This window comes from Parafrankia discariae (assembly GCF_000373365.1).
Classification (GTDB): domain Bacteria; phylum Actinomycetota; class Actinomycetes; order Frankiales; family Frankiaceae; genus Parafrankia; species Parafrankia discariae.
In genome coordinates this window covers 215,137-330,479 of the sequence record NZ_KB891219.1, presented here as the reverse complement: position 1 = coordinate 330,479, position 115,343 = coordinate 215,137, and the positions used below count along the sequence as shown (strand labels likewise).

Below are 115,343 nucleotides of genomic sequence, written 5' to 3'. Positions count from 1 at the left end.
AGGGCCGCTACGCCGTCGAGCGGATCGACCTGCGGGGCAAGAAGCTCACCCGGTACGACCTCCAGCCGGCCGCGGTGAAGGACTACATCGTGGCCAACAGGCAGGCCCTGCTGGCCACCGCGCTCAGCGGGGACGACCCACCGCTGATGCGGGCCGACGCCCCGGCTCCGGTGCCGGAGGCGGCACCGGAGCCGGAAGCGGCCTCGAAGCCCGCCCGGCCGCCGGTGCCGCCCATCCTCGAGATCGTGGACGGCGAGATCGTCGGCGCCCCGCCGGGCCGGGCCGTCGACGAGCGGTCGCCGGCCCGGCGCTGGTGGGACCGCCTGCGGCGCCGGCTGCCGACACCGTCGTGACGTGTCGCGACTCGCGACGCCTAGAAGCCCAGCCGGCGCAGCTGCTTCGGGTCCCGCTGCCAGTCCTTCGCGACCTTGACGTGCAGGTCCAGGTAGATCGGGGTGCCCAGCAGCGCCTCGATCTGGGTCCGGGCCCGGGTGCCCACGTCGCGCAGCCGGGAGCCGCCCGCGCCGATGACGATCGCCTTCTGGCTCGGCCGCTCCACGTACACGTTGACGTGCACGTCGAGCAGCGGCCGGTCCTGTGGGCGGTTCTCCCGCGGGATCATCTCCTCGACCACCACGGCCAGTGAGTGCGGCAGCTCGTCGCGCACCCCCTCCAGCGCCGCCTCGCGGATCAGCTCGGCGACCATGACCTGCTCGGGTTCGTCGGTCAGCTCGCCGTCGGGGTAGAGCCGCGGGCCCTCGGGCAGCCGGGCGACGAGCACGTCGGCCAGCGTGCCGACCTGGAAGGACGACACGGCGCTCACCGGCACGATGTCGGCGAAGTCGCCCAGCCCGGAGATCTCGAGCAGCCGGGCGCCGACCCGGTCCGGGTCGCTGACCGCGTCGACCTTGGTCAGGATCGCGACCACCGGGGTGCGCCCCGCCATCCGGCCCAGCTCGTCGGCGATGAAACGGTCGCCGCGGCCGAGCGGCTCGTCGGCGGGCATGCAGAAGCCGATCACATCGACCTCGGACAGCGTCGTGCGGACGACGTCGTTGAGCCGCTGGCCGAGCAGGGTGCGCGGGCGGTGCAGCCCCGGGGTGTCGACCAGGATGAGCTGCGCGTCGGGGCGGTTGATGATGCCCCGGATGGCGTGGCGGGTCGTCTGCGGTCGCCCGGAGGTGATCGCCACCTTCGTCCCCACCAGGGCGTTCGTCAGCGTCGACTTGCCGGCGTTGGGCCGCCCCACCAGACAGGCGAACCCCGACCGGAAGTCCGTCGCCGGGTCGACGAGCTCGATGTCCACTAGCTCGACGTCCGGGTGCGGGCGACGCCGTCGGGACCGGCGAGGTAGAGGGGCACCCCGGCACCGAACTCGGCGAGCATCGCCAGGTCGTCGGCGGCGGCCTCGGCGGCCTCGGTCACCACGACCGCGGCCTCGAAGCGGCGGGCTCCGCTGGAGGCCGCCGCCACCACCGCGGCGCGCAGCGCCGACGTGGCCAGCTCGGGCCGGGTGTGGGAGACGGTCGCCGCGGCGTACGTCCGGCCGTCGGTGTCCCGCACCGCCGCGCCCTCGGCCGGCTGGCCCGCGGACGTGTAGGCGCGCAGCCGGGCGGACCGGGCCAGCACCACCAGCTTCCCGTCCTCGGCCTCGAGGGCGAGGCCGACCGGCGGGGTTGGAGACGTCACGATGTCACCTTTCTGCTCGCTGGGCCCGGCGGGTCGCCCGGCTCCTCGTCGGTGCGGGGAGCCGGGGACAGCCGGTGGACGACGACGGTGCCGATCTGGTTGCGCCGCCCGGCCGCGCGCTCGGCCGACAGCCGCAGGCCGGCGATGTCCGTGGTCGCGCCGGGGATGGGCACCCGGCCGAGCGCGTTCGCGAGCAGCCCGCCCACCGTCTCGACGTCCTGCGCGCCGGGCAGCTCGTCGACGCCGAACAGCCCCGCGAGGTCGTCGACGTCCAGGCGCGCCGTCACCCGGGCGGTGTCGTCGTCGAGCCACTCGACCGGCGGGGTGGCGCTGTCGTACTCGTCCGTGATCTCACCGACGATCTCCTCGAGGACGTCCTCGATGGTCACCAGGCCGGCGGTGCCGCCGTACTCGTCGATGACGATGGCCATGTGGGTGCGCGACGCCTGCATCTCGCGCAGCAGGTCGTCGGCGGGCTTGCTCTCCGGGACGAGCACGGGCGGGCGCATGACCTCCGCGACCCGGCTGCTCTCCCGCCCGTCACGCTCCCAGCCGACCATGTCCTTGAGGAAGCCGATGCCGACGACGTCGTCGATGCTCTCGCCAATCACCGGGATGCGGGAGAAGCCGCTGCGCAGCGCCAGCGAGATGGCCTGCCGGACGGTCTTGTCGGACTCGATGAAGACCATGTCGGGCCGCGGCACCATCACCTCGCGGACGAGCGTGTCCCCCAGCTCGAACACCGAGGCGATCATGTCGCGTTCCCCGGGCTCGATGACCTCGTTCTCCTCGGCGAGGTCGACGAGGTCGCGCAGCTCCGCCTCGGAGGCGAACGGGCCGTCGCGGTAGCCGGGGCCTGGGGTCACCGCGTTGCCGAACGCGATCAGCAGGCGGGGCAGCGGGCCGAAGACCTTCGCCAGCCGGATGGTCAGCCCCGCGGTGGCCAGCGACACCGCCGGCGCGTGCTGGCGGCCGAGCGTCCGGAACATCACGCCGACGAGGATGTAGGCGACGAGCGTCGACACCAGCGCGCCCAGCCCGACCGCGGCGAACCCGGAGCCGTACGCGTGCACGGCCAGGACGGTGATGCAGGCCGCGGCGACCATCTCGCCGGCGATCCGCAGCAGCAGCAACAACGCCAGATAACGGCCGGGGTCGGCGACAACCCGGGCGAGGTTCGCCGCCCCCGCCTTGCCGTGGCGGGCGAACTCGTCGACGCTGACCCGGGACACCCGGGTCAGCCCCGCGTCCACCGCGCCCAGGCCGGCCGCGGCGAGCGCGGTCACCGCGGCGATGAAGACGAGAAGAAGATCACCGGAGTCCATGGCGGCCCGGCCCCGTCAGGAGGCGCCGGAGCCGGCCGCGGTGTCCCAGGAGGCCAGCAGGCTGTTCTGGAGCTTCCACATCTCCCGCTCCTCCTCCGGCTCGGCGTGGTCGTAGCCGAGCAGGTGCAGGATGCCGTGGGTGCAGAGGATGTGCAGTTCGTGCTCCATCCCGTGGCCGGCCTGCGCGGCCTGCCGCCGGGCCACCTCGGGGCACAGGACGACGTCGCCGAGCAGGGTGGTCGGGTCTTCCTCGGGCGACTCCGACCACGACGGCTCGAACGCCTCGTCCTGCGGGAAGGCGAGCACGTCGGTCGGGCCCTCCTCCGCCATGTAGCGCACGTGCAGGTCGGTCATGGCGTCGATCTCGACGAGCATGACCGAGAGCTCCGCCAGCGGGTTGACCTTCATCGTGTCGAGCACGAAACGGGCGAGCGCGGCCAGGGTGACCTCGTCGAAGTCCGTCACGCCCGACTCGTTGGCGACGAAGACGGCCATCAGCGGTCCCTTCCCCGGCGGGCGGCCCGCGCGGGACGCGCCTCCGTGCCGGGCGCCGGGCTCGCCGCGTCCCAGCGGGCGTAGGCGTCCACGATGTCGCCGACCAGCCGGTGCCGGACGACGTCCGTGCTGGTGAGGGTCGCGAAGTGGACGTCGTCGACGCCGTCCAGGATCTCGCGGACCACCCGCAGGCCACTCTTCGTGCCGCTGGGCAGGTCGACCTGGGTGACGTCACCGGTCACCACGATCTTGGACCCGAAGCCGAGGCGGGTCAGGAACATCTTCATCTGCTCGGCCGAGGTGTTCTGCGCCTCGTCCAGGATGATGAAGGCGTCGTTGAGCGTGCGGCCGCGCATGTACGCCAGCGGCGCGACCTCGATGGTGCCGCTCTGCATGAGCCGCGGGATCGAGTCGGGGTCGATCATGTCGTGCAGCGCGTCGTAGAGGGGCCGCAGGTACGGGTCGATCTTCTCGTAGAGCGTGCCGGGCAGGAAGCCGAGCCGCTCGCCCGCCTCGACCGCCGGCCGGGTGAGGATGATCCGGGTGACCTTCTTCGCCTGCAGCGCCTGCACGGCCTTGGCCATCGCCAGGTAGGTCTTGCCGGTGCCCGCCGGGCCGATCCCGAACACGATCGTGTGCTGGTCGATCGCGTCCACGTACCGCTTCTGGTTCAGCGTCTTGGGACGGATCGTCCGACCACGGTTGGACAGGATGTTGAGGGTGAGCACCTCGGCGGGTCGCTCTCCCGCGCCGCTGCGCAGCATCGACACCGAGTGGTCGACGTGCTGCGGATTGATTTCGGTGCCGGCGTCGAGCAGCGCGACGAGCTCGGAGAACAACCGGGCGGCCAGCGCGTTCTCCGCCGGGTCACCCGTGATCGTGATCTCGTTGCCACGGACGTGGATGTCGGAGGAGAAGGCCTTCTCGATCACACGCAGGAGCTGGTCCTCGTGCCCGAGCAGGCTCACCATGCTGTGCCCGTCGGGGACGACGATGCGGGTGGTGACCCGGGAGTCGGGTGGGCTGTCGGATTCGGGCATGTAGTACGGCCGCCTGGGCCGGAACACCTCTCGCTTCAACCTGGGACGAAGGTCGCCCGCAGAAGGCGGTAACGCCACGGGGCAGTCGGATCCATCCCCCGGCCACCGAGAACCAGGTCGAAACTGTGAACAAGCCACGCTGTGCAACGCCAGCTGTGCGGTGCCAGCTGTGCGGTGCCAGTTGTGCCAGGTCGTCGGGACGGGGCCGACACGTTACCGGCCGATCTCGAGTCTATCCGCCCAGCCGACCGATGTCGGCGAGTACCACGGCCGCCGCGACCACGCCCGCCGTCGACGTCCGCAGCACCGTCGGGCCCAGCCGGCCGGCCACCGCGCCGGCGGCCGTGAGCGCCTCGATCTCGCCATCGGCCACGCCGCCCTCCGGGCCCACCACCAGCAGGATCTCCCCGGCCTCGGCCCCGGGTGGCAGAGCGCGGGCGAGCCCGGCCAGCGGCGTCGTAGCCGTCTCGTGCAGCACGACGGCGAGCGACGCCCGGCGCACGCGCCCGGCCAGCGCCGCGGTGCCCGCCAGCGGACCGACCAACGGCCAGGCGTGCCGGCGCGACTGCTTGGCCGCCTCCTGGGCGGTGCGGGTCCACCTCGCGCGCGACCGCTCGCCACGCTCGCCGTCCCAGCGGACGATGCAGCGCGCGGCCGCCCAGGGCACGATCTCGTCGACCCCGATCTCGGTGAGCATCTCGACCGCCAGCTCCCCGCGGTCGCCCTTGGCCAGGGCCTGCGCGACCACCAGCCGGGGCCCGTCCCGGGTCGGCGCCCGCCGGCTCAGGACGACGCATTCGAGCTCGTCCCGGCCGACCGACCGGACCTCGCACTCCAGCGCGGCGCCGGCGCCGTCGGTGACGTCCAGGCGCTCACCCACCCGCAGCCGGCGCACTGCCGCGGCGTGCCGGCCCTCGGGTCCACCCAGCACGAAGACGTCGGTCGACGGCAGCGGATCCAGGTGGAAGACGGGCGCGGTCAGCGGTTGCGCCGACCGCCACGGCGCCGGGAGAACAGGCCGGATCCGCCGGAGGACCCGCCGACCACCGCCGGCGTCTCCTCCTCACGCAGCTTCGCCAGCTCCCGCAGGAGGCGTTCCTGCTCGGCGTCGAGCTTCGTCGGCGTCTCGACGACGATGTGGATGTGCAGGTGCCCACGCCCCACGGCGCGCAGGTGCGGAACACCGCGCCCGGCGAGCCGGAGCACCTCGCCGGGCTGGGTGCCCGGCTTCACCGTGATCGTCTCGGAACCGTCGAGGGTCTCCAGCGTGGCCATCGTGCCCAGGGCCGCGGCGGTCATCGGCAGGCGAAGATCGCAGTGGAGGTCGTCACCCTCCCGGCTGAAGACGGCGTGCTGCCGCTCCGAGACCTCGACGTACAGGTCGCCGGGCGGCCCCCCGCCGGGGCCGACCTCGCCCTCGCCGGACAGCCGGATGCGCATGCCGTCCTCGACGCCCGAGGGGATCTTCACCGTCAGGGTTCGGCGCTTGCGGACGCGGCCGTCACCGGAGCAGTCCCGGCAGGGGTGCTCGATGACCGTTCCGGTGCCCGTACAGCGCGGGCAGGGCCGCGACGTCACCATCTGACCGAGGAACGAGCGGGTCACCTGCTGGACCTCACCGCGGCCGTGGCAGGTCGAGCAGGTCGACGGCTGCGTGCCAGGCGCGGCGCCCCCGCCGCTGCAGGTCGCGCACACCACGGCCGTGTCGACGGTGATGTCGCGGGTGGCACCGAACGCGGTCTCGGCCAGGTCGAGCTCGAGGCGCAGCAGCGCGTCGTTCCCACGGCGCACCCGCGAGCGCGGGCCGCGGCTGGCGCCACCGCCGAAGAACGCGTCCATGATGTCGCCGAGGCCGCCGAAGCCTGCGCCGAACGGCGAACCGGCGCCGGCCGCGCCGCCACCGGGCGCGAGCGGGTCACCACCGAGATCGACGATCTGCCGCTTCTCGGGGTCCGAGAGGACCTCGTAGGCGTTCGTCACGTTCCTGAACCGCTGCTGCGCCTCCGGGTCCGGATTGACGTCCGGATGCAGCTCCCGGGCCAGCTTGCGGTAGGCCCGCTTGATCTCGTCACCGGTGGCGTCACGCCGCACACCGAGCGTCGCGTAATAGTCCACTGCCATCAGTCGGCACCCAAGAGTTCACCCACGTACTTGGCGACGGCTCGTACGGCCGCCATCGTTCCCGGATAGTCCATCCGCATCGGGCCGACGACTCCCATTCCGCCCAGCACCGCCGGGCCGAGACCGTACCCGGTGGCGATTACCGACGTTGAGCGGAGGGCGTCCACATCCGTCTCACGCCCGATGCGCACCGTCACAGTACCGGTCTCCCGGACTGAACCGATCAGTTTGAGGAGCACGACCTGCTCCTCAAGTGCTTCCAGAATGAACCGCAGCGAGTCGGCGAAGTCGACCGAGGAGCGTGTGAGGTTCGCGGTACCGGCCAGCGCGACCCGCTCCTCCTGCCGTTCCAGGAGAGCCTCCAGCACCACGGTGGTGAGCGTCGTCAGGTGCCCGCGCAGATCCGGTCGGACGGTCTCGGGGAGGTCCGCCGCGACCTCTGTGGCGTCGACCACACGGCGGCCCCGCAGCGAGCCGTTCAGCAGGCCGCGCAGCTCACCGACCACGCCGTCGTCGACCGGGGTGGGGATGTCGACCACCCGCTGCTCGACCCGGCCCGTGTCCGTGATCAGTACCAGGAGCAGGCGGTTCGGGCTGAGCGTGACGATCTCGATGTGGCGGACGCTGCTGGACGAGAGTGAGGGATACTGGACCACAGCCACCTGACGTGTGAGTTGCGCGAGCAGGCGCACCGAGCGCCGCACCACGTCGTCGAGATCGACCGCGCCCTCCAGGAAGCTCTGGATGGCCCGGCGCTCGGCGCGCGACAGCGGCTTGACGCCGGAGAGCCGGTCGACGAAGAGGCGATAGCCTTTGTCTGTCGGGATACGGCCCGCGCTGGTGTGCGGCTGGGTGATGTAGCCCTCTTCCTCAAGGGCCGACATGTCGTTACGCACCGTGGCGGGCGACACGCCCAGAGCATGCCGCTCGGCCAACGTCTTGGATCCCACCGGCTCATTGCTGAGCACGAAATCCTCGACGATCGCCCGCAGCACCTCCAGCCGCCGTTCCTCCAACACGTGACCACACCCCCTTCGCCGGTTTCGGTAAGCCAGGCGGGGCTGGCGGCGTGTGCCGGACCGGTGACCCTGTCCTGCTGGTCACCCAGCCCTGGCACTCGGCCGCCGTGAGTGCCAAGTGTAGCTTCCCACCCAGGTCGGGGCAGCCATCGTGAGCAGACCCGCGCTCGAGGAACACACGGAGATCCGGAACCCCGGTCGCCGCCCGGGTGGGCGGGGAGGCGCGCTCAGTCGGGTAGCAGGGCACGGACGACCGTGTCGGTCAGCAGCCGGCCACGGCGGGTGAGCGCCACCCGGCCCTGCGCGAGAACGTCGGCGACGATGAGGCCGTCCGCCGCGAGCTCGGCGGCGACGTCCAGCGCCGGCCCGACCAGCGCGTCGACGCCCAGCCCCTCGACGAGGCGGACGCCCAGCATGACCCGCTCGACCCGCCGGGCCTGGGCGTCCAGCACCTCGCGGCCGGCGGCCGGGCTGCGGCCGGCGCCGACCCGGGTGGCGTACTCGGTCGGATGGCGGACGTTCCACCACCGGACGCCGCCCACGTGGCTGTGGGCGCCCGGCCCCAGCCCCCACCAGTCGTCACCGCGCCAGTAGCCCATGTTGTGGCGGCACCAGGAGGCCTCGTCACGCGCCCAGTTGCTGACCTCGTAGTTGGTCAGGCCGGCGCCGGCGAGCACCTCGTCCGCCTGCAGGTAGCGATCGGCGAGCAGGTCGTCGTCCGGTTCCAGCAGCTCACCGCGGCGCACCCGACGGGAGAGCTTGGTGCCCTCCTCCACCGTCAGGGCGTAGGCGCTGACATGGTCGGGCGCGAGCTCGATCACGGTGTCCAGGCTCGCCGCCCAGTCGCTCTCGGACTCCCCCGGCGCGCCGTAGATGAGGTCGAGGCTGAGCTGACGGAACCCGGCGGACCGCGCCCAGCCGACCACCTCGGGAACCCGGCCGGGGGTGTGCCGGCGGTCCAGCGCCGCGAGCACGTGCGGGCGGGCACTCTGCATGCCGAACGAGATCCGGGTGTACCCACTCGCCCGGAGCTGTTCGAGGGTCTCGAGGTCGACGGACTCCGGGTTGGCCTCGGTGGTGACCTCCGCGTCACCGGCCAGGCCGAAGGTGTCGTCCAGGACCCGCAGGACCTTGGCCAGATCGGCGGCCGGCAGCAACGTCGGGGTGCCGCCGCCGACGAAGACCGTCGAGACCGTCAGGTCCCGCTCGCCCAGGACGGAGCGGGCCAGCCGGGCCTCGGTGGCCACCGAGTCGACGAACGAGGCGGCCCCACCCTGGCCGCCCGCGCCGAGCTCGGCCGGGGTGTAGGTGTTGAAGTCGCAGTACCCGCAGCGTGCCGCGCAGTACGGCACGTGCACGTAGACACCGAACGGTCGGGTCCCGACCTCGGTGAGCGCGGCGTCGGGGAGCACGCCGTCGACGGGTGCCGGCGCCCCCTCGAGAGGCTTGGATGGCATGTCTCCAGTGTGCCCCCAACGCGTGCCGAGACCGCAACGCTCTGTTTGTCAACGTGCCCGGAGACCGTCATTTTGGCCGACCTCGGACGACACCTGGACCAGGAGCGGACAAGGCGCCCGGGCGCGCCGCTCTTACGGGCCATCGCCGGGCCGACCCGGGCGGCACGACGCGACCGACTGCCCAGAATCACCCAGTTTGTGGTCTGTTGACAATCGCACGGTCAAATCGTGGGCGGCTGGTCATGGATCAGTCGAGGTCGGTACGAAATGATTCGACCATGCAAGAGGAGCCCACCAGTGCCCTCGTGACCATCGAGGAACTACTACCCCCACATACCACCGAGTACCGGTCGGGATCGGTCCTCGCCCTGGGCTTCGCCCAGGCCGAACCGGCCACCGAACCGATCCGGCTTCCCCGGATCGCCGCGGCTCCCGAGAACGCCTGACGCCCGCCCGCCCGCGCCCGGCCCGCGAAGGGCCGGCCGGGGGCGCCGCGCCGCCTGCCCGCTCGCCGCTAACGCCCGGTCTTGGGCGCCGGCGACTTCGGGCTCTCGGTCGTGGACAGCGCCGCGATGAACGCCTCCTGCGGGACCTCCACCCGGCCGATGGTCTTCATCCGCTTCTTGCCCTCCTTCTGCTTCTCCAGCAGCTTCCGCTTACGGCTGATGTCACCGCCGTAGCACTTGGCGAGGACGTCCTTGCGGATGGCCCGGATGTTCTCCCGGGCGATGATCCGGCTGCCGATCGCCGCCTGGATCGGCACCTCGAACTGCTGGCGGGGAATCAGCTCCCGCAGCTTCGAGGTCATCGCCACCCCGTAGGAGTAGGCCTTCTCCCGGTGCACGATCGCCGAGAACGCGTCCACCGCCTCGCCCTGCAGGAGGATGTCCACCTTGACCAGGTCCGCGGCCTGCTCGCCGGCGGGCTCGTAGTCGAGGCTGGCGTAGCCGCGGGTGCGCGACTTCAGCGCGTCGAAGAAGTCGAAGATGATCTCACCGAGCGGCAGCGTGTACTTCAGCTCCACCCGGTCGGTGGAGATGTAGTCCATCCCCTTGAGCACGCCGCGCCGGCCCTGGCACAGCTCCATCACCGCGCCGACGAAGTCGGTGGGCAGCAGCAGCATCGCCTCCACGACCGGCTCGTACACCTCGGCGATCTTGCCGCCGGGCCAGTCGCTGGGGTTGGTCACCGTGATCTCGGAGGTGTCCTCCATGACGACCCGGTAGACCACGTTGGGGGCCGTCGAGATGAGCGTGAGGTCGAACTCCCGCTCCAGCCGCTCCCGGACGATCTCCAGATGGAGCAGCCCGAGGAAGCCACAGCGGAAGCCGAACCCCAGCGCCGCCGACGTCTCCGGCTCGAAGGTGAGCGCCGCGTCGTTGAGCTGCAGCTTGTCCAGCGCCTCGCGCAACGCCGGGTACTCGCTGCCGTCCAGGGGATACAGCCCCGAGTAGACCATCGGACGCGGGTCCCGGTAGCCGCCGAGCATCTCCGTCGCCGGACGGCGCGCCGAGGTGATCGTGTCCCCGACCCGGGCCTGGCGGACGTCCTTCACCCCGGGGATGACGTAGCCGACCTCACCGGCCGACAGCGACCCGGTCGGTTGGGGCTCCGGCGAGATGACGCCGACCTCGAGGGTCTCGTGGCTGGTCCCGGTGGACATCATCAGGCAACGGTCACGGGTGCTGAGCGACCCGTCGACGACCCGGACATAGGTGATCACACCGCGGTAGATGTCGTACACGCTGTCGAAGATCATGGCCCGGAGCGGGCCGTCCGGGTCGCCGCTCGGCGCCGGGATACGGCGGACGATCTCGTTGAGCAGCTCCGGGACCCCCTGGCCGGTCTTGCCGGAGACCTTGAGGACGTCACCCGGGTCGCAGCCGATGATCGAGGAGATCTCCGCGGCGTACTTCTCCGGCTGCGCGGCCGGCAGGTCGATCTTGTTCAGCACCGGGATGATCGCCAGGTCGTTCTCGATCGCCAGGTAGAGGTTGGCGAGCGTCTGCGCCTCGATGCCCTGGGCCGCGTCGACCAGCAGCACCGCGCCCTCACAGGCCGCGAGCGACCGGCTCACCTCGTAGGTGAAGTCCACGTGGCCAGGCGTGTCGATGAGGTGCAGGACGTAGTCCTGACCGTCGTCGGCCCGCCAGGGCAGCCGGACGTTCTGCGCCTTGATCGTGATACCGCGCTCGCGCTCGATGTCCATCCGGTCGAGGTACTGCGCGCGCATGTTGCGCGCCTCGACCACACCGGTCACACCCAGCATGCGGTCGGCAAGCGTGGACTTGCCGTGGTCGATGTGGGCGATGATGCAGAAGTTGCGGATCGACGCGGGGTCGACGCCGGAGGCCTCGTGCGGGGCTTCGGACACGCGGGCTGGTCTCGTTTCGCTGCTCGTCGGTCTGTCGGGCACGTCGGTCTGTCGGGCACTCGGTCCGGCTGGCGCCGTGTGCGCGGACTGTCATGTACACGGGCTCGAGTCCTTCATCGTGCCAGGCCCCCATCGTGCCAGGCACGCCGCGCCCGCCCGCGTGGCCGCGCCCGCACCACCACCCCGGCATGCTGGTTTGATAACGTCGGTGCCTCCCGGCACTCTCGTACCATCCCGACTCGAAACTCAGAGGTTCTCCCGCGTGGCCAACATCAAGTCGCAGATCAAGCGCAACCTCACCAACGAGAAGCGACGGCTGCGCAACAAGGCCGTGAAGTCCGAGCTGAAGACGCACGTCCGTCGCTTCCGCGACGCCGTCGAGGCCGGGGATGCCGAGCGTGCCGAGAGCGCCCTCCGCATCGCCTCCAAGAAGCTCGACAAGGCCGCCAGCAAGGGCGTCATCCACCCGAACCAGGCCGCCAACCGCAAGTCGGCGCTCGCCAAGGCCAACGCGGAGATCGGCGCCTCCTGACCCGACCGCGGGCGTCCGAGCCCGCGTCAGGTTCGTCACAGACTTCGTTCGAAGACCGGGCGACCCGCCAGGCGGGCCCCGGTCTTCGACGCGTCCCGACTCGCCCGCGGGGCTGTCAGTCCTCGGGGTCGGCCGCCGGTCCCAGCATCCGTTCGAGGTTCTCGGCATACGCCACCAGCGCCGCGACGGTGGCCGGCAGCACCAGCAGCACCCAGGCGCTGGCCAGATCCCCCATGGCGATCACCACCGTCACCAGGGCGGTGACCGTGCCGAGCACGCCGCGCATCCAGCCCGCCGGGAGCACTCGCAGACCGAGCATCCCCCCAGGCGGCACCTCGTGGGCGTCGGGGCCGGGCTCGTCCCACACACCGGGCTCGTCCCGCGCGCCGCGCTCCGGATCGCCGTCCCCCGGGCCGCGGTGTCGGCCCGCCGAGTCGTTCACCGCGCCCGCCCGGCGTGCTCGCCCCGGCCGCGGGCCTGGGTGACCTCGTGCAGGAGCCGTTCCAGGGCGTACCCGGCGTCCACGGCGGCGCCCTTGACGCCGGCGTCGGCGACCGCCACCGCCCGGATCGCCCGGGCCAGCCCCGGGTCCGACCAGCTCCGGGCCGCGCGCTGGGCGCGCTCGACCTTCCAGTCCGGCATGCCGAGGGCCTTGGCAACGTCCCACTTGGATCCGCCGCCCACCGCGGACACCCGGGCGAGGTCACGCAGGCCGCCCGCGATGGCACTGGTGACCAGCACTGGGGCCGTGCCGCCCTCGAGCGCCTGGCGCAGCAGGGTCAGCGCGCCGGCCAGATCGCCGGCGACGGCGGCGTCCGCGACCGCGAACCCGCTCGCCTCGGCCCGGCCCCGGTGGTAACGCGCGACCGCCGACTCGTCGATCACCCCGGAGGTGTCCGCGACCAGCTGGTCGCAGACCGCGGCGATCTCGCGCAGGTCACCGCCGACCGCGTCGAGCAGGGCTCGGACCGCCTCGTCGGTCATCCGCCCACCGAGCCGACGGATCTCCGCGATCACGAAGTCGTGCCGGTCGCGCGGACGGGTGATCTTCGCCGCCGGGATGACCCGGGCACCGGCCTTCTTCATCGCGTCCACGAGCTTGCGGTTCTTCACCACGCCGCTGTGGACCACGACGAGGATCACGTCGTCGAGCGGGTGGGCGACGTAGGCCAACAGCGCGTCGCGCAGATCCTCCGCCAGGTCGGCCGCGCCCCGGACCACCAGCACCCGGCCACCCCCGAACATCGAGCTCGCCCCGAGGTCGATCATGTCGGCCTCGGTGAGCTCGCCGGGTGACCGGTCGACGACCTCGACCTCCGGATCACGGGCCCTGGCGGCGGCGAGCACCTCCCGGACGGCACGTGCGACGAGGAGGTCCTCGTCGCCGCTCACGACGACCAGCGGTGGCGGGGCGGAGGGCGGCGGCACGTCGATCAGCATGTCACGAGCCGGCCGCGCCCTCTCGCGGACCGGGCCGGCGCGCCACCGCCCGGACCCCTCCGCCGGCCGTCTCGACAACGGCCACCGGGCCGTTCAGGTCGGTGCGGGCCACCGCCATCCCGGCCGCGCGCAGGCCGGCCAGCGTGCTCGGCGCGGGATGCCCGTAGGTGTTGTCGACGCCGACGCTGATCAGCGCTATCTCGGCGCCGGTCCGGGTGAGGAACTCCGGCAGCTGGTCCCCGGACCCGTGGTGAGCCACCTTGAGCACGTCGACGGGCCCGAAGCCGTCGACGGGCCCGAGGCCGCGCCGCGCCACCTGCCGCTGCTCCGGCGGCTCGGCATCCCCGGTGAGCAGCACCGTCACGCCGCCGACCGCCGCCAGGACGACGAGGCTGGCGTTGTTCGGGTCGCTGGCCGTGCCCCGCAGGACCCGTTCCGGGCCGATCACCCGCCAGCGGACCGCTCCGGTCTCCCCCACGGCGCCGGCGGAGACGGCCCGCACCGGCACGCCCGCCGCCCGCGCCGAGCGCTCGACCGCGTCCCACTGGTCGGCCGGTTCGGGCAGCGGGCTCACCACCAGCTCCCCCACCGGCAGCCGGCCCACCACCCCGCTCAGGCCGGCGGCGTGATCGGCGTGCAGATGGGTGAGCACGACCAGCGGTACCTCGCGCACACCGAGGTCGTCCAGGCAGGTGGCGATCAGCGCCAGATCGGGACCCACGTCGACCACGACCGCCGAGGCCGCCCCGGAGCGCAGGACCAGCGCGTCGCCCTGGCCCACGTCGCAGGCCACGATCCGCCAGCCGGGCGGCGGCCAGCCCGCCAGCCTCGGCAGCAGGAGCACCCGGGCCGCCAGCAGGCCCACCACCGCCGACACCAGCAGCCGACGGGTCGGGCGCCGCCGCGCCAGGGCCACCACCAGCACCACGCAGCCGAGTGCGGCGGCCGCCCCCGCGGGCCCCGACGGCCAACCGATCGTCCCCGCCGGGACACCGGCGGCGACATCCGCGACCAGCACGAGCCAGCGGCAGGCCAGCCCCGCCAGCCGCGCGAGCAGTGCGGCGACCGGGTCGTTGACGGCGGCGACGGCCATCGCCGACACGCCGAGCACGGTGGCGGGCGCGACCGCCGGCGCCGCCACCACGTTCGCCGGGATCGCGACGAGGCTGACACCCCCACCGAGCCAGGCCAGCACCGGAGTGCAGGCGAGCTGGGCGGCGGCGGCCACCGCCACGACCTCACCGAGCCGACCGACCGCACGGGCCCGCTCCAGCGCGTCGCGCCAGCCCGGCCCCCACACGATCATCCCCGTCGTCGCGAGCACCGACAGCGCGAACCCGGCGGACAACGCGAACGCCGGGGCCACCAGCACGACGGCGATGACCGCGGTCGCCAGCGCCGCCAGCACCGCGCGGGGCCGACCCGCGGCGAGGGCGACCAGGCCGACGAGACCCATGGCTCCGGCCCGGACCACGCTGGCGGACGGACGGGCCAGGATCACGAACCCGACGACCACCAGGGCCGCGGCGACCGCCCTGGAGCGGGCCCCGAGCCGGAGCCGCCCGAGCAGGAACAGCACCGTCCCGGCCGTGATCGCGAGGTTCGCGCCGGACACCGCGGTCAGATGACTCATCCCGGCGGCGCGGAAGTCGTCCTTCAGCCCGGGATCGAGGCCCGAGGTGTCGCCGACGACCAGCGCCGGCAACAGCCCGCCGGCGGGCTGGGACACCACCGCGGCGGCGTCCCGCAGTCCGGCCCGCAGCCACCCGGCGACCCGTTGCACGGCCGGCGGGCTTCCACGCGCCCGCGGCGGCGCCCGGACGAACAGGACCGCCGCGATCGTGTCACCCGGGCCCGCCGGCGCCAGCCCGGCACGCACGTCGAGCCGCTGCCCCGGCAGGTAGTTCGCGAGATCCGGGCCGCGCCCCACCAGGAGCACTGGTACCGAGGCCCGCAGCCGGCGGCCGGGGCCGGTCACGGCCACCAGCCGGGCCCGGGCGGTGACCGTCGGTCCCTCCCGCGGGCCGGCAGCGGCGGCCGGCGCCGAGGCCGAGGTCTTCGGGTCGTCGCTGAGGACGACCTCGGCGTCCACGGTCCGGTGGGCCCGGGCCAGCTCGGCGAGCGGGCCGGCGAACCGGGGTCGCGCGGCCGCCCCACCCACGAGAACCCCGGCCGCGAGGAAGGCCAGGGCGACCAATCCGACCAGCGCTCCCGGCCTGCCGAGCCGGCCACCGGGACCCCGGCGCAACGCGATCAGAACCCCTGCCGGACACCCGCACAGCGCCAGGCCGGCGGCGCCGAGGAACACCGGCCCGGGGCCCCAGTACCCGGCCGCCGCCGCCCCGCCCCAGGCCGCGGCGGCCGGAACGACCAGACGGAGGTCCAGCGGACCCTCTCGCGCCGGGTCGGAGCCGCTCGGCAGGCCGAGCCCGGTCTCCATCGCGACGGCGACCATCAGGCCGTCACCAGAGGCATCAGGTCCGCCAGCCGCCGGTCACCGACACCGGTGACCTCACCGAGCTGGTCGGGCGAGGTGAAGGGCCCGTTCGCCGCCCGCCAGTCGATGATCCGTTGGGCCAGCACCGGACCCACGCCGGGCAGGGTATCCAGCTGTTCCAGTGTCGCGGTGTTCAGGTCCAGCGGCTGGCCCGGCGAACCTCCCCCGGCACCTCCCGCGGAACCGCCGGCCGACCCGGAGGACGGGCCGCCACCGGCTGCCTCCGGGGGCGGCGTCGCGGGTCCCGGCCGCCCGTCGACCAGGATCTGTTCACCATCCGCGAGGAGCCTGGCCAGTGCCAGCCCCGTCGTGTCGGTGCCGGGCAGCACACCACCGGCCCGCTCGACGGCGTCCACCACCCGGGAACCGGCCGGCAGGCGCACGACCCCGGGGCGCGCCACCCGCCCGGCGACGTCCACGACCACCTCCGGTGCCGCGGACTCCGGCGCCGCGGAGTCCGGGGCGCCGGACTCCGCAGCCGCGGGCGGCGTCGCCGCTGGGCTCCGGGTGGTCTCGCCGGACCCCGGGGCACCGGCCGCCGCCGCGCTCGGTTGGAGGGCCACCGGCCGGTCGCGCCAGGTCAGCCAGCCGACCACGGCCGCCGCCGCGACTGCCACCAGTACCAGCACCAGCGCCGCCCGGGCCGTCGGGGCGAGGACCACATGCCGCAGCGTCGGCGGGAGGCGAGCGGCGACAGCCCGCCGCGCCCGCGAGCCGTGGGTGTCCGCCCGGCCCACGTCCCGCTCGCCATCGCCATCGCCGTTATCGGCGCCCCAGCCCCCGCCCTCCCAGACCTCGTCGTCCTGGACCTCGTCGTCCTGGACCCAGCTGTCCTGGGCTCGGTCGCTCTGATTCCAGCCATTTCGAGTCATGCACGCAAGGTAGGAGCCGGGAGGGTTCGTCCGGGCCGAGGCGGAGCGGATGTGGATGACCAGTTCTCATCCACAGGGCCGCGGACCGGGGAGCTGGAATGACCCGCCGTCCACTTTGGTTGCGCACGCAAGTAACGTGCATGACGGCACCACCAGCCACCCGGCCCACGCACTCAGAGGAGAGCACGATGACCGCTCCCGCCCCCGTCCTGACCGACCTCACCGGTACCTGGACGCTCGACCCCGCGCACACCCGGATCGGCTTCGCCGCGCGCCACGCGATGGTCACGACGGTCCGCGGGCAGTTCAACGCCGTGCAGGGCGCCCTCGAGCTCGACGGCGCGAACCCGACGGCGTCCACCGCGTCGGTCACCATCGAGACGGCCAGCTTCGACACCGGCGTGGCCGACCGCGACGGGCACGTCAAGTCGGCCGACCTGCTCGACGTCGAGCAGTTCCCGACCATCACCTTCGTCAGCACCGGCGCGAAGCTCGGCAAGGACGAGGACAGCTACGTGCTCTCCGGCGACCTCACGATCCGCGGGGTGACCCGGCCGGTCGAGCTCGCGATCACCTTCGAGGGCAGCTCCAAGGACCCGTTCGGCAACGTCCGCGCGGGCTTCACCGGCACGACGAGCATCAGCCGCAAGGAGTTCGGCCTGACCTACAACGCCGTCCTCGAGACCGGCGGCGTGCTCATCAGCGACAAGGTCAAGATCGAGCTGGACGTCTCGGCCATCAAGTCCTCCTGACCGCCCGGGTCCTCCCGGCCGCCCGTCCCACCCGCGCCGCTCAGCCCAGACGGGTCACCGAGACGGTCACGCCCAGGGACGTCGAGGCACCACCGGAGTACACGCCGAACATCGGTGGGACGTCGTTGTAGTCCCGCCCGCGGGCGACCACCACATGCTGCTCGCCCGCGGGCACGCCGTTGGTCGGGTCGAAGCCCCACCACTCGCCCAGCCAGCCCTCGACCCAGGCATGGCTCTGCCCGCTGACGGTCTCCCCCACCGCGGCGTCCGCCGAAGGATGCTGGTAGCCCGACACGTACCGGGCCGGCATCCCGGCGGCGCGCATCAGGACGAGCGCCAGGTGGGCGAAGTCCTGGCAGACGCCCACCCCCTGCTGCCACGCCTCGACGGCCGAGGTGCGCACCTCGGTCGTGCCAGGCTGGTAGCGCAGCTTCTCCCGCACCCAGTCGCCGACCGCGGGCAGGAAGTCCGCGGGAGCGTTGGCGGCGGCGAGCTCGCGGGCCGCGGCCAGCAGCTCCGGGTGCTCCGGCGTCGAGACGGTCGGCCGGACGAACTCGACGAACCGGTCCGCGACACGGTCGTCGGTGAGGCCGTCCCAACCGGGGACGTCCGTGGGCCGCGCCGGGGCGGGCGCCGTCTGCACGACCGAGCGCCCGGTGACGATCAGCTCGGTGTGCGGAGTGTGCAGGTCGAAGGCGGTGACCTGGGTCCCCCAGTAGTCCCAGTACCGGTAGGTGGTCGAGGCGGGCTCGGTGCGGACGGTCGCCTCGAGCGTGAGCTGGCGGTCCCCGGTCTGCGGGATGATCCGGGCCTCGTTGTACGAGGAGATCACCGGGCTGGCGTACCGGTAGCCCGTCGAGTGCTCGATCCGGATCTGCCAGCTCATTGCTGCTTTCCCCTTCGTCCCATCAGGCCAGCGCAACCCATCAGGCCGGCACCTCGCTCGCCCAGGTGCGCGGACTGTCCCGGGCGAAGTAGCGGGTGGTGACGGCCGCGCTGACCGCCGAGCAGGTCCGCTGCAGGGCGGCCAGCAGGTCGGGCATCTCCGCGACGAGCTCGTCGATGCTGCGGAACTCCAGCTCGGTGCGGGCCCGCCCGACGGTGCGCCGGGCGGCGTCGTCCACCGTCGCCCGGACCAGGCCGCGGCTGGTGTCCAGCTCGGCGAGGATCTGCTCGGCGAGCGCCAGTGACCAGTAGATCGACCGTGGGAAGAGCCGGTCCAGCAGCAGAAACTCCGCGACCCGGGCCGCGTCCACCGCCCGCCGGTAGGTGCGCAGGTAGGCCTCGTGCGCACCGCACGAGCGCAGCAGGCTGACCCAGCTCTGCGAGCTCGGGTCGTCGCTGATGCTCGACGACAGCAGCCGGGCGGTCATGTCGACCCGCTCCAGGCTGCGCCCGAGCACCAGGAAACGCCAGCCGTCGTCGCGGGCGAGGGTGGCGTCGACCAGCCCGGCCAGCATCGCCGTGCGCTCCCGCACATAGCGGAAGTACACGTGCGGGCCCATCCGGCGGGCGAGCTCCTCGGTGTGCGGCAGGTCGTTCCAGGTCGCGTTCAGGCACTCCCACACGTCGCTGGAGACCACGACCCGGGCACCACGGGCGTTCTCCCGCGCCGCGGAGAGCGACCCGCGGATGCTGGAGGCGTTCGCGGCCTCGTAGGCGAGTACCTCGGTGACGTACCGGGAGTCCGCGGGGCCGGCCCGGTCGGCGACACCCATCACGGCGAGCAGCTCGGCCCCGGCCGACGTCTCGTCCAGCCACGGGTCCTCGAGCACCCGGTGGACGTGGACGTCCAGGATGCGCGCGGTGCACTCGGCCCGCTCGGCGTAGCGGCCGATCCAGAACAGCGACTCCGCGATGCGGCTCAGCACAGCCCGCCCCCCTGCTGGTTCTGCTGCTCGGACTGCTGTTGTTGCTGCTCGTCGGACGAGTGCGGGCCGAGGTCGGGCCCGGCGGCGACCGCCTGCGTCAGGCCGGACCGCCGGCGCAGGAGCGCGGCCTCCTCCGGTGCGACCCGCTCGGGGGCGAGCACCCAGGTGTCCTTCGAACCACCGCCCTGGCTGGAGTTCACGACCAGGCTGCCACGGGGCAGCGCGACCCGGGTCAGCCCGCCGGGCAGCACCCAGATCCGGTTCCCGTCGTTCACCGCGAACGGCCGGAGGTCGACGTGGCGCGGCCCGAGGCGGTCGTCGGCCAGGGTCGGCGAGGTCGACAGCTTCACCACCCGCTGCGCGATCCACCCGCGCGGGTCGGCGAGCACCCGGGCGCGCAGCTCCACCAGCTCGGCCTCGGTGGCCTGCGGGCCGATCACGATCCCCTTGCCACCGGAGCCGTCGACCGGCTTGACGACCAGGGACTCGAGGTTGTCCAGCACGTGGGCACGCTGGTCCGGGTCCTCCAGCCGGAAGGTGTCGACGTTGTCGAGTGCCGGCTCCTCACCGAGGTAGTAACGGATGAGGTCCGGGACGTAGGTGTACATCAGCTTGTCGTCGGCGACCCCGTTGCCGACCGCGTTCGCGATCGTCACGTTCCCGGTCCGGGCCGCGTTCAGCAGACCCGCGCAGCCGACCATCGACTCGGGACGGAAGTGCAGCGGGTCGAGCCAGTCGTCGTCGACCCGGCGGTAGACCACGTGCACCGGATGGTCACCCTCGGTGGTGCGCATGGTGACCCGGTTGTTCCGGACGGAGAGATCACGGCCCTCGACGAGTTCGACGCCCATCTGGCGGGCGAGCAGTGCATGCTCGAAGTAGGCGGCGTTGTACACGCCCGGGGTGAGCACCACGACGGTCGGGTCGGCGACCTCCGGGGGTGCCGCGGCGCGCAGCGCGTGCAGCAGGTGGGTGGCGTAGTCGGCGACCGGGCGCACCCGGTGGGTGGAGAACAGCTCCGGGAACACCCGGGTCATCGCGCGGCGGTTCTCGATGACGTAGCTGACCCCGGACGGGACCCGGACGTTGTCCTCAAGCACCCGGAAGTGGCCGCGCTCGTCCCGCACCAGGTCGATGCCGCTGACATGCGCGCGGACGCCGTTCGGCGGGTCGATGCCGTGCGCCGCCCGGTGGAAGTGCGAGCTGGACAGCACCAGCCGGCGGGGCACGATGCCGTCCGCGAGGACGTCGGCGCGCCCGTAGACGTCGTCGAGGAACGCCTCGAGCGCACGCACCCGCTGGGTCACGCCCCGCTCGATGACGTCCCACTCGTCGCAGGAGAGCAGCCTGGGCACCAGGTCCAGCGGGAACGGCCGCTCCTCGCCGAACAGGTTGAAGGTGATGCCGGCGTCCCGGAAGGCACGGTCGAGCGCGATCTTGCGGGCCGCCAGGTCGGAGCTGCTCAGCGGCTGCAACGCGTCGTGCAGGGCGGTGTACACCTCCCGGGGGCGATGCGCCGCGTCGAAGACCTCGTCCCAGGCGGCCGCTGCCGCGACCTCCACCGGATACCCCTCGAAAAGGTCCGCCACGCCGAGGAGCGTAGGTGCTCCGTGTTACCTGCGAATGTCGTCGTGACCGCGCCCATGCCGCCGATCCGCGCGGGCATGCGGAAGTATGTAGGGGCGACCGCTGCGACGACGCATCGAACGACGCACCGAAAGGCGAACGATGACCACTCTGCTGGTGACCGGGGCCGCCGGTTTCATCGGGTCCAACTTCGTCCGGTACTGGCTGGGGACCCACCCCGGCGACCGGGTGGTCGCGCTCGACGCGCTGACCTACGCGGGCTGCCGGGAGAACCTCGCCGACCTCGAGGACGGGATCACCTTCGTCCACGGCGACATCCGCGACCGTGAGCTCATCGAGTCCACGCTGCGCGAGCACCGGGTGGACGTCGTGGTCAACTTCGCCGCCGAGTCCCACAACAGTCTGGCGATCATCCGTCCGGGCGAGTTCTTCTCCACCAACGTCATGGGCACGCAGACCCTGCTGGAGGCGGCCCGGACCGTCGGCGTCGCGCGTTTCCACCAGATCTCCACCTGCGAGGTCTACGGCGACATGGACCTCGACGACCCCGGCGCCTTCACCGAGGACTCCCCCTACCTGCCCCGGACGCCGTACAACGCCGCCAAGGCCGGCTCGGACCACGCCGTGCGCTCCTACGGCTACACCTACGGCCTACCGGTCACCATCACCAACTGCTCGAACAACTACGGGCCGTTCCAGTTCCCGGAGAAGGTCATCCCGCTGTTCGTGACGCGGGCGTTGCAGGGCCAGTCGCTGCCGCTCTACGCCTCCACGAAGAACCGACGGGAGTGGCTGCACGTGGTGGACCACTGCCGGGCCATCGAGGCGGTGCTCGAGCGCGGCACTGTGGGTGAGACCTACCACGTCGGCTCCGGCATCGAGGCTGACATCGAGACCATCGCCGACCTGATCCTCGGCGAGCTCGGCCTGCCCGCCTCGCTGAAGACGATCGTGCCGGACCGCCCCTCCCACGACCGCCGCTACCTGCTGGACTCCGGCAAGCTGCGGACGACCCTCGGCTGGGAGCCGCGGATCAGCTTCGCCGACGGGATGAAGGCCACTATCGGCTGGTACCGCGACAACGAGGCCTGGTGGCGTCCCCTTCTCGGGCGCTCCCCCGTCTCGGAGACCGCCTGGCAGAGCTGACCCACCGAGCGGATCGGGCCCGGAGGCTGCTCCGGGGCTCGGCGGCTCCACGGGCCACGGTGTTCCGCGGAACACCGTGGTCGGAAAAGGCGTCATGATCGCCGGTATCGCCGGTGTCCCGGGCCCGCCCGCGGCCCCTGGCCCCGCGAAGGCCCCTGACCAGCGGAGATGAGAACTGTCGGTGGCGGATGCGACCCTGCTCGTGTCCGCTGATCGACGACACCCCTGGCCCGGTGACCACCATGATCGAACACCAGACGCCTTCCCCGGCAGCCCCCACCTCTCCGGCCCCCGACCTCGACCCGGCGCCCGGCCGGGAGACGACACCCACGCTGAACCTCATGCCGCCAGGCCTGGACGCACAGACCGCGCCACTGCCAGACCTGGAAACCGCGATCTGCGGCTGGGCCGGCCGGCTCGCGGCCGCGACCTGCGGCTGGCTCACCCTGATCGCCGCCTTCGACCAACGCGGCGGCTGGTCAGGGGTCGGGCTGCGCTCGTGCGCGCACTGGCTGTCCTGGCGCTGCGGGATCGGACTACGTGCCGCCCGCGAACACCTCGCCACCGCCCGCGCCCTCGAACACCTCCCCGCGGTGCGGGCGGCGTTCGCCGACGGCATGATCTCCTACTCGAAGGTCCGGGCGATCACTCGGATCGCCGACCCCGCCACCGAGCGTCTCTGGCTCGAGCACGCCCTGCACTGCACCGCGGGCCAGCTCGAACGCCTCGTCCGAGCCCTCCGCCAGGCCACCAATCCGGCCGACCACGCTCAGGCGCAGGCGGCCCGGCGGGTCTCCTGGCGCACGGACGACGAGGGCATGCTGTACCTGACCGCGACCCTTCCTCCCGACGAGGGCGCCCAGCTCATCGCCGCGCTCGACGCCGCCCGCAGCAGCCTCACCACCACCGGCACCGCCGATCAGCCGCCTCCCGACGAGGACATCACGGCCGTGCCACGGGATCGCCACCGCGACGCCGACGCGCTCCTCGCCCTCGCCGAGGGGTTCCTCCAACAGCCCGCCCCCGGGCTCGCCTCACCCACCCACACGATCACCGTCCACGTCGACGCCACCACCCTGCTCGACACCACCCAGCCCCCGCGCCCCACGCCCAAGCTCGGGCCCAGGCCCGGATCGCGGGTGGAGATCTCACCCGGGATCGGCCTGTCCCCCGCGGTCCTGCGCCGACTCGGCTGCGACGGGCTGATCCGTACCCTGCTCACCGACCCCCACGGCAACCCCCTCCGCCTCGGCCGACGCCGCCGACTACCCACCCGGCAACTCCGCGACGCCGTCCACGCCCGCGACCACGGCACCTGCCAATACCCCGGCTGCGCCCACACCCGCTGGCTCCACATCCACCACCTCACCCCATGGACCAACGGCGGCACCACCGACCCCGACAACCTCACTCTCATCTGCGGCCAACACCACCGCACCCTGCACAACGACAACATCGAACTCCGCAGAACCCCCACCGGGCAGATCACCGCCCACCTCCCCGACGGCCGCACCCTCCACCCCACACCACCCCTCAACCCCGGGGCCCAACCCACCACGGACCTCACCCAGACCACCCGACACGTGGCCCCCGACGCGATCACCACCCGCGACGGCGGCCCGTTCCACCTCGCCGAATCGGTCCGCGCACTCCTACAAGACCACGCGGTGAGCCACCGCCTGGCCGGTCAGGCGGAGCTGGCGGTGACCTGCTCGTAGAGGCGGGCGGTGCGCTCGGCCACCGCGGGCCAGCCGAACTCTGCGACGGCGCGGTCCCGCCCGGCACGCCCCATGGCGGCGGCCCGCCCGGGGTCGGCGAGCACCTCGTTGATCGCGGCCGCCAGCGCCGCCGGGTCGTCCGGTGGGACGAGCAGGCCTGTCTCGCCGGACGCCACGACCTCGGGGATGCCGCCTACCCGGGAGGCGACCACGGCCGTGCCGCAGGCCATCGCCTCCAGGTTGACGATGCCCAGCGGCTCGTAGACGGACGGACAGGCGAACACCGTGGCGTGCGAGAGGAGCTGGATCACCTCGGGCTTGGCGAGCATGCCGGACAGCCAGATCACTCCGTCGCGGCTGGCGCGCAGGCCGTCCACCAGCTCGGTGACCTCGGCGAGCAGCTCGGGGGTGTCCGGGGCGCCGGCGCAGAGCACGAGCTGCGCGGACGGGTCGAGCCGGGCGGCGGCCCGCAGCAGCACGGGCAGCCCCTTCTGCCGGGTGATGCGCCCGACGAAGACCACCGACGGACGACCCGGGTCCACCCCGTGGCGCTCGAGGACGTCGGTGCGGTCGTCCGGGGTGTACTCGTCGGTGTCTATGCCGTTGCGGATGACGTGCACCCGGCCGGGGTCGACCTCGGGGTAGGCGTCGAGGATGTCGGCGCGCATGCCCTCGCTGACCGCCACCACGGCCGCCGCGGCGGAGATCGCCACCCGCTCGCACCAGGACGACAGCCGGTAGCCGCCGCCGAGCTGCTCGGCCTTCCACGGCCGGCGCGGTTCGAGCGAGTGCGCGGTCATCACGTGCGGGATGCCCCGCACGAGAGACGTCAGATGCCCGGCGAGGTTGGTGTACCAGGTGTGGGAGTGCACGACGTCGGCGCCGCCGGCACGGTCCACCGCCGCCGCCATCGACAGGTCCATCGAGGCGATCCGCAGCGCGTCGTTCGCCCCGTCGAGCGCCGGCCAGGGCCGGTGCGCCTCGACCGCGGCCGGGCCGGCGGTGTCGGCGGTGTCGAGCGGTGGGCGCGGGTCGCCCTCGCAGTGCACGGTCAGGTCGACCAGACGCGCCAGCTCCCGCGCGAGGTACTCGACGTGCACCCCGGCGCCGCCGTAGACGTCCGGCGGGTACTCACGTGTGAACAGCGCGACCCGCATCCGTTCCTCGGCCCTTCAGTCGATGTGGATCCCTCGGCGCGGATCAGTCCGCGATCGTGACGCCCTTGCCGACCACGGTGACGCCGGCCTCGCTGACCTGGTAGCCGCGGGCCCGGTCGTGCTCCTTGTCCACCCCGACGATCGCGCCCGGGGGGACGACCACGTTCTTGTCGAGGATGGCGTCCCGGACGACGGCCCGCCGTCCGACGACGGAGTTGTCCATCACGACGGCGTTCTCGACGACCGACCACGAGTTCACCCGGACGCCCGGGGACAGCACGGAGCGGCGCACCGTGCCACCGGAGATGATCACACCGTTGCTGACGATGCTGTCGGTGGCGACGCCGACGCGGCCCGGCGTGTCGTGCACGAACTTCGCCGGGGGGACGGAGGGCGGGACGTTGGTGTAGATCGGCCAGTCCCGGTTGTAGAGGTTGAAGACCGGGTCGAGCGCGCACAGGTCCATGTGCGCGTCGAAGTAGGAGTCCAGGGTGCCGACGTCCCGCCAGTAGCCGTGGTCGCGTTCGAGCGCCCCGGGCACCTGGTTGGCGGCGAAGTCGTAGACGGCGGCCGTGCCCTGCTCGACCAGCATCGGGACGATGCTGCCGCCCATGTCGTGGACGCTCTCCGGGTCTGCGGCGTCGGCGCGCAGGGCGTCGATGAGCACGTCGGTGGTGAACACGTAGTTGCCCATCGACGCGAAGATCTCGTCCGGGCGGCCCGGCAGCCCGGGCGGGTCCGCCGGCTTCTCCAGGAACTCCGCGATGGTGACCCCGTCGTCCGCGGTGCGGATCACCCCGAACGCGCTGCCCTCCGACCGGGGGACGCGCAGCCCGGCCACCGTGACCCCGGCGCCGGTCTCCAGGTGCTGGGCGACCATCTGACGCGGGTCCATCCGGTAGACGTGGTCGGCACCGAAGACCACCACCACGTCGGGGGCCTCGTCGTGGACGAGGTTGAGCGACTGGTGGATGGCGTCCGCGCTGCCGGCGAACCACTGCGGGCCCAGCCGCTGCTGGGCGGGCACCGGCGTCACGTAGTTGCCGAGCAGGTTGCTCATCCGCCAGGTGGTCGTGATGTGCCGGTCGAGGCTGTGGCTCTTGTACTGGGTCAGCACGGCGATCCGCAGATAGCCGGCGTTGACCAGGTTCGACAGGACGAAATCGACCAGGCGGTAGATCCCGCCGAAGGGCACCGCGGGTTTCGCGCGGTCGGCGGTCAACGGAGCCAGGCGCTTACCCGCGCCACCCGCCAAGACAAGACCCAGCACCCGCGGGCTGCGCATACTTCGGCCCGGCTCCCCGTGATCGACCCGAATCCGGGACGGATCCGCCCCGGCACGGACCGGATGACCACACCCGGGCATCTGTCCAGGCTGTGTGCATTCCGGCCATCTCGGAGCCTACAAGGGACCACCGGGGTCGGTGGCTGCACGTCAAAGAGTTAGCCACGAGGTCAGAAAACGGTCAGGTCACGCTATGACGCCACGGCGACCCAGGGTGCCGCCCCGGGCCGCCGTTCCGTACTAATCAGACGTTGAACCCGAGAGCGCGCAGCTGCTCCCGACCCTCGTCGGTGATCTTGTCCGGACCCCACGGCGGCATCCAGACCCAGTTGATCGTGACGTCGTTGACCAGGTTGTCCGGCCCGTCGACGAGCGCCGAGCGGGTCTGGTCCTCGATGACGTCGGTCAGCGGGCAGGCCGCCGAGGTAAGCGTCATGTCGAGGGTGACCGTGTTGTCGTCGGCGATGTTGATGCCGTACACCAGGCCGAGGTCGACGACGTTGATCCCGAGCTCGGGGTCGACGACGTCGCGCATGGCCTCCTCGACATCGTCGAACGATGCCTTCTCCACGACGACAGCCCTTTCGGCGACCTGCTCCGTCTGGGTGGGGGTGGCGGTCTCGCTCATGGTCACTTCTCCTGCTCCGGGACGACGGCGGTGGCCTGCTCGGTGGCCTGTGCGGTGGCGTCCTTCCAGGCCATCCAGGACAGCAGCGCGCACTTCACCCGGGCCGGGTACTTGGAGACGCCCGCGAACGCCACCGCGTCCTCGAGCACCTCCTCGTCGCCCTCCTGGGTGCCGCGGGACTGCATCAGCGCCAGGAACTCGCGTTCGAGCTCCAGCGCGTCCGCCACCGACTTCCCGATCACCAGGTCGGCCATCACGCTGGCCGAGGCCTGGCTGATCGAGCAGCCCTCGCTCTCGTAGGACACGTCCGCGACGACACCGTCGGCGACCTTGACCCGCAGGGTCACCTCGTCGCCGCAGGTCGGGTTGACGTGGTGCACCTCGGCGTCGAACGGGTCACGCAGGCCGCGGTGGTGCGGGTTGCGGTAGTGGTCCAGGATGATCTCCTGGTACATGGAGTCGAGCTTCACTTCAGGAAGAACCTCCTGACCTGCCCGAGACCTTCCACCAGCGCGTCGACGTCCGCGGTGTTCGTGTACAGGTGGAACGAGGCCCGAGTCGTCGCCGGCACGCCGTAACGCAGGCAGACCGGGCGGGCGCAGTGGTGGCCGACCCGCACCGCGACACCCTGCTCGTCCAGGATCTGGCCGACGTCGTGCGGGTGCAGCGGGCGGTCCTCGTCGTCGCGCAGCGCGAACGAGATCGCCCCGCCGCGGCCCTCCGCGGTCGGCGGGCCGATGATCCGCAGGCCCGGGACGCCCGCGAGCGCGTCGAGCGCGTACGCGGTGATCTCGTGCTCGTGCGCGGCGACCGCGTCCATGCCGAGGCCGGTGAGGTAGTCCACCGCGGCGCCCAGGCCGATCGCCTGGGAGATCATCGGGGTGCCCGCCTCGAAGCGGTGCGGCGGGGCCGCGTAGGTCGAGGCCTCCATCGTGACGACCTCGATCATCTCGCCGCCGCCGAGGAACGGGGGCATCACCTCGAGCAGCTCACGCCGCCCCCACAGCACGCCGATGCCGGTGGGCCCGCACATCTTGTGGCCGGTGAAGGCGAGGAAGTCCACCCCGAGGTCGACGACGTCGATCGGCATGTGCGGCACCGACTGGGAGCCGTCGAGCACGGTGAGCGCGCCGACCTCCCGGGCCCGGGCGACGATCGTCGCGACCGGGTTGACCGTGCCGAGGATGTTCGACTGGTGCACGAACGAGACGATCTTCGCGCGGTCGGTGATGACCTCGTCGAGGTGCGCCAGGTCGAGCCGGCCGTCCTCGGTGAGGCCGATCCAGCGCAGGGTGGCGCCGGTGCGGGCGCACAGCATCTGCCAGGGCACCAGGTTGGAGTGGTGCTCCATCTCGGTGATGACGACCTCGTCACCCGGCCCGAGCCGGAACCGCTCCGCTTCCGGACCGCCCGTGACGGCGTTGCTCATCGCGTAGGCGACGAGGTTCAGCGCCTCCGAGGAGTTCTTCGTGAACACGATCTCGCGCCGGTCGGTCGCGCCGACGAACGCCGCGATCTTGTCCCGGGACTCCTCGTAGAGGGCGGTGGCCTCCTCGGCGAGCACGTGAATGCCGCGGTGCACGTTGGCGTTGTGCCGCTCGTAGTAGGTCCGCTCGGCGTCGAGGACGACCAGCGGCTTCTGCGACGTCGCGGCGCTGTCGAGGTAGACCAGCGGCAGGCCGTCGTGCACGGTGCGGGCGAGGATCGGGAAGTCGCGGCGGACCCGCTCGACGTCGAACCCGGCGCCGGCGGCGGTGACGGCCCCCACCTCACGGGATTCGATGACCGTCATGAGATCGCCGCCGCCTCGGTGCCCTTGACGTACCGGTCGTAGCCGGAGTCCTCCAGGGTCGCCGCGAGCTCGGGGCCGCCCTCGTCGACGATCCGCCCGCCCGCCATGACGTGCACGAACTCGGGCTTCACGTAGCGCAGGATGCGGGTGTAGTGGGTGATGAGCAGGATGCCCGTCTCCCCCTTGGCCCGGACCGCCTCGATGCCGGCGGAGACGATGCGCAGCGCGTCGACGTCCAGGCCGGAGTCGGTCTCGTCGAGGATGGCGACCTTCGGCGCGAGCAGCGTCATCTGCAGGATCTCGTGCCGCTTCTTCTCACCGCCGGAGAAGCCCTCGTTGACGCTGCGCTCGGCGAACGCCGGGTCCATCTCCAGCCCGGCCATCGCCTGCTTGACCTCCTTGACCCAGGTCCGCAGCTTCGGCGCCTCGCCGCGCACCGCCGTCGCCGACGAGCGCAGGAAGTTCGACACCGAGACGCCGGGCACCTCGACCGGGTACTGCATCGCCAGGAAGATCCCGGCCCGCGCGCGGGCGTCCACCGCCATGGCGAGGACGTCCTCGCCGTCGAGGGTGACGGTGCCCTCGGTGACCGTGTACTTGGGGTGGCCGGCGATGGAGTAGGACAGCGTGGACTTGCCGGAGCCGTTCGGCCCCATGATCGCGTGGGTCTCGCCCTTGCGGACGGTGAGGTCGACCCCGCGCAGGATCTCGCGCGGGCCCTCGGTGTCGGTGTCCACCGACACGTGCAAGTTGCGGATCTCGAGAACAGACACCGCGGTCGTCACCCTCGCTTCGGGTTCGTGTGAAGGTCGACGAGTACGTCGTCGCCGTCGATGGTCACTGGGTAGGTGGGCACCGGGTCGATGGCCGGCAGGCTCGTCGGCTCGCCGGTGGCGAGGTCGAACTGGGAGCCGTGCAGCCAGCACTCGATGAGGCCGTTCTCTACTTCGCCCTCGGAGAGCATCACGTCGGCGTGCGAGCACTCGTCCCGCATCGCGTACAGCCGGCCGCCGGAGCGGACGACGCAGACCGGCTCGCCGTCGATCTCGACGCCGAGCGCGGCCTCATCGCCGAGGTCGGCGGCGGCGCAGACGCGCCGCCAGTGCGTCTCGGTCGTATCGGTCGTATCGGTCGTCCTGGTCATACGCCCACCGCCGCGAGCTCCTCCTCGACCCGGCTCATGACGCGCTCGCGCAGGTCGGGAAGGTCGATCCGGTCGACGATCTCGGCGAAGAAGCCGCGGACGACCAGGCGACGGGCCTCGTCGGCGGGGATGCCGCGCGACATCAGGTAGAACAGCGCCTCGTCGTCGAAGCGGCCGGTGGCGCTGGCGTGGCCGGCGCCGGCGACCTCGCCGGTGAGGATCTCCAGGTTGGGCACCGAGTCGGCGCGCGCGCCGTCGGTGAGCACCAGGTTGCGGTTCAGCTCGTAGGTGTCGGTGCCGACGGCGTCGGCGCCGATCACGACGTCGCCGATCCACACCGCGTGCGCGCCCTCGCCCTGCAGCGCGCCCTTGTAGGTCACCCGGCTGCGGCAGGACCGCGCCTCGTGGGTGACCAGCAGGCGGTGCTCCTGGTGCTGGCCCGCCTCGGTGAAGAACAGCCCGTACAGCTCGGCGTCGCCGCCGGGGCCGCGGTAGTCCACGGTCGGGCTCAGCCGGACGAGGTCGCCGCCGAGGGTGATCGTGAACGAGCGCAGGCGCGCGTCGCGGCCCACCGAGTAGGCGTGCGCGCCCAGGTGGACGGAGTCGTCCGCCCAGTCCTGGACGGTGACGAACGTCAGCGCCGCGCCGTGGCCGATGAACACCTCGACGTTGCCGGCGAAGGTGGCGCTGCCGGTGTGGTCGAGCACGACCGTGGCCGTGGCGAACGGGCCGAGCTCGACGAGCACGTGCTCGTAGCAGACCCCGCCGTCGCCGCGCAGGCTGACGACCACCGGTTCGGTGAGCGCGGCCTCGGCCGGGACGGTGACGGACAGGCCGCCGTCCGAGCGGGCCATGGCGAACGCGGACGGGCGGTCCGCCGGGGTGAGCACCCGGCCGATCCGGGAGTCCGTCGGCGCGAGCCGCTCGATCTCGACGCCGTCCGGCGCGGAGACCGAGACGTCGATCTTGGACTCGGCCGCCGGGCCGTTCAGCAGGCCACGCAGGCGGCGCAGCGGGGTGAACCGCCACGCCTCCTCCCGGCCGCCGGGTACCGCGTGGTCCTCGGGGTCACGGGACCGGACGGGACGCGGAGCCGCGCCGGCCTGGGCCGGGGGGCGTCCCGTGGCATCGATGACGGCCATCAGCCGACTGCGCCTTCCATCTGGAGCTCGATGAGCCGGTTGAGTTCGAGGGCGTACTCCATCGGCAGCTCGCGGGCGACCGGCTCGATGAAGCCGCGCACCACCATGGCCATCGCCTCGTCCTCGGACAGACCGCGGCTCATCAGATAGAAGAGCTGGTCCTCGCCGACCTTGGAGACGCTGGCCTCGTGCCCGATGGAGGCGTCGTCCTCGCGGACGTCGACATAGGGATAGGTGTCGGAGCGGCTGACCGTGTCGACCAGCAGCGCGTCGCACTTCACCGTCGACCGCGAGGCGTGCGAGCCCTCGTTGATCTGGACCAGGCCACGGTACGAGGTCCGGCCGCCGCCGCGGGCCACCGACTTCGAGACGATCTTGGACGAGGTGCGCGGCGCCGCGTGCACCATCTTGGCGCCGGCGTCCTGGTGCTGGCCCTCACCCGCGAAGGCGATCGAGAGGACCTCGCCGTGGGCCTGCTCGCCGAGCAGCCACACCGCCGGGTACTTCATCGTCACCTTGGAGCCGATGTTGCCGTCGATCCACTCCATCGTGGCGCCCTCGTGGCAGGCCGCCCGCTTCGTGACCAGGTTGTAGACGTTGTTCGACCAGTTCTGGATGGTCGTGTACCGGCAGCGGGCGTTCTTCTTCACGACGATCTCGACGACCGCGGAGTGCAGCGAGTCCGACGAGTAGACCGGCGCGGTGCAGCCCTCGACGTAGTGGACGTAGGCGCCCTCGTCGACGATGATCAGCGTGCGCTCGAACTGGCCCATGTTCTCGGTGTTGATCCGGAAGTAGGCCTGCAGCGGGATCTCGACCTGCACGCCCGGCGGGACGTAGATGAACGAGCCACCCGACCACACCGAGGTGTTCAGCGCGGCGAACTTGTTGTCGCCGACCGGGATCACCGAGCCGAAGTACTCCTGGAAGATCTCCGGGTGCTCGCGCAGCCCCGAGTCGGTGTCCAGGAAGATGACACCCTGCTCCTCAAGGTCCTCACGGATCTTGTGGTAGACGACCTCGGACTCGTACTGGGCCGCGACGCCGGAGATCAGCCGCTGCTTCTCCGCCTCCGGGATACCGAGCCGGTCGTAGGTGGCCCGGATCTCCTCCGGCAGGTCCGCCCACTCCTCGGCCTGCTTCTCCGTCGACCGGACGAAGTACTTGATGTTGTCGAAGTGGATGCCGGACAGGTCCGCGCCCCAGGTCGGCATGGGCTTGCGCTCGAAGAGCTTCAGCCCCTTGAGCCGCAGGTCGGTCATCCAGGACGGCTCGCTCTTCTTCGCCGAGATGCCACGTACGACCGCCTCGGAGAGGCCCCGCTCGACGTCGACGGCATAGGCGTCCGCATCCGCCCAGCCGAACCGGTAGGAGCCAAGGCCCTCAAGGGCGGTCTCGGCAGAGGTGGTCATAGAGAACCTTCCGGAAAGGTGGATGGTTGTGATGTCTGCCCGGACGGGGTCCTGTCGGGCGCCGCGCCCGATGGCCCGCAGGCCCCCGACGGCGAGAGCACCGTGATCGACTCCACCGGGATCACCGGTATGTGTGTGGTGCAGACGCCGTCGCCGTGGGCGATCGTGGCGAGACGCTGCACGTGCGTGTCGAGAAGCCGCGCCAGCATCGCCGTCTCGGCCTCGCACAGCGCGGGGAACCGCTCGGCCACGTGCTGCACCGGGCAGTGGTGCTGGCAGATCTGGGTGCCGCTGGGCAGCTCGGAGACGCTGGCCGTGTAACCGGCCTGGGTCATGGCCGCGGCGATCGCCTCCGGGCGCTCCGCCGGCGGGACGGCGACGACCTCGTCGCGGATCCGCCGTTCCAGGTCGACGCCGCGGGCCCGAGCGAACTCGGCCACCGCGTCGGGGCCGCAGGCGTCCGCGAGGAACAGCAGCGCGCCGGCGGCCAGGTCGGAGTAGGCCGTGGGGCCGGCCTGGTGCCCGGCCTCGGTGAGGGTGTAGCGCCGGGCCGGGCGGCCCCGCCCGCGCCGGCCGTGGACCATGGTCGATGTGGTCGTTATGGTGCCGTCCGAGGTCATCGCGTCGAGATGCCGGCGGACGGCCGCGGGCGACAGCCCGAGCTCGTGCGAGAGGTCGGCGGCCGTCGACGGGCCGCGCTCGAGCAGGAGGCGCACGAGGCGATCACGGGTGCGACCGTCGGTCGCTCCCGTGGACACCTCCTGCTGCCCGACCTTCTCCTGCTCGCTTTTCACAACACCAGTGTGCCCTATTTCCAGGACGTGGTCGAACCGAGGCGGCCGTCGCCCACCTGACGGGCCCGTGATGTCCTTCATAGGGTCGGGTCACCGACAGAAGTCGGGTCTGCCAGGTCACATCCGACCGCTTCGGACATACCCGATCGGACCCCTCCCGGGGGCGGATGGGACACTTCGCCCGGCGCGTGCGGACCATCACCCGTGCGCGGCGGCGGGCTCCCGTTCACCCTGGCCGGAACGGTCTGGGCAGCACGGCCGGAGCCCGCGCGGACCTCACCAGGGTCCCCACCGGACATCCCCGCGCCCGAGCCGGGCCGGGGCGGCACGGGAGGCGGCGCAGAGATGCGGACGGTTCGCGGCGGCACCGCACATCCCGGCGCAATCCCCGATCCGGGCACCACCATCGATCCGCGCGGCGCCGCCCGGCACCCGCTGCGGCGGGTCGCGGCCCTGCTGCTGGCCGGCGCCGTGCTGGCGCTCACCGCCTGCACCGGCGGCTCCGACACGAACGGCCTGGAGGACGCCTCGCCGGCCGAGATCGGCACCCGGTCGGTGGAGGCGCTGCGCGCGGCGCAGAGCGTGCGCGTCGTCGGGACGGTCCAGGACCCGTCGACGGACGGGACGACCAACTACGACCTGGTGATGTCCGGGTCGTCGTCACGGGGCACCGTCACCTCCGGCGCGATCGTCACCGAGGTCGTGAAGATCGCGGACGACACCTACGCCCGCGGCAGCAAGGAGTACTACGAGTCGATCGGCGAGGGCGCCGCCGCCGAGCTGCTCGCCGACCGCTGGGTCCGGCTCTCCGACGACGCGGCGGGCCAGTACCGCTACTTCACCATCGACGGCTTCGCCCTCTCGATCGGCGAGTACGTCTCCGCGCTGGACGGCGACGTGAGCACCGAGAAGATCAACGACCGGCCGGCCGTCAAGGTGGGCAGCAAGGTCGGGACGCTCCTGTGGGCCGCCAACACCGGCGACGCCGTGCCGCTGCGCCTGGAGCTGCTGGGCGGCGACGAGGGCCGGATGGAGTTCTCCGATTACGGGTCCAAGGTCGCGATCACCGCGCCGACCGACGCCGTCGACCTCGCCTCGCTGGCCTGACGGCTCGGCTGGCCTGACGGCTCCGGTCGGCCCGGCCGCTACCGTGGTCGGATGCTGGTGGCCGCCGTTGATCAGGGCACGACAGGAACCACGGTCTGCCTGCTCGACGAGGAGGCCACCGTCGTCGGCCGCGGCTACCGCCCGGTCGGCACCTCCTTCCCTCGCCCCGGCTGGGTGGAGCAGGACCCGGTCGAGCTGCTGCGCGGCGTCGTCGACACGGTCGCCGCCGCGCTGGCCGACGCCGGGCGGGCCCCGTCCGACCTGGCGGCGGTGGGGATCACCAACCAGCGCGAGACCACGGTGCTCTGGGAACGCCGCACCGGACGTCCGCTGTACCCCGCCGTGGTCTGGCAGGACCGGCGCACCGCGGACGTCTGCGAGCGGCTGGCCGCGGCCGGCCACGGGCCGCGGGTCCAGGAGCGCACCGGTCTGGTGCTCGACCCCTATTTCTCCGGGACGAAGGCCGCCTGGGTGCTCGACCACGTCGCCGGGGCCCGCCGGGCGGCCGCGGCCGGCGAGATCGCGTTCGGCACCGTCGACTCCTGGCTCGTCTGGGGCCTGACCGGTGGGCGGGCGCACATCACCGACGTCACCAACGCCTCCCGCACGATGCTGTTCGACCTGGCGGACGGCGCCTGGTCGGCCGAGATGTGCGAGCTGCTCGACGTCCCGCCCGAGCTGCTCGCCGAGGTGGTGCCGAGCTCCCGGGTGTACGCCGAAACCGATCCGGAGGTGTTCCTCGGGGTCCGGGTGCCGATCGCCGCGGTCGTCGGCGACCAGCAGGCCGCTCTGTTCGCGCAGGCGTGCTTCGAGCCCGGCCAGGCCAAGAACACCTACGGCACCGGCTCGTTCGTCCTGGTCAACACCGGGACGACGCTCCCGGCGCCGCAGTCGTCGCTGCTGCGCACCGTCGCGTTCGGGCTCGACGGCGAGCCGCTCACCTACGCCCTGGAGGGGGCGGTCCTCGCCACCGGTTCCGCGGTGCAGTGGCTGCGCGACGGGCTGGGCGTCATCTCCGACGCCGAGCAGACCGCGGCGCTGGCCGCCTCGCTCGACGGCAATGACGGGGTGTACTTCGTCCCCGCGCTCGCCGGGCTCGGCGCGCCGCACTGGGACCCGCGCGCCCGCGGCACCCTGGTCGGCCTGACCCGGGCGACCGGCCGGGCGCACCTGGCCCGCGCGGTGCTCGAGGGCATCGCCTACCAGACCAGGGACGTCGTCGAGGAGATGGCCGGCGCCGGCGTCACCGTGACCCAGCTGCGGGCGGACGGCGGCGCCGCGCGCAACCCGTGGCTGATGCAGTTCCAGGCCGACATCCTCGGAGTCGAGGTGGACGTCCCGGAGAACATCGAGACGACGGCGCTGGGGTCGGGCTACCTGGCCGGGCTGGCGACCGGCGTCTACGCCGGGCGTGACGAGCTGGACGCCCGGCGGCGCACCGCCGCGCGGTACCGGCCGGCCATGGGCGAGGACCAGCGAGCCGCGCTGTACGGGCAGTGGCTGCGCGCCGTCGAGCGCTCCCGGGACTGGGATCGCAGCTGACCTGGTTGTTTGTGCGATTTCCGGGATGAGAAACCGACATGTCCCACATCCGGACAACGATTGAAGCCCACTTAGAGACAACAAAGGCTCGCGGCTGATTGGGAAAACCGCCTGCCGCCGTCCGTGATTCCTGCCAACCTGTTCTGCGGGGGGCGGTTGGCGTCTCCTGCCGCACCTGACCCCCGGACGGAGACCGTGACCGACGCGGACTACGCCCTGGAACTCGGCCGCCGTCTCCGGGCGGCCCGCAACCGCCGCGGGCTGTCCCTGCTCGACGTCCAGGAACGCACCGGCGGGCGCTGGACCGCCGGAACCCTCGGTGCCTACGAACGTGGCAGCCGGACCCTGCGGGTACACCGTCTCGTCGAGCTCGCCGAGCTGTACGACGTCCCCGCGACCCTGCTGGTACCGCCGCCGGTCGAACGGCGCGAGACCGACGATTTGCCGCCGCTGGTGATCGACCTGCGCCGATTGCGCAAACTGCCACCGACGCGGACCGGCCCGCTGCGCCGGTGGATCGCGATCGTGCAGGTCCTGCGCTCGGACAGCTCGCGGGACGTGCTGCGCCTGCGCCGCTCCGACCTCCAGTCGCTGTCCCGGCTGTACAGCACGACGCCCGCGGTCCTCTACGAACGGCTCGGCGCCTGGGGCACGCTCGTCGAGCCCGGCGAGCCGGTACCGACCAGCGGCCGACGCCGAACCGCCCCGGTCCGCCCGGGACAGCCCCGCCGGTGATCCCGTGGGTGGTCCCGTGGGTAATCCCGTCGATAACGCCCGCCGATAACGTCGTCGCGAGTCCGTAGGATCGGCGGCGTGGCGGAGGTCCTGGCAGTCGAGGTGACCGATCTGGTCAAGACCTACCGGCGCGCCGCCGGCGGGAACACCGCGCGTCCGCGCTACCTGCGCGCCGGAACATCCGAGGCCGCCCCGGGCCCCGCGACGATTCCGCGGTCCGCCCGGGCCCGCGGACGCCGCCAGGCGCAGCCGCCCACCGAGGCCAAACAGGGTGACACGCCGCCCCCCGGGCGGCCCGGCCGCGCCGCACAGACCATCGAGGGCCAGGTCCTGCCCGGCCGGGAGCCCGCGGCCCGGATCCGCGCGGTCGACGGGCTGTCGCTGAGCGTCTCGGTGGGTTCCGTCACCGCCGTGCTCGGGCCGAACGGCGCCGGCAAGACCACGACGATCGAGATCTGCGAGGGGTTCCGGGCGGCCGACAGCGGCCAGGTCCGCATCCTCGGCCTGGACCCGATCCGCGACGGTGCGGCGCTGCGCCCCCGGGTGGGAGTGATGCTCCAGGCCGGCGGCATGTACCCGGGCGCCCGCGCCGGCGAGATGCTGCGGCTGATCGCCGCGCACCACGCCGACCCGCTCGACACCGGCGTCCTGCTGGAGCGCCTCGGGCTCGCCGAGGCCGCGGGCGTCCCGTTCCGCCGGCTCTCCGGCGGCCAGCAGCAGCGGCTCTCCCTGGCGATGGCCGTCGTCGGCCGACCCGAGCTGGTCTTCCTCGACGAGCCGACCGCGGGTCTCGACGTCCAGGGCCGCCGCGACACCTGGGAGCTCATCGAGGAGCTGCGGCTGTCCGGCGTCACGGTCGTGCTCACCACCCACGCGATGGACGAGGCCGAGCGCCTCTCCGACCAGGTCGTGATCGTGAACCGGGGCCGGGTCGTGGCCGCCGGGTCGCCGGCCGAGCTGACCCGCGGCGGCGCCGAGGGGCAGCTGCGGTTCCGCGCTCCGGTCGGCCTGGACGTCGAGCGCCTGCTGCTGGCCCTGCCGGACGGCACGACCGGTCGGGAGGGGCCGTCCGGCCACTACCTGGTGCAGGGCACCGTCGACCCCCAGCTGCTCGCCGCGGTCACCGCGTGGTGCGCCAGCAACGGCGTACTCGCGGAAGACCTGCGCGTCGAACAGCGCACCCTGGAGGACGTGTTCGTGGAGCTGACCGGCGCGGAGCTGGCGTCATGACCGCCACCGCCCTGGACCTGCGCCCGGCGCCGGGCGCGGCGCCGCGGGCCCGGATGCTGGCCGCGCAGACCCGCCTCGAGCTCACCCTCACCCTGCGCCGTGGCGAGTCGGTGCTGCTCACCCTGATCATCCCGATCGGGCTGCTCGTCTTCTTCTCCGCCGTGGACGTCCTGCCGACCTCGACCACCACGCAGCGCTCGGTGGACTTCCTCGTCCCCGGCGTGCTCGCGCTGGCCGTGATGTCCACCGCGTTCACCGGCCAGGCGATCGCGACCGGGTTCGAACGCTCCTACGGGGTGCTCAAACGGCTGGGCGCCTCCCCGCTCCCCCGCTCGATCCTGCTCGCGGGCAAGACGCTGGCCGTGCTCGCGGTCGAGGTCGTCCAGCTCGTCCTGCTGGTCGCCGTCGGTTTCGCCCTCGGCTGGGAGCCGGCCGGCTCGATCGCCGACGCGGGCTGGGTGATCCTGCTCGTCCTGCTCGGGACGGCCGCCTTCTCCGGCCTCGGCCTGCTGATGGCCGGCACGCTGCGCGCCGAGGCGACACTGGCCGCCGCGAACGGCGTCTACCTGCTGCTGCTCCTGGTCGGCGGCGTGGTGTTCCCGCTGGACGAGCTGCCCGGCTGGATGCGGGTCGTCGCCGAGGCGCTGCCCACCGCGGCGCTGTCGGACGGGCTGCGCGCGGTCCTGGCCGACGGCTCCGGGCCCGGGGCCGGCAACCTGCTTGTGCTCGCGCTGTGGTCGGTGGGGGCGCTGGGGCTGGCGGCACGGCTGTTCCGCTGGGATTGACATCCTCTCCGCCCTGAAGGGCGGAGATTCCCGTCTGCTACGCCCCGGTGGGGGTGAGCGTCGGGTGGGTTCCCGCTTCGCCGCGCGGTGCCGGCACGGGTGCCGGTCCTACCCGTGCTCCACGGGCTGACACGACCAGTCCGGCCGCCTTCGCGACGTTGACCGCCGCGTTCACATCTCGGTCGTGCGTCGACCCGCAGGCCGTACATGTCCATTCCCGAACCGCGAGCGGCTTCGGGCCGTCCTTCACCCCGCAGACCGAACACACCTGCGACGTCGGCTCGAACCGGCCGATCCGGACGAACATCCGCCCGTACCGGGCGGCCTTGTACTCCAGCATGGCGACGAACGCCGACCAGCCGGCGTCGTGCACCGACTTCGCCAACCTCGTACGGGCGAGCCCCCTGACCGCCAGGTCTTCCACGGCGACCGCTTGGTTCTCGCGGATCAGCCCGGTGGAGAGCTGGTGGTGGAACTCGCGCCGCGCGTCGGCGACCCGGGCGTGAGCACGGGCGACCTTGACCCGTGCCTTCGCCCGGTTGCGGGAGCCCCTCTGTGTGCGAGACAGGTCCCGCTGCGTCTTCTTCAGCCGCTTCTCCGCTCGGCGCAGGAACCGAGGGGATGCGATCTTCGTGCCGTCGGAGAGGACCGCGAAATGCGTCAGCCCGAGATCGACGCCGATCTCGCGACCCGCCTGGGCGAGGACTGGTTCCGGGCGGGTCTCCACGACGAAGGACGCGAAGTACCGGCCCGCGCTGTCCTTGACCACCGTCACGGTCGCCGGGGTGGACGGCAGCCGGCGTGACCAGCGCACCGCGATATCCCCGATCTTCGGGAGTCGGAGTTTCCCACCGGGGGTGATGGCCCAGCGGGCGTTCGCGGTGAAACGCACCGACTGGCGGCTGTCCCGCTTCGACTTGTACCGGGGCGCGCCCATCCGCGGGCGCTTGCCCTTCAGCCCGTCGAAGAAATTCCGGTAAGCCGCGTCGAGGTCCCGCAGGGACTGCTGCAGCACGACCGCGGACACGTCGGCGAGCCACGCCCGTTGCGGGGTCTTCTTCGCCTCGGTGATCAGCAGCTTGGACAGGCCCCCGATCTTCGGGAACGCCAGCCCGGCGGTACGGGCGGTCTCCCGGGCGCGCAGGGCGTCGTTGTACACCACCCGCGCGCACCCGAACGCCCGCGCCAGCGACTCGCGCTGACCGGCGCTCGGGTACAAGCGGAAGCTGTACCGGAGCTGCACCGATTCAGTCTAGCATTGGCCTATGACTGATGATCTTGGTGTACGTACTGGCAGGCACTGCGTTTTTGCGATGCATGCCCACTTGGTTTTCGTCACCAAGTACCGGCATCAGGTGTTCGAGGACCGGCACCTGACTCGGATGGAAGAGATCATGCGGTCGGTCTGCGTCGACTTCGAGACCGAGCTGGTCGAGTTCAACGGCGAACGTGACCATGTCCACCTGCTGGTGAACTTCCCGCCCAAGGTCGCCGTGTCCCGGCTGGTGAACAGCCTCAAAGGGGTGTCGTCGCGGCGGATGCGCCAGGAGTTCCCTGAGCTGATCCAGCACTACTGGCGCGCCCAGCGGTTGTGGTCGGGGTCGTACTTCGCCGGCTCCGTCGGCGGCGCCCCGCTCGACATGCTCCGTCGGTACATCGAGGAGCAGGCCCGTCCGGTCTAGGGCCGTATCTCGGTAGCCGCCGGCCGGGAGCAGCCGGCCGGCGTGCCGGTGGCCGTGCCGGTGCCGAGCCACCCCGGTAGTGGCGGCGCGCACCCCTTGCCACCGACTCGGGCGGATTACTATGACCGCGATGCCAACTTCTACCGATCGTCGGAGCAAGCCTCGCGAGAGCGGCGCCAGCCGGCCGGACACCGCCGCCGGCCCCGCCGGCCGGCTGCCGGTGATCGGGCTGCGCGCGTTCCGCCGGCTCACCCTCGCCAGCGTCCTGCTGCTCGCCGCGATCGTGGTGACCGGCGGCGCCGTCCGACTGACCGGCTCCGGGCTGGGCTGCCCCACCTGGCCGCAGTGCGGCGACGGCTCGTTCACCCCACACTCGGCGTACGCGCTCAACGGCGCCATCGAGTTCGGCAACCGCGTCATCAGCATCGTCGTCGGCCTAGTCGTGCTGGCCCTGCCACTGGCGGCCCGACGGCTGCGCGAGCCGCGCCGGGACCTGCTGCTGCTCTCCCTCGGCCTGTGGCTCGGCTTCGTCGGCCAGGCGGTGCTCGGCGGGATCACCGTGCTGGTGAAGCTGCACCCGGCCACCGTCGCCGCGCACTTCCTGCTGTCGATGGTCCTGCTGTTCAACGCCGTCGCGCTGCACCGGCGGGCCCGGCAGGGCGCCGGCCCGACCCCGCCGGCGGTCCGCCCGGAGTTGCTCTGGCTCGCCCGGCTGCTGATGACCGTGGCCGGCGGGGTGCTCGTCCTGGGCACCGTGGTGACCGGCACCGGCCCGCACAGCGGCGACAGCGCGGAGACGAAGCGGTTCGGCTTCGACATCGTCAACGTCGCCCAGCTCCACGCCGACGGCGCGATGATTCTCACCGGGCTGACCATTGCCATGATCTTCGCCGTCCGGCTGACATCCGCCCCGGCGGAGGCCCGCCGCAGCGCCAACGCGCTCGCGCTGACCGTCGTCGCCCAGGCCGCGATCGGCTTCACCCAGTACTTCGCCGGCATCCCGCCGCTGCTCGTCGCCCTGCACATGGCCGGCGCGACCCTCATGTGGATCGTCACCGTCCAGCTGTGGCTGGCCATGAGCGAACGCCCTGCGGCAGGCGAGAACGCCTGGACGGGCACCCACCAGCTCGCCACCGACTGACCAGGAATCGATCATGGTGTTCCGCGGAACCGGAACGCCCGTCGGTCAGGACGTGGCGGGCTGATCGACCAGGTCGAGGTCGAGGAGGCTGCGGGCGGTGGCGAGCACCGTTTGTTCGTTCGTCCGTGGCTGCCAGCCCAAGAGTCGTCGCGCTTTCGCGTTCGAGATCGTCCTGTGCGTGCCCACCCTGGGTGTCCCGTTGCGCGGCGGGGCGCCGGGCTCGTCGGGGATCACCCGGGTCGGTACCCGGGCCGCTTCGGCGCCCAGGTGGTCGCGTAGCAGGTGGGCGATGGCGGGCAGGCTGTACTCGGCACCGGCGACGGCGAGGAACCGCTGGCCCGCCGCGGCCGGGCTGTCCATGGCCAGGAGATGCAGCTCGGCGACGTCGCGGACGTCGACGACCCCGAAGAACAGCTGGGGAATGGCGGGCATGGCACCGGCGAGCAGGCCCCGCACCAGGTCGATGGAGCTGGCGTAGTCCCCGCTCAGCACCGGCCCGAAGATCCCGACCGGGTTGATCACCGCGAGTTCCGGCGTTCCGCCCTCGCGCCGCGCGAAGTCCCACGCGGCCCGCTCGGCGAGGGTCTTCGACTTCACGTACGCGCTGAGGCCGGGCTCGGCGGGATCGGTCCAGTCGTCCTCGGTGTAGGCCGCTCCCCCGGGTTTGGGGCTGTACCCCACGGCGGCGAACGACGAGGTCAGCACCACCCGGCGCACCCCGGCGTCCCGCGCGGCGCGCAGCACCCGCACCGCGCCGTCGCGAGCGGGAACGATCAGCTCGTCCTCGTGCTCCGGCGGTCCGCCCGGGAACGGTGAGGCCACATGCAGGACCACCTCGCAGCCCGCGACCGCCTCGGCCCAACCGCCGTCCCGGGTGAGGTCGGCGAGCGCGAAGGTCAACCGATCGTCCGGCTCGGCCCCACCGCGGGTGACCATCTCCCGGACGTCGTCCACCCGCGACCATGATCGGACCGTCGTGCGAACCTGGTGGCCCCGGGCGAGCAGCGCGACGATCGTGTGCGCTCCCACGAAACCCGAGCCGCCGGTCACCAGCACCCGCGGCCCACTCATCGCAGCTTCCCCGCGGCGTCGGTGGCGACGTCCACGGCACGCAGCTCCGCGGCGAGGTCTCCGCGGTCCCGGGCGGCCCACAGGTCGGCCTTGGCGCGCAGGTAGCGAAGCCGGACCTCGAGCCGGGCGATCTCGTCGGCCACCCGCGCCGCGTGGCCGGCGAACAGGGCCCGCTGCTCCGCCGCCGCCTCCCGGCCGCGCGGCAGCAGCCGCAGGTAGCGACGCATGTCCTCGATCGACATGCCGCTGGTCCGCAGGCACGCGAGCGACTCGATCGTCTCCACCAGCCGCGGGTCGTAGCAGCGGTGCCCGCTCGACTCGTCCCGCGGCACCGGGCCGAACAGGCCCACCCGTTCGTAGTAGCGCAGCGTCGGCTCGGTGAACCCCGTCCGCCGCGACACCTCCTGAATCGTCAGCATCATCCGCACGTCCGTCTCCGTCATGGCTCCAGGCTGACGAACCTCAAGCGCTTCAAGTCAAGCTCGCGCCGAGCGCGACCGACCAGCTGCCGGGTCGGAGCTGGGCGGTACCGGATCCCAGCCGGGCTGTTCGGCAGAGCCGGGATGTTCGAGGGTGTCAGCGCACCGCCCGGCCCGCGAGAGCGAGCATGCGCTCCTGCGCTCCGGCTTCCCGCGGTATCGGGATGATGTGGCCGTAGCGTCCCGACGCCCGCATCTGATCGGTGATCGCGGGCATGTCCGCGAGGACGGCCTCCACCAGATCGGTTGGTAGCCGGTCGTCCCCGCCGACCGCGCGGGCGAGGTCCCAGGTATGGATTGTCACGTCCCGCACGAGCGCGACCAGCAGGAACTCGGCGGCGACCATCTCCTGTCCGACCCGCACCCGCATGGCGGTTATTCCTCGCGCCTCGGAGCCGGCGAGGTCTGCCAGGGCCGGGTCCCGAGCGAGTACCCATGCCTGACGCGGATCCAGGCCCGGCGGGCTGTCCGCGACACGGTAGTCGCCGCCCCGCAGAGCCTCCGAGAACCCCAGGAGGTTACGGGCGACATGCGCGACGACATCCGCCCCCGTCCACCCCTCGCACGGGGACGGACCCGCCAGCGCTGCCGGGTCGGCCGCGTCCAACCGTCCACCGAAGACCTCGACGGACTGTCGGAAACTGTCGGATATCGGCCTGTGACGTAGTGACATAGCAGTGTTCTACATCGCGCCCTGCCGAACAGCGTGGCTGGAACCATCCGCCGCCGCGGCCGACGGAGCCGCGCCGTTCGGCGAGGGCGGGACGAGGCGGTACCGGCCAGGCCCCTCGAACCGACGACGCCCGTCACCCCGGGTGCGGGTGACGGGCGGGAGTCGGCTGACAGCGGTACCGGGGTCAGAGCAGCGCCGCGGCGGCCAAGGCCGCGAAGAGCAGGGTCAGGTACGTGATGGACATGTGGAACAGACGCATCGGGCTGATCTCGTCGCCACGCTTGGCCCGGGCGGCCATCCGGTGGGCCTCGGCGACGAACCAGGCGCCGAGCAGGACCGCCGGGACCAGGTACACCAGGCCGATGTCGGCCACCGGCGCGACGGCGAGGGACACCGCGACCATCAGATAGGAGTAGGCCAGGATGCGGCGGGTGACGACCTCGAGCGTGGCCACCACGGGGAGCATCGGGACGCCGGCGGCGGCGTAGTCGTCCTTGAAGCGGATCGCCAGCGCCCAGAAGTGCGGCGGCGTCCAGAAGAACACGACCGCGAAGAGCAGCACGGCGGGCCAGCCGACCGTGCCGGTCACCGCGGACCAGCCGATCAGCACCGGGAAGCAGCCCGCCGCGCCACCGATGACGATGTTCGACGGGGAGCGCCGCTTGAGGCCGAGCGTGTAGACGAAGACGTAGAAGGCGATGGCCCCGACGGACAGCACGGCCGACGTCCAGTTGACCAGCAGGCCGAACATGAGCGTCGAGATGATGCCCAGGGCGATGCCGAAGCGCAGCGCCTGGGCGGGCTCGACGACCTCCCGGACGAGCGGGCGGCGTTTCGTCCGACCCATGAGCTGGTCGATGTCGCGGTCGACATAGCAGTTGATCGTGTTGGCGCTGCCGGCGGAGAGAGTGCCGGCGAGCAGCGTCACCGCGATCAGCCACCAGGACGGCATCCCGCGCTCGGCGAGGAGCATGACCGGCACCGTGGAGACCAGGAGCAGCTCCACGACCCGCAGTTTCATCAGCGCTATGTAGGACCGGGCCCGGTTGGTCGCCCGGGCCAGTCGGCCCCGGGGAACGACCAGGACATCACCGGACGGCTCCGCCCCGGCGGCCGGCGCCGCGGGTACCGGGACGGCGGGTACCGGGACGGCGGCGGAGGTCACGGCGACACTCGGCGGTTGACCCGCGCCCGCGGCGGGAATGGCCCGCGGGGCAGGTCCCGCCGTGGCCGGACGGCCACCGCTCGACGTCACCGGGCGGCGGGGCAAGCCCTGCCGGTGGCGAACAACGGCCTCGGGAGACAGAACGACCTCGCGATCGGCGCGGTCATCCAGCGAACCGCGCGGGACGGTGCCCGAGAGAGGGCGTGGGTGGTGTTCTACGACGTGTCGGAGTCTAGCTGCCGGGAGCCGGCCAGTGCGCGTGGGCTGCGTCCCGACGGCGCTCCCACCCCGCGTGTGGGCGCCGTCCGCCGGGGGCGCCGGGCTTGCGGTGCGCAGCCCACGGGCCCCGCCGCCGGCCACGGCGCCGGACCGTGACGTCGGCGGTCCCGGGGGCCGGTGGTGGGCGGGCGGTGGGCCGGCGGAAAGCCAGTGTTCTTCGGCACGTTCCCGGTGTGCCACTCGGGCACGGACACTGGGGTGAGGATCACGCCCGCGGGTAGGGCCGAAGGCAGGGACATCTGGCACGGTCGCCATAAGCAGTAAGGAAGGCGGCGCGAGGGCAGTGACGATTTCGGCCGGGACGCCCGTGTCCGCCGCACCGGACCGTGCCGCGGCGGCGGGGGGCCGTCCGACCGGGTGCGATCATTGTGGGGGACGGCCACCCATCGTGGGCGGCGCGACGACGCGCCGGCCCACCCGACGATCAGCGCACCCGACGATCAGCGGGACCGGCGACGCCAGTGCCCGACGGGGATGCCCCGAACGACAGGTCCACCCACGGACCAAGCCCACCCACGGACCACTGCACCGACGCACCACTGCGGCGCGACGACACGGCCGCGGAGAGGATTACGTCCGATGAGCAAGCCCCTGTCCGACCTGTCAGCTGCCGGCGTGGCGGTGTGGCTGGACGACATCAGCCGCGAGCGGATCCGGACCGGCAACCTTGCCGAGCTCGCCCGCACCCGCAGCGTCGTCGGCGTCACCAGCAACCCGACGATCTTCCAGAAGGCCATCGGCGGCGGTGAGACCTATGACGAGCAGCTCCGCGACCTGGCCGTTCGCGGGGTCGACGTGGGCGAGGCCGTCCGCGCGATCACCGCGGCGGACATCCGCGACGCCTGCGACATCCTGCGGCCCGCCTACGACGCCAGCTCCGGCGTGGACGGCCGGGTCTCCCTCGAGGTGGACCCGCGGCTCGCGCACGAGACCGAGCGCACGGTCGCCGAGGCCCGTGCCCTGTGGTGGTCGGTCGACCGGCCGAACCTGTTCATCAAGATCCCGGCGACGAAGGCCGGCCTGCCGGGCATCACCGCGACCCTGGCGCAGGGCATCAGCGTGAACGTGACGCTGATCTTCGCGCTGGACCGCTACGAGGCCGTCATGGACGCGTTCATGACCGGCCTGGAGCAGGCCCTGGCCGCCGGTCGGGACATCTCCGACGTGGCCTCCGTCGCGTCCTTCTTCGTCAGCCGCGTCGACAGCGAGGTCGACGGCCGGCTCGCGAAGATCGGCACCCCGAAGGCGGAGGCCCTGCGTTCGAAGGCCGCGATCGCCAACGCCCGGCTCGCCTACGAGCTGTACCAGAAGGTCTTCAGCACGCCGCGCTGGGAGCGGCTCGCCGCCGCCGGCGCGAAGCCCCAGCGCCCGCTGTGGGCGTCGACGTCGACCAAGGACCCGGAGCTCTCGGACACGCTCTACGTGACGGAGCTGATCGCCCCGGGCACCGTCAACACGATGCCGGAGGCGACCCTCGAGGCGTTCGCCGACCACGGGGTCGTGCCCGGCGACACCATCACGCCCAACTACGAGGACGCCCGGGCCGTCATGGCCGGGCTCGCCGAGCTCGGGGTGGACATGGCCGACGTCGTCGAGGTGCTGGAGGTCGAGGGCGTCCGCAAGTTCGAGGACTCCTGGAACCAGCTCCTCGACACCATCCGCGACCAGCTCGGCTCCGCCGCGTCCTGACCGATCCGCCGGTCCGGCCCCGTCCGCCCGACCCGTCCGTCCGACCTGGCTGCCCGGCCGCGCCATCCCGCCTGGGCAGACCGGGCCGGCGGGCGGGAGTATCAGGGGGGCCGACCGGCGGTGACACGGGCCGCGGTCACCATGAATCGCGAGCGCCACGAACCGTGCGCGAGCACCACGAACTGTGAAGGGGGAACGGGTGGCGTCCACCGCTAGTGGCAACCCACTGCGGGATCCACGGGACCGGAGGCTGCCGCGGCTGCCGGACAACAGCGCGCTGGTGGTTTTCGGCGCGACCGGTGACCTGGCCCGCAAGAAGCTCATTCCGGCCGTCTACGATCTCGCCAACCGGGGGCTGCTCCCGCCGGGCTTCGTCCTGGTCGGCTTCGCCCGCCGGGACTGGAGCGACGACGAGTTCGCCGCCTTCGCCCGCGAGTCCGCGGAACACGGCGCCCGGACACCGTTCCGGGAGGACACCTGGGAGCGGCTCGCCGGCTCGCTGCGGTTCTGCCAGGGCTCGTTCTCCGACGACGCCGCGTTCGACGGCCTCGCCTCACTGCTGACCGACCTGGAGCAGAGCCACGGGATCCGGGGCAACGCGGCGTTCTACCTGTCCATCCCGCCGACGGCCTTCCCGGTCGTCCTCAAGCAGATGCAGCGCACGGGCCTGGCCTCCAACGAGGCCGCGGGCGGCTGGCGCCGGGTCGTCATCGAGAAGCCGTTCGGGCACGACCTGGAGTCCGCGCGCGAGCTGAACTCGCTCGTCGATGACGTCTTCACTCCCGACGACGTCTTCCGCATCGACCACTACCTGGGCAAGGAGACGGTTCAGAACCTCTTCGCCCTGCGGTTCGCCAACACCCTGTTCGAGCCGATCTGGAACTCCCACTTCGTCGACTCAGTGCAGATCACCATGGCCGAGGACGTCGGCATCGGCACCCGGGCCGGCTTCTACGACGAGACCGGCGCGGCCCGCGACGTCCTGCAGAACCACCTGCTGCAGCTGCTGGCGCTCACCGCGATGGAGGAGCCGGTCAGCTTCGGCGCGGACACCATCCGCATCGAGAAGCTGAAGGTCCTGCGGGCGGTGTCGCTGCCCGACGACTACGCCACTTTCGCGGTGCGCGGGCAGTACTCGCAGGGCTGGCTCGCCGGCGAGCGGGTCCAGGGCTACCTGGAGGAAGCCGACATCCCGGCGGACTCGACGACGGAGACGTTCGTCGCGGTGAAGCTCGGCGTCGAGACGCGGCGCTGGGCCGGCGTGCCGTTCTACCTGCGGACGGGCAAGCGCCTGCCGCGGCGGGTCACCGAGATCGCGATCACCTTCACCAAGGCGCCGCACCTGCCGTTCGACGAGACCGACACCGCCGAGCTGGGCAACAACCAGCTGGTGATCCGGGTGCAGCCGGACGAGGGCGTCACGCTGCGCTTCGGCTCGAAGGTCCCCGGCTCGGCGATGGAGGTGCGCGACGTCGCCATGGACTTCCTGTTCGGCGAGGCGTTCACCGAGGCGCTGCCCGAGGCCTACGAGCGCCTGATCCTGGACGTCCTGCTCGGCGACGCGACGCTGTTCCCGAACAACGCCGAGGTCGAGGAGTCGTGGCGGATCATCGACCCGCTCGAGGAGTTCTGGCTGAGCACGAAGCCGCACACGTACCGGGCCGGCAGCTGGGGCCCGGCCGCGGCCGACGACATGCTCGCCCGGGACGGCCGCCGGTGGCGCCGGCCATGACCCGCTACCCGAGCCACGCCGAAAGGAGCCCGTCATGACCACCCTGTGGGACACCACCGGATCGGCGGTGGTCAAGGCGCTGTCCGCCGAACGGCGGGCCGCCGGCGCGCTCGCGTTCGGCCTGGCGCTGACGCTCGTGGTGGTCGTCGACGAACAGCACGTCAGCCAGGCGGAGAGCGCCGCGACCGCGGCCGCGGCCGCCCACCCGTGCCGGCTGCTGATAGTGGTCCGCCGCCAGATCGACTCCCCGCACCCGCGGCTGGACGCCGAGGTGTCGATCGGCGGCCGGCTGGGGCCCGGCGAGGCCGTCGTGATGCGGATGTCGGGCCGGCTCGCGCTGCACGCCGAGTCGGTGGTGCTCCCACTGCTCGCGCCGGACGCGCCCGTGGTCACCTGGTGGTACGACGCTCCCCCGGAGAAGATCGCCTACGACCCCCTGGGTGTGTTCGCCGACCGGCGGGTCACCGGGACCTACGCCGCCCACGACCCGCTGGCCGCGCTGCTGCAGCGGGCCGAGGACTTCGTCCCCGGCGACACCGACCTGGCCTGGACCCGCATCTCGGGGTGGCGCACCCTGCTGGCCGCCGCGTTCGACCAGGTCTCCGAGCCGGTCGGGCCGGCCACGGTCGTCAGCGAGCCGGGCAACCCCAGCGCCCGACTGTTCGCCGGCTGGCTGCAGGCGAAGCTGCGGGTCCCGGTGACGATCACCGACGCGCCCGGCAAGAAGGGCATCCAGAGCGTCCGCCTGGCGGTGGGCGACGGCGAGCTCTCGCTGGCCCGCACCGACAGCCGGTCGGCCGGCATCACCCGCACCGGTTACCCGACCCGGGTGCTCCCGCTGCCCGAACGAGGGCTGGGTGACCTCCTCGCGGAGGAGCTGCGCCGCCTCGACGACGACAGCGTGTACGCCGAGGCACTCTCGGCCTGGAGCGGCGTCCCGGATCTGAACAGCCGGCCGCTGCACCGCGAGCACATCTGGCGCGATCCGGCGCTGGAGCGCTCCGAGGCGGCACTCGCGCCGACCCCACCCGCGCCGATCCCACCCGCCGCGTCGTGACGCCGCCCGTGTCCGCCGGCGGCCCCGCTCCGGAACCACCCCGGGTGGTCGTCCACGCGGACGCCGGCGTGCTCGCGCGCGCGGCGGCGGCACGGCTCATCACCGCGCTGGTGGACGCGCAGGGGGCGCGCGGCGAGGCCTCCCTGGTGCTCACCGGTGGCGGCATCGGGGTGGCGCTGCTGCGTGCCGTGCGGACCAGCCCGGCGGCCGACGCGGTCAACTGGTCCCGGGTGGACGTCTGGTGGGGCGACGAGCGCTTCGTGCCGGCGGACTCCCCCGACCGCAACGACCAGCAGGCCCGGGAGGCGCTGCTCGCGCACGTTCCGGTGGACCCGGCGCGGGTCTTCCCCATGGGCCACCTCGCGGAAGCGGGTGGCGGTGGCGGCGATGGTGGCGGTGTCGCCGAGCCCGAGGCGGCCGCCGCGGCGTACGCGGCGGCACTCGCGGCGCGGGCCGCACGGGCGGGGTCCGGTTCCGCCGTTCCGGCGTTCGACGTCCTGCTGCTCGGGCTCGGCCCGGAGACGCATGTCGCGTCGATCTTCCCCGACTCGCCGGCCGCTGTGGCCACCGAGACGGTGACCGCCGTCCGGGACTGCCCGAAGCCGCCCCCCACCCGGGTGACGTTGACCTTCCCCGCCCTGCGGGCCGCCCGCGAGGTCTGGGTGATCGTCGCCGGGGAGGAGAAGGCCGAGGCGGTGGCGAACGCGCTGAAGCCCGGCGCGGACCGGGTGACCTTCCCGGCCGCCGGCGCGGTGGGCCGGGAACGCACGCTCTGGCTGGTGGACCGCGCCGCCGCGTCCCGCCTCTGAGCCGGCGGGCTCCCGCAGCTGACACGGCGGACTCCCGCGGGGGTCGCGGACAGGCGCGACCCCCGCGGGAGGCTCTGGTCGCCCGGGACCCCGGGCGGGGCGGACGCTGACTCAGGCCAGGATCTTCGTTTTCTCGCGCTCGAACTCGTTGGTGCTGATGACGCCGTGGTCGCGGAGATCGGCGAGGCGGCCGAGCTCGTCGGCGGTGCTCGGCCGGCCGGCGGCCGCGCGGACCTCGGCCCGCCACGCGTCGGTCTGCGAGGCCACCTGCCGGGCCTGCCGCTCGTGCATGGAGCTGCCCCGGATGATCAGATAGGCCAGCACTCCGACCAGCGGCAGGACGAGGATCAGCACCGTCCAACCGGCCTTGCCCCAGCCGGAGAGATCATGGCTGCGGAAGACGTCGGTGACCACCGCGAACAGCAGCCACAGCCACAGCACGAAACAGAAGAACCACAGCATGTAAAGGAAGACGCTGAGCAGCGGGAAGTCGGGGTCCACCATTCCTCCTCTCACCGATCTGTCGGCGAGACCCGACTCGTACCCGTTCCCGGCGCCGCGGCGCACCGCCGCGCTCACCCACCGGGGGTGAACCGCTCGGCGTCGGCCTCGCCGGTCAACGTCGGCTGAGGACGCCGGTGCCCGTGGAGTTGATGTTCGTCGCGGGGAAGGTGTAGGCGAGCCGCCCGTCGGGGCGCAGCGCCAGCACGAGCCGTTCGGCGCCGCGGCACAGCGCGCCCGAGTGGAACAGCCGTTCCTGGACGGTGACGCGGTCCGCACCGGCTTCCAGCAGCCGCAGCCGCGCGGCGCAGCCGTCCGCCGGATAGTCGCTGTCGCCGACGGTCTCGCCGATCCCGCCGCGCCGCAGCACGATCTCGACCCCGAACTCGATCGGGCCCTGGGTCACCGTTCCGGTCCACGTGCCGGCCATGCCGTCCGGCAGCAGGTCGACGGTGGCCGGCGGGTCGGCCGCGGGTGGCAGAGGCTTGTCCCGTGCGGCCCAGAGCAGCCCGGCCGCCGACACGACGAGCACGAGTCCCACCAGGGCGGCGAGCGCGACCAGGGGACGTCGCCGCCGCGGGCCGTCCGGTAGCGGCACCGGAGCACGCGGCGGCGGGGCGGGCGGCGGCGGGGCGGGCGGCGGCGGGCTGGCTGTCCGCCGCCGCGGTGGCCGGGTGGCAGGCGGCGGTCCCTGCTCGCCGGGAGCCAGCCGCAGGGCCCGGGTGAGCAGGACCTTCGCGCCCTCCGCGCTCAGCCTCGCCTGCGGGTTCTTGACCAGCAGACCGCCGATCGCCGGCCACAGTGTGTCGGTGTCCGTCAGCACCGGTGGATCCGTGTGCAGGACCGCGCCGAGGGTGAGCGGCACCGTCTCCCGGGCGAACGGCGGGCTGCCGCCGGCGGCGAAGTAGAGGGTGGCGCCGAGGGAGAACAGGTCGGCGGCGAGCGACGCCGGGCCCCGGGTGATCCGTTCCGGCGCGAGGTAGGCGGGGGTTCCCGCGCTGCCGCTCGCGCCCGCGTCGGTCGTGTCCGCGACGTTGGTGGCGATGCCGAAGTCGGTGAGCAGCACCCGACCGTCGTCGGCGAGCAGGATGTTCGACGGCTTCACGTCACGGTGCAGGAGGCCGACCCGCTGGCCGGCGATGAGCGCGTCCAGGACCGCGAGCCCGATCTCGGCCACCCGGCGCGGCGGTAGCGGTCCGGCGCGGCGGACGGCCGCGTCCAGCGACGTGGCGGCGACCAGTTCCATGACGATCCACGGCAGGCCGCCGTCCTGGATGACGTCGGTCACCGAGACCACATGCGGGTTCGCCCGCAGTTGGGCGGCGTTGCGGGCCTCGCGCACGGCCGCGGCCAGCCGCTCTGGGTCGGCGCCAGCCGGACCCGTCGGGCCCGCGCGTCCGCCGATCCAGATGGCCTTCACGGCCACCTCGGCCCGCAGCAGCACGTCGAGGGCGCGCCACACCGTGCCCATCGAGCCGGCGCCGATGCATTCGATCAGCCGGTAGCGGCCGGCGACAAGCCGGCCGGCGACGATCGATCCAGCGGGGCCGATCGATCCAGCAGGGCCGGTCAATCCGGCGGAACCGGTCGCCGGGGCTGGTCCGGACGGGCCGAGGACCGGCCCGTCCGGAGAGTCGCCCAGTGCGGACGGACCGCCGTCACGCGGCATCGCCGGCCCGGTGCCCCGCGAAGCGCCCGGTCAGTTGACCGGCGCGCCCCGCAGCTTGGCCAGTGCCTCAGCCAGGATCGCCTCGCCGTCCTTCTCGTTGCGACGCTCCCGCACGTAGGCGAGGTGCGTCTTGTACGGCTCCGTCTTCGGCGGGGCGGGCGTGTTCTCACGGTCCCGCCCGGCCGGGAAGCCGCAGCTCGGACAGTCCCACGTGTCCGGGATGGAGGCGTCGGCCGCGAAGGCCGGTTTCGTCTCGTGCTCGTTGGCGCACCAGAAGGAAATCCGCTGCCGAGGGGCGGTCTCGCCCCGCTCGGCCTCCCCCATCGGTCCCGCCCCGACCCGGCTCCCCCGGATGGCGTTGCCACCTGCCACGGCCCGCGTACTCCTTCGTCTCGTCCCATGGGTGGTAGCTCGGCGGTCGGCCCCCCGCGGCCGGACCACCCACGTCCGAACCGCCACCGTAGACGTCCTCAGTGCCCCCCGGCACTTGTCGAGCGCGTCTGTCCGGAGTGTAGGCCGGGAGGTCCACCACGGGTTGCACCGACCACCCTCACCGGGGCTTCCTAATGCGTGAGGGGGCCCCTAGGGGCCCCCTCACGGGTGTGCGGCTGATCCCGCCGCCGGTCCGGAGACCCTCAGGGACCGAGCGAAACCGCTGTGGGATCGGCGGTTCCCAGCGACGGCACGATCGTGAAGGCCTGCACCGCCGCGCCGCGCAGCCGTGGCGTGTGGGTGACCGCGAGAGGCACGATCGCGGCGTCGTTGAGCACCGTCCGCTCCAGCCCGGCCCAGTCCGTGGCGGCGTCGTCCTCGGAGGAGGCCGTCACCGCGGACTCGTAGCGGGCCAGCAGGTCGGGACGGCGATAGCCGCCGTCGGCCGGCCGGGCGCCCACCCAGCTCTCGTCCAGCAGCGGCTCGTAGACGGTCCGCCCGGCGTCGCCGAACCAGGCCGGGGTGATCGTGGTCAGGGCGAGGTCCCAGAACTGCCCGCCCGGGGTCGACGCGGCCGCCGTGTACTGCGCGCCGGTGCGGATGCGCAGGTCGAGCCGGATGCCGGCGCGGGCGAACGCGGCGCGCAGCGCCTCGGCCACCGCCGTGTCGATGGCGCTGTCCGTCGTCAGCAGGGACAGCGCCGTCACCTTCCCGCCCGGGTTGTTCGCCAGGCCGTCGGCGCAGCGCCGCGCGTCCCCCGCGCCGTCCCCGGCCGGGAAGGGGTTGTACACCTCGTAGCCGGTCATCGGCGGCTGCAGGAGCTGGGCCGTCGCCGTGGCGAGGATCGGGCCGCCCAGCGCCGCGGCGACCGCCGTCCGGTCGATGCAGTAGGCCAGCGCCTCCCGGGCCTGCTGGTCGCGCAGCGCCGCCGCGGACGGCCCGTTGAGCCCGACGACGAGGGCGACGACCGGTCCGGTCGGGGCGACCACGAGCCGGTCGTCGGTGCCCTCGACGAGTCGGGTCAGGTCGTCTACCGGGATGTCGCCGCCGAGGGCCATGTCCGCGTCGCCGGCCTCGATGCGCGCCGTGATGGTCGCCGGGTCGAGACCGTCGGTGACGGTGATGTGGTCGGGCAGCGCCCGCCGGATGCCGTCCGACGATCCGCTCCAGGCCGGGTTGCGGGACAGCCGGTAGCCACCGCCCGGCTCCGACACGAACCGGTACGGCCCGTCGGAGATCAGGTTGTCGAGGTACTGCTGGGAGTCCGGCGGGTAGGCCAGGGCCTCCAGCGGCACCGGTGAGCTGGCCGGCAGGGCCAGCACGTCCACGAAGTCGTTGACCGGCTTGATCAGGTGGAACGCGAGGGTGTCGTCGCCGATGACCTCGATCCCGGGGACGGTGCCGCTCTCGATCAGCGCGGGGGCGTCGGCCACCGGGGCCACGGCGAGCTGAGCGCAGTACTCGGCGAAACCGACGACCGTCGCCGCGTAGTACCCCCGCAGCGGCGACGGTGACGGCGGCGCGCACATCCGCTTGAGGCCGCGGGCGACGTCCGTCGCGGTGATCCGACGCTGGTTGGGGGTGTTCCACCGGGCCGCCGAGCGCAGCCGCACGGTGTAGACGGTGCCGCCCATGGTCACCACGGGGGCGCCGGCCGCGAGGTCGGGGCGCGGGATCGTCGACCTGGCGGGGTCGGGGTCGGCGGGGTAGCTGTAGAGCTGACGGGTCACCAGCCGGGCGAACGCCCGCTCCCCCGGTTCGTCGGCCCACCCGGGGTCACCGGTCGGCATCCGCCCGGTCAGCAGGCGCAGCGTGCCGCCGGGCTTGTCGAGCGGTGGGGCGGTCGTCGGCGGCGTGGTGGGGCTGGCCGCCATCGGACCCGGCGTCGGGTCGGCGTCGCCGCTGCACCCCGCGACCGTGAGCAGGGCGACCGTGGCCAGCAGGGCGGTGAGCAGGGCGGCGATTCCCCGGGCAGGCCCGGGACGCCGCCCCGCAGACGGGGCGTTCAATTCTTCAGGAGCAGACCGAGACCGATGATGCAGGTGATCCACAAAAGGGCCACCGCGACGGTGAGGCGGTCGAGGTTCTTCTCGACCACGGACGACCCCCCCAGGGACGAGGAGACACCGCCCCCGAACAGAGTCGACAGACCACCGCCCTTGGCCCGGTGCAACAGCACCAGCAGCACCAGCAGCACACTCGCGACAATCAGGGCGATCGACAGACCGACCGTCATCTAGACCAGCTCCCGCTCCTCGGGGACGTGGCAGGCGGCCCGGTGGCCGGGTCGAGCCTCCCAGCGGAGCGTCGCCACCGTCCTACGCACCTCCTCCGCCTTTCCAACAACGTTTGGTGGGCCCATACCGTCACACCCGATCGGGCGACTCGACGATCGTGCAAACGTACATGACGCCACCCCGGTCACCGATGTGGCACACCCCGGGACGGCTCATGCGCGCGCGGCCCGCCTCGCTACGCCGCCGGGCCGCTGCGGATGATGCCGACGAACTCCTCGGCGACCAGGCTCGCGCCACCCACCAGGCCGCCGTCCACGTCGGGCATGGTGAACAGCTCGGCCGCGTTCGCGGCCTTCACCGAACCGCCGTAGAGGACCCGGATGCCGGCCGCGATCGGCTCACCGAACAGCTTCGTGAGCTGGCCGCGGACGGCGGCGCACATGTCCTGCGCGTCCTGGGCGGAGGCGGTGCGCCCGGTACCGATCGCCCAGACCGGCTCGTAGGCGACGACGAGGGTGGTCGCCTGCTCCGCGCTCACACCGGCCAGCGAGCCCTCGAGCTGGGCCAGGACGTGCTCGACGTGGGTTCCGGCGGCGCGGATGTCCTCGTGCTCGCCGACGCACAGGATCGGCGTGATGCCGTGCTTGTAGGCCGCCTGCACCTTCGAGGCGACCAGCTTGTCGTCCTCGTGGTGGTACGTACGCCGCTCGGAGTGCCCGACGACGACATACGAGCAGCCGAGCCTGGCCAGCATCGGCCCGCTGATGTCGCCGGTGTAGGCGCCCGAGCCGTGCGGGGAGAGATCCTGGCCGCCGTAGCCGACGGCGAGCTTGTCGCCGTCGATCAGCGTCTGGACGCTGCGCAGGTCGGTGAACGGCGGCAGGAAGACGACCTCGACCCGCTCGAGCTCGGCCGGCTTGAGGTCGAAGGCGACCTTCTGCACCAGCGCGATGGCCTCGAGGTGGTTGAGGTTCATCTTCCAGTTGCCGGCGACCAGCGTCCGCCGGCCGGTTCCAGCCGGCCCGCGGGCGGGTGCCCCCTTCGCCACGTCCCTGCTTCCCTTCGTCGGGTGAATTCTGTCGTCGGGTGAATTCTGTGCCGGTCAGCCGCCGAGCGCGGTGAGCCCCGGGAGGGCCTTGCCCTCCAGGTACTCCAGGCTGGCGCCACCTCCGGTGGAGATGTGGCTGAAGTCGTTCTCCGGGATGCCGAGGGTGCGCACCGCGGCGGCCGAGTCGCCGCCGCCGACGACCGAGAAGCCGCCGCCGGCCGCGACCGCCTCGGCGACCCCGCGGGTGCCCGCCGCGAACGGGGCGAACTCGAACACGCCCATCGGGCCGTTCCAGAAGATCGTCGCCGCGACGGCGACCACGCCCGCGAACGCGGCGGTGGACGCCGGCCCGATGTCGAGGCCGAGCCAGCCGTCCGGGATCGCGTCGGCGGCGACGACGGCGGTCGCCGCGTCGGCGGCGAACCGGTCGGCGACCACCACGTCGGTGGGTAGCACGAGCCGGTCACCGGCCTCGGCCAGCAGGTCCTTGCAGGTGTCGATCATCTCGCTCTCCAGGAGCGAGGCACCGACCGGGTGGCCGAGAGCCGCCAGGAAGGTGAAGCACATGCCGCCGCCGACGAGGAGCGCGTCCACCTTCGGCAGCAGGGCCCGGATGACGCCGAGCTTGTCCGACACCTTCGACCCGCCGAGCACGACGGCGTACGGCCGGGCCGGCGCCGCGGTCAGCGCCCGCAGCACCTCCAGCTCCGCCAGCACGAGCCGGCCGGCGGCGTGCGGGAGGCGCTTGGGCACCTCCGACACGCTCGCGTGGGCCCGGTGCACCGCGCCGAACGCGTCGCCGACGTAGAACTCGGCGAGCGCCGAGAGCTCGTCGGCGAACGCCGCGCGGGCCACCGTGTCCTTGCTGGTCTCGCCCGGGTGGAAGCGCAGGTTCTCCAGCAGGGCCACCTGGCCCTCGGCGAGCTGCCCGACGACCTCCCGGGCCCGGTCACCGGCGATGTCGCCGCTGCCGTCCCCGGCGAACGCCACCGGGGTGCCGAGCAGCTCGGCGAGCCGCTCGGCGACCGGGGCGAGGGAGTACTTCTCCTCCGGGGCCCCCTTGGGCCGCCCCAGATGGGAGGAGACGATCACCTTCGCGTTCCGGTCCAGCAGGGCCTGGATGGTCGGCACGCTCGCGCGCACCCGTCCGTCGTCGGTGATGCGTGGCGCGCCCCCGGAATGGTCCAGGGGCACGTTGAGATCACTGCGGACGAGTACGCGGTGACCGGTGACCTGCAGGTCGTCGATCGTCCTCACGCTGGGCTGCTCCGGGGTGGGCGAAGGTGCGATGGACCGGCCGGTTCGCCGGTGTCAGATCCGGGCGGCGACGAGCCCGGTCAGGTCGACGAGCCGGTTGGAGTAACCCCACTCGTTGTCGTACCAGCCGACGACCTTCACCTGGGAGCCGCTGGACATCGTGAGCAGCGAGTCGAAGGTGCACGACGCCGGCGTGCCCACGATGTCGGAGGACACGATCGGGTCCTCCGTGTAGACGAGGTAGCCCTTCAGCGGGCCCTCCGCCGCCGCCTTGTACGCGGCGTTGATCTCGTCCTTCGAGGCGGGACGGGCCAGGTTCACGACAAGGTCGGTGACCGAGCCGTCGAGCACCGGAACGCGCATCGCGATGCCGTCGAGCTTGCCCTTGAGATGCGGAAGCACGAGCGAGGTCGCCTTCGCGGCACCGGTGGTGGTGGGAATGATGTTCTGGGCCGCCGCCCGCGCCCGACGCAGATCGGAATGCGGGAAGTCAAGGATGACCTGGTCATTGGTGTAAGCGTGGATCGTGGTCATCAGACCACGCTCGATACCGAACGCCTCGTCGAGAACCTTCGCCAATGGCGCCACACAGTTCGTCGTGCAGGACGCGTTCGAGAGGATATGGTGCTTAGCCGGGTCGTAGACGTCGTCGTTCACGCCCATGACGACCGTGAGGTCCTCGCCCTTGGCCGGCGCGGAGATGATGACCTTCTTGGCCCCGGCGGTCAGGTGCTTGCCGGCCGTCTCGGCCGTGGTGAAGCGGCCGGTCGACTCGATCACCACGTCGACGCCCAGGTCAGCCCAGGGCAGGGCGGCCGGGTCACGCTCCGCGAGCACCTTGATCGTGCTGTCGCCGACACGGATGCCGTCCTCGCCGACGGAGACCGACGCGGGCAGCGTACCCAGGGTCGTGTCGTACTTCAGCAGGTGCGCGAGCGTCTTGTTGTCCGTCAGGTCGTTGACGGCGACGATCTCCAGATCGCTACGCCGGCTGGCTGCGAGCGCCCGCCAGAAGTTACGACCGATTCGCCCGAAGCCGTTGACACCCACCCGCGTAGCCACGTCCAGGACTCCCCTATGCTCGTGTGCCGTCGTGTGTCAGGAGCCTAGCGAGTCGGGACATCATCGGCGGGAATCCGAACCGATCCATGTCGGTCTCCTCACATCGAGCAACCCGGCACCCTCGGCATTTGGTTGAATGCCACGCCGTTTCGACAATCACCCTATCCCATGGGCTTGCGCGGGCACGCCCCGTGGCCGGTCTCCCGTTGTGCTCCGTCCGTGGTGCCGATTGCGCGCTCAGGCGTTCTCGAAGAGCTCCGGCGACACGCTCGCCTCGGTGTTGGGGATGCCCAGCGCGTTGGCCCGCTTGTCCGCCAGCGCGAGGAGCCGGCGGATCCGCCCGGCGACGGCGTCCTTGGTGAGCGGCGGGTCCGCGAGCGCGCCGAGCTCCTCCAGCGACGCCTGCGCGTGCTCGAGGCGCAGGCGACCGGCCGCGAGCAGGTGCTCGGGGGCATCGTCCCCGAGGATGCGCATCGCGGCCTGCACCCGCGCCCCGGCGGCCACCGCGGCGCGCGCCGAACGGCGCAGGTTCGCGTCGTCGAAGTTCGCCAGCCGGTTCGCCGTGGCCCGGACCTCGCGGCGCATCCGCCGCTCCTCCCAGGCCATCAGGCTGTCATGCGCGCCGATCTTGGTCAGCAGCGCGCCGATGGCGTCGCCGTCCCGGACGACCACGCGGTCGACGCCGCGGACGTCCCGGCTCTTGGCCTGCACGCCCATCCGCCGGGCGGCGCCGACAAGTGCCAGCGCCGCCTCCGGGCCGGGCGAGGTTACCTCCATCGAGCAGGACCGGCCGGGCTCGGTCAGCGAGCCGTGCGCGAGGAACGCGCCCCGCCAGGCCGCCGCCGCGTCGCACGCCGAACCGGTCACCACCTGCGGCGGCAGTCCGCGCACCGGCCGGCCGCGCTGGTCGAGCAGGCCCGTCGACCGGGCGAGCTGTTCGCCGTCCCGCTCGACGCGGACGATGTAGCGCACCGAGCGCCGCAGGCCGCCGGCCGCGAGCACGGCCACCGACGACGGGAAGCCGAAGACCTCGGCGATCTCACGCCGCAGCCGACGCGCGGTGGCGCCGGTGTCGAGCTCGGCCTCCACCACGATGCGGCCGCCGACGATGTGCAGGCCGCCGGCGAACCGCAGCATCGCCGCCATCTCGGCCCGCCGGCAACAGGGCTTGGCCACTCGCAGCCTGCTCAGTTCATCCTTGACGGTGGCCGTCATCGCCGCCACACCGATCACTCCTTGCATTCACCGGAGGGGATCCGGTGGCCGGAGCCACCGGTGGATGAGCACCCGACACCCGAGGGATCGGCACAGGCCGCTCCCGGCTGCCGGCCCGGCCAGGCCCGCTGGCCGTCCATCGGACGGGCCGCCGACGGCACCGTCACGGCGCCGCCCCGCGCGGAACCGTCCGCGGCGACGCCGTCCTGTACGACGCCGTCCTGTGCGAAGACGGCGCGGAACGCGGCCGCGAGACGTTCGGGGTCGTGCAGCGCGGGTTCACCGGGAACCCGCACGGGTGCGAGGTGGAGCCGGGCGCCCAGGTCCGCGGCCGCGTGGGCCAGCGGGTCCGGGTCGCCGACCGCGGCCGGGTCCGCGATCACCACGTCGAGGCGCAGCCCCGGGACGTGGGTGGCCAGGGCGTGCAGATGGGCCTCGGGGGTGTAGCCGGCGGTCTCTCCCGGCTGCGCCACGAGGTTGAGCACCATAACCCGACGGGCGTCGGCGCCTGTGATCGCCGCCCGCATGTCGGGCACGAGCAGGTGCGGCAGCACGCTGGTGTAGAGCGAGCCCGGGCCGAGGACGATCCAGTCCGCGGTGGCGGCCGCCGCCACCGCGGCACCGCAGGCCGCCGGCTCCGCGGGGGCCAGGCGCACCCCGGCCACCCGGCCGGGGGTCGTCGCGACGGCCGCCTGGCCGCGGATCTCCGCGGTCTGCCCGGCCCGGTCCGGGTAGAGGCCCGTCACGTCCGCGACGATGTCGATGCCGGCGCACGACAGCGGCAGCACCCGGCCGGCCACGCCGAGCAGCGACGCGGCCAGGTCGAGCGCGGCCACCGGGGAGCCCGCGCGCTCCGCCAGCGCGGTCAGCACCAGGTTGCCGACCGCGTGGCCGGCGAGCTCCCCGCCACCGCCGAACCGGTGCTGGAAGAGGTCGGCCCACGTCTGGGACCACTCGTCGGCGCCGGCCAGCGCGGCCAGGGCCATCCGCAGGTCGCCCATGGGCAGGGCGCCGAGCTCGGCGCGCAGCCGGCCCGACGACCCACCGTCGTCCCCGACGGTGACCACCGCGGTCAGGTGCCGGGTGATCCGGCGCAGCGCGGCCAGCGAGGCAGCCAGGCCGTGCCCGCCGCCGAACGCGGCGATCGCGGGAGCGTCGGCGGTCATTCGCGGCCCAGATCCCGGTGCACGACCCGGACGCCGACACCGTCGGCCGCGAGCCGGGCCCCGAGCTGCTCGGCGACGGCGACGCTGCGGTGCTTGCCCCCGGTGCAGCCCACCGCCAGGGTCAGGTACCGCTTGCCCTCCCGCACGTATCCCTCGCCGACCAGGCGCAGCAGTGCCGTGTACTGGTCGACGAACTCCGTGGCGCCGGGCTGCGCGAGAACGTAGTCGCGGACCTGCGGGTCCCGCCCGGTATAGGGGCGCAGCGCCTCGACCCAGTGCGGGTTGGGCAGGAACCGGCAGTCGGCGACGAGGTCGGCGTCCAGCGGCAGGCCGTACTTGTAACCGAACGAGATCACGGTGGCGTTGAGCCGGTTGGCGCGCGGCTGGCCGAACGCGGCGTCGATCTTGGCGCGCAGCTCGTGCACGTTGAGGTCGGTCGTGTCGAGGACGAGGTCGGCCTCGCCGCGCAGCTCCGCGAGCAGCGTGCGCTCCCGGTTGATGCCGTCCACGACCCGCTCGTCGCCCTGCAGCGGGTGCGGGCGGCGGACATGGTCGAAGCGGCGGACCAGCGCGTCGTCGGAGGCCTCCAGGAAGAGCATCCGCGGGTGCATGCCGCGCGAGTCCAGGGCCTCCACCGCCGCGCGCAGGTCGGAGAAGAACGCCCGCCCGCGCACGTCGACGACGACCGCGATCCGGCTCACCGCCCCGCCGGAACGGTGCCCCAGCTCGGCCATCGTCGACAGCAGCGCCGGGGGCAGGTTGTCGACGACGAACCAGCCGAGGTCCTCCAGACACTTCGCCGCCGTGCTGCGGCCGGCACCGGACAGCCCTGTGATGATCGCGAGGTCGAGCGTCGCCGCTGTCACCGGGTCACCTCCGCCGAGTCGATGATCTCACCGGTCAGTGGGTCGACGGCGGGTGCCGGCGCCGCGTCGGTGCCCGGGGCCGATCGGGCCAGGGCGGCGACGATCGCCTCCGCCGTGCGCGGGCCGATGCCCGGCACCTGCGCGATCTCCACCGCGCCCGCGGCGCGCACCTTCGACACCGAGCCGAAGTGCCGCAGCAGCGCCTTGCGCCGGGTCTCCCCGAGCCCCGGGACGTCGTCGAGCGCCGAGGCGACCATCGACGTCGACCGCTTCTGCCGGTGGTAGGTGATCGCGAACCGGTGCGCCTCGTCCCGCACCCGCTGCAGCAGGTAGAGGGCCTCGCTCGTCCGCGGGAGGATCACCGGCTCGTCCTGGTCGGGCAGCCAGACCTCCTCCAGGCGCTTGGCCAGCCCGCACAGCGCCACCCCGCCCGGCCCGGCCTCGACACCGAGCTCGTCGAGCGCCCGCGCGGCCGCGGCGACCTGCGGCGGGCCGCCGTCGACGACGACGAGGTTGGGCGGGTAGGCGAACTTCCGGGGCCGGCCGGTCTCCGGATCCCGGCCGAGCGGGGGCGGTTCCGCCCCGGGCGCCGAGTCGGCGCCGGCGGGGGCGTCCGGGTATCCCTCCAGCTCGCCGGTGCGGGCCCGTTCCGCCAGGTAGCGGGAGAAGCGCCGGTGGACGGTCTCGCGCATGCTCGCCACGTCGTCCTGCCCGTCGACCCCGCGGATGGCGAACCTGCGGTACTCCGACTTGCGGGGCAGGCCGTCCTCGAAGACCACCATGCTGGCCACGACGTCGGTGCCCTGGGTGTTCGACACGTCGAAGCACTCGATCCGCAGCGGGGCGTCGGGCAGTTCGAGCGCCTCCTGGAGATCGGCCAGCGCGCGACTGCGGGCGGTGAGGTCGCCGGCGCGCTTCGTCCGGTGCAGCGTGAACGCCTGCTTGGCGTTGCGTTCGACGGTCTCCATCAGGGTGCGTTTGTCGCCGCGGCGGGGGACGCGCAGGTCGACGCGGGCCCCGCGGGCCCGCGTGAGCAGCTCGGCGACGGCCTCGGTGTCCGGCGGCAGCTCGGGCACGAGGATCTCGCGGGGGACCTGCCCGGCCGGCGCCGGATCGACGGTGCCGGCCGGGCGGACGCCGTCGAGGTACTCCTGGGTCAGGAACTGCTCGACGAGGTCGGCGGTGGTGACGTCCTCCAGCTTGTCGACGACCCAGCCCCGCTGGCCGCGGACCCGGCCGCCACGTACGTAGAAGACCTGGACCGCGGCCTCCAGCTCGTCCTGGGCGAACGCGATCACGTCGGCGTCGGTGCCGTCGGGCAGGACGACGGCCTGCTTCTCCACCGCGCGGCGCAGCGCCCCGATGTCGTCGCGCAACCGCGCGGCGCGCTCGTACTCCTGTGCCTGCGCCGCGTCCCGCATCTCCCGCTCGAGGCGGCGCAGGTAGCGGCCGGTCTGGCCGGACATGAAGTCGCAGAAGTCGTCGACGATCTGGCGGTGCGCGTCGGCGTCGACCCGCCCCACGCAGGGGGCCGAGCAGCGGTCGATGTACCCGAGCAGGCAGGGGCGGCCCACCTGGCCGGCCCGCTTGAAGACCCCGGAGCTGCAGGTACGCGCGGGGAAGACCCGCAGCAGCAGGTCCAGGGTCTCCCTGATGGCCCAGGCGTGCGCGTAGGGGCCGAAGTAGCGCACGCCGCGCCGCTTGGGTCCACGCATCACCTGGAGCCGCGGGAACTCCTCGGACAGTGTCACCGCGAGACTCGGGTAGCTCTTGTCATCGCGGTAGCGGACGTTGAAACGCGGATCGAACTCCTTGATCCAGGTGTACTCGAGCTGGAGCGCCTCGACCTCGGTGGACACCACCGTCCACTCCACCGAGCCGGCCGTGGTGACCATGTGCTGGGTCCGGGGATGCAGCGTGTGGATGTCGGCGAAGTAGTTGGCCAGCCGGGCCCGCAGACTCTTGGCCTTGCCCACGTAAATGACCCGGCCATGTTCGTCGCGGAAGCGATACACGCCCGGGGTCTCGGGGATCGAGCCCGGCGGGGGCCGGTAGGTCGCCGGATCAGCCATGAGCCGAGCCTACGGCGACCATCATCCGACCTGAGCAGTTCCTGCACGTAGCCATTTCATCACGCTGAGCTTCCATGCTGTCGAGGGCCCCCGTCGTTCCCGGATTCCGGCCGGGCGCAGGCACCGCGCCCGTGGCGCACCCGGCGGCCCGCGGCGCCCGCCCGGAAGGCTCGCCGACCGGCCCGTCCGGGCGACCAGGCACCCACCGAAGGGCCGTCGCCAGGGCCCGGACGGCGCCGTGTGGCCAATCTGTCGGCGGGCCGATCTCCCGTCCGCCCTCGGTCAGCGCCTGGTCGCCGTATGCTGAAGCGCGTCCACTCGGGTGGCGCCGCGAGCGAACTGCTGCGACGGTGTAAACCGGCGAGGCAGTTGAACCGGGGAGATCGGGCCGAGGGAGCCGACGCGTGCAGGTGGAGGACGTCACGACGGAGTTCGTCGTTGACAACGCCCCCGGCCGCGGGAGGATCACCGTCCTGCAGATCACCTGGCGTAGCTGTGACCCGCTGGCGGTCGCCCTCGTACTCGTCTCCCGGCCGGATCATCCCGCGCTCCCGCAGGGGCACTGGGTGGCTCCCCGGGACGCGCTACGGGCCGGTCTGGACGGCCCGACACCCGTCGGCGACGGCGATGTCCGCATCACGCCCGAGCCGACCCGGGGCGGCATCCGCCTCGAACTCGCCGACGGCGAGCGCCGCTCGGTCGTCGTGCTGGACGCCGCCCCCGTCCGCCGCTTCCTCGAGCGCACCGAGCGGGTCGTGCCCGCCGGCGAGGAGCACCCCGAGGTCGCGCTGGACGCCGTTCTCGACGACCTGCTCCAGACCTGACTCCCGCGGGCCTGACCGGGCCGCGCGGCGGCGGCCCGCCCGCCCGTCGTCACAGCGACGCCGCGCCGGCGAGCCTCGGCCGTGACTTCGGACGGGCGTCGACCTTGTCACCGAGGATCTCCCGCAGGAACGCCCCGGTGTGGCTCTCGGGCACCGCGGCGATGGTCTCGGGAGCACCCTCGGCGACCACCCGGCCGCCGCCGCTCCCGCCCTCCGGGCCCATGTCGACGATCCAGTCGGCGGTCTTGATGACGTCGAGGTTGTGCTCGATGACGATCACCGTGTTGCCGGCGTCGACAAGCCGGCCGAGCACGCCGAGCAGTTTGCGGATGTCCTCGAAGTGCAGGCCGGTGGTGGGCTCGTCCAGCACGTAGACGGTCCGCCCGGTGGAGCGTCGCTGCAGCTCCGAGGCGAGCTTCACCCGCTGCGCCTCTCCGCCGGAGAGGGTGGGCGCCGACTGGCCGAGCCGGACGTAGCCGAGCCCGACGTCGTTGAGCGTGCGCAGGTGCCGGGCGATCGCCGGGACCGCCGCGAAGAACTCCGCGGCCTCCTCGATCGGCATGTCGAGCACCTCGGCGATGTTGCGGCCCTTGAAGTGCACCTCCAGCGTCTCCCGGTTGTACCGGGCGCCCGCGCAGACCTCGCACGGAACGTAGACGTCCGGCAGGAAGTTCATCTCGATCTTGATGGTGCCGTCGCCGGAGCAGGCCTCGCACCGGCCGCCCTTGACGTTGAACGAGAACCGGCCCGGCAGGTACCCGCGGACCTTCGCCTCGGTCGTCTCCGCGAACAGCCGGCGGATGTGGTCGAACACGCCGGTGTAGGTCGCCGGGTTGGACCGGGGCGTGCGGCCGATCGGTGACTGGTCGACCCGGACCGCCTTGTCGAGGTGCTCGAGACCGGACACCGTGCGGTGCCGGCCCGGTACCTCGCGGGCGCCGTTGAGGTGGTTCGCGAGCACGCTGGCGAGGATGTCGTTGACCAGTGTCGACTTGCCCGAGCCGGAGACGCCGGTGACGGCCACCAGGCAGCCGAGCGGGAACGACACCGTCACGTCCCGGAGGTTGTGCTCCCGGGCGCCGTGCACGGTCAGCGAACGCGACTTCGTCGGCGCGCGGCGGATGTCGGGCACCGGGATCTGCCGCCGGCCGGAGAGGTAGGCGCCGGTCATCGACTCCTCGCTGCTCAGCAGCTCCTCGACCGGGCCGGAGACGACCACCCGACCGCCGTGCTCGCCGGCGCCGGGGCCGATGTCCACCACCCAGTCCGCGGCGCGGATCGTGTCCTCGTCGTGTTCCACGACGATCAGCGTGTTGCCGAGGTCGCGCAGCCGGACGAGGGTCTGGATGAGACGGCGGTTGTCCCGCTGGTGCAGGCCGATCGACGGCTCGTCGAGCACGTAGAGCACGCCGACCAGCCCCGAGCCGATCTGGGTGGCGAGGCGGATGCGCTGGGCCTCCCCACCGGCGAGCGTGCCGGCGGAGCGGTTCAGCGACAGGTAGTCGAGGCCGACGTCCAGCAGGAAGGCGAGCCGGGCGTCGATCTCCTTGAGAACCCGCCCGGCGATGGTCTGCTCCCGCTCGTTGAGCTCGACCTCACGCAGGAAGCCCGCGCACTCCCCGATCGACATCCCGGAGACCTCGGCGATGGAGCGGCCGCCGAGGGTGACGGCCAGCGACTCCGGTTTGAGCCGGGCGCCCCGGCACGCCGGGCAGGGCACGTCACGCATGTAGCCCTCGTAGCGCTCGCGGCTGGTGTCGGACTCGGCGTCCGAGTGCCGGCGGCGCAGGAAGGCCATCACGCCCTCGAAGGACGTGTAGTAGGAGCGCTTGCGGCCGTAGCGGTTCGTGTAGCCGACGTGGATCTCGGTCTCGCCGCTGCCGTGCAGGATCGCCTTGCGGGCGCGTTCCGGCAGCCCCTCCCACGGGGTGTCCATCCGGAAGCTGAGGTCCTCGCTGAGCGCCGTCAGCAGCCGCTCGAAGTACTCCTTGTTGTGCCCGCCGGCCCACGGCTGGATCGCGCCCTCGGCGAGCGAGAGCGTCGGGTCGGGCACGACGAGGTCGGGGTCGACCTCCTTGCGGGTCCCCAGCCCGGTGCACTCCTGGCAGGCCCCGAACGGCGAGTTGAACGAGAACGACCGCGGCTCCATCTCCTCGAAGGAGAGGTCGTCGTACATGCAGGCCAGATGCTCGGAGTACATCCGCTCGCGGTCGGGGTCGGCCGGGTCGCGGTCGACGAAGTCGAGCAGCACCAGGCCGCTGCCGAGCTTGAGCGCCGTCTCGATGGAGTCGGTGAGGCGGCGCTTGGCCGACTCCTTCGCGGCGAGCCGGTCGACCACGACCTCGATCGTGTGCTTGCGCTGTTTCTCGAGCTTGGGACGCTCGGTGAGCGCGACGACGGTGCCGTCCACCCGGACCCGGGCGAAGCCGGAGCTCTGCAGCTCGGCGAAGAGGTCGGCGTACTCGCCCTTGCGACCGCGCACGACCGGCGCCAGCACCTGGAAGCGGGTGCCCTCGGGGAGCTCGAGGAGGCGGTCGACGATCTGCTGCGGGGTCTGCCGGGCGATCGGGCGGCCACACTTCGGGCAGTGTGGATGGCCGACCCGCGCGTAAAGCAGCCGCAGGTAGTCGTAGACCTCGGTGATCGTGCCCACCGTCGAGCGCGGGTTGCGCGAGGTGGACTTCTGGTCGATCGAGACCGCCGGTGACAGGCCCTCGATGAAGTCGACGTCCGGCTTGTCCATCTGGCCGAGGAACTGGCGGGCGTAGGCCGAGAGCGACTCGACGTACCGGCGCTGCCCCTCCGCGAAGATCGTGTCGAAGGCGAGGCTCGACTTGCCCGAGCCCGACAGCCCGGTGAAGACGACCAGGCCGTCCCTGGGCAGGTCGAGATCGACGTCACGAAGGTTGTGCTCACGTGCTCCGCGGACGACAAGACGGTCAGCCATCGTCAGGTCCCTCGTGGTCTTCGGTCGGGTGTGGGTGGCGCCCGGGCATGGGTGCCACGGCGGCGCCGGATCAAACGCGCGTTCGAACCCGTCCGACGCTACACGCCCGGGCCGACGCGCCCGCACCGGCCAGGCCCGGCTCCGGCGAGGGAACCTCGCAGCCCACATCGTTGTTCCGACCAGGACACACGGCGGTCACGCCGATCAGAATGGACGCGCTCCGTGGGTCACTCCACGCCGCCGGGCCGCCACCGCGGCGGTCCGGGGCCGGACGATCCGCGCGGACCAGGCCACACAGAGATCGAGGAGAACCGTGATGAACATCGGCGCCGGATACACGGGCGAGGTCACCGTCGGCGGGCCGGCGGACACCCGCGAGCTTCCGGACCTCACGATCACCAAGGTGGCGGTCGGCCCCTTCGACAACAACTGCTATCTCCTGCGCTGCGCCGCGACCGGCGAGCAGCTGCTCGTCGACGCGGCGAACGAGACCGACACTCTGCTGCGCCTCGTCGGCGACGGCGGGCTGGCGACCGTGGTGACGACGCACCGGCACGGTGACCACGTCCAGGCGCTCGAGGACGTCGTGGCCGCGACCGGGGCGCGCACCGTGGCGCACCCGCTCGACGTGCCCGCCATCCCGGTCCCGACGACGGACCCGGTCGTCGACGGCGACGAGGTGCGCGTGGGCGAGGTCACCCTGCGGGTCGTGCACCTCGTCGGGCACACGCCCGGGTCGGTGGCCCTGCTCTACGACCGGGACGGCGCCGCCCCGCACCTGTTCACCGGCGACTGCCTGTTCCCCGGTGGCCCCGGGAACACCTTCGGGGACGCCGCCGCCTTCGCCACCCTGATGGACGGCCTCGAGGCCAAGGTGTTCGGTCCGCTGCCCGACCGGACCTGGATCTATCCGGGCCACGGAAAGGACACCACGCTCGGCGCCGAGCGCCCGCACCTGGCCGAGTGGCGCTCCCGCGGCTGGTGACGCGCCGGACCGTCAGCGGTACCCGGCGGTCACCTGTGACGACCGGTCCGGGTGGGACGTGAGGGACACCCGGGGAGCCGGTATCTCTCCGGGCGCGCCGGCCCCGGGCGCCGCGGTGTCCAGCCGGCCCAGGTCATGGCGGGTGCCGACCGGAACGGCCCGCCAGCGGGACCGGGTGGCGGGCTCCCAGCGCGGCTGGGCCAGACCCGTCACCAGGCCGGACAGGATCCGGGAGGCGCGCAACGCGTCGTCGGCCCGGCCGGTCGCGAGCTTGCGCAGCGCCAGCGCCACGAGCTGCGCCATGTGGACGGCGAGCCAGCCCCGGCCGAGCGTGTCGCCGTGGCGCCGCGCGTAGATGGCGGCCGAGCGGCCGAGTTCGGCGTACATCAGGCCGGCCCGGCCGACCGTCCCACCGCCGATGTGGGTGACATGGCAGCAGTCGTCGATCCAGGCGATACGGCCACCCGCGGCGCGCAGACGGGCGAACAGGTCGGTTTCCTCGTAGTACATCCAGTAGGACGGGTCGAAACCGCCCAGTCGCAGGAAAGTCTGGGTACGAATCGCGAAGAAAGCCCCGACGGGATAGCAGAGCTCGGGCCAGCGTTCGACCGCGGCGGCCTCACCGCGCACCGCCGTGTACGCATTCGTCCGGATGTTGGGAAGCACCGCCGTGCTCCGGCCGGAGCCGCCGTTGTCGCCCCACACCGGGAAACCCACCACGTCCGCGTCGGCGGGCATCGACCCGAGGACGTCGGGAAGCAGGTCCCGGGTGCCGCCGGGCATGGTCACATCGCTGTTCACGACGAGCAGCCACTCGGGTGGGGACCCGGACCCCGGCTCCCGGGCCGGCCCGGGCCGCAGCGCACGGAGCACGGCGATGTTCACCGCCGTTCCGTAGCCGACGTTCCCGTGCCCCTCGTACAGCTCGACGTCCGCGGGCAGGTCGTCGTGCACCGTGCCGGGTCGGTTCTCGACCAGGGCGACCCGGCAGCCGGAAACCTCGGCCAGGGTCGCCAGAAGACAGTGGAGCTGCGGTGATCCACCATAGGAGACAACAACGGCCAAAAGGTTATGCATAGTCCGCCTTGGACGAGAAACAGAGGGATTTGGGACACCCGGACGATCCCGGCTGCCACAAAACACTAACGTGAGCGCCACGGTGTCACCCACAGGACAATCGGCGCGTCGCCGAGTATTAATTCGTATTAATAATGAGCAGCTCTCGCCGGCCCGGCGGACCCGCCGTCCGGAAGCCGCCCGCGGCCCCACCAGGCCAGGCCGGGCCGGCCCGGACCCGCCCACGGCGACGCGGGGCGAAGCCCGCCGGCCGGCCCGGACCGGGCCCGCCTGAACCGGGCCCGCCCCGCCGCCGGCGACTAACGTCCGGGGTCCGCCACGTTGGCCGCCGGCGCGTCGACCCGGGTGTCGACCCGGGTGTCCGCGCCGGTCACCGGACGATCGCCGGCGCCGATCCCGCCGGCCCCGCCGTGGCCGTGGTCGTCCTGGCCGTCGTCCGCGTCCGCGGCCGGCGGCTCCGTCGCCAGCGACCAGACGATCGACCCGGCCAGCACCACCGCGATCACCACGAGGGACAGCCAGATCGGCATGTGCCAGACATCGGTGAGCAGCATCTTCACGCCGATGAAGGCGAGGATCACGGCCAGCCCGGTCGCCAGGTGGTGGAACTTCTCCATCAGCCCGGAGAGGAGGAAGAACAGCGATCGCAGCCCGAGGATCGCCAGCGCGTTCGCGGTGTAGACGAGGAAGGTCTCGTTCGTCACGCCGAGCGCCGCCGGCACCGAGTCGAAGGCGAACAGGACGTCCGCGGTCTCGACCGCGACCAGCACGGCGAGCAGCGGGGTGGCGATCAGCTTGCCGGCCCGCCGCAGGATGAAGTGCTGCCCCTGGTAGTCATCCGTCACCGGGACCACCCGGCGCAGCAGCCGGACGGCCCGGCTCTGCCCCGGATCCAGGTCGACGCCGTCGTCGCGGACCATCTTGAACGCCGTGTACAGCAGGAAGGCACCGAAGATGTAGATCACGAAACTGAAGTTCTCGAGCAGCGCGATGCCGGCCGCGATGAACAGGAAGCGCAGCACCAGGGCGCCCAGCACGCCGTAGAACAGGACGCGGTGCTGGTACTCCCGCGGGACCTTGAAGTACGAGAAGATCAGCGCGAAGACGAACAGGTTGTCGACCGAGAGGCTCTTCTCGAGCAGGTAGGCCGCCGTGTACTCACCGGCCGCGCCGGGGCCCTGCCACGCCCAGATGACGAAGGCGAAGGCCACCCCCAGCGACACCCAGCCGACGCTCCACCACGCGGCCTCCTTGAAGCCGATGACGTGCGCCCTGCGGTGCGCGAGCAGGTCGATGGCGAGCAACAGGAGCAGGCCACCGATGAAGGCGGCCCAGGCCCAGGCGGGTACATCCACGGAATCTCCTTCGGGTGGGTACAGGGTGTCGCGGCCGGTGGCCGCGGTCACCGGCCGGGGCGCGACGGCCCCGGCCGGGAGTGCTGTGCTCTGGTCCGCCGGGCGCCGTTGCCAGCAGCGTGACCAGAGCCGGTTCAGAAGACGGGCGGTCAGGCCCGGGCGGGACGACCGGGACGAGCGGTTGGCCGGTGTGATCAGTACGGGCGGCGCGACTACCGGCGGCGGCGGCCGAAGCCGGCCGGGGTGACCACCCGGCCGGGCAGCGGGGTGGTCTCCAGCGCCCGAGCCAGTTCTCCCGGGCCCACGGTGCCCACCATCACGGGCCAGCCGTCCGGGCCGTCGGCGACGACGACGATCACACCGGCGGCGGGCCGGCGGGCCAGCCGCGACGCGACCGCGGCGAGCGGCTCCTCCGGCCGGGCGGTGGCGACCCGGTCCAGCGGGATGGTCACCCGGGACACCCGGGCCAGGCCGCGGTCGTCCGCGGGTACCGCGGCGAGATCACGGAGCAGGGCGACGCCGACCAGCGGACCGGCGAAGTCCCGGACCCCGAACACCGAGCCGCGGGACGGCAGCACGGTCTCGTCCAGCGCGGCGGCGACTGTCTTCCAGGACGACAGCGGCTCCGGGGCGGGCGTCATCACGTCACGGACGAAGACCCCCCGCAACGCGGCAGAGGCGCGTTCCTGCGTCTGCGCGAGCCGGGACGTCCCGAGGGCGAGCCAGCCGAGGAGGATCGCCCACAGGCCGACCAGCCCGACCAGGAACACGGCCGCCACACCGAAGACGATCAGGGTCCACCCGGTGATGACCCCGGCGCGGGCCACGGCCGCGCCCGCGGCCGCCTCGTCACCGGTACGGCGCAGCACCCGGGCGGCGAGGATCCGCCCGCCGGCGCTGCGCGGCGCGGGCAGCAGGTCGACGACGGTGACGAGCAGGGCGAACGTGCCGACCCAGAGCGCCAGTTCGCCGACCAGGGCGAGCGTTCCGCCGGGGGCGAGCGCGCCGACGGCGACCAGCACCGTCCCGGCCAGGGCCGTCACCATGAGGCCCGCGCGGGCGATCGCGGCGTCGGCGACCGCGTCACCGGTCACCGGGGTGAGGGCGTCACCGGTCACCGGGGTGCCGGGGTCACCGGCACCGCTCGCCGGGCCGGCACCGCTCGACAGGCCGGCGCCGCCCCGGTCGACCGAGCGGCCACGTGCGGGGGTGAGGCCCAGCCGGCTCCCGAAGGCGCCGAGGGTGATCCCGGTGACCGTGATCCCGGCCCGGCGCGCGGCGGCGGCACGGGCCAGGTCGGCCCCGAGCAGGATCGCGACGAGCAGACCCGCGCCGAGCACGCCCCCGCTGAAGTAGGCGAAGGCCGGGCGGTTCGGCACGGTGGCGGGGAGAGTGAGGGCGCCGAGCACGACCGTCACGACCGCCACGGACACGAACAGGCCCGGGCGGACCGCGATCGGCGGCAGCGCCGTGGGGCGGGAGCCGTCCTTCGTGGACATGTCTCGGGTAGATCCTTTGCCTTTCACCGTCAGTCACTTCCGTCGGGGGCTTCGGTTCGCCGTGCTGGCACCTGGGCGGGACGATGATCGCGGTGCCGGGTGGGCCGACGGGCGATGCCGGGATCACCCCCGGGAGGGGCCGGATCCGCTCCGCGCCGGCCTGCCGTCGGCGCCCCGGAGGGCCCCGTACCAGGCTCAATGCCAGCCTGCCCTTCGGCGTCCCGGCAGACACCGTCCGGAGTCCGCGACTTTGTCTACGATTTCCTTGCCGATACTCGGCAGCCGAGCGGGGGGAGAGCATGAGGTGACGAAAAGGGATCAAAAGCCCAGGCCGGTTTTCCCGGACGACGACATGCCAGCCGGGCTGCCCGGCACCAGCCTCACCCGGCTGCCCCGGGCCGCGGTGCTCGCGGCGGCCGACGCCCGCCTGCACGCCGGCCTGCTGGGCAACTATCTGGAGGTGCTCGCCTCGGCGGCTGACAGCGGCCGGCGGCTGTCCCGCGCCGAGCTCGACGTCTTCCGGGCGCTCGGCCAGGCCGCCGCCGAGTCCGGCGCCTCCCTGCCGGCGCTCGTCGACCTCTACCTCTCCGCCACCTGGCGGATCTGGCCGTCGCTGCCCGCCGTCCGCCAGGCCGACCGGGCCGCGCGCGACCTGGGACGGACACCGCCGGCGATCCTGGACGGGGGGGCGCTGCCGGCCGCCCCGGACGGCCGGCCGCCGGCCGCCGCCCACGCCGCCCATGCCGAGCACGCCGAGCACGCGCGGCAGTCCCAGCAGTCCCAGCGTGCCGAGGGCGCCGGTGATCCCACGGATCTCAGCGGGCTGACCGTCGGGGCGGTCTCGCGCACCCGCGCGGCGGCGTCGGCCGTCCTACGGGCCAGCGACGACGCGGTCGCGGCGGTGTGCGAGGGCTACGAGCGGGCCCGCGCGGCCCGGGCGCGCTCGGAGGAGGCGATGCGCCGCGAGCTGGTGGACGACCTGCTCACCGGTACCTCCGAGCTCGGGCCGCTGCTCGAGCGGGCCGCCGCGTTCGGGCTGCGGCTGGAGGCGCCGCACGTCGTGCTGGTCGCGGCGGGCGGGCGGCGCTTCCTGGACGGGCGGGCGGTCGTCCGCGGCATCGAGGAGGCGCTGCGCGCCCAGTGCCCCACGGAGCCCCTGGTCGCGACCAAGGACGGGCTGCTCGTCTGCGTCGTCCCGCAGGAGACCGACCTGACCCGGCCCGTCCCCCCCGCGGAGACGATCACGCCGGGCGACAACACCGCACCGGACGGCCGCCCCGCCGACCGACCGCTGGACGGGTCGCCGGACGGTTCGGTGGGCGGGTCGACCAGGGCCGGGGTGACCAGCGTGAGCGATCCCGCGGCGGGCCGTCACCACCCCGGGCACCATCCCGTCCATCACCCCGTGCACGCCCGGCCGGACGGCGGCTCCGGGCACCCGCGGGTCGACCGGCCGGCGCTCGACCGGGAGACCGCCCGCCCGCGCGTCACGGCGCCGCGGGGCCGGCGCCGGATGGACCCGCCCGGCCCCGGCGACGCCGGGTTCGCGCCGCTGCCGGCGTTCTCCCCCGTCGGTGCCGCGCCGTCCACCGCCATCAAAGCGGTCACCGGGCGGCTGGCGGTGGAGCCGGAGCTCGTGTGGCGGCTGGGGGTCAGCCGGCCCCGCAGCGGGGTCGCCGGCGTGCGCATCGGCTACGAGGAGGCCCGCAACGCCGTCGAGCTGGCCGGGCGGCTGCGGCTGGACGGCCAGGTCGTCCACGCCGACGACCTGCTCATCTACAAGGTGCTGCTCCGCGACCGGGAGCCGCTGGAAGAGCTCGTCGACGCGGTGCTCAGCCCGCTGCGGGCGGCGCGGGGCGGTGCCGGGCCGCTGATCGAGACGCTCGACGCCTACTTCGCGACCGGCGGCGTGGCGCTCGCCGCGGCCCGCCGGCTGCACCTGTCGGTGCGCGCGCTCACCTACCGGCTCGACCGCATCCACGCGCTGACCCGGCACGACCCGACCTCACCGACGGACCGCTACGTCCTGCAGACCGCCGTGCTCGGCGCCCGGCTGCTCGGCTGGGAGGGCGCCGCGCGCTGAGCGACCACGCCGCGTGGGGTCGCGGGGGCCGCCGGGTGCCACCGCCGGGGCGGTCGGGTACCGCCGCCGGGAAACTGTCGGAGGCGTGTGGTGTTCTGGGACTCGTGAGCACAGCGTTCGAACGCCCCACCACGGACCTCCATCGCTCGGCCGCGCCGTTCGAGGTCGTCTCGGATTTCGCCCCCTCAGGCGACCAGCCGGCGGCGATCGACGAGCTGGCCCGCCGCGTGCGGGCCGGTGAGAAGGACGTCGTGCTCCTGGGCGCGACGGGCACCGGCAAGTCGGCCACCACCGCCTGGCTGGTGGAACGTCTGCAGCGCCCGACGCTGGTGATGGCCCCCAACAAGACGCTGGCCGCCCAGCTCGCGAACGAGTTCCGCGAGCTGCTGCCGAACAACGCCGTCGAGTACTTCGTCTCGTACTACGACTACTACCAGCCCGAGGCCTACATCGCGCAGACCGACACCTACATCGAGAAGGACTCCTCGATCAACGAGGAGGTCGAGCGGCTGCGCCACTCGGCGACGATGAACCTCCTCACCCGGCGCGACGTGATCGTCGTCGCCAGCGTGAGCTGCATCTACGGCCTGGGTACCCCCCAGGAGTACATCGACCGGATGGTCCGGCTGCGCGTCGGCGACGAGATCGAGCGCGACCGTCTGCTGCGCCGTTTCGTCGACGTCCAGTACGCCCGCAACGACCTCGCCTTCACCCGCGGGACGTTCCGGGTCCGCGGCGACACCGTCGAGGTGTTCCCGGTCTACGAGGAGCTCGCCGTCCGGATCGAGATGTTCGGCGACGAGATCGAGCGACTGACCTACCTGCACCCGCTCACCGGGGAGATCGTCCGGGAGTCGCAGGAGGTCTTCGTCTTCCCCGCCACCCACTACGTCGCCGGTCCGGAGCGGATGGAGCGGGCGATCGCCGGCATCGAGACGGAGCTCACCGACCGGCTGGCCGAGCTGGAGGGCCAGGGCAAGCTGCTGGAGGCGCAGCGGCTGCGGATGCGCACCACCTACGACATCGAGATGATGCGCCAGGTCGGCTTCTGCTCGGGCATCGAGAACTACTCCCGGCACATCGACGGCCGGGCCGCCGGCACCGCCCCGCACACCCTGCTCGACTACTTCCCGGACGACTTCCTGCTGGTCATCGACGAGTCGCACGTCACCGTCCCGCAGATCGGCGGAATGTACGAGGGCGACATGTCCCGCAAGCGGAACCTGGTCGACCACGGCTTCCGGCTGCCGAGCGCCATCGACAACCGGCCGTTGCGCTGGGAGGAGTTCCTGGAGCGCATCGGCCAAACGGTCTACCTCTCGGCGACCCCGGGGCCCTACGAGCTGGGGCGCGGCGACGGCGTCGTCGAACAGATCATCCGGCCGACCGGCCTGCTCGACCCGGAGATCGTGCTGAAGCCGACCAAGGGCCAGATCGACGATCTGGTGCACGAGATCCGGATCCGCGCGGAACGCGACGAGCGGATCCTGGTCACCACGCTGACCAAGAAGATGTCCGAGGATCTCACCGACTACCTGCTCGAGCTCGGCATCCGGGTGCGCTACCTGCACAGCGAGGTCGACACGCTGCGCCGGGTCGAGCTGCTGACCGAGCTGCGCCGCGGCGAGTTCGACGTGCTCGTCGGCATCAACCTGCTCCGCGAGGGCCTCGACCTGCCCGAGGTGTCGCTGGTGGCCATCCTCGACGCGGACAAGGAGGGCTTCCTGCGCTCGGACAAGTCCCTGATCCAGACCATCGGACGGGCCGCCCGCAACGTCTCCGGCCAGGTCCACATGTACGCGGACAAGATCACCCCGTCGATGAGCAAGGCCATCGAGGAGACGAACCGGCGCCGGGAGAAGCAGGTCGCCTACAACACCGAGCGCGGTCTCGACCCGCAGCCGCTACGCAAGAAGGTCGTCGACATCCTCGAGGACATGGTCCGCGAGTCGGCGGGCGAGGAGATGATCGGCGGCGGCGGCCGGGCGCAGTCCCGCGGCAAGGCCCCGGTGCCCGGGATGAAGTCGAAGGCGGGAGACGCGGTCGGCCGGTACGCGGCGGAGCTCGCCGGCATGCCGCGCCACGAGCTCGCCCAGCTCATCCGCCAGCTCGACGACCAGATGCACGAGGCCGCCAAGGAGCTGCAGTTCGAGCTGGCGGCCCGGCTGCGCGACGAGGTCAACGAACTGAAGAAGGAGCTGCGCGGAATGGACGCCGCGAACGTCCGGTAGCCGCGCGAACGCCCGGTGCCGGAACCGGGCCGGGGTCAGGCCGCGCGGCGGGCGTGGATCTCGAGGCGGACGTAGTCGACGGCGGGCCGGGGCAGCCGCTCGGCGACCGCCCGGACGAAGGCCGCGCGCTCGTCGACGCCCAGCCTGGCCAGGTGCGCGCCGAGCACGACCTCCAGGTAGTCGTGCAACGCGGCCGGATCATCGAACCGGGCGGGCTCGGCGCGCAGCCGGGCGTCGATGTCGACGAAGCCGGCCGCGGCGAGACGCCGCTCCGTCTCGGCCGGCGTCGCGAAGTTCCACACCTGCGGAGCCTCCCCGAGCACCGCCGCCAGGGCCGCCTGGACGGAGGCGATGTTGCCGTGGCCGCCGCAGTCGACCGCGAGCCGGCCCCCCGGCCGCAGGACCGCCGCGAGGTTGTCGAACACCCGCCGGTGATCGGCTATCCAGTGCAGGGCGGCCACGCTCAGCACGGCGTCGACCGGCCCGGCGACCGGCAGCGGGTCGCCCAGGTCCGACTGGAGGACGGTGAGCCGTCCCGAGTCGGGCAGCCGCGCGCGGAGCTGGTCGAGCATGGCCGCCGAGGCGTCGACGGCGACGACCCGGCCGCGCGGGAGCGCCTCGAGCAGCACCGCGGTGTCCCGCCCGGTGCCGCAGCCGGCGTCCAGCACCGTCTCGGTGCCGGTGAGCGCGAGCCGGGCGATGGCGCGCCGCCCCCACAGCTCGTGCGGCAGCCGCAGCCGCCCGTAGGCGGCCGCGTCCCACTCCCAGGCCACGACGCCGGCGCTCAGAGGCCGGAACGCGCTGAGGGCCCGGCGGGTTGGGCGGGCTCGGCCAGCCCGGCGTCCCGCCGGCGCAGCAGCTCCGCCCACACCTCGTCCACCCGGGCCCGCAGCTCGTCGAGCGACCCGCTGTTGTCGACCAGGATGTCGGCCACCGCCCGCCGCTGCTCGTCGGTGGCCTGGGCGGCCATCCGGGCCTCGGCCTGGTCGCGGGCGAGGCCGCGCCGGGCGAGCCGTTCCAGCCGCAGCCCACGCGGTGTCTCGACGACCACGATCACATGGTAGCCGGGGCGCGGTCCGCCCTCCACCAGCAGCGGGATGTCGTGGATCACGACGGCGTCCGGCGGCGCGGCCGCGATCCGGCCCGCCATCTCCGCCCGGATCAACGGATGAGTGATCGCCTCGAGCCGGCGTCGGCTCGCCGTGTCGGCGAACACCACCCGCCCCAGGGCCTCCCGGTCGAGGGCGCCGTCCGCTTGTAGCACGGACGACCCGAACGCCTCGGCGACGGCGGCGAGACCCGGTGTCCCGGGGGCGACGACCTCGCGGGCGATCCGGTCGGCGTCCACCAGCAGGGCGCCGTGTTCCACCAGGAGCTCCGACACGGCGCTCTTACCCGACCCGATTCCGCCCGTGAGGCCCACAATCAGCACCAGCCGAGTCTGCCAGGCTCCACCCGGGCCCGCGACGGGTCCGGGACGGGTCCGCGGCCGGCCCGCGACGGGTCCGGGCGACGCGAGCCGGCCGAGCTGGTCGGCACACTGGACGGGTGGCACCCACCAGCACCGAGCCCGGCCGGATCCGGCCCAGCCGCTCGGCGCGGGCGCGGGCGGTGCTCGTCCGAGGCTGGCCGGCGCTGCTCACCGGCGGCCTGCTCGCTGCCGGCACGGTGGGCCTGGTGCTGCTGCCCACGCTCGCCAGCTCCGCTCCGCTGCTGCTCATCGCGCTGCGGCCCACGGTCTCCGTCCTGCTGCTGGTCGGCGGGGACGTCGCGTTCCTGCCCGCGCTGCTGATCGCCACGGTGCTGCGGGCCCTGCTCGATCTCGGGTACTTCGGCCTGGCCCGTCACAACATCCGGTCGCTGCTGCTGCGCCGGATCGGCACCAGCCGACTGGTCACCGTCCTGTCCCGGCACGGCGCGCAGCGCGGCCTGCTGTGGTTCTGCCTGATCAACACGAACGTGGCCGTCGACGCGGCGCTGGGCACCGGGTCGGTGTCGACGCGCCGGTTCCTGCGGTTCCTCATCCCCGGTTCGATGACCTCCTCGGCGCTGTACCTGTCGGCGGGCAGCGCCCTCGGGCCGTGGACCAGCGACCTGGTCCGCTGGCTCGACAACCACGCGAGCCTGCTCGTCCTCGGCGGCATCGCGCTGGCCTGCGCCCACGCCGTGGTGGTCCTGGTGACCCGCCGGGTGCGCGCCAGGCGACGCCCGGCCCGGGTGACCACCACCCGCCCGCCGGTCCACGTCGACGACGTCGGCTAGCGGACGACATCGGCTAGCGATCGGCCAGCGGAGGCCGCCGGCCGAAAAAGGCCGGACAGGCCCGATGGACGGTTCGGTGGCGGCGTATATCCGCGCCGATTTTCTCATTTTCTCCGACACCGGACGAATTTCCCGCGAGCACCACTTGAGCGGCGTTCGGGCGCGAATTTCCGCGCTGTGATCTAACACGGCTTTCACAGGCCGGACGACCACCCGGGCGTAAGACCTCGTGACTGCCCGAGAACCCCGCGGCCCGTCACGTGCCGGATCGGAGAGGTGGATCGTCCTGGTGTCTCGTTCGAAGTTGATCGGCACGGCGCTCGTGACGGCGGCGCTGGTGAGTGCCTGTGGCGCAGGGGGATCCACCCAGAACGGGACGGCGGCGTGGACCTGCGCGCCGGGCGTCACCGACGACGGGATCACGGTCGGCGTGCTCTACCCGGACAGCGGCGCGGTGTCGGCCCAATACACCGGATTCCGCTCCGGCGTCGAGGCCCGCCTGGCGGAGCAGAATGCCGCCGGCGGGGTGGACGGCCGCCGGATCACGGCGATCTGGCGTGATGACGAGTCCAGCCCGGGCGTCAACCTGCGCGCGGCGAAGGATCTCGTGGCCGCGGGCGCGTTCGCGATCCTCGAACACACGGCGTACTCGGAACAGTCCGCGCCCTGGCTCGACCAGCAGCACATTCCCGTGGTGGGGGTGGCCGACCAGCCGTTGTGGGCGGACCACCCGAACATGTTCACGTACACCTACGTCGCCGACGACACCGAGGCGACGACCACCCTGGGGCAGTTCGTCCAGTCCCGGGGCGGAACCCGGGCGGCACTGATCATCACCTCGGCGACCCGGGCCTCCCTGCTCTACGCCGAGAGCGCGCGGCGCAGTCTGGAGGCGGCGGGCATCCCGGTCGTGTTCGAGGAGCCGATCGACGGCATCACCATGGCCAACGTCGTCGGGCGGATCGTCCGGACCGGGGCGGACACCCTGGTGGCGGCGACCTCGCTCGACATCTACACCGGCGCGCTGATCACCGCCGCCGAGCGGGGCCACCCGTTCGGGACGGCGATCTCGCCCGCCGGCTACGACATGCGGGTGCTGGCCTCCGGCCTGCGGCAGGCCCTGGCCGGCACCTACACGCCGCTGCCCTTCACCGCGCTGGAGCGGGACCTGCCCGCGCACCGCGACTACCTGGCCGCGATGGCCCGGCACGCCCCCGAGATCCAGCCACCAAGCCAGCAGAGCGCCGTCAACGGCTGGATCAGCGCCGACCTGTTCCTGCGCGGCCTGCGGACCCCGGGGCACTGCCCGACCCGCGACTCCTACATCCACGGGCTGCGCGGCGTGACCGACTACGACGCCGGCGGCCTGCTCATCCGGAAGGTCGACCTCTCCGCCGGGTCGGGCCAGCTGGACCGCTGCGCCGACTTCGTCCGCGTCTCCGGGACCGGTGACGTGTTCGAGACCGTCGAGCCCCAGCCGCGGTGCGGCGAGCTCGTCCCGGCGGCGCCGGGACTGACCGCGGCGACGACCTCGGCGACCGGCTCGGCGACGACATCGGCGACGATCTCGGCACCGGACGGCTCAGGCCGATCTGGACATCTGCTCACGTAGCGACCAAGGTCGGTGGCGGCGGGTCAGATCCACCCGGGACGGCCCACACGTGGAGGAGTCGCCGATGACCGGCCACCGACGCTGCGCGCCCTGTGCCGTGCCACCGCACATCCTCGAGCGCATCGCCAGGAACGGGAACGACGAGCAGCGCGCCCGCGCGCTGTCCACCATGGCCCAGGACTCCTCGCACCGCAGCGTGCGGGTGCACAACGCCCTGATGCGCTCGGTGCAGCGCCCGGCGACCCCGCCGCGGCTGGCCCCGACCAGCGGCCCGCGCCGCACGATCGGCGACGCGAAGGAGTCCGAGGACCTGCCGGGCACGACCGTGCGGGTCGAGGGCGCCGGCCCGGTGGCCGACGTCGCGGTGAACGAGGCGTACGACGGCCTCGGCGCCACGTTCGCGTTCTTCCTCGACGCCTACGGCCGGGACTCGATCGACGACGACGGGATGGGCCTGCTCGCGACCGTGCACTACGGCGAGCACTACGAGAACGCCTTCTGGAACGGCCGGCAGATGGTCTTCGGTGACGGTGACGGCGAGCTGTTCAACCGGTTCACGGTCTCGCTGGACGTCATCGGCCACGAGCTCGCGCACGGCGTCACCGAGGACGAGGCGCAGCTGATGTACCTGAACCAGTCGGGCGCGCTGAACGAGTCGCTGAGCGACGTCTTCGGCTCGCTGGTGAAGCAGCACGCGCTCGGCCAGACCGCCGCGGAGGCCGACTGGCTGATCGGCGCGGGCCTGCTCACCGACGCCGTGCAAGGCGTGGCGCTGCGGTCGATGAAGGAGCCCGGGACGGCCTACGACGATCCGGTGCTCGGCGACGACATCCAGCCCGCGCACATGGACGGCTACGTCCGCACGACGACCGACAACGGCGGGGTGCACATCAACTCGGGCATCCCGAACAAGGCTTTTTACACGCTCGCGGTGGCCCTCGGCGGCCACGCCTGGGAGCGCGCGGGCCGAATCTGGTACGAGGCGCTGCGTGCCCCCCAGCTGCGGCCGAACGCCACGTTCCGGTCGTTCGCCGCGGCCACCTCACGCCAGGCCCAGGTGCTGTTCGGGCCGGAGGAGACCCAGGCCGTGCGGGACGCCTGGGCCTCGGTCGGCGTGCCGGTCTGAGGCCCCGGGCGGGCGGGGAGAATCGGAGCGTGACCGGCGACCGGAACACCGGGCCCCGCCCGGACGGCGGCGGCCCCGCCGACCTGGCCGGGCGGATAAGAGTGGTCCTGGAACGCTCCGGCGGGATCCTGGGCCGCCCGGTCCGGCGTGGCCTCGACACCGCCCAGCTCCCCGCCGACCAGGCGGCCACGCTGCGGTCGCTGGCCGCCTCGGTCACGACCGAGCCGGCCGGGCCGCCCGCCCCGGTTGACCCGGCCGGGCCGGCTAGCCGGGGCGGGGCGGTCGGCCCGGCCGGGGCGGACCGCTTCGTCTACGTCATCGAGGTCGAGTACCCGGGCGGGCGGGTGGAGCGGACGTTCCACGAACCGGTGCCCGACGGGGTCAGACCCCTGCTGACGTTGCTGTCACGCGCGCCGCGGCTACCCGCTCGGCCCGGGTGACCAACGCCAGCTTCTCCAGCAGGCGGTTCTCCGCGTCGATGAGCGCGGCGCTCGACGGCTCGTGGCTCCTGGTCACCGAGATGCCGACGGCGATCGGCGCCGCCGACTCCCGGGCCCACGACCGGCGGAGCTCGTCGACCATCGCCTCGGCCCGTTCCCGACCGCCGGTCGGGATGGCCACCGCGAACCGGCTGACCGACCAGCGGGCCAGCTGCGTCGACTCGTCGCAGACGGCCCGCAGGTGTTCGGCGAACCGGCCGGTCAGCCGGTCCCGGGCGGCGGCCCGACGGTCGCCGGCGCCCGGCCGGAGCCCGGCTACGTCGAGCCCCGCGGCGTCACCGGCCCGGACGTCGAACAGGCACACCGCGGTGCCCGGCGACAGCCCCTGCAGGGTGGAGAGGAACTCCGCCCGGCTGGTGGGCCCGGCGGCGCCATCCGTGCGGCGCTCCCCGGTCGGGGCGGCCCGCAGCCGGCCGAGGCCGTGGCCGGCCTGCCCGGCCAGCAGCGCCATCGCCCGGTAAAGCGACGGGTCGATCGCGGCCACCGGGTCCGGCCAGCGGGCGCACATGACTCCGAGCGCGCCGCCCTCCCCCGGGATCGGAACCAGAAACGCGGAGGCCACACCGCTGGTGCGGACGATGTCCAGGTTGAAGCCGGGGAAGGTCGGCGCGTCCGGGACGAACAGTGGGCTCTGCGTCCGCAGGACCTCGCCGATGACCGTCTCGTCGTTCGAGCTGAACCGCTGCCCCGGTTTGATGATGGAGGTGGCCCCGGGCGCCCGGGAGGCCCCGACGGAGCTGTAGACCGTCGAGCCGGGCGCGTCGGACATCAGGACGGTGACGACGTCGCCGCCCAGCATGTGCCGCGCGGCGTCGCTGACCAGGGACGCCGCCGCGGGAAGATCGTCCGGATACCACAGCTGGTCCAGCGCCCGCGCGGTGTCGGTGACCACGGCGAGCAGCACGGCCTCCCGGCGGACGTCCATCATGACCGCGGCGTGCCGGGCGAGGCTCTCCAGGGCCTCGCGCTGGCCCGGGGTGAGTCGCCGCGGGATCCGGTCGCTGATCGTGACCGCGCCGATGGCGTGGCCGTCGGAGGTCCGCACCGGGACGGCGGCGATGAAGCGGATCGGCCGGCCGGGGAACGCCCTGGTCCCGTGCGCGAACCGGGTGTCGAGCATCGAGTCGGGGACCTCCACCAGCTCGCCCGCCGCGACGGCGTGCGAGGCCACGCCGACCCGGGCCGGCACGTCGTTCATGTCGTGGCCGTGCCGGCCCAGGTAGGTCTCCCTGTCGGCGCCGACCAGGAGCACCGACCCAACGTTGCAGCCGGTCATCGCCGCCGCGAGAGCCGCCATGTCGTCCAGGGGGTAGGTCCGCGGCTGGAACGCGATCTCGTAGCGCCGGGTCGCGGCGACCCGCGCCGCCTCGTCCGCCACCGGCGGGGCCAGGACACCGAACCGCCGCGTCTGCGACACCGTGAAGGTGCCGTCCTGGGTGACGATCGGCGCGGAACGCGCCGCGTCGACCGCGTCACCCGCCGAGCCGTCGCCGCCCGTCGGCACGCCACCCACGCCGGCCGGCACCGCATCGCCGGCCGGCAGGGTCGCCCCGGCGGGACCGGGGCGGTCGGTGGGCGCGGTCCGCGCGACCAGCAGATCCTCGAGGTGCGCCGGCGGGCGCGGGCGCGAGATCGCGTCACCCTGCAGGATGTCGCAGCCGAGCTCGGTCATCATCCGCAGCGTCCGTTCGTCCTCGACGCCCTCGCCGACGACCCGCAGGCCTAGCCGGTGGCCGAGGTCCAGCACCGAACGCACGATCGCCGCGTCCGGCAGGCTGCCGCGGGCGTCCGCGACGAACCCGCGGTCGATCTTGACCTCGTCGAACGGCAGTGCCTTGAGGATCTCCATCGAGCTGTAGCCGGTGCCGAAGTCGTCCAGCGCGAGCTTGACGCCCTTGCTGCGCAGCTCCCGGAGCATGGCCGCGGCCCGGCCGGGCTGGGTCACCAGCGCGCTCTCGGTGATCTCGAGGGTCAGCACGTCCGGGGGGAGCTGGTGGCGGGCCAGGCTCCCGGTCACCAGGCTGGGCAGGTCGTCCAGGACGAGCATGCGGGCGGACAGGTTCACCGAGACGGGCACATGCAGCCCACGGGCGGCCCAGGCGGCGCACTGCCGCAGCGCCTCGTCCAGTACCCAGCGGGTGACGTCGACGATGAGCGCCGAGCGCTCCGCCATCGGCAGGAACGCGCCAGGCGGCAACAGCCCGCGGGTCGGATGGCTCCAGCGCACGAGAGCCTCGACGCCGACGATCCGCCCGGTCGCCGCCGCCTGGAGCGGCTGGTAGAAGACGATGAGCTCGTCCCTGGCGATGGCCGCGCGCAGCTCGGCGTACAGCGCGATCTCCCAGGAGCGCACCCCGGCGATACCCGCGTCCCACAGGCCGACCCGCTCACCCTCGCGTTTCGCCCGGGACAGCGCCGCGTCCGCGCAGGGCAGCAGCGACCCGATCGTCTCCCCGTCCCGCGGGGCGGCGGCCAGCCCGGCGCTCGCCTCGACCTCGACCTCGACGCCGTGCACCGTGAACGGTCCCTCGATCTGGCGCAGCACCGACTCACCGAGCTCACGCAGGCCGCTCTCCCGACTCGCCGACCCCGGCGTGGACCCGCCCCGACGCGGGCCGCCGGGCCCGGCGCCGCCCCGGTCGAGGGCTCCCCGCCCGGCGTCGCCATCGCCCAGCTCGTCGTCCCGCCGGTCCTCAGCCGCCGGAACGGCGATGACGAGCGCGAACTCGTCGCTGCCGAGCCGGCCGACGAACGACGGCCGCGGCGTCACCGCGGGCAGCGCGCGGGCCAGCTGGCGCAGCAGTTCGTCGCCGGCCTCGTGCCCCAGCGCGTCGTTGACCTCGCGGAACCGGTTGATGTCGAGCAGGAGCAGTACCGCCGCGCCGTCCTTCTTGACCGCCCGGGCGATGGCCGGGTCCGCGGCGCGGGTCAGCCCGCTACGCGCCACCAGCGATGTCAGCGGATCGGAGTAGGCCTGCTCCCCGCGCCACTGGAACAGCACGTACATCACCAGACAGCCGCCGGCCGAGCTGACGGCCGCCGTGATCAGCAGCGCCGGCGAGCCGGCGAGGGCCGAGTTGACCGAGGCCGCCAGCAGCAACGTCAGGGCCACCCAGGCCGCCATGGCCAGGCTCCAGCCGAGCCTGAGCACACCGCAGTAGCTGGCGATCCACGGGAACCACAGCAGGAACAACTGGCTTTCCTCGCCGGGTACGGCGTCGGCGGCCGCGGTTCCCATGCCGGCCGCCATCGAGGCGGCGGCGAGCGCGGCCAGCCACGGCCACCGCTCGTGGTTGGCGACGAGCCGCTGGATGAGGGCCAGATTGACCAGTGCGATGGCCAGCCCGATCCAGCTCCCGGCGCGCAGTCGCCCCGGAGATCCGGGAATGGTCAGGATCAGCAGGAAGAACCCTGCCATTCCGATGGTGAGGACCATGAGTAGGCGGCGGCGGTCGACGACTACGGGACCGCTGGTCACGACCCGCCCCCTCTCCCTGGCCGCGGCAGGCCCCGGCGCTGCGCACTGAACCGGCTCCGTTGCGACCGGCTTCCTTGCGACCGGCTCCGTTGCGGCGGCCCGCGGCCGACGGGACCCGGGCATGCCGGACCGCCCACACGGACACCAGCGACCTGCCGTAGTCAGAACATAACCAAAAACCGAATGAATCTAACGTCCGCGACGGGCCTTTACCAACCGCATTTCGGACAGGAAGCCCGAACTACGGGGAATTCAACGCCAGCGAAGATGACCACGGCTCGGCATGTCGACCTAACGGCCGGAAAATCGGAAATACGCCTGGAAACCAGGGCGAGCGGGCTCCGGTGACCGGCGTCAGGGGCGGCTGTCACGGGATTGGCTCCAGGCCGGCCCCGTGGCCGGCGTCAGTGGCCGGCTTCGTCCCAGGTCCGGCCGGCGCCGACGCTCACCTCGAGCGGCACGGACATCTCGTACGCGCTGCTCATCTCGGCGCGTACCAGCGCCTCGATCTCCGCCCGCTCGCCGGGGGCGATCTCCAGCACGAGTTCGTCGTGCACCTGCAGGAGCAGCCGGGAGCGCAGGTCACGCGAGCGCAGGGCGCGTGCCACCCCCAGCATCGCGATCTTGATGATGTCGGCCGCCGACCCCTGGATGGGGGCGTTGAGCGCCATCCGCTCGGCCATCTGCCGACGTTGGGTGTTGTCGCTGGTCAGGTCGGGCAGGTACCGACGGCGACCCATGATGGTCTCGGTGTAGCCGTCGCGGCGGGCCTGCTCGACGACGCCGCGCAGGAAGTCCCGGACGCCGCCGAACCGGGCGAAATAGGCGTCCATCTGCTCGCGGGCCTCATCCGGGGCGATTCCGAGCTGGCCGGCGAGCCCGAACGCGGACAGGCCGTAGGCCAGCCCGTAGGACATCGCCTTGATCCGCCGGCGCAGCTCGGGGTCGACCTCGGCGACCGGCAGCCCGAACGCCTGCGCGGCCACGAAGGTGTGCAGGTCCTCCCCCGACGCGAACGCCTCGATGAGGCCGGCGTCGCCGGACAGGTGGGCCATCAGCCGCATCTCGATCTGCGAGTAGTCAGCCGTCAGGAGCGTCTCGTACCCCTGGCCGACCACGAACGCCTGCCGGATCTGCCGGCCCTGCGGGGTGCGGATCGGGATGTTCTGCAGGTTCGGGTCGGTGGACGACAACCGGCCGGTCGCCGCGATCATCTGGTTGAACGTGGTGTGGATCCGGCCGACGTCGTCGATCATCGGGATGAGTGAGTCGACGACGGTCTTGAGCCGGGCGACGTCGCGGTGGTGCAGCAGCACCGGGATCAGCGGATGGTCGGACTGGGTGGCCAGCCACGCCAGCGCGTCGGCGTCGGTGGTGTAACCGGTCTTGATCTTCTTGGTCTTCGGCAACGCGAGCTCGTCGAACAGGATCTGCTGGAGCTGCTTGGGTGAGCCGAGGTTGAACGCCCGCCCGACGATGCCGTGCGCCTGCGCGGCGACGTCGGCGACCTCGCCGCTGTAGTGCTTCTGCAGGTCAAGGAGGTGCTCCTCGTCGGCCGCGATGCCCGCGCGCTCCATCGTGGCCAGGACGGAGACCAGCGGGAGCTCCATCTCCCGCAGCAGGCGGGCCGCGCTGCGGCGTTCCAGGTCGCCGTCGAGCGCGTCGGCCAGCTCCAGCGCGGCCCGGGCGCGGATCGCGTCGGCCTCCGCCTCGTCGGCCTCGCCGGACCCGTCGAGGGTGAGCTGGCCGTTGCTCGGGGCGTCCGACTTCAGCTCGCGGTTCAGGTAGCGCAGGGCCAGGTCAGCCAGGTCGAAGGAACGCTGGCCGGGCAGCGCCAGGTAGGCCGCGAGCGCGGTGTCGCTGGTGACGCCGGCCAGGGTGAAACCGGCCTCGGCGAGCGCCAGCATCGGACCCTTGAGGTCGTGACCGGCCTTCGCCCGATCCGGGTCGGCCAGCCAGCCGGCGAGGGCCACCGAGTCGTCGGCGGTGAGCTGGGTCGGGTCGACCCAGGCGGCGGCGCCGTCGGCGGCCGCGAGGGCCACCGAGACGATCACCCCGGTGCCACGGCCCCAGGTGCCGCGCAGGTGCAGGCCCGTGCGGCCGGCGCCGGAGACGTGCTCGGCGAGCCACGCGGCGAGCTCGCCCGGCCCGGGCAGGCTCAGCTCGATCTCGAAGCCCTCGTCGGCGGCCGGCGGCGCGACCGACAGCGCCGCGTACAGCCGCTCCCGCAGCACCCGGAACTGCAGCGTGTCGAAGAGCTGGTGGACGGCCTCGCGATCCCAGGGGTGCAGGCGCAGGTCGGCCGGCGCCAGCTCCAGCGGCACCTCCCGGGCCAGCTCGGTCAGCGAGCGGTTGCGGATCACGTTGGACAGGTGCTCCCGCAGCGACGCGCCGGTCTTGCCGCCGATCTCGTCGGCCCGGTCGACCAGCTCGGCCAGCGAGCCGAACTGCTGGATCCACTTGGTGGCCGTCTTCTCCCCCACCCCGGGCACCGAGGGCAGGTTGTCGGACGGGTCGCCGCGCAGCGCGGCGAAGTCGGGGTACTGCGTCGGGGACAGGCCGTACTTGGCGTGCACCTCGTCGGGGGTGAAACGGGTCATGTCGCTGATGCCCTTCCGGGTCATCAGCACCGTCACCCGCTCGTTCACGAGTTGCAGCGCGTCGCGGTCGCCGGTCACGACCAGGACGTCCATCCCCTCGGCGGAGGCCTGGGTGGCGAGGGTGGCGATCACGTCGTCGGCCTCGTACCCGGCGGCGCTCACGCCGGGCACCGCCAGCGCGTCGCAGACCTGGTGGATCAGCGCGACCTGGCCGACGAAGTCCGCCGGCGTCTCCGAGCGGCCGGCCTTGTACTCGGCGTACTGCGTGTGCCGGAAGGTCGGGGTCGGCAGATCCCACGCGACGGCGACATGCGTGGGCTTCTCGTCACGCAGGACGTTGATCAGCATCGAGGTGAAGCCGTAGACGGCGTTCGTCGGCTGGCCGGTGCTGGTCGAGAAGTTCTCCACCGGCAGCGCGAAGAAGGCACGGTAGGCCAGCGAGTGCCCGTCGAGCAGCAGCAGCCGGGGACGGTCCGCGGACGCCGGCGCACGGCTGGCCGCCGACGAGCTGCTGGGCGGGGACGAGGTAGTCGCAGGCACGCGGCGAGTCTAGGCCGTGGGTACGACAGGTCCGCGCATGTCCGGCGCCGGGCGGGCTGGCGGACCATCTCCGCCGCCCGGCCGTCCGGACGCGCCGAACGCGCGTACCGCCGCCCGACCACGAGGTGGTCTGGTCCGCGCGCGGCGCTAGCTGGAGTTCCCCGGTTCCCAGCCCAGGGCGGGGCCCAGCTTCTCGGCCAGGTCGGTGAGGATCTGGACGTAGTCCTCGTGCTCGAAGGTGAAGGGGAGGGCGAAGGCGACCTCGGTGACCTCGCGGAAGCCGGCGTGGGCGTAGAGGGCCTCGGCGATCTGCTCGGACGTGCCGAGCAGATCGCGGGCGAACAGCATCCGCTGCGGCCCCTGCGGGCTGAAGGTCCGCGGGGTGCGGGCGTCGACGTGGGCCTGGTAGCGGGCGCGTTGGCCGCTGGTGGCGCTGTCGGTCGGGATCACCACGAGACCCTGGGACACCCGCGCCGCCGGGCCGTCGGGATGCGCCGCGCGGAACGCCCGGATGTGGGCTCGCTGGACGGTGGCGAAATCGTCCGGGTGGGCGGTGTCCCCGTCCCCGACAGCGCGGACGACGCTGCTGGTCAGGAGGTTCATGGCGTGCTCGCCCGCCCAGGCGGCCGACGCGACGCCGGCACCGCCGTACCACATCCGGGAGCGCAGGCCGGGCGAGTGCGGCTGCACCTGGTCGGAGAACTGCTCGAAGCCCTCGGCACCGCGGAACCCGCTCGCCGGCTCGCCGGCCACATGCCGCAGCAGCCGGACCACACGCTCGTAGGTGAAGTCCTCGCGGTCGCCGGTGTCCGGGTAGAGCGCTTCCCTGACCCGCTCGTAGAACATGGGTGGCCCGACGCTCACCCCGGGGTTGATCCGGCCGCCGGACAGGATGTCGACGGTGGCGAGGTCCTCGGCCAGCCGCAGCGGGTTCTCCCAGCCCAGCGGCGTGACCGCTGTGCCGAGCTGGATCCGGCTGGTCCGCTGGGTGGCGGCGGCCATGATCGCGATCGGGGACGACACACCGTACTGCAGATGGCGGTGGCGCAGCCAGGCGCTGTCGAACCCGAGCCGCTCGCCCAGTTCGATGATCCGCAGTGTGGACTGGTGCCCCGGACCGGGGTCGTTCCCGTCGAACAGCCCGATCGTCAGGAAGCCGAGCTGCTCCAGGGCGACCCCGGCACCGGCATCCCGCGCCCCCGCCTCGGCATCCACGACTTCTCGACCCTACCGGCGGGGCCCCCGGTGACGACCATCTCCGCCGACCGGGGCGAAGGTGAACTAGGGTGCTTGACGTGTCCAGAACCGCGGCGGGTACGGACGATCAGCTCAGCGTGCTCAACGAGCTCAACGAACATCGCGGTGAGCTCAGTGAACGCATGGGGATCGTGCTGACGGAGGCGAGCGCGCAGCGCGTGGTCGCCACCATGCCGGTCGCCGGCAACCGCCAGCCCTACGGCCTGCTGCACGGCGGTGCCTCGGTGGCCCTCGCGGAGACCGTCGGCTCGGTCGCCTCGATGCTGTCGGCCGGGCCCGACCGGATCGCCGTCGGGATCGAGATCAACGCCACGCACCACCGCGCGGTCCGCGACGGCGTCGTGACGGCGGTCGCGGCCCGGGTGCACGGGGGGTCGACGCTGGCCACCTACGACATCCGGATCACCGACGAGGCCGGCCGGGGCGTGTGCACCTGTCGGCTGACCTGCATGCTGCGCGATCGCCCACCGGGCGGTGGCGAGGTTCCGACGGGCCGGGTCAGCCCGGGCCCGGGCACCGACTGACCCGCTACCCGCCGACCTGCCACTCCCCGACCGGCTCCCGCCGACCGGGTACGGGCTGACCGGGTACGCGGTGAACGGACACCCGGTGAACAGACACGCGGTGAACGGACGCGGTGGACGGTGCGCACAGCTGCCCTGCTACCGTCGATTGCTGGTGGACGCCCGGGGCGGATGAGTAGAAAACGCCGGGCACGGGGAAGGTTCGGACGGCACCAAAGTCCACCCCGGGCATTCACCAAAGCGCAGGCCACAGGCACCGCAAGCCACGGCCGCGGCATCGGTGGCACTAGGGTGCCACCGCGTCGGAATCACTCGGGCTGCCCAGGTAGGCGTCGCGCACCCGCGGGTCGCGGGCCAGCTCGTCGGCACTGCCCGTCAGCGCCACCTGGCCGGTGTCCAGGACATAGCCCCGATGCGCGATCCGCAGCGCCGCCGCCGCGTTCTGCTCCACCAGCAGGACGGTCACCCCACCGGTGTTGATCTCCTCGATCACCTCGAAGATCGTCGCGACCAGTTTCGGGGCCAGCCCGAGCGAGGGCTCGTCCAGCAGGACCAGCCGGGGCCGGGCCATCAGCGCCCGTCCGATCGCCAGCATCTGCTGCTCCCCGCCGGACAGCGTGCCCGCGGGCTGGCGGTCCCGCTCGGCGAGGCGGGGGAACAGCGCGTGCACCCGGTCGAGGCCACGGCGGACGTCCCGGCGGGCCTCCTGGCGGGCGTCGCGGCCGGCCCGGTCCCAGGCCCGGCGACGGTCGGTGTAGGCGCCCATCGCGAGGTTCTCGGCCACCGTCATCGCCGGGAAGATCCGCCGCCCCTCGGGCACGTGGCTGATGCCGAGCGCGGCTATCCGGTGCACCGGCAGCCCCGGCTGGTCCCGCGTGTCGCCGGCACCGGCACTGTTTCCGCTGTCACCGCCGGTGCCGGCCAGGTGGGTGCCGTCGAACCAGACCGAGCCGCGGGCCGGCGACAGGAGCCCGGAGATCATCCGCAGCGTGGTGGTCTTCCCGGCTCCGTTCGCGCCGAGCAGGGCCACCACCTCACCCGGGTCGACCCGCAGCGAGATGCCCCGCAGCGCGGTGACGGCCCCGTAGGCCACCTCGACGTCGCGCACGTCCAGCAGCGGCCGCTCGGGGACGGTCAGGTCGACCAACGTCCCGGCCGCGAGCGTGTTCCGGAACACCGGCACGCTTCGGGCGCGCCGGGTGTTCCCGATCGGTGGCAGGTCGTCGAGCGGCGGGAAGTCGTCGCGCGGCGGTCCGTCCGACGGGTTCCTGTCCGATGTCACGGCGCGTCCCGCCTCTCGTCCGGTTCGCCCAGGTAGGCCTCGACGACCGCGGGGTCGGCCCGGACCTCGTCGGGACGTCCCGCGGCGATCACCCGGCCGAAGTTGAGCACGACGATCGCGCGGGCGACCGCGGCCACCAGCCGGATGTCGTGCTCGATGAGGAGCACCGAGATCCCCCGGCCCGCGACGGCGCGGATGAGCGTGACGAGGTCGGCGCGTTCGGCGGCGGTGGCGCCGGCGGCCGGCTCGTCGAGCAGCAGCAGCGAGGGCGACGTTCCGAGCGCCCGGGCGATCTCCAGCCGCCGCTGCTCCCCGTAGGCCAGCGCGGCCGCCGGCCGCTCGGCCCGGTGGCCCAGCCCGACGAAGTCGAGCAGCTCATGGCAGCGGTCGAGGATCTCCCGTTCCTCCCGCCGCACCCCCCGGGTCGGCACCAGTCCGCGCAGCGCCCCCGCGCGGGCCCGCACCTCGACGCCGACCTGCACGTTCTCCACCGCCGACATCTCCGGGAACAGGCGGATGTTCTGGAACGTCCGGGCCACACCGAGCCGCGCGACCCGGTGCGGGGACCGCCCGACCAGCTCGACCTCTGCGTCCGCCGGCCAGAAGCGCGCGCTGCCCGACTGCGGCCGGTAGGCACCGGTCAGACAGTTGAACAGCGATGTCTTCCCGGCCCCGTTCGGGCCGATGACGGCCAGCACGCTCCCCCGGTCCTGGCGCAGCGAGACGCCGTCCAGGCTGGTCAGCCCGCCGAAGCGCAGAGTGACGTCGCGGACGTCCAGGACCGGGGCGCGGGGCGTCGAGGGCCGCGGACCGGGGATGGGCCCGCCGGTCACCCCGCCGCCTCGGTCGACGTGGCGGGTGCCGTGCTTCCCGCGGGTGCCGTGCTTCCCGCCGGTGCCGCAGGGCCTGCTGCCACCGCCGGTCGCCGCGGGGCGGCGGCCGAGCCGGGGCGGGCGGCCGCCCGCGGACCCCGCGATGGCAGCAGGCCCTGCGGGCGGAAGATCATCATCAGGACCACCACGGCGCCGAAGTAGATGTAACGGTCCGCGGGCGGGACCGTGTCGCGCAGCAGGAACGCCGTGCCCTGCAGCACCAGCGCCCCGAGGACCACGCCGAGCCGCGAGCCCATCCCACCGAAGATCACGATGGTCAGCACGAGCAGCGAGGACTGCAGGCCGAACGTCTGCGGGTTGAAGAACTGTTTGGTGGCCAGGACCACGCCGGCGAAGCCCGACACGGACGCGCCGACGGCGAAGGCCAGCAGTTTCATCCGCATCGTCGCCACGCCGGTGGCCTCGGCGGCGACCTCGTCCTGGCGGATCGCCGTCCAGGCCCGGCCGGTCCGGGAGCGTTCCCACCGGCCGAAGACCACCATGACGAGCACGATCAGGGCGACGAGGAGGTAGTAGTAGGGCAACGGCTTCAGGCCCCAGGAGTAGTGCGCGCCCGGCAGGTCGACCGACAGCGGCGGCAGGCCGAACACGCCGCGCGGGCCGCCGGTGACACCGTCGGCGTTGTTCGCGAGCAGCTGGACGATCTCACCGAACCCGAGGGTCACGATGGCCAGGTAGTCCCCGCGCAGGCGCAGCGTGGGGCCGCCCAGCACGACACCCGCGACGGCCGCCACGACCAGCGCGACGGGCAGCGCGAAGAACGGGTTGACCTGCCAGGGCGCGTGCCAGGGCATGGCGTCCGCCGACGTCACGTAGGCCGTGGTGTAGGCGCCGATCGCGAAGAAGGCGATGTAGCCGAGATCGAGCAGGCCGGCGTAGCCGACGACGACGTTCAGGCCGAGGGCGAGCAGGGCGTAGATCCCGATCTCGCTGACCAGCGCCTGCTGGGCCGCCGTCGACAGCAGCGGCGGAACCGCCACGGCCACGCCGAGCAGCGCCAGGTTGCCCGCCGGCGCCGCCCACCGGCCACGGCGGAACGGCACCCACCGGTCGCGACGGAACGACGCCCACGCGGCACCGGCTGACGACACGGCACCGGTCGACGACACGGCACCGGTCGACGACACGGCACCGGCTGACGGCACGGCACCGCGGCCGGCGGACCGGAGCCGGGTCGTCAGCCGGTCGGCACCGATCGACAGCGCCCACAGCGCGAGCCCCGCGGCGGCGAACCCGGCCGCCCGCGCGGGTGTGAACGAGCCCTCGATCCCCGCCAGTGGACGGTCGGCGTCCCCGGACGGGCCTGTCGCCACCGCGGCGATCACGGCCAGGAACAGGCAGGCGCCCAGCCGCCGGGCCGCCGGTGACCTGGCCACCACCGGCCAGGGCGCACCCCCCGGCCGGGCCGCCCACGACCGCAGTTCGCGCAGCTGGGCCCGCCGCGACCGGGCCTTCCGCGCCCGCACGGAATGAGATCGGACGGAACGCTCCCGGACCGCGGGAGTCCGCCGCGGCCCGGGCCGGCGGAGCTTCACGCCGGCCGCCCGAGCCTGGTCCCGAGCAGACCGGACGGGCGTACCAGCAGCACCAGCACCAGCATCGTGAAGGCGATGACGTTCTTGTAGGAGGCGTCGAACAGGTAGCCGCCGAAGCTCTCGACCAGACCGAGCAGCAACCCGCCGAGGACCGCGCCACGCACGTTGCCGATGCCGCCGAGCACCGCCGCGGTGAACGCCTTGATCCCCGGGACGAACCCCATCGTGTAGGAGGCGTTGAAGGTCATCGCGTAGAGGAACCCGCCCGCGCCGGCCAGCAGCCCGCCGAGCACGAACGTCACGACGATGACCTTCTGGACGTCGACGCCCATCAGGCCGGCGCACTCGGCGTCCTGGGCCACCGCGCGCACGGACTGCCCCAGCCGGGTGCCGGCCACCAGGTGGTCGACGGCGAGCAGCATCGCCAGCGCCGTGCCGGCGATGACCAGCGACTGGGTGGAGATCTCCGCGCCGAACACCGTCACGACGGTCCCGTTGGTGAACAGGTCGGGTACCGGGACGCTCTGCCGGCCGAACTCCTTGCCGGCCAGGTTGAAGGCGAACAGCGAGGCCCCGATCGCGCTGATCAGATAGGCGAGCCGCGGTGCGCCGCGGCGGCGCAGCGGCCGGTAGGCGCACCGTTCCAGCGCGTACGCCGCCGCGGCGCCGGCCAGCGCGCCCGCCACCAGCCCGAACAGCACCAGCCCGGCCGAGGTCAGACCGGACGGGGTGGCGCCCGCGGGGACCAGCGCCCGGCTGGCGAAGAGCCCGCCGAACGCGCCGAGCATGAACACCTCGCTGTGCGCGAAGTTGATCAGTTGCAGCACCCCGTAGACGAGCGTGTACCCCAGGGCGATCACCGCGTAGAGCGCGCCCACCATGAGACCGTCGATCGTGAGCTGGCTGATCTGCTCAGCCGAGCCCATGCCCCACCCTCCGCCGTGGCCGCGACCGGACGGGCCCCCGAGGGCCGGTCACGGCTTGACGAGCGAACTGACCGGCCCGAGCACCACGCGCTGGCCGTCCTTCACCTCGTACACGTAGACGGTCGAGCCCCGGACGTCACCGTTGCGCTCGAAGCGGATCCGCTTGGTCACCCCGGGGAAGTCGACCGAGCCGAAGTCGGCGAGCACCGACTCACGGCTGGCGCCCGTCCCGAGCTTGCGCAGCACCGAGACGATGGCGTTGGTGGCGTCGTAGGCCTCGCCGGAGTAGGTGCCCGGCTTCAGGCCGCTGTTGACCTTCTTGTACTCGCTGACGAAGCCGGCGGCGGCCGGGTCGGTGTTGGCGTCCGAGCAGGGGCAGGTGATGAGCGTGCCCTCGGCGTTCGCCGCGCCGGCCTGGCGGATGTACTGGTCGTCGTTCGAGCCGTCGCCGCTGAGGATCGCCCCGTCGTATCCCTTGCTGCGCAGGGCCTTCGTGAGGAGCGCGAAGTCGGAGTAGTACCCGGAGTAGTAGACGGCGTCGGCGCCGTCCGCCATGATCTTCGTGGCCTGGGAGGTGTAGTCCTTCGTCGGGTTGATCCCGTCGTGGGCGTAGGCGACGCCGGCCTGCTTCAGGCCGAGCTCGACGGCCCCGGAGAGGCCGGTGCCGTACTCGCTGCGGTCGTCCAGCGAGTAGACCCGCTTGGCCTTCACGACCTTGGCCAGGTACTCGGCGGCGCCGGCGCCCTGGACCGTGTCCGGCGCGATCACCCGGTAGAAGCTGGTGAACCCGAGATCGGTGAGCTTCGGATTGGTCGCCGACGGGCTGACCGACAGCAGGCCCGTCTGGCTGTACAGCGGCTCGCTGGCCTTCGTCGGCGCGGAGAACACCGGGCCGACGACCGCGACGACGTCCGGGTTGTCGATGAGCTTCTGGGCCGCGGTCGGCCCCTGCTCGGGCACACCCTGGTCGTCGGAGGCCACGATCCGCAGGGTGAACGGCAGGCCGCCGGTGCGGTTGGCCAGGTCGATGGCGGTCAGCACGCCGTTGTAGGCGTTGATGCCCAGCTGCTGGTTCTCCCCGGACAACGGCCCCTGGAAGCCGATGAGGAACTCCTTGGTACCGGACTCGTTCGAGTCGCCGCCGCAGGCGGTCAACGCCGCACCGACCATCGCCAGGCCCGCGACCACCCCGGCGACCGGCCGAAGGACCCCGGCCCGTCTCGTCCCGGGTCGAGGGGTGCGAGGGCTGCCCGTCATGCCACGTCCTTCCGCTGCTTTCCACCGGCGCGCGGGCGCGCTCCGCGCAGCGGAAACCTAGCGGCTCCACCCGAGCGGCGAAAGCTGAAAGTGAGCGTGTCGTAACTTCAAGTGGTACTAGACGTGCTTTGCCGCCTGGTAGCGGCTGGCAGCAATCAGGACGAGTCAACCTGCAACGGGACGAAACTTCCACCGAGCACCGAGTACAGCACCACCCGCGGATCGCGGACGTCGCCCTTCGCGTCGAAGGCGACCTGGCCGGTGACACCGGCGAAGTCCCCGGCACCGACCGCGCGGACCAGCGCCTGGCGGGTCGGCGCGTCGACCTCCGCCCGGCCGGGCAGGACCGCCGCCGCCGCCCGGATCAGCGCCCGCGCGGCGTCGTAGGCGTAGGCCGCCACCGGCGGGATCGCCGCCTCCCGCAGATCCGCCAGGGCGGCCCGCCGGGCGCGGCGTACCTCCAGCTCACGCTCCGAGGGGCTCGCCGCGCCGGAACCGCTCGCACCGGAACCGCGCGTGCCCGCCTCGTCGGCCGTGACCGTGGCCGTGGCCGTGGCCGTGGTTGCAGCGGCGGACGCGGAGCGGGACGGTGCGCCGGCGGTCGGCGGCGCCGGCTCGGGCTCGGGTTCCGGCTCGGTGGACGTCCCGTCGGGCAGGAGCCCGTCCGCGTCCGCCGTCGGCCCGCCGAAGCGCTCCGAGTAGGCCGCCACGAACGCACCAGCCGCCGGGAGGCGCGACAGCGGCACCGACAGGTCCGCGACGACGTCGCCGTCCGCCGCGGAGTCCGAGCGCTCCACGTAGTCGCGGTCGAGCAGGCCGTCCGCGCCCATCACCTGGACGGCCACCCCCTCGTCCGCGAGTGCCCCGCGCAGCTCGCCGGCGAAGCCGGCACCCGTCGCCAGATACACCAGATCGGGCGCCTCGTCCTGGATGGCCCGCGCCGTCTCGCGGACCTGCTCACCGGCGGTCGACCCGCCGTCGACCCGGTGCACCGTCGGCACGGTCGCCCCCGCGTCCCGCGCGTGCCGGGCGAACCGCTCGGCGAGCGTGATCGTGCCGTAGTCCGGGCCGCCGTCGACGACACTGATCCGGGACCGCCCCAGCGTGTGCACGGCGTAGTCGGCCGTCACCTGGGCGAGCAGCTCGTCGGTACCGCTGAGCCGGAAATACGTCGGGTACGGGCGGGCGTTCGCCGCGCTCTCCGGCACGGTCAGCGTCGGCTCCGCGTTGGACGGCGAGATCACCGGGATGCCCGCGCCGCTCAGCCTGTCCAGGGACACCATCGCCACGCTGGAGCTCAGCGGCCCGACGACCCCGATCACCCGGCTGTCGTCGGCGAACAGGTCGGCCCCGGCCGCGCCGCCGTCCGGGCGGGCGAGATCGTCGTGCGCGGCCACCTCGAGCTTCCAGCCCGGGACGGCCCCCTGGCGGTTGGCCTCCTCCACGGCGAGGGTGACCGCGTCGCGCACGCTCACCCCCGCGTCGGCCGAGCTGCCCGACAGTGGCGCCATCACGCCGATCGTGGCGACCTTCGTCGCGGACGCGCCGGAGCCGCCGCCGCCCAGCACCGCGGCAAGCCCCAGCCCAAGCCCGGTGGGGACGGCGAGCACCAGGACCAGCACCACCGCGAGCACGACCCGCCCCCGGGTGTCACCCGCCGACCCGCGGGCCCATTGACCCAGCCGGTGCCCGGCGGACCGCACCGCCCGCGACACCGGGCGCGGCTCCGGACCGGCGACCGGCTCCAGACCGGTGGTCGCGTCCGGGCCGACAGCCGGCTCCGAATCAGCGACCGGCTCCGGGCCGGTGGACCGCTCCGGCCTGGTGGCCGGGTCGGGCTCCGGGTCGCGCGGGCTCACGAGGAGCTGGGCAGCGCCTCACCGGAGAGCACAGCCTCCGCGACGGCGCGCATCGTCCGGCGCTGGTTCATCGACGTCCGCTGGATCCAGCGGAACGCGTCCGGCTCGGTCATTCCGTGCTCGGTCTGCAGCACGCCCTTCGCCCGCTCGATGATCTTTCGGGCCTCCAGCCGCCCCTGCAGATCCTCCACCTCGGCCTCGAGGCTGACGATCTCGGTGAACCGGCTCATCGCCATCTCGATAGTCGGCAGCAGGTCCTTCTTCTGGAACGGCTTGACCACGTACGCCATGGCCCCCGCCTCGCGCGCCCGCTCCACGAGCTCGCGCTGGCTGAAGGCGGTGAGGATGACCACCGGGGCGATGCGCTCCTTGGCGATCCGCGCGCCCGCGTCGATGCCGTCCATCTTCGGCATCTTCACGTCCAGGATCACCAGGTCGGGACGCAGCTTCCCCGCGAGGGCCACCGCGGTCTCGCCGTCCCCCGCCTCGCCGACGACCTCGTAGCCCTCCTCCTGGAGCATCTCCCTGAGGTCCAGCCGGATCAACGCTTCGTCCTCAGCGATCAACACCCGACGCGGCGTCGAGGAAGGCTGGCTCATCGAGTTGAACTCCTGGATTGTGCGATCGTCACGTTCGGGTGGCTGACGCGGGCTGCGACCGGCCGACCCGTAATCTGACCGGGTCGGGAGGTCGAATCGCACCCTACCCGGCTAGAGTCCTCCACGAGACGTTCCGCATCGGTTCCCCCGCGCGGACGCAGGCCGGCCCCGGTACTCCAACGGCAGAGAGACGGTGCTCAAACCACCGACAGTGTGGGTTCGAATCCCACCCGGGGTACCAAACGATCTTCGCGCGCGCCACTCCCGGCCTCGGGGCCCCGGCGACCCGCTTCGCGGCCCCACCGCGCCGCCGCGACGAGACGGCGGAGCCACCCCGGCACCACGCCAACCCGCGGGACCGACGGGTGGCTACAGGCATCACCCGGCACGCCCGCACATAAAGAAGCACGCCATTACCAGCCAAAAAATCGACAGTCAAGAGCACGCGAAAACCGACCGCACGCCATGATAGACTTCTTGTGTTTGTCTATCCTTCCAATGTACAGGCGTGGAGCGGCATGGAAAGCGTTGAATCTGTCGGCGCGTCTTCGACCGAAGACCTGTTCGACGAGCTCGTCTGGCGCGGCCTGGTAGCCGACACCAGCGACGAGCAGGCGATTCGAGAAATGCTGCGCGAACCGATCACGCTTTACTGCGGCTATGACCCCACCGCGACCAGTCTGCATCTGGGAAACCTGCAGATGGCCGTCATCCAGCGCAGGTTCCAGCTGCGCGGCCACCAGGTGATCGCCCTCTCCGGTGGCGGCACCGGGCTGATCGGCGACCCCAGCGGCAAGGCCAACGAGCGGGCCATGCAGGAGACCAAGACGGTGGCCGAGTGGGCGGCGAACATCCGTGGCCAGCTCGAGCGTCTGCTGCCGGCGAGCGACGGGGTGCCCGCGCCGATCTTCGTGGACAACTACGAGTGGGTGTCACAGCTGCGCGCCATCGATCTGCTGCGCGATGTCGGAAAATACTTCACGGTCAACTACATGATAGCCAAGGACAGCGTGGCGAACCGGCTCTCCAACGCGACCTCGGGAATCAGCTACACCGAGTTCTCCTACATGCTGCTCCAGGCTCTCGACTTCGCCACCCTGAACGATCGGTACAGCTGCACGCTTCAAATCGGCGGCAGCGACCAGTGGGGTAACATCACCGCCGGCCTCGAGCTGATCAGGAAGACCGGTCGCCCTCGTTCCTTCGGCCTCACCTCGCCACTGATCCTGCGCTCGGACGGCAAGAAGTTCGGCAAGAGCGAAGAAGGCGCCGTCTGGCTCGACGAGAAGCTCACCTCACCGTTCGCCTTCTACCAGTACTTCGTCAACGTTACCGACGCCGACGTCGTCAACCTCCTACGGCGGATGACCTTCCTCGGCCGGGCGGAGATCACCGAACTGGAGGAGGCGACCGCCGCCGTGCCGGGCGAGCGGCGCGCCCAGAAGCGGCTCGCCGCGGAGCTGACCCGCTACGTCCACGGCGAATCGGGCCTGGCCACCGCGCGGCAGATCACCGCCTGGCTCTTCGGCGAGGGCGACCTGCCCGCGGACGCCCGCTCGGCGGAGAGCTTCGCCGGCGCGCCGCTGGTCGTCCTGGACCCGGACAGCCTGCCCACGTGGACCGAGACGGCGGTGCGCGCGGGTCTGGCCAAGTCCCTCTCGGACGCCCGCAGGCTCATCGACGGCGGCGGCATCTACGTCGAGGACCGCGCGGTCACCCATGATCTCGTCCCCCGGGCCGACGACTTCGCCGCCGGCCCGCTGCGCCTGCGGCGCGGCCGGCGCCAGCGGGTGATCGTCGCCCTGGGTTCCTGAACCGCCACCGCCGCGTCACGCCAACCCGCGGCCGTCGCCGTCACACGTGTGACGGCGACGGCCGTCCGAGGCTGCGGCGGAACTCGTAGGTGACCCCGGTCAGCCGCTCGGACTCCACCCACAGCCGGTACTGCAGGTGGGCGTCGCGCGAGCGGGCACTGGATCGGACGGCGACGGGCGGGCCCGTGCTGTGGAAGAGGCCGGCCGGCCCGTAGTACCCACCGGCCCGCGCCGCCGGGTCGAGGGCGGCCCGGACGGTGGCGAGCGCGCCGATCTCCGGGTTCTGGACCAGCCATGACATCAGCGGCGCCAGGCGCCGGCCCAGGAACACCCGGGCCGGGGGCGTGAGGTTGCGGGTGAGCCCGGTGCGGGCGATGCCCGGATGCGCGGCCACCGCGATCGTCGACGCGCCGGTGGCCGCGAGCCGACGCTGCAACTCGAAGGTGAACATCAGGTTCGCCAGCTTGGACGCCGGATACGGTAGCCGCTGCCGGGGCAGCCGCCGGTGGGCCGCTTCCCGGCCGTCCTCGCGGGCGGTGCCCGCGCACTCCCCGCCCATGGGAACAGCCCGCCGGGACGGCCCCGCCGCGGCGGCCGGCTCGGCCGGCGACCCGACGCGCTGGTCGGGCACCACCACCGGCGGCACCACCATCGGCGGGACGTCCTCCGGCCGGGCGGCCGGCGCCGGCAGGCGGCGCAGCTCCGCCAGGTCGAGCCGGCCGACCAGGTGGGCGAGGCTGCTGACCGTGACGATCCGTGAGTGCGGCGTGGCCAGGATGCGGTCGAGCAGGAGGCCCGTCAGCGCGAAGTGCCCCAGGTGGTTGACCCCGAACGTCGATTCGACGCCGACGCCGACACCGCTCGCACCGCCCGGGCCGGGCACCCCGCCCGGCCCGGGCGCGGGCAGCATCACTCCGGCGTTGTTGACGAGCAGGTCGAGCCGTGGGTGGGCGGCCCGGATCCGCTCGGCGGCCGCGCGCACGGAGGTCATCGAGAGCAGGTCGAGCGGCTCGACGTGGACGTCGGCCCGCGGCGCGACGGCCCGGATGCGCGCCGCGGCCTGGGCGGCCCGGGCCGGCTCGCGGCAGGCCAGGACGACGGTCGCGCCGCGCTCGGCGAGCACCTTCGCCGTCTCGAAACCGAGGCCGCTGTTCGCGCCGGTGACGACGGCGGTCCGGCCCCGTTGGTCCGGCAGGTCGACCAGGCTCCAGCCCGTGTCCCGGGCGCCGGCGCGCATCAGCGCGGTTCGAGCAGGACGAGCGGAATCACCCGCTTCGACTTGGCCTGATAGCTCTCGTACCAGCGGCCGTCCGCGACCACGCGGGGCCACAGCCGCTCCCGTTCCGGCGGTGTCGCCACCCGCGCGCGCATCGGCCGCCACGACCCGCCCCTGACCCGGACCTCGACGTCCGCGGTGGCGCAGATGTTCAGGTACCAGTCCGGATGTCGGTCGTCACCGGCCCGCGACGCCACCAGGACGATGGCGTCCCCGTCCCGCAGCGGGGAGGTCAGCATGACGGTGTGGGCCCGGCCGCTGCGGCGCCCCGTCGTGGTGAGCTCCAGGACGGGCATGCCGCCGGCCCGCCATCCGAGCCGGCCGCGGGTCAGTCTCATCAGGCGCCTGTGTGTCGCGTTCAAGGTCTTCAGACTTCGGTCGCTCACCATGCCAAGGCCCTCGCTCCGTGCTGCTCCGCCGCGCGCCGACTCGTCCAGGGAGCCGACCCGCGGGCCGCGACGCGGACATCGGCGCCACCCGGCGCCGGCCGTCGGCGGGCCGCCGCCGTACCGGTCCGGCGACGCCCGGACGGCGTCCCGCGCAGCAAGACTACGGCTGTCGGTCGGACCCGCCCTGGTCAGGTCGCCGACACCCGGCGCGGCCCTGGACACCTGGACCGGGTGACCCGGCGATGTCACCCACAGCGATGACTACTCTTCGAAGCAGCGGGAAGACACTGCGTGCCCATCGCCGTCGCCGGCCCGGCACCGACCCACCTGGCCCCGACCCCGGCTGACATCGACCCGCACCTGACATCGACCTGCACCTGACCGCGACCTCGAGCACCGACCACCGCGCGCCAGCGCTCGCGGCGGCGGTCGCCCACGCCTGTCCACCCAGTGGTCCGGTCCCGATCGGGGCCGCGGAGGGGGGAACCCATGAGTTGGTCACAGACATCCCGCAGATGTGCCTCACGCGCGCTGGTGCTGACCACCACGCTGGCGGCGGCGCTGGCGACACCGGTGCTGCTCGCGCCGGGCGCCGGAGCCCTGCCGACCGGCACGCCCAGCCCGGCGAGCCCGACGAGCCCGACGAGCCCGACGAGCACCTCCCTTCAGCCGTCCGCGGGCGCGGACGGTGGATGCCCGGCGCTGCCCGACATCGTCGGCCCGCTGCGCACCTGGGAGACCGCCGCCGACCTGCCGGCCCCGCGCACCCATGTCGCGGCCACCACGGACTGTGACGGCCGGATCTACCTCCTTGGCGGGGAGGCGGCCACGGCGGGCGGTGCGGTCGGTGGGGGTGTGCCGGCGACGCCGTCCGCGACGCCGACCCGCTCGCCGGCGAGCTCGACACCCAGCGGCTCGGCCACGCCCAGCCGGACGGGCACCCCGACGGGCACCCCGACGGCGACGCCGACCACGACCGGGTCGCCGGGCGACGGCGGGTCGACGCAGAGCCCGGGCGTGCGGCTGACCCCGGCGGCCTTCAACAACGGGGGTGTGCCGACCAGCACGCCCGACGACCTCGACCCGCTGTCCCCCAACGGGTCCCCGGACGAGCCCACAACACCGTCGACGACCCCGGCCACCCCCACGACGCCCACGACGTCACGCACGGCCTCCGCCTCGCCGACCTCGCCGGCCGGCGGCGGCACGCCGACCGCCACGCCGAACGGCGGGACGGGTGGCGCGACGGGTGGCGGGACGCACGGCGGCGCGACCGTGGCGGGTGCCCCGGTCGACACCGTCCAGATCTATGACCCGAAGCAGGACGCCTGGTCGAACGCCCCGGCCCTGCCGACCGCACGTGACCACCTGGCCGCCGCGACCGACACCGACGGCCGGATCTACGCGATCGGCGGCCAGACCGGCGGCGCCGGCACCCCGTCCGACACCGTCGAGGTGTACACGCCGTCGAGCGGCGACTGGACGACGGGCCCGGCGCTGCCGCGCCCGATGGGCACGCCGAGCGCGACCCGCGGCACCGACGGAAAGATCTACGTCCTCGACGGGACGACCCTGGCGGTCTACGACCCCGACGCCGGTGACTGGTCGACGGGTCAGGCACCGCCGTCCGGTACCGACGCGCCGGTGCTGGCCGGCCTGCCGGACGGGCGGATCCTGGCCGCGGGCGGCAGTGGCTCCGGTTCCGAGGCGTCGTCCGGCGCCTACGCCTACACGCCGGGCTCGGGTTCGGCGGGCGGCTCCTGGGACCAGCTCGCCGACCTGCCCACGGGTGTCTCCGGGGCCGCGGGCGCGACCGGGCCGGACGGCCGGGTCTACGTCGTCGGCGGACAGGACAGCGACGGCGACACCGTCGGTTCCACCCAGGTGTTCACCCCGGACGACGACCGCTGGTCCACGGGCCCGAGCAGCGCCCTCACCTCACGTTCCGGCCACGGCGCGGCGACCGGTGGGGACGGCCGCGTCTACGTGGCGGGTGGGACGTCCGGTTCCGGCGCCCCGCTCGACTCCGCCGCGGCCCTGGGCGAGTGAGGGAAGTGAGGGAGATGACACTCCGACGTCACGTGCGGTGACGTGACGCCGACCTGATCGGCACCAGCCGCCGGCGCTGTTCTCCGCGGATCCACGCGGGGAACAGCGCCGACGCGTGCGCGTGGGCCATTGCCGGGACGGCGGTGCTCGCGGCGGGCGTGGTGTGCGCCGGTTGGCTGGCCTTCGCGCTGGTCACCGGCCCGGTCCGGGCCCACGCCGGCGAACGCGATCGCGGCCCACCCGCGCGCCCGGCCCCCGGGCGACACCGCGTCATCCGGACGGGCGAACCCGCCACGCCGTTGTCGGTACGAAACGTGACATTCTTGGGCAGACATGGCAGGCCACGCCCGCCGGCCGAGGTCTACCCGATGGGACGACGTGACGACAGAGCAGGGCGCCGACCGGCCGGTGGGCCCGTCACCCTCCACCGGCGCCGTCCGCGTGGACGTCGTCTACCGCACCGGCGTCGGCCGGCGGATCGCGGCGGGAGCCCGGCTGGTCGGCAGCTGGGACGAAAACGGGCTGCGGGCGGGCAGCTGGTCGTCCACGCCGATGACGGAGTTCACCGCCGAGGACGGCTGCGCCGCCTACCGGGCCAGCGTCACCGTGGACGCCGGTGTCTCCCGGACCTTCGACTGGGGGGTCTGGCTGATCCGTCCCGACGGCTCGCAGGTGTGGGGGATCCCAGCCGAGGTCCCGGAGGCCGGGGCGACCGAGCAGGTCCGGCGGTTCGAGGTCGGCCCGGGAAGCGGGCCGGTGGTGCGCACCGAGTTCCGCCTCGCCACCCACCGGCACAACGGCGCCCGGCGCGTCCGGCCCTTCGACCCGGAGGACCCCGCCAGCTCGGGCGGCCCCGGCGGCTCAGGCACCCCCGGCGGCTCGGACCCGCGGGAGCGGATCCGGTTCCGGGCCTGGGCGCCGCACGCGCTCGCCGTCGAGGTGGCCTTCGTCGGGCCCGGCGGCTACATAGCCGACGACGGCCACGGCGAGGACGAGCTGCTCACCCGGCTGCCGATGCGCCGGGTGGGCGGCGGCTGGTGGGAGGCGGCCGCGCCCGGCTTCGCCGACTGGGTCGGGCGGCGCTACCTCTACCGCGTCACCCGCGACGACGGGTCCGTCGCCTGGCGCTCGGACATGTACTCGGCGCAGCAGTGCGGCACCGGCGACGCCGATCCCTGCGGCGCCCACCACGACGGCCCGGCCGAGGACCTCGACGGCTCGGTGAGCTGCTCGGTCGTCGTCGACACCCAGGACGACGAGCGGTTCTGGGCCGACGAGTTCGACCCGGCCCGGCCCGTTCCCCGCCGGGTCGAGGACCTGGTCATCTACGAGCTGCACGTCGGCGCGCTGGGTTACGGGCACACCGGCGCCGGCACGTTCGCCGACGCGCTCGCGTTCGTCGACCACCTCACCGACCTCGGGGTGAACGCCGTCGAGCTGCTGCCCATGTTCGAGTTCGCCGGGACGAGGTCCTGGGGCTACGGCAGCTCGCACTTCCTGGCGGTGAAGCAGAGCGCCGGCGGGCGGGCGGCACTGCGCCGGTTCGTGCGCGCCTGCCACCGGCGCGGCGTGGCCGTCCTGATGGACGTCGTCTACAACCACTACACGCCGAACGCGCAGCGCTCCGCCTGGCAGTACGACAGCACCGCGCCGGAGCGCAACATCTACTACTGGTACGAGGGCACCGCGAGCGACCACCCGCACCCGGACGGCGGTTACCTCGACAACGTCTCCTCGGGCTGGGCACCGCGCTACTGCGACGAGAACGTGCGCGCGCTGTTCGTCGCGAGCGCGGTCGCGTTGCTCGACGAGTTCCACATCGACGGGCTGCGGGTGGACCAGACGACGTCCATCCACGCCTACAACAGCCTGCACGCCGACGGGCGGGAAGTGCCGGCGGCGAACATCGCCGGCCGCAAGTTCCTGCGCGAGCTGTGCCAGACGCTGCGCCTGGTCGACCCGGAGGTGATCCTCATCGCCGAGGACCACTCCGGCTGGGCGGAGGTCACCCGCCCCGCCGAGTCCGGCGGGCTCGGCTTCGACGCCCACTGGTACGTCGACTTCTACCACCATCTCGTCGGTGACAAGGGCGAGGGCCCGGAGTACGCCAAGCTGCTGCACACCGCGGGGCGTGACCCCGCCGGCCCGCTGGCCATGAGCCTGTTCGCCAAGGCGTTCACCGCCGCCGCGGACCACACGGTCGTTTACACCGAGAGCCACGACGAGGCCGGAAACTCCGAGCACTCGGCCCGCAACATCCTGGTCGCCGTCGACCACGCGCCGCTGCACGGCGAGACGGCCTGGTTCGCGTTCGCGCGGCTGCGCTGTGCCGCGGCGCTGACCCTGCTCTCGCCCGGCACACCGATGTTCCTCATGGGCGACGAGGTGGGAGCCCGCCAGCCCTACACCCACGACGGGTTCGCCGAAGCCAAGGAGGACCTCGCCGGGCTTCGCGCGGGCGAGGGCGCCGCGCTGTTCGCCTGCTACCGGGCGCTCGTCGGGCTGCGGCTGGGCAGCCCGGCGCTGCGCTCCCGCGCCGTCGAGCTGATCGGCGCCGACGACACCGCGCGGGTGCTGGCGTTCCGGCGCTGGGACCGCGGCGAGGAGATCCTGGTCGTGGTCAGCCTGCGCAACGAGCCGCAGCCGGGGTTCGGGCTGTCGCATCCGGCGCTGGCCGGCCGGCGGTGGAAGCCGGTGCTGGACACCGACGCGCCGCGGTTCGGTGGCCGGGCGGGCGGCCCACGCCGCTCGCTGTCCCCGCGGGGCGACAGCGTGCGGGTCGACCTGCCGGCCGCCGGGGCCGTGGTGTTCCGCCGCCGCCGGCGTGGCGCCGGCCTCAGGACCGCGCTGACCCGGCGCAGCCGCGCGCGCTGATTTTCGGCAGCCGCGGACGCCGGGCACCGTCGCGGAGGCAAGCTTGACCCATGGAACGCTTCGTCTTCTGCTCGCGCGGCTGCGAGCACTGGGGCGCGCTCGGCGCCGCGGGAGTACTGCTGCGGGCCGGCGCGGCCGCCGGTGACGGCGCCGCCGGCGGCGCCGACGCCGACGCGCGGTACCTGCTCGTCCTGCGCCATCCCCGGTCGCACCACGGCGGCACCTGGGCACTGCCCGGCGGGGCGCTGCAGGCCGGGGAGTCCGCCCTGGCCGGGGCGCTGCGGGAGGCCGAGGAGGAGCTCGGGCCGCTGCCCGCCGGCGTCTCCCCGGAGGCCACCCCGACCCACGAGTACGTCGACGACCACGGCGAGTGGTCCTACACCACGCTGGTCCTGAACGTGGCGGACACGTTCGAGCCGGCGGCCGCCAACTGGGAGACCGCCGGCTGGCGCTGGGTGTCGGCGAGCCAGGCGCTCACGCTCCCGCTGCTCCCGGCGCTGCGCGCCGCCTGGCCCGCGCTGACCGGAACGGGCTGACACCGGAGAACGGGCTGACCGCGACGGGAGGTGCCTGCGCCGCCGTGGGGGTTACTGTCGCCCGGTCGGCGCGGACCCGCCGGCGCCCTGGGCGTCACCGCCGATCACCCGGCCGCACAGGGGCTTGGCGCCGACCGGTTCGAAGGCGCTCCCGGTGGCGGCGACCCGGACGAAGTCCGTGCACAGGTCGACCGTGCGCTGGCCGGCGGCCAGGTTCACGGGCCCGTTGAGCAGCCCGCCCGCGTCGTAGTGGGTCAACCCGTGCAGCCCGCTGATGTAGGACTCGCGAGTGGGGCAGCCCTGCTGCGCCTGCAGGCCGCGCAGGAACAGGTCCGCGGTTATGTAGCCGTAGATCGAGCTCAGTTGGGTCGGGGGCTGGATCTCCGGCGCGTAGGTGGTCATCGCGGCCAGGTAGGCGCGGTGGGCGGGCAGGTTCCGCTCGATCGCGCTGAAGCCCACCGTCGAGTAGGTGCCGACCAGCGCGCGCGCGGTCGGCGTGTTGAGCAGCTGCGTGTCGTAGGTGATGGGCGAGAGGGCCACCTTGAACGGCCGGTTCGCCGCGGCCGCCGCCGTCACCGCGCCGGTGTAGAGGTCAGGCGAGGCCAGCGAGATCAGCGTGTCGGCACCGCTGCCGACGATCCGCGCCACGGCTTCCGGGGAGCTCCCCGCGGAGCTCGCGTCGGTGTCCGCGAAGACGATCGGGATGCCGGCCGCCTCCAGGCTGCGACGGGCGTTCTGGGCGTACATGACCGCCGATTCGGTGATCGCCGTCGTGATGATCGCCGCGCGCGTGCCACCCTGGGCCCGGACGAAATCCCCGAGAGTGCTGGTCGCGTCGGTGTCGTCGACCTGATAGGCGAGCGGGAACATGTTGTCGTTGTCGGCCCACGCCGCCTGGTCCCCGATGCCCACCACCGGAATTCCCTTGTCGTGCAGGAAGGGCGTGGACTGTTCGGAATGCGCGGTGTACTCGAGAACCGCGAACACATTTTCGCGGAGCAGATCACGGGCCGCCTGCAGGTTACCGGCGGCGTCGAACCGGTCGTCCCGCCAGATGGTGGAAACCTGCCGGCCGCCCACGCCGCCGGTCGCGTTCGCCTCGGCGAACCGGGCCTCGACCCCGAACCGGTAGCCGGTGAACTGGGCCGAGAGCACCCCGGTGTCCGGGTAGAGAATCCCGACGTTGACCTCGTCGTCCGTGACTCCGGGAGCGCAGGGCGACGCCGTCGCGTCCACGCCGGAGGACTCACCGGAGCCACAGGCCGCCGCCACGGCGGCAGTCACGAGCGCCGCGGCGAGCAACCTCGTACGAAATATCAGCACAAAGCTACCTTCCACATTCCACGACATTCGGCGACATAACGACGATCGGTGGCCGCATGCCCAGGCACGCCCGCACCGCCCACCGGCGGCCGAACCGGGTCACTCGTGTTCCGGCGACAAGCCACGCCGCCGCCGATCACCACCCGAGGTGGGCATTGATCAGGGCGAAGCACCGATCCGGAACACAAAGGCCGAACGGATGACATGGCGAACATACCGACCACCGGATTGCCCCCGGACGACCCCGGGCCCCTAGCCGACCGGCCGGCCAGGGGTTCCCTCGAAGCACACCGGAGCAACGTGGTTGGCATGGAGCGGGAAGCGATGAGACGACTTCACAAAGCCAACAGAAGGCCAATCATGGTTTCCGACACGGCCATCCCCGAGGACAAGGAGCGTCTCTGTTGTCTGAAGCTACAGAAGAACAATGATCGCGAGCCTTCGCCCCCGCGACGGTCACATTAAGCGACAACGACATGGAGCTCATCGCGTCCACCCGGACACCGGGCGCCGCGGCCGGGCTCCGCTCTCTCTGCGCCCCAGGTACTCATCCCGGGCCGCCGACACGCCTCCACGTGGCCGATAGTCACCCACCGTTCCGCTCGAAAGAGCCAATGATTGTTCTCATGTCGTTTTCAAGCTGTCAAGGCGATGATCGGAGCGGGTCCCCGGACCCGCTCCGGGACGCTGCTTACCAGCCACTGCCGAGGAAGATGCGACCGGCATCACGTCACCGGCCCCGGTAACGTCGGGCGGAACCTCCGGGGTGATGCGAGAAAACCCACACGACAACCCGCCGGCCGGTCGAATCCGATCCTCGGCCCCGGGTTCCGGCGGCCTCACGCCCCGACCTCGACGCACCGCCGCCTCACGCCAGCGCTCCACGCACGCCGCCACTGGCGCCGGCGGCGGCCGCGGCGTCCCGGGTGTGTTCCCACCACCCCGTCAGGAGCTCGGCCGTCCCGGCCGCATCCTCGAGCTGGGGCAGGTGCCCGCAGCCGGGGACGACCGCCAGCCGCCAGTCGGGACGCAGGCCGGCGACCTGCCGGGCCAGCGCCACCGGGACGAGCCGGTCGTCCGACCCGTGCACGAGCAGCGTCGGGACGTCCACCTGGCGGATCAGCCGCCGCAGCGGGCCGCCGCGGACGACCCGGCCCACCACCGACCGGGCGGCCGCGACGTAGGCGCGCTCGACCCCGTCCATGCCCGCCCGCTCGTGACCGATGTCCACCAACGCCTCGACCGCGCTGGCCGGGATGCGGGCGGGATCCGTCGCGCAGAGGCGCAGGGTCTGGGCGACGGTGCCGGCGGGGCCGACCCGGGCCCGGCGGCGGGCCAGCGCCCACGCCCCGAGCCCCGGCAGGATCACGGTGGCGAACGACGCGACGACCAGCGGCTCCGGCCAGTCGCCGCGGCGCAGGGGCAGCGCGGGATCCAGCAGGACCAGCCCGCGCACCGACTCCGGGCGGTGCACCGCCTGCAGCATCCCGATCAGACCACCCATCGAGTTCCCGACGAGGATCACCGGCTCGCCCACCACCTCGCCCAGGAAGCGGTCCAGCAGGAGACGGTTAGCCGCCACGTCGGCACCGCGGCCGCCGAGCGGGGTGCGGCCGTGGCCGGCGAGGTCGGGCGCGAGGACCCGGGACGTCGAGGCGAGCAGCGGTGCCAGCGCGAGCCAGTTGGTGTACGACCCGCCGAGTCCGTGGACGCACACCACCGGCGGGCTCCCGACGGTGGTCCCGGGCGCGCCGAACTCCGTGTAGTGCACGGGGCCGTCCAGGTCGGCCCATTTCGAGACCATGACCGGCTCGCCGCCGGCCGGCGCGCCGACACCCGCGGGCGTGTTCCCGCCGGTGCCCGTGCCGTCTCCCACGCCCGTGCCGTCTCCCACGCCTGTGCTGTCGCCCATGCCTCGGCACGCCCCCCTGTGCTCGATCGCCGGTCGGATCGACGTTAGGCGCCCCGGGTGCCGTCCGGAGCCGGAACCGGCGGCGGCCGCCTCGGGCATGGCACCGGGCCCGCTGGTGTTGACTCGCGGCATGCCTCTCACTGGTGAATACGAACCGAGCCCGACCGAGTGGGTCCGCACACAGGTCGAGGAGTACGAGAGCTCCGGCGGGACCCGGGGCACCGAGCTGCGCGGCGTGCCCGTGGTCATCCTCACCACCCTGGGCGCGAAGTCGGGCAAGATCCGCAAGAGCCCGTTGATGCGGGTCGAGCACGACGGCCGCTATGCCGTCATCGCCTCGCTCGGTGGCGCGCCCAAGCACCCCGTCTGGTACCACAACGTCCTCGCCCACCCCCGGGTCGAGCTGCGGGACGGGACGGTCAACCAGGACATGGTCGCCCGCGAGGTGACCGGTGACGAGAAGGCGCTGTGGTGGGAGCGCGCCGTGGCCGCCTGGCCCGACTACGCCGACTACCAGAAGAAGACCGACCGGGCGATCCCCGTCTTCGTCCTGGAGCCGGTTTCACCCGCCTGACAGTCGCTCCCGACCCCGGCCGTGGTCAGGCGGGGGCGGCGCCGGCGGAGAGGGTGCACGCGACCGCGTCGGCGATGAGGCCGGCCAGCTGTGGGGAGGCGCCGCGGCGCAGCCGGACCTGCATCGGTTCGGGGTCGACCGCGGGCAGGTCGGCCCGCCGCTCGAGGCCCTGCGGCGGTGGGCCGACGTCGGCCAGCAGGGCGACCCCGACGCCGGCCCGCGCCGCGTGCAAGACGCCGGCCAGGTAGCCGGACTCGCCGACGACCGACGCGACCCGGCCGGCGCGGGCGAGGGTCGTCAGGGCCTGGGTGCGGATCGTGCACGGATCGTCGACCGCGACCAGGGGCAGCGGGCGGTCCGGCGGCGGGACGTGCCAGCCGGGGGCCGAGTACCACGCCAGCGGGAGCAGTCCCGCCGGGCGCCCGGCGGGGTTGCCCCCCGTCCCGATCAGGACGGCGACGTCCAGCGTGCCGCGGTCGAGGGCGTGGGCGAGCCGGGCGCCGCGGTCGAGGCGGAACCTGACCTCGACGTCCGGGAACTGCTCGGTGAGCACGGTCATCACCCGGGGGATCAGGTGGTCGGCGGCGTGCTCGGTCGCACCGACGGTGATCAGGCGCTGCGGGACGGGCGCGCCCACGCCGAGCAGTTCCAGCGCGTCGTCGTGCGTGGCGAGGATGCGCCGCCCCGCGGAGAGCAGCAGCTCGCCGTCGGGGGTGAACCGGGAGCCGCGGCCGACCAGCTCCACCAGGGGCCGGCCCACCACCTTCTCCAGCCGGCGCACGTGCTGGCTCACCGCCGACTGGGAGATGCACAGCGCCTCGGCCGCGCGGCGGAACCCACCACAGTCGGCGATGGCCACGAGACTGCGCAGCGCCGTCAGATCCAGCATGTTGGACACGGCAGCCATTCTATGTGATCTATCACGCTTTACGATCGGTTTGATCACTCGGGGCGGCTTTACACTGCCCGATTTTCCAACGATCCTGGTGCACATGCTGGGGAATGCGGGCGGCAGCGCGCCGGGACGAGCGGGTGCCGCCGGCCGGCGCCCGATGGGCGTCGCGGCCGCGCCGCGGGTCCTCACCCGCCGTCGTTTCGTCGACTACGGAACCCTCACCTCAGCCTGCTGTCGCGCTCGCTGACCGCCCGCGCGTCCGCCCCGCGCCGCGGCACCGGCGGCCCGGCCCGGCACCGGCACCCCGGGCCGGCGCCACAACACCACGCCGGCGCCGCACCGGCGCCGCGCCCAGGTCGATCGGGGCGGCGGTGGGCCGGCCCGGTCTCCGGCGGGCGGCTCCCACCTCCCGGTCCCCACCGGCCGGGTGGCGCGCCGTTCGGAGCACCCGCCGGTATCTCGGCATCCACCCCGCGGGCGTCCACCCCGCGCCGTCAGATCCGCCCGCCGAGGCGAGGCCGCGCCGAGCGGGCCGAGCCCGCTGACCGACGTCCCCGGCGGCCACCCGACCCCACACGACAGGACTTCAGCGATGACCTCCTCCCAAGCCGTCCAGGACGCCCCGGCCCACGCCGTGACCGGATGGGACAACCCGCAGCCCGTCGCCCCGCGCGGCACGGTGATCCTGGTCGCCGGACGCGGCGAGCACCCCGGCGTCTACGAGCGGTTCGGCACCCGGATCGCGGCCGACGGGTACAAGGTCCGGGTGGTCGCCGACGCGACCAGCGACGAGGCCGCGACCCGGGCCCGGGTCGTAGAGCTGCTCGACGACCCGGACCTGCCCGGACCGCGGGTGCTCGCCGGTTCGGACGCCGGCGCCGCGTTCGTCGCGGCCCTGGTCGCGACCGGCACCGGCGCGCGCAACCAGGTCGACGGCGTCATCCTGGCCGGTCTGCCCACCGCCGGCGAGCCGGCGGACGGCGGCACCGGAGAGAGCGGCACCGGGGACAGCGGGCCGGCCCCGGCGGACTCCTGGGAGAACGAGCTGGCCGAGCGCACCGCCTGCCCCACCCACCAGTCCCGGCTGAGCAACGACCCGCTGGTGCGCCGCGGCGCGCTGCTGGACCCGGTGCCCGCGCGCTGGCTCGCCGCCGCCGACCTCGGCCTGGTGCGGGTGCCGGTGCTCGCCGTCCACGGTGCGGCCGACCTGGTCAGCCCGGTGCGGGCGGCCCGGGCGAGCGTCGCGAAGGCACCGTCCGCGGAGTTCGTGACCATCGCCGGCGGCCGGCACGACGCGCTGAACGACGCCACGCACCGCACCGCCGCGGCCGTCATCGTCCTGTTCCTCGAACGGCTCCGCGCCCTCCCGCAGGCCGCCGGTGGCCCGGCCGCCGGGCTCGCCAGCCCGGCCCCCACGCTGCCCCTGATCGCCGAGTGGACGAGCTGGGCCTGATGACGCGGACCGTCGAGCAGCCGACCGTCGAGCCACCGGCCCTCCCCCCGGTGGACGTCTCCGGCGACGCCCTGGCCGCGGTGACCGCCCAGCTCGCCGCCACCGCCGAGGAACACGACCGCTCGGCCGGGTTCCCCTGGGCGGGCATCCAGGCGGTGCACGACGCGGGACTGCTGCGCCTGGGCATCGCCCCGCGCTACGGCGGTGCCGAGCTGAACGCCGTCGACAGCGTCCGGGTCTTCGCGGCGCTGGGGCAGGGCGACCCGTCCGTCGCGCTCATCACCGCGATGACCGTGTTCCAGCACGTCCTGCAGAGCAGGGACCCGTGGTGGCCGGACGAGCTCTACCGCGAGGTCGTCCGCGACTCCCGCGAGCGGCCGGTGCTGGTCAACGCGATCCGCGCCGAGCACGAGCTGGGCGCGCCGGCCCGCGGTGGGCTGCCGGCCACGACGATCCGGCGGACGGCGTCCGGCTGGGTCCTCAACGGCCACAAGGCTTACGCGACGGGCTCGGAGGGGCTGGCCTACCATCTGGTGTGGGCGGCGACCGAGGACGCCGACCCGTTGCAGGGCCACGCGATCGTCCCCGGGGACTCTCCCGGGATCAGGGTCGAGCGCACCTGGGACCACCTCGGGCTGCGGGCCAGCAGCACCCACGACGCGATCTACACCGACGTGGAGATCCCCGCCGGGAACTTCCAGGGGACGCCGGCGTCGGAGCACCGGGGCGACGTCGCGATCGGCGGCGTCGCGCTGGGCGCGGCCGCCCTGTACCTCGGAGTGGCCCGGGCCGCCCGGGACTTCTTCGCCCGCTTCGCCCGGGAGCGCGTCCCGACCGCGCTGGGACGTCCGATCGCCACCACCGAACGCATCCAGACCGTCGCCGGGGAGATCGAGGCCCAGCTCCTGCTGGCCGAGGAGATCGCCTTCGGGCTGGCCCGCCGCATCGACGCCGGTGAGTCGATCCCGCCGCAGCGCCTGGTGCTCGCGAAGCCGCTGATCGTGCGG

The 115,343-nt window shown here is 73.1% G+C and carries 98 protein-coding genes and 1 tRNA gene (2 of these 99 only partly in view); 34 read left to right on the top strand and 65 right to left on the bottom strand.

The window, feature by feature from the left end:
- Positions 1–353: the 3' portion of an NUDIX domain-containing protein gene (locus tag B056_RS37040; protein ID WP_051105659.1), read on the top strand. 322 nt of this gene lie to the left of the window's left edge; the window shows 353 of its 675 coding nt (coding positions 323–675); the start codon falls outside the window, past its left edge; its stop codon occupies positions 351–353.
- A gap of 20 nt (positions 354–373) precedes the next feature.
- Here the strand turns inward: B056_RS37040 and era are convergent, their stop codons facing one another.
- The 9 genes from era to hemW all read right to left on the bottom strand — a co-directional run bounded on the left by era (position 374) and on the right by hemW (position 9,146).
- The gene (era, locus tag B056_RS0118510) at positions 374–1,306 is read right to left on the bottom strand and encodes a GTPase Era (protein WP_018503357.1); all 933 of its coding nucleotides are present in this window, start codon (positions 1,304–1,306) and stop codon (positions 374–376) included.
- A complete protein-coding gene (locus tag B056_RS0118505) occupies positions 1,306–1,689 on the bottom strand; it encodes a hypothetical protein (protein WP_018503356.1) in 384 nt (127 codons plus the stop codon). The genes era and B056_RS0118505 overlap by 1 nt, the downstream gene beginning before the upstream one ends.
- Positions 1,686–3,014 carry a hemolysin family protein gene (locus B056_RS0118500; RefSeq protein WP_018503355.1) on the bottom strand — a complete coding sequence of 443 codons (1,329 nt, stop codon included), beginning with the start codon at positions 3,012–3,014 and terminating at the stop codon, positions 1,686–1,688. Before B056_RS0118500 ends, B056_RS0118505 begins: the two co-directional genes overlap by 4 nt.
- 15 nt (positions 3,015–3,029) lie before the next feature.
- Complete coding sequence (gene ybeY, locus B056_RS0118495; protein ID WP_018503354.1) at positions 3,030–3,509, bottom strand: rRNA maturation RNase YbeY; 480 nt, start codon at positions 3,507–3,509, stop codon at positions 3,030–3,032.
- The gene (locus B056_RS0118490) at positions 3,509–4,549 is read right to left on the bottom strand and encodes a PhoH family protein (RefSeq protein WP_035751831.1); all 1,041 of its coding nucleotides are present in this window, start codon (positions 4,547–4,549) and stop codon (positions 3,509–3,511) included. Before B056_RS0118490 ends, ybeY begins: the two co-directional genes overlap by 1 nt.
- A 232-nt stretch (positions 4,550–4,781) precedes the next feature.
- The gene (locus tag B056_RS0118485) at positions 4,782–5,531 is read right to left on the bottom strand and encodes a 16S rRNA (uracil(1498)-N(3))-methyltransferase (protein ID WP_076784719.1); all 750 of its coding nucleotides are present in this window, start codon (positions 5,529–5,531) and stop codon (positions 4,782–4,784) included.
- Positions 5,528–6,670 (bottom strand): molecular chaperone DnaJ, encoded by a 1,143-nt coding sequence (gene dnaJ / locus B056_RS0118480; protein ID WP_026239849.1) that lies wholly within the window; start codon positions 6,668–6,670, stop codon positions 5,528–5,530. Before dnaJ ends, B056_RS0118485 begins: the two co-directional genes overlap by 4 nt.
- On the bottom strand, positions 6,670–7,689 hold the full coding sequence (hrcA, locus tag B056_RS0118475; RefSeq protein ID WP_018503350.1) for a heat-inducible transcriptional repressor HrcA: 1,020 nt from the start codon (positions 7,687–7,689) through the stop codon (positions 6,670–6,672). Before hrcA ends, dnaJ begins: the two co-directional genes overlap by 1 nt.
- 227 nt (positions 7,690–7,916) lie before the next feature.
- Entirely contained in the window at positions 7,917–9,146 is a 1,230-nt protein-coding gene (gene hemW / locus B056_RS0118470) for a radical SAM family heme chaperone HemW (protein ID WP_018503349.1), read from the bottom strand.
- Between the two features lie 278 nt (positions 9,147–9,424).
- Here hemW and B056_RS42870 point away from each other — a divergent pair, with 278 nt between their 5' ends.
- Positions 9,425–9,592: a hypothetical protein gene (locus B056_RS42870; protein WP_230203061.1), complete on the top strand. Its 168-nt coding sequence runs from the start codon at positions 9,425–9,427 to the stop codon at positions 9,590–9,592.
- A 68-nt stretch (positions 9,593–9,660) separates the two neighbouring features.
- Here B056_RS42870 and lepA read toward each other — a convergent pair whose 3' ends face one another.
- The gene (gene lepA / locus B056_RS0118460; RefSeq protein WP_018503347.1) at positions 9,661–11,520 is read right to left on the bottom strand and encodes a translation elongation factor 4; all 1,860 of its coding nucleotides are present in this window, start codon (positions 11,518–11,520) and stop codon (positions 9,661–9,663) included.
- Positions 11,521–11,782: 262 nt separating this feature from the next.
- Between lepA and rpsT the strand changes: the two genes are divergently transcribed.
- Entirely contained in the window at positions 11,783–12,052 is a 270-nt protein-coding gene (gene rpsT / locus B056_RS0118455; protein WP_018503346.1) for a 30S ribosomal protein S20, read from the top strand.
- A gap of 115 nt (positions 12,053–12,167) precedes the next feature.
- Here rpsT and B056_RS0118450 read toward each other — a convergent pair whose 3' ends face one another.
- From B056_RS0118450 to B056_RS37035, 4 genes are read right to left on the bottom strand one after another with little or no spacing between them, the layout of a single operon-like run.
- Entirely contained in the window at positions 12,168–12,494 is a 327-nt protein-coding gene (locus B056_RS0118450; protein WP_018503345.1) for a hypothetical protein, read from the bottom strand.
- Positions 12,491–13,492 carry a DNA polymerase III subunit delta gene (holA, locus tag B056_RS0118445; RefSeq protein WP_035751940.1) on the bottom strand — a complete coding sequence of 334 codons (1,002 nt, stop codon included), beginning with the start codon at positions 13,490–13,492 and terminating at the stop codon, positions 12,491–12,493. Before holA ends, B056_RS0118450 begins: the two co-directional genes overlap by 4 nt.
- Before the next feature lies 1 nt (position 13,493).
- Positions 13,494–15,947 (bottom strand): ComEC/Rec2 family competence protein, encoded by a 2,454-nt coding sequence (locus B056_RS0118440; protein ID WP_018503343.1) that lies wholly within the window; start codon positions 15,945–15,947, stop codon positions 13,494–13,496.
- On the bottom strand, positions 15,947–16,861 hold the full coding sequence (locus B056_RS37035) for a ComEA family DNA-binding protein (protein WP_026239848.1): 915 nt from the start codon (positions 16,859–16,861) through the stop codon (positions 15,947–15,949). Before B056_RS37035 ends, B056_RS0118440 begins: the two co-directional genes overlap by 1 nt.
- Positions 16,862–17,049: 188 nt before the next feature.
- On the opposite strand from B056_RS37035, the gene B056_RS0118430 reads away from it, so the two are divergent.
- Positions 17,050–17,613 carry a YceI family protein gene (locus B056_RS0118430; RefSeq protein WP_018503342.1) on the top strand — a complete coding sequence of 188 codons (564 nt, stop codon included), beginning with the start codon at positions 17,050–17,052 and terminating at the stop codon, positions 17,611–17,613.
- Between the two features lie 40 nt (positions 17,614–17,653).
- Here the strand turns inward: B056_RS0118430 and B056_RS0118425 are convergent, their stop codons facing one another.
- Genes B056_RS0118425 through B056_RS0118415 form a run of 3 tightly spaced genes read right to left on the bottom strand, consistent with a single transcriptional unit; the run spans position 17,654 to position 21,073 of the window.
- Positions 17,654–18,499: a transglutaminase family protein gene (locus B056_RS0118425; RefSeq protein ID WP_018503341.1), complete on the bottom strand. Its 846-nt coding sequence runs from the start codon at positions 18,497–18,499 to the stop codon at positions 17,654–17,656.
- A 40-nt stretch (positions 18,500–18,539) separates the two neighbouring features.
- Positions 18,540–19,484, bottom strand: a complete 945-nt coding sequence (locus B056_RS0118420) for an alpha-E domain-containing protein (protein WP_018503340.1) — start codon at positions 19,482–19,484, stop codon at positions 18,540–18,542.
- On the bottom strand, positions 19,478–21,073 hold the full coding sequence (locus B056_RS0118415; RefSeq protein WP_018503339.1) for a circularly permuted type 2 ATP-grasp protein: 1,596 nt from the start codon (positions 21,071–21,073) through the stop codon (positions 19,478–19,480). Before B056_RS0118415 ends, B056_RS0118420 begins: the two co-directional genes overlap by 7 nt.
- 139 nt (positions 21,074–21,212) lie before the next feature.
- Between B056_RS0118415 and rfbB the strand changes: the two genes are divergently transcribed.
- The gene (rfbB, locus tag B056_RS0118410) at positions 21,213–22,217 is read left to right on the top strand and encodes a dTDP-glucose 4,6-dehydratase (RefSeq protein ID WP_018503338.1); all 1,005 of its coding nucleotides are present in this window, start codon (positions 21,213–21,215) and stop codon (positions 22,215–22,217) included.
- Between the two features lie 242 nt (positions 22,218–22,459).
- A complete protein-coding gene (locus B056_RS0118405; RefSeq protein WP_076784723.1) occupies positions 22,460–23,935 on the top strand; it encodes an HNH endonuclease in 1,476 nt (491 codons plus the stop codon).
- Here the strand turns inward: B056_RS0118405 and glgA are convergent.
- The 10 genes from glgA to B056_RS0118355 all read right to left on the bottom strand — a co-directional run bounded on the left by glgA (position 23,905) and on the right by B056_RS0118355 (position 33,289).
- Entirely contained in the window at positions 23,905–25,092 is a 1,188-nt protein-coding gene (gene glgA / locus B056_RS0118400; protein WP_018503336.1) for a glycogen synthase, read from the bottom strand. The genes B056_RS0118405 and glgA overlap by 31 nt on opposite strands.
- Positions 25,093–25,135: 43 nt before the next feature.
- Positions 25,136–26,377 (bottom strand): glucose-1-phosphate adenylyltransferase, encoded by a 1,242-nt coding sequence (gene glgC / locus B056_RS0118395; RefSeq protein WP_018503335.1) that lies wholly within the window; start codon positions 26,375–26,377, stop codon positions 25,136–25,138.
- A 244-nt stretch (positions 26,378–26,621) separates the two neighbouring features.
- A complete protein-coding gene (locus tag B056_RS0118390; RefSeq protein ID WP_035751828.1) occupies positions 26,622–27,005 on the bottom strand; it encodes a metal-sulfur cluster assembly factor in 384 nt (127 codons plus the stop codon).
- A gap of 2 nt (positions 27,006–27,007) precedes the next feature.
- Positions 27,008–27,475, bottom strand: a complete 468-nt coding sequence (gene sufU, locus B056_RS0118385) for a Fe-S cluster assembly sulfur transfer protein SufU (RefSeq protein ID WP_018503333.1) — start codon at positions 27,473–27,475, stop codon at positions 27,008–27,010.
- Complete coding sequence (locus B056_RS0118380; RefSeq protein WP_018503332.1) at positions 27,472–28,797, bottom strand: cysteine desulfurase; 1,326 nt, start codon at positions 28,795–28,797, stop codon at positions 27,472–27,474. The genes sufU and B056_RS0118380 overlap by 4 nt, the downstream gene beginning before the upstream one ends.
- Positions 28,794–29,570 (bottom strand): Fe-S cluster assembly ATPase SufC, encoded by a 777-nt coding sequence (sufC, locus tag B056_RS0118375; protein WP_230203060.1) that lies wholly within the window; start codon positions 29,568–29,570, stop codon positions 28,794–28,796. The genes B056_RS0118380 and sufC overlap by 4 nt, the downstream gene beginning before the upstream one ends.
- 8 nt (positions 29,571–29,578) lie before the next feature.
- Positions 29,579–29,941, bottom strand: a complete 363-nt coding sequence (locus tag B056_RS0118370; RefSeq protein WP_018503330.1) for a non-heme iron oxygenase ferredoxin subunit — start codon at positions 29,939–29,941, stop codon at positions 29,579–29,581.
- Positions 29,938–31,083 (bottom strand): Fe-S cluster assembly protein SufD, encoded by a 1,146-nt coding sequence (gene sufD, locus B056_RS0118365; protein WP_018503329.1) that lies wholly within the window; start codon positions 31,081–31,083, stop codon positions 29,938–29,940. The genes B056_RS0118370 and sufD overlap by 4 nt, the downstream gene beginning before the upstream one ends.
- Positions 31,083–32,495: a Fe-S cluster assembly protein SufB gene (gene sufB / locus B056_RS0118360; protein WP_018503328.1), complete on the bottom strand. Its 1,413-nt coding sequence runs from the start codon at positions 32,493–32,495 to the stop codon at positions 31,083–31,085. Before sufB ends, sufD begins: the two co-directional genes overlap by 1 nt.
- Positions 32,492–33,289 (bottom strand): helix-turn-helix transcriptional regulator, encoded by a 798-nt coding sequence (locus B056_RS0118355; protein WP_018503327.1) that lies wholly within the window; start codon positions 33,287–33,289, stop codon positions 32,492–32,494. The genes sufB and B056_RS0118355 overlap by 4 nt, the downstream gene beginning before the upstream one ends.
- A gap of 345 nt (positions 33,290–33,634) precedes the next feature.
- Between B056_RS0118355 and B056_RS0118350 the strand changes: the two genes are divergently transcribed.
- The 5 genes from B056_RS0118350 (at position 33,635) to B056_RS0118330 (ending at position 38,688) form a co-directional block, all read left to right on the top strand.
- Positions 33,635–34,396 (top strand): hypothetical protein, encoded by a 762-nt coding sequence (locus B056_RS0118350; RefSeq protein WP_154677098.1) that lies wholly within the window; start codon positions 33,635–33,637, stop codon positions 34,394–34,396.
- Between the two features lie 51 nt (positions 34,397–34,447).
- Complete coding sequence (glpK, locus tag B056_RS0118345; protein ID WP_018503325.1) at positions 34,448–35,938, top strand: glycerol kinase GlpK; 1,491 nt, start codon at positions 34,448–34,450, stop codon at positions 35,936–35,938.
- A 195-nt stretch (positions 35,939–36,133) separates the two neighbouring features.
- Entirely contained in the window at positions 36,134–36,673 is a 540-nt protein-coding gene (locus tag B056_RS0118340) for a transcriptional regulator (protein ID WP_018503324.1), read from the top strand.
- A gap of 78 nt (positions 36,674–36,751) precedes the next feature.
- A complete protein-coding gene (locus tag B056_RS0118335) occupies positions 36,752–37,903 on the top strand; it encodes an ABC transporter ATP-binding protein (RefSeq protein ID WP_018503323.1) in 1,152 nt (383 codons plus the stop codon).
- Complete coding sequence (locus tag B056_RS0118330) at positions 37,900–38,688, top strand: ABC transporter permease (protein WP_018503322.1); 789 nt, start codon at positions 37,900–37,902, stop codon at positions 38,686–38,688. The genes B056_RS0118335 and B056_RS0118330 overlap by 4 nt, the downstream gene beginning before the upstream one ends.
- Positions 38,689–38,725: 37 nt before the next feature.
- Here the strand turns inward: B056_RS0118330 and B056_RS0118325 are convergent, their stop codons facing one another.
- The gene (locus B056_RS0118325; RefSeq protein ID WP_018503321.1) at positions 38,726–39,931 is read right to left on the bottom strand and encodes an RNA-guided endonuclease InsQ/TnpB family protein; all 1,206 of its coding nucleotides are present in this window, start codon (positions 39,929–39,931) and stop codon (positions 38,726–38,728) included.
- A gap of 22 nt (positions 39,932–39,953) precedes the next feature.
- Here B056_RS0118325 and tnpA point away from each other — a divergent pair, with 22 nt between their 5' ends.
- Together tnpA and B056_RS0118315 are read left to right on the top strand one after the other, a co-directional pair.
- Entirely contained in the window at positions 39,954–40,370 is a 417-nt protein-coding gene (gene tnpA, locus B056_RS0118320) for an IS200/IS605 family transposase (RefSeq protein WP_026239846.1), read from the top strand.
- A 121-nt stretch (positions 40,371–40,491) separates the two neighbouring features.
- Entirely contained in the window at positions 40,492–41,511 is a 1,020-nt protein-coding gene (locus B056_RS0118315) for a COX15/CtaA family protein (protein ID WP_154677097.1), read from the top strand.
- A 45-nt stretch (positions 41,512–41,556) separates the two neighbouring features.
- Here B056_RS0118315 and B056_RS0118310 read toward each other — a convergent pair whose 3' ends face one another.
- From B056_RS0118310 to B056_RS0118295, 4 genes are all read right to left on the bottom strand, one after another.
- Positions 41,557–42,582: an SDR family oxidoreductase gene (locus B056_RS0118310; protein ID WP_026239845.1), complete on the bottom strand. Its 1,026-nt coding sequence runs from the start codon at positions 42,580–42,582 to the stop codon at positions 41,557–41,559.
- Positions 42,579–43,025 (bottom strand): MerR family transcriptional regulator, encoded by a 447-nt coding sequence (locus B056_RS0118305; RefSeq protein ID WP_018503317.1) that lies wholly within the window; start codon positions 43,023–43,025, stop codon positions 42,579–42,581. The genes B056_RS0118310 and B056_RS0118305 overlap by 4 nt, the downstream gene beginning before the upstream one ends.
- 133 nt (positions 43,026–43,158) lie before the next feature.
- On the bottom strand, positions 43,159–43,734 hold the full coding sequence (locus tag B056_RS39545; protein WP_084647182.1) for a TIGR03086 family metal-binding protein: 576 nt from the start codon (positions 43,732–43,734) through the stop codon (positions 43,159–43,161).
- A gap of 184 nt (positions 43,735–43,918) precedes the next feature.
- The gene (locus tag B056_RS0118295; protein WP_018503315.1) at positions 43,919–44,899 is read right to left on the bottom strand and encodes a heme o synthase; all 981 of its coding nucleotides are present in this window, start codon (positions 44,897–44,899) and stop codon (positions 43,919–43,921) included.
- Between the two features lie 858 nt (positions 44,900–45,757).
- Between B056_RS0118295 and tal the strand changes: the two genes are divergently transcribed.
- The 4 genes from tal (at position 45,758) to pgl (ending at position 50,465) form a co-directional block, all read left to right on the top strand.
- Positions 45,758–46,867: a transaldolase gene (tal, locus tag B056_RS0118290; RefSeq protein WP_018503314.1), complete on the top strand. Its 1,110-nt coding sequence runs from the start codon at positions 45,758–45,760 to the stop codon at positions 46,865–46,867.
- A gap of 199 nt (positions 46,868–47,066) precedes the next feature.
- Positions 47,067–48,599: a glucose-6-phosphate dehydrogenase gene (gene zwf / locus B056_RS0118285; protein ID WP_020572569.1), complete on the top strand. Its 1,533-nt coding sequence runs from the start codon at positions 47,067–47,069 to the stop codon at positions 48,597–48,599.
- A gap of 34 nt (positions 48,600–48,633) precedes the next feature.
- Positions 48,634–49,656 (top strand): glucose-6-phosphate dehydrogenase assembly protein OpcA, encoded by a 1,023-nt coding sequence (locus tag B056_RS0118280; RefSeq protein WP_018503312.1) that lies wholly within the window; start codon positions 48,634–48,636, stop codon positions 49,654–49,656.
- Positions 49,653–50,465: a 6-phosphogluconolactonase gene (gene pgl, locus B056_RS0118275; protein ID WP_230203059.1), complete on the top strand. Its 813-nt coding sequence runs from the start codon at positions 49,653–49,655 to the stop codon at positions 50,463–50,465. Before B056_RS0118280 ends, pgl begins: the two co-directional genes overlap by 4 nt.
- Before the next feature lie 111 nt (positions 50,466–50,576).
- On the opposite strand, the gene B056_RS0118270 is transcribed toward pgl, so the two are convergent.
- The 12 genes from B056_RS0118270 to uvrC all read right to left on the bottom strand — a co-directional run bounded on the left by B056_RS0118270 (position 50,577) and on the right by uvrC (position 63,990).
- On the bottom strand, positions 50,577–50,966 hold the full coding sequence (locus B056_RS0118270) for an SHOCT domain-containing protein (RefSeq protein WP_026239844.1): 390 nt from the start codon (positions 50,964–50,966) through the stop codon (positions 50,577–50,579).
- Positions 50,967–51,081: 115 nt separating this feature from the next.
- Positions 51,082–52,635 carry a serine/threonine-protein kinase gene (locus B056_RS0118265; RefSeq protein ID WP_018503309.1) on the bottom strand — a complete coding sequence of 518 codons (1,554 nt, stop codon included), beginning with the start codon at positions 52,633–52,635 and terminating at the stop codon, positions 51,082–51,084.
- 30 nt (positions 52,636–52,665) lie between these two features.
- Positions 52,666–53,007, bottom strand: coding sequence for an RNA polymerase-binding protein RbpA (locus B056_RS0118260; protein ID WP_020572567.1), 342 nt, complete (start codon positions 53,005–53,007; stop codon positions 52,666–52,668).
- A 263-nt stretch (positions 53,008–53,270) separates the two neighbouring features.
- Positions 53,271–55,076, bottom strand: a complete 1,806-nt coding sequence (locus B056_RS0118255; protein WP_018503307.1) for an ABC transporter substrate-binding protein — start codon at positions 55,074–55,076, stop codon at positions 53,271–53,273.
- Positions 55,073–55,303, bottom strand: a complete 231-nt coding sequence (gene secG, locus B056_RS0118250; RefSeq protein ID WP_018503306.1) for a preprotein translocase subunit SecG — start codon at positions 55,301–55,303, stop codon at positions 55,073–55,075. The genes B056_RS0118255 and secG overlap by 4 nt, the downstream gene beginning before the upstream one ends.
- Before the next feature lie 236 nt (positions 55,304–55,539).
- Positions 55,540–56,352 carry a triose-phosphate isomerase gene (gene tpiA / locus B056_RS0118245; protein ID WP_018503305.1) on the bottom strand — a complete coding sequence of 271 codons (813 nt, stop codon included), beginning with the start codon at positions 56,350–56,352 and terminating at the stop codon, positions 55,540–55,542.
- Positions 56,353–56,406: 54 nt separating this feature from the next.
- Complete coding sequence (locus B056_RS0118240; RefSeq protein WP_018503304.1) at positions 56,407–57,609, bottom strand: phosphoglycerate kinase; 1,203 nt, start codon at positions 57,607–57,609, stop codon at positions 56,407–56,409.
- 54 nt (positions 57,610–57,663) lie between these two features.
- On the bottom strand, positions 57,664–58,671 hold the full coding sequence (gene gap, locus B056_RS0118235; protein ID WP_026239843.1) for a type I glyceraldehyde-3-phosphate dehydrogenase: 1,008 nt from the start codon (positions 58,669–58,671) through the stop codon (positions 57,664–57,666).
- A gap of 237 nt (positions 58,672–58,908) precedes the next feature.
- A complete protein-coding gene (gene whiA, locus B056_RS0118230; RefSeq protein WP_195905924.1) occupies positions 58,909–59,913 on the bottom strand; it encodes a DNA-binding protein WhiA in 1,005 nt (334 codons plus the stop codon).
- Complete coding sequence (locus B056_RS0118225) at positions 59,901–61,052, bottom strand: gluconeogenesis factor YvcK family protein (RefSeq protein ID WP_018503301.1); 1,152 nt, start codon at positions 61,050–61,052, stop codon at positions 59,901–59,903. The genes whiA and B056_RS0118225 overlap by 13 nt, the downstream gene beginning before the upstream one ends.
- On the bottom strand, positions 61,049–61,918 hold the full coding sequence (gene rapZ / locus B056_RS0118220) for an RNase adapter RapZ (RefSeq protein ID WP_018503300.1): 870 nt from the start codon (positions 61,916–61,918) through the stop codon (positions 61,049–61,051). The genes B056_RS0118225 and rapZ overlap by 4 nt, the downstream gene beginning before the upstream one ends.
- Positions 61,915–63,990, bottom strand: coding sequence for an excinuclease ABC subunit UvrC (uvrC, locus tag B056_RS0118215; RefSeq protein WP_018503299.1), 2,076 nt, complete (start codon positions 63,988–63,990; stop codon positions 61,915–61,917). Before uvrC ends, rapZ begins: the two co-directional genes overlap by 4 nt.
- Positions 63,991–64,394: 404 nt before the next feature.
- Between uvrC and B056_RS0118210 the strand changes: the two genes are divergently transcribed.
- A complete protein-coding gene (locus B056_RS0118210; protein ID WP_018503298.1) occupies positions 64,395–64,814 on the top strand; it encodes an SsgA family sporulation/cell division regulator in 420 nt (139 codons plus the stop codon).
- Positions 64,815–64,863: 49 nt separating this feature from the next.
- Here B056_RS0118210 and uvrA read toward each other — a convergent pair whose 3' ends face one another.
- Complete coding sequence (gene uvrA / locus B056_RS0118205) at positions 64,864–67,761, bottom strand: excinuclease ABC subunit UvrA (protein WP_018503297.1); 2,898 nt, start codon at positions 67,759–67,761, stop codon at positions 64,864–64,866.
- A 316-nt stretch (positions 67,762–68,077) separates the two neighbouring features.
- Here uvrA and B056_RS0118200 point away from each other — a divergent pair, with 316 nt between their 5' ends.
- Positions 68,078–68,746: an MBL fold metallo-hydrolase gene (locus B056_RS0118200; RefSeq protein ID WP_018503296.1), complete on the top strand. Its 669-nt coding sequence runs from the start codon at positions 68,078–68,080 to the stop codon at positions 68,744–68,746.
- Between the two features lie 12 nt (positions 68,747–68,758).
- Here the strand turns inward: B056_RS0118200 and B056_RS0118195 are convergent, their stop codons facing one another.
- The 3 genes from B056_RS0118195 to B056_RS0118180 form a co-directional block, all read right to left on the bottom strand.
- Entirely contained in the window at positions 68,759–69,823 is a 1,065-nt protein-coding gene (locus B056_RS0118195; RefSeq protein ID WP_026239842.1) for a glycosyltransferase family 2 protein, read from the bottom strand.
- A gap of 299 nt (positions 69,824–70,122) precedes the next feature.
- Positions 70,123–71,178 (bottom strand): TerC family protein, encoded by a 1,056-nt coding sequence (locus B056_RS0118190; RefSeq protein ID WP_035751925.1) that lies wholly within the window; start codon positions 71,176–71,178, stop codon positions 70,123–70,125.
- Positions 71,179–71,390: 212 nt separating this feature from the next.
- Positions 71,391–72,677 (bottom strand): peptidase M50, encoded by a 1,287-nt coding sequence (locus B056_RS0118180; protein WP_018503293.1) that lies wholly within the window; start codon positions 72,675–72,677, stop codon positions 71,391–71,393.
- A gap of 352 nt (positions 72,678–73,029) precedes the next feature.
- On the opposite strand from B056_RS0118180, the gene B056_RS0118175 reads away from it, so the two are divergent.
- Positions 73,030–74,760 carry a helix-turn-helix domain-containing protein gene (locus B056_RS0118175; RefSeq protein WP_018503292.1) on the top strand — a complete coding sequence of 577 codons (1,731 nt, stop codon included), beginning with the start codon at positions 73,030–73,032 and terminating at the stop codon, positions 74,758–74,760.
- Positions 74,761–74,864: 104 nt separating this feature from the next.
- Positions 74,865–76,991 carry an excinuclease ABC subunit UvrB gene (gene uvrB, locus B056_RS0118170; RefSeq protein WP_018503291.1) on the top strand — a complete coding sequence of 709 codons (2,127 nt, stop codon included), beginning with the start codon at positions 74,865–74,867 and terminating at the stop codon, positions 76,989–76,991.
- Positions 76,992–77,026: 35 nt separating this feature from the next.
- On the opposite strand, the gene B056_RS0118165 is transcribed toward uvrB, so the two are convergent.
- Both B056_RS0118165 and coaE read right to left on the bottom strand, forming a co-directional pair.
- Positions 77,027–77,764: a class I SAM-dependent methyltransferase gene (locus B056_RS0118165; RefSeq protein ID WP_018503290.1), complete on the bottom strand. Its 738-nt coding sequence runs from the start codon at positions 77,762–77,764 to the stop codon at positions 77,027–77,029.
- Between the two features lie 11 nt (positions 77,765–77,775).
- The gene (gene coaE / locus B056_RS0118160; RefSeq protein WP_051105665.1) at positions 77,776–78,414 is read right to left on the bottom strand and encodes a dephospho-CoA kinase; all 639 of its coding nucleotides are present in this window, start codon (positions 78,412–78,414) and stop codon (positions 77,776–77,778) included.
- A 125-nt stretch (positions 78,415–78,539) separates the two neighbouring features.
- Here coaE and B056_RS0118150 point away from each other — a divergent pair, with 125 nt between their 5' ends.
- From B056_RS0118150 to B056_RS0118135, 4 genes are all read left to right on the top strand, one after another.
- On the top strand, positions 78,540–79,253 hold the full coding sequence (locus tag B056_RS0118150; RefSeq protein WP_018503288.1) for a hypothetical protein: 714 nt from the start codon (positions 78,540–78,542) through the stop codon (positions 79,251–79,253).
- 289 nt (positions 79,254–79,542) lie between these two features.
- On the top strand, positions 79,543–80,865 hold the full coding sequence (locus B056_RS0118145; protein ID WP_026239838.1) for an ABC transporter substrate-binding protein: 1,323 nt from the start codon (positions 79,543–79,545) through the stop codon (positions 80,863–80,865).
- 64 nt (positions 80,866–80,929) lie between these two features.
- On the top strand, positions 80,930–81,991 hold the full coding sequence (locus B056_RS0118140; RefSeq protein WP_026239837.1) for a M4 family metallopeptidase: 1,062 nt from the start codon (positions 80,930–80,932) through the stop codon (positions 81,989–81,991).
- A 29-nt stretch (positions 81,992–82,020) separates the two neighbouring features.
- A complete protein-coding gene (locus B056_RS0118135) occupies positions 82,021–82,431 on the top strand; it encodes a protealysin inhibitor emfourin (RefSeq protein WP_018503285.1) in 411 nt (136 codons plus the stop codon).
- On the opposite strand, the gene B056_RS0118130 is transcribed toward B056_RS0118135, so the two are convergent.
- From B056_RS0118130 to B056_RS0118120, 3 genes are all read right to left on the bottom strand, one after another.
- Positions 82,373–85,969, bottom strand: coding sequence for an EAL domain-containing protein (locus B056_RS0118130; protein ID WP_026239835.1), 3,597 nt, complete (start codon positions 85,967–85,969; stop codon positions 82,373–82,375). The two genes, B056_RS0118135 and B056_RS0118130, sit on opposite strands and share 59 nt — an antisense overlap.
- A gap of 404 nt (positions 85,970–86,373) precedes the next feature.
- Positions 86,374–89,109, bottom strand: coding sequence for a DNA polymerase I (gene polA / locus B056_RS0118125; protein WP_018503284.1), 2,736 nt, complete (start codon positions 89,107–89,109; stop codon positions 86,374–86,376).
- Between the two features lie 147 nt (positions 89,110–89,256).
- Positions 89,257–90,324, bottom strand: coding sequence for an LLM class flavin-dependent oxidoreductase (locus B056_RS0118120; RefSeq protein ID WP_018503283.1), 1,068 nt, complete (start codon positions 90,322–90,324; stop codon positions 89,257–89,259).
- Between the two features lie 71 nt (positions 90,325–90,395).
- Between B056_RS0118120 and B056_RS0118115 the strand changes: the two genes are divergently transcribed.
- On the top strand, positions 90,396–90,890 hold the full coding sequence (locus tag B056_RS0118115; RefSeq protein ID WP_018503282.1) for a PaaI family thioesterase: 495 nt from the start codon (positions 90,396–90,398) through the stop codon (positions 90,888–90,890).
- 286 nt (positions 90,891–91,176) lie between these two features.
- Here the strand turns inward: B056_RS0118115 and B056_RS0118110 are convergent, their stop codons facing one another.
- The 7 genes from B056_RS0118110 to B056_RS0118080 all read right to left on the bottom strand — a co-directional run bounded on the left by B056_RS0118110 (position 91,177) and on the right by B056_RS0118080 (position 99,241).
- Complete coding sequence (locus tag B056_RS0118110) at positions 91,177–92,028, bottom strand: ABC transporter ATP-binding protein (RefSeq protein WP_154677111.1); 852 nt, start codon at positions 92,026–92,028, stop codon at positions 91,177–91,179.
- A 140-nt stretch (positions 92,029–92,168) separates the two neighbouring features.
- Positions 92,169–93,005: an ABC transporter ATP-binding protein gene (locus B056_RS0118105; RefSeq protein WP_018503280.1), complete on the bottom strand. Its 837-nt coding sequence runs from the start codon at positions 93,003–93,005 to the stop codon at positions 92,169–92,171.
- A complete protein-coding gene (locus tag B056_RS0118100; protein ID WP_018503279.1) occupies positions 93,002–94,531 on the bottom strand; it encodes a branched-chain amino acid ABC transporter permease in 1,530 nt (509 codons plus the stop codon). Before B056_RS0118100 ends, B056_RS0118105 begins: the two co-directional genes overlap by 4 nt.
- Before the next feature lie 65 nt (positions 94,532–94,596).
- Positions 94,597–95,526 carry a branched-chain amino acid ABC transporter permease gene (locus tag B056_RS0118095; RefSeq protein WP_018503278.1) on the bottom strand — a complete coding sequence of 310 codons (930 nt, stop codon included), beginning with the start codon at positions 95,524–95,526 and terminating at the stop codon, positions 94,597–94,599.
- Positions 95,527–95,574: 48 nt separating this feature from the next.
- Positions 95,575–96,783, bottom strand: coding sequence for a branched-chain amino acid ABC transporter substrate-binding protein (locus B056_RS0118090; protein ID WP_230203056.1), 1,209 nt, complete (start codon positions 96,781–96,783; stop codon positions 95,575–95,577).
- A gap of 155 nt (positions 96,784–96,938) precedes the next feature.
- Positions 96,939–98,642 carry an ABC transporter substrate-binding protein gene (locus B056_RS0118085; RefSeq protein WP_018503276.1) on the bottom strand — a complete coding sequence of 568 codons (1,704 nt, stop codon included), beginning with the start codon at positions 98,640–98,642 and terminating at the stop codon, positions 96,939–96,941.
- Positions 98,639–99,241, bottom strand: coding sequence for an ANTAR domain-containing response regulator (locus B056_RS0118080; RefSeq protein WP_026239833.1), 603 nt, complete (start codon positions 99,239–99,241; stop codon positions 98,639–98,641). Before B056_RS0118080 ends, B056_RS0118085 begins: the two co-directional genes overlap by 4 nt.
- A 165-nt stretch (positions 99,242–99,406) precedes the next feature.
- Here B056_RS0118080 and B056_RS0118075 point away from each other — a divergent pair.
- Both B056_RS0118075 and tyrS read left to right on the top strand, forming a co-directional pair.
- Positions 99,407–99,482 (top strand) — tRNA-Leu (locus B056_RS0118075).
- Between the two features lie 277 nt (positions 99,483–99,759).
- Positions 99,760–101,055 (top strand): tyrosine--tRNA ligase, encoded by a 1,296-nt coding sequence (gene tyrS, locus B056_RS0118070; RefSeq protein WP_018503274.1) that lies wholly within the window; start codon positions 99,760–99,762, stop codon positions 101,053–101,055.
- A gap of 40 nt (positions 101,056–101,095) precedes the next feature.
- Here the strand turns inward: tyrS and B056_RS0118065 are convergent, their stop codons facing one another.
- The gene (locus B056_RS0118065) at positions 101,096–102,292 is read right to left on the bottom strand and encodes an SDR family NAD(P)-dependent oxidoreductase (RefSeq protein ID WP_018503273.1); all 1,197 of its coding nucleotides are present in this window, start codon (positions 102,290–102,292) and stop codon (positions 101,096–101,098) included.
- On the bottom strand, positions 102,292–102,669 hold the full coding sequence (locus tag B056_RS0118060; RefSeq protein ID WP_018503272.1) for a nitroreductase/quinone reductase family protein: 378 nt from the start codon (positions 102,667–102,669) through the stop codon (positions 102,292–102,294). Before B056_RS0118060 ends, B056_RS0118065 begins: the two co-directional genes overlap by 1 nt.
- A 540-nt stretch (positions 102,670–103,209) precedes the next feature.
- On the opposite strand from B056_RS0118060, the gene B056_RS0118050 reads away from it, so the two are divergent.
- The 3 genes from B056_RS0118050 (at position 103,210) to B056_RS0118035 (ending at position 108,179) form a co-directional block, all read left to right on the top strand.
- Positions 103,210–104,769, top strand: a complete 1,560-nt coding sequence (locus B056_RS0118050; RefSeq protein WP_026239830.1) for a Kelch repeat-containing protein — start codon at positions 103,210–103,212, stop codon at positions 104,767–104,769.
- Positions 104,770–105,147: 378 nt separating this feature from the next.
- A complete protein-coding gene (locus tag B056_RS0118040) occupies positions 105,148–107,643 on the top strand; it encodes an alpha-amylase family glycosyl hydrolase (RefSeq protein WP_018503268.1) in 2,496 nt (831 codons plus the stop codon).
- A gap of 50 nt (positions 107,644–107,693) precedes the next feature.
- Positions 107,694–108,179: an NUDIX domain-containing protein gene (locus B056_RS0118035; protein WP_018503267.1), complete on the top strand. Its 486-nt coding sequence runs from the start codon at positions 107,694–107,696 to the stop codon at positions 108,177–108,179.
- Between the two features lie 51 nt (positions 108,180–108,230).
- On the opposite strand, the gene B056_RS0118030 is transcribed toward B056_RS0118035, so the two are convergent.
- Positions 108,231–109,517: an ABC transporter substrate-binding protein gene (locus tag B056_RS0118030; protein ID WP_230203055.1), complete on the bottom strand. Its 1,287-nt coding sequence runs from the start codon at positions 109,515–109,517 to the stop codon at positions 108,231–108,233.
- Positions 109,518–110,370: 853 nt separating this feature from the next.
- Complete coding sequence (locus B056_RS0118025) at positions 110,371–111,396, bottom strand: alpha/beta fold hydrolase (RefSeq protein WP_230203054.1); 1,026 nt, start codon at positions 111,394–111,396, stop codon at positions 110,371–110,373.
- Positions 111,397–111,544: 148 nt separating this feature from the next.
- Between B056_RS0118025 and B056_RS0118020 the strand changes: the two genes are divergently transcribed.
- Complete coding sequence (locus B056_RS0118020) at positions 111,545–111,988, top strand: nitroreductase family deazaflavin-dependent oxidoreductase (RefSeq protein ID WP_018503264.1); 444 nt, start codon at positions 111,545–111,547, stop codon at positions 111,986–111,988.
- Positions 111,989–112,013: 25 nt separating this feature from the next.
- Here the strand turns inward: B056_RS0118020 and B056_RS0118015 are convergent, their stop codons facing one another.
- On the bottom strand, positions 112,014–112,895 hold the full coding sequence (locus tag B056_RS0118015) for a LysR family transcriptional regulator (protein WP_018503263.1): 882 nt from the start codon (positions 112,893–112,895) through the stop codon (positions 112,014–112,016).
- Positions 112,896–113,475: 580 nt separating this feature from the next.
- Between B056_RS0118015 and B056_RS0118010 the strand changes: the two genes are divergently transcribed.
- The gene (locus tag B056_RS0118010) at positions 113,476–114,336 is read left to right on the top strand and encodes an alpha/beta fold hydrolase domain-containing protein (protein WP_018503262.1); all 861 of its coding nucleotides are present in this window, start codon (positions 113,476–113,478) and stop codon (positions 114,334–114,336) included.
- On the top strand, positions 114,336–115,343 hold the 5' portion of the coding sequence (locus B056_RS0118005; RefSeq protein WP_035751913.1) for an acyl-CoA dehydrogenase family protein. 168 nt of this gene lie beyond the right edge of the window; only the first 1,008 of its 1,176 coding nucleotides appear in the window; the start codon lies at positions 114,336–114,338; the stop codon falls past the right edge of the window. The genes B056_RS0118010 and B056_RS0118005 overlap by 1 nt, the downstream gene beginning before the upstream one ends.

What these genes read in the sequence shown, in the direction of transcription:
- uvrA (WP_018503297.1), bottom strand. Translation starts at nt 67,761, where the DNA reads ATGGCTGACCGTCTTGTCGTCCGCGGAGCACGTGAGCACAACCTTCGT.
- B056_RS0118490 (WP_035751831.1), bottom strand. Translation starts at nt 4,549, where the DNA reads ATGCCCGAATCCGACAGCCCACCCGACTCCCGGGTCACCACCCGCATC.
- ybeY (WP_018503354.1), bottom strand. Translation starts at nt 3,509, where the DNA reads ATGGCCGTCTTCGTCGCCAACGAGTCGGGCGTGACGGACTTCGACGAG.
- whiA (WP_195905924.1), bottom strand. Translation starts at nt 59,913, where the DNA reads ATGCAAGGAGTGATCGGTGTGGCGGCGATGACGGCCACCGTCAAGGAT.
- hemW (WP_018503349.1), bottom strand. Translation starts at nt 9,146, where the DNA reads ATGCCATCCAAGCCTCTCGAGGGGGCGCCGGCACCCGTCGACGGCGTG.
- glpK (WP_018503325.1), top strand. Translation starts at nt 34,448, where the DNA reads ATGCTGGTGGCCGCCGTTGATCAGGGCACGACAGGAACCACGGTCTGC.
- sufB (WP_018503328.1), bottom strand. Translation starts at nt 32,495, where the DNA reads ATGACCACCTCTGCCGAGACCGCCCTTGAGGGCCTTGGCTCCTACCGG.
- B056_RS0118265 (WP_018503309.1), bottom strand. Translation starts at nt 52,635, where the DNA reads ATGCCGCGTGACGGCGGTCCGTCCGCACTGGGCGACTCTCCGGACGGG.
- B056_RS0118280 (WP_018503312.1), top strand. Translation starts at nt 48,634, where the DNA reads ATGACCACCCTGTGGGACACCACCGGATCGGCGGTGGTCAAGGCGCTG.
- B056_RS0118430 (WP_018503342.1), top strand. Translation starts at nt 17,050, where the DNA reads ATGACCGCTCCCGCCCCCGTCCTGACCGACCTCACCGGTACCTGGACG.
- B056_RS37035 (WP_026239848.1), bottom strand. Translation starts at nt 16,861, where the DNA reads ATGACTCGAAATGGCTGGAATCAGAGCGACCGAGCCCAGGACAGCTGG.
- dnaJ (WP_026239849.1), bottom strand. Translation starts at nt 6,670, where the DNA reads ATGGCAGTGGACTATTACGCGACGCTCGGTGTGCGGCGTGACGCCACC.
- B056_RS42870 (WP_230203061.1), top strand. Translation starts at nt 9,425, where the DNA reads ATGCAAGAGGAGCCCACCAGTGCCCTCGTGACCATCGAGGAACTACTA.
- B056_RS0118350 (WP_154677098.1), top strand. Translation starts at nt 33,635, where the DNA reads ATGCGGACGGTTCGCGGCGGCACCGCACATCCCGGCGCAATCCCCGAT.
- B056_RS0118180 (WP_018503293.1), bottom strand. Translation starts at nt 72,677, where the DNA reads ATGTCCACGAAGGACGGCTCCCGCCCCACGGCGCTGCCGCCGATCGCG.
- glgA (WP_018503336.1), bottom strand. Translation starts at nt 25,092, where the DNA reads ATGCGGGTCGCGCTGTTCACACGTGAGTACCCGCCGGACGTCTACGGC.
- holA (WP_035751940.1), bottom strand. Translation starts at nt 13,492, where the DNA reads ATGCTGATCGACGTGCCGCCGCCCTCCGCCCCGCCACCGCTGGTCGTC.
- B056_RS0118370 (WP_018503330.1), bottom strand. Translation starts at nt 29,941, where the DNA reads ATGACCAGGACGACCGATACGACCGATACGACCGAGACGCACTGGCGG.
- B056_RS0118440 (WP_018503343.1), bottom strand. Translation starts at nt 15,947, where the DNA reads ATGGTCGCCGTCGCGATGGAGACCGGGCTCGGCCTGCCGAGCGGCTCC.
- tnpA (WP_026239846.1), top strand. Translation starts at nt 39,954, where the DNA reads ATGACTGATGATCTTGGTGTACGTACTGGCAGGCACTGCGTTTTTGCG.
- uvrC (WP_018503299.1), bottom strand. Translation starts at nt 63,990, where the DNA reads ATGGCTGATCCGGCGACCTACCGGCCCCCGCCGGGCTCGATCCCCGAG.
- secG (WP_018503306.1), bottom strand. Translation starts at nt 55,303, where the DNA reads ATGACGGTCGGTCTGTCGATCGCCCTGATTGTCGCGAGTGTGCTGCTG.
- B056_RS0118225 (WP_018503301.1), bottom strand. Translation starts at nt 61,052, where the DNA reads ATGACCGCCGACGCTCCCGCGATCGCCGCGTTCGGCGGCGGGCACGGC.
- B056_RS0118195 (WP_026239842.1), bottom strand. Translation starts at nt 69,823, where the DNA reads ATGCATAACCTTTTGGCCGTTGTTGTCTCCTATGGTGGATCACCGCAG.
- B056_RS0118500 (WP_018503355.1), bottom strand. Translation starts at nt 3,014, where the DNA reads ATGGACTCCGGTGATCTTCTTCTCGTCTTCATCGCCGCGGTGACCGCG.
- B056_RS0118065 (WP_018503273.1), bottom strand. Translation starts at nt 102,292, where the DNA reads ATGCGCGCCGGCGCCCGGGACACGGGCTGGAGCCTGGTCGACCTGCCG.
- B056_RS0118090 (WP_230203056.1), bottom strand. Translation starts at nt 96,783, where the DNA reads ATGACGGGCAGCCCTCGCACCCCTCGACCCGGGACGAGACGGGCCGGG.
- B056_RS0118310 (WP_026239845.1), bottom strand. Translation starts at nt 42,582, where the DNA reads ATGAGTGGGCCGCGGGTGCTGGTGACCGGCGGCTCGGGTTTCGTGGGA.
- B056_RS0118425 (WP_018503341.1), bottom strand. Translation starts at nt 18,499, where the DNA reads ATGAGCTGGCAGATCCGGATCGAGCACTCGACGGGCTACCGGTACGCC.
- B056_RS0118305 (WP_018503317.1), bottom strand. Translation starts at nt 43,025, where the DNA reads ATGACGGAGACGGACGTGCGGATGATGCTGACGATTCAGGAGGTGTCG.
- tal (WP_018503314.1), top strand. Translation starts at nt 45,758, where the DNA reads ATGAGCAAGCCCCTGTCCGACCTGTCAGCTGCCGGCGTGGCGGTGTGG.
- B056_RS0118405 (WP_076784723.1), top strand. Translation starts at nt 22,460, where the DNA reads ATGATCGAACACCAGACGCCTTCCCCGGCAGCCCCCACCTCTCCGGCC.
- B056_RS0118200 (WP_018503296.1), top strand. Translation starts at nt 68,078, where the DNA reads ATGAACATCGGCGCCGGATACACGGGCGAGGTCACCGTCGGCGGGCCG.
- B056_RS0118060 (WP_018503272.1), bottom strand. Translation starts at nt 102,669, where the DNA reads ATGAGACTGACCCGCGGCCGGCTCGGATGGCGGGCCGGCGGCATGCCC.
- B056_RS39545 (WP_084647182.1), bottom strand. Translation starts at nt 43,734, where the DNA reads ATGTCACTACGTCACAGGCCGATATCCGACAGTTTCCGACAGTCCGTC.
- tyrS (WP_018503274.1), top strand. Translation starts at nt 99,760, where the DNA reads ATGGAAAGCGTTGAATCTGTCGGCGCGTCTTCGACCGAAGACCTGTTC.
- B056_RS0118330 (WP_018503322.1), top strand. Translation starts at nt 37,900, where the DNA reads ATGACCGCCACCGCCCTGGACCTGCGCCCGGCGCCGGGCGCGGCGCCG.
- B056_RS0118015 (WP_018503263.1), bottom strand. Translation starts at nt 112,895, where the DNA reads ATGGCTGCCGTGTCCAACATGCTGGATCTGACGGCGCTGCGCAGTCTC.
- B056_RS0118380 (WP_018503332.1), bottom strand. Translation starts at nt 28,797, where the DNA reads ATGACGGTCATCGAATCCCGTGAGGTGGGGGCCGTCACCGCCGCCGGC.
- sufD (WP_018503329.1), bottom strand. Translation starts at nt 31,083, where the DNA reads ATGGCCGTCATCGATGCCACGGGACGCCCCCCGGCCCAGGCCGGCGCG.
- B056_RS0118140 (WP_026239837.1), top strand. Translation starts at nt 80,930, where the DNA reads ATGACCGGCCACCGACGCTGCGCGCCCTGTGCCGTGCCACCGCACATC.
- B056_RS0118050 (WP_026239830.1), top strand. Translation starts at nt 103,210, where the DNA reads ATGAGTTGGTCACAGACATCCCGCAGATGTGCCTCACGCGCGCTGGTG.
- glgC (WP_018503335.1), bottom strand. Translation starts at nt 26,377, where the DNA reads ATGCGCAGCCCGCGGGTGCTGGGTCTTGTCTTGGCGGGTGGCGCGGGT.
- B056_RS0118080 (WP_026239833.1), bottom strand. Translation starts at nt 99,241, where the DNA reads ATGAGCCAGCCTTCCTCGACGCCGCGTCGGGTGTTGATCGCTGAGGAC.
- B056_RS0118390 (WP_035751828.1), bottom strand. Translation starts at nt 27,005, where the DNA reads ATGAGCGAGACCGCCACCCCCACCCAGACGGAGCAGGTCGCCGAAAGG.
- B056_RS0118315 (WP_154677097.1), top strand. Translation starts at nt 40,492, where the DNA reads ATGACCGCGATGCCAACTTCTACCGATCGTCGGAGCAAGCCTCGCGAG.
- B056_RS0118010 (WP_018503262.1), top strand. Translation starts at nt 113,476, where the DNA reads ATGACCTCCTCCCAAGCCGTCCAGGACGCCCCGGCCCACGCCGTGACC.
- B056_RS0118095 (WP_018503278.1), bottom strand. Translation starts at nt 95,526, where the DNA reads ATGGGCTCGGCTGAGCAGATCAGCCAGCTCACGATCGACGGTCTCATG.
- B056_RS0118175 (WP_018503292.1), top strand. Translation starts at nt 73,030, where the DNA reads ATGCCAGCCGGGCTGCCCGGCACCAGCCTCACCCGGCTGCCCCGGGCC.
- rfbB (WP_018503338.1), top strand. Translation starts at nt 21,213, where the DNA reads ATGACCACTCTGCTGGTGACCGGGGCCGCCGGTTTCATCGGGTCCAAC.
- B056_RS0118035 (WP_018503267.1), top strand. Translation starts at nt 107,694, where the DNA reads ATGGAACGCTTCGTCTTCTGCTCGCGCGGCTGCGAGCACTGGGGCGCG.
- B056_RS0118020 (WP_018503264.1), top strand. Translation starts at nt 111,545, where the DNA reads ATGCCTCTCACTGGTGAATACGAACCGAGCCCGACCGAGTGGGTCCGC.